At 42.4% G+C, this 115,343-nt stretch carries 89 protein-coding genes, 1 tRNA gene and 1 riboswitch (1 of these 91 only partly in view); of the genes, 14 read left to right on the top strand and 76 right to left on the bottom strand.

Features of this window, described 5'->3' with window-relative positions; all coding sequences use genetic code 11:
• Positions 1-12 precede the first annotated feature (12 nt).
• The 9 genes from T357_RS0105370 to T357_RS20045 form a co-directional block, all read right to left on the bottom strand.
• Positions 13-831: an NAD(+)/NADH kinase gene (locus tag T357_RS0105370; RefSeq protein WP_031549528.1), complete on the bottom strand. Its 819-nt coding sequence runs from the start codon at positions 829-831 to the stop codon at positions 13-15.
• Positions 832-1,004: 173 nt separating this feature from the next.
• Positions 1,005-1,823 (bottom strand): TlyA family RNA methyltransferase, encoded by an 819-nt coding sequence (locus T357_RS0105375; RefSeq protein ID WP_031549530.1) that lies wholly within the window; start codon positions 1,821-1,823, stop codon positions 1,005-1,007.
• Positions 1,824-1,825: 2 nt separating this feature from the next.
• Entirely contained in the window at positions 1,826-3,709 is a 1,884-nt protein-coding gene (dxs, locus tag T357_RS0105380; RefSeq protein ID WP_031549532.1) for a 1-deoxy-D-xylulose-5-phosphate synthase, read from the bottom strand.
• 15 nt (positions 3,710-3,724) lie between these two features.
• Entirely contained in the window at positions 3,725-4,708 is a 984-nt protein-coding gene (locus tag T357_RS0105385) for a polyprenyl synthetase family protein (protein WP_155991257.1), read from the bottom strand.
• Positions 4,686-4,922 (bottom strand): exodeoxyribonuclease VII small subunit, encoded by a 237-nt coding sequence (locus T357_RS19035; RefSeq protein WP_242840065.1) that lies wholly within the window; start codon positions 4,920-4,922, stop codon positions 4,686-4,688. The genes T357_RS0105385 and T357_RS19035 overlap by 23 nt, the downstream gene beginning before the upstream one ends.
• Positions 4,923-5,026: 104 nt before the next feature.
• Complete coding sequence (xseA, locus tag T357_RS0105395) at positions 5,027-6,361, bottom strand: exodeoxyribonuclease VII large subunit (RefSeq protein ID WP_031549538.1); 1,335 nt, start codon at positions 6,359-6,361, stop codon at positions 5,027-5,029.
• Between the two features lie 3 nt (positions 6,362-6,364).
• A complete protein-coding gene (gene nusB, locus T357_RS19040; protein ID WP_044916223.1) occupies positions 6,365-6,913 on the bottom strand; it encodes a transcription antitermination factor NusB in 549 nt (182 codons plus the stop codon).
• A gap of 96 nt (positions 6,914-7,009) precedes the next feature.
• Positions 7,010-7,390, bottom strand: a complete 381-nt coding sequence (locus tag T357_RS0105405; RefSeq protein ID WP_031549540.1) for an Asp23/Gls24 family envelope stress response protein — start codon at positions 7,388-7,390, stop codon at positions 7,010-7,012.
• A 217-nt stretch (positions 7,391-7,607) separates the two neighbouring features.
• A complete protein-coding gene (locus T357_RS20045; protein ID WP_049962292.1) occupies positions 7,608-8,186 on the bottom strand; it encodes a ComEA family DNA-binding protein in 579 nt (192 codons plus the stop codon).
• Between the two features lie 88 nt (positions 8,187-8,274).
• A riboswitch (TPP riboswitch) is annotated at positions 8,275-8,372 on the top strand.
• 48 nt (positions 8,373-8,420) lie between these two features.
• Here T357_RS20045 and thiT point away from each other — a divergent pair.
• Positions 8,421-8,960 (top strand): energy-coupled thiamine transporter ThiT, encoded by a 540-nt coding sequence (gene thiT / locus T357_RS0105415; protein WP_044916225.1) that lies wholly within the window; start codon positions 8,421-8,423, stop codon positions 8,958-8,960.
• A 215-nt stretch (positions 8,961-9,175) separates the two neighbouring features.
• Here the strand turns inward: thiT and T357_RS0105420 are convergent, their stop codons facing one another.
• Both T357_RS0105420 and T357_RS0105425 read right to left on the bottom strand, forming a co-directional pair.
• Positions 9,176-10,021, bottom strand: a complete 846-nt coding sequence (locus T357_RS0105420) for a bifunctional 5,10-methylenetetrahydrofolate dehydrogenase/5,10-methenyltetrahydrofolate cyclohydrolase (protein ID WP_031549546.1) — start codon at positions 10,019-10,021, stop codon at positions 9,176-9,178.
• Between the two features lie 142 nt (positions 10,022-10,163).
• Positions 10,164-10,844, bottom strand: a complete 681-nt coding sequence (locus T357_RS0105425; RefSeq protein WP_044916227.1) for a cyclodeaminase/cyclohydrolase family protein — start codon at positions 10,842-10,844, stop codon at positions 10,164-10,166.
• A 402-nt stretch (positions 10,845-11,246) separates the two neighbouring features.
• On the opposite strand from T357_RS0105425, the gene T357_RS0105430 reads away from it, so the two are divergent.
• The 3 genes from T357_RS0105430 (at position 11,247) to coaBC (ending at position 14,018) form a co-directional block, all read left to right on the top strand.
• On the top strand, positions 11,247-11,933 hold the full coding sequence (locus tag T357_RS0105430; RefSeq protein WP_031549549.1) for an ECF transporter S component: 687 nt from the start codon (positions 11,247-11,249) through the stop codon (positions 11,931-11,933).
• A 90-nt stretch (positions 11,934-12,023) separates the two neighbouring features.
• The gene (locus tag T357_RS0105435; RefSeq protein ID WP_031549551.1) at positions 12,024-12,800 is read left to right on the top strand and encodes a type III pantothenate kinase; all 777 of its coding nucleotides are present in this window, start codon (positions 12,024-12,026) and stop codon (positions 12,798-12,800) included.
• Between the two features lie 21 nt (positions 12,801-12,821).
• Positions 12,822-14,018, top strand: coding sequence for a bifunctional phosphopantothenoylcysteine decarboxylase/phosphopantothenate--cysteine ligase CoaBC (gene coaBC, locus T357_RS0105440; RefSeq protein WP_031549553.1), 1,197 nt, complete (start codon positions 12,822-12,824; stop codon positions 14,016-14,018).
• Between the two features lie 119 nt (positions 14,019-14,137).
• On the opposite strand, the gene T357_RS0105445 is transcribed toward coaBC, so the two are convergent.
• The 7 genes from T357_RS0105445 to T357_RS0105475 form a co-directional block, all read right to left on the bottom strand.
• Complete coding sequence (locus T357_RS0105445) at positions 14,138-15,370, bottom strand: aspartate aminotransferase family protein (protein WP_044916265.1); 1,233 nt, start codon at positions 15,368-15,370, stop codon at positions 14,138-14,140.
• A 106-nt stretch (positions 15,371-15,476) separates the two neighbouring features.
• Positions 15,477-16,358, bottom strand: a complete 882-nt coding sequence (argB, locus tag T357_RS0105450) for an acetylglutamate kinase (RefSeq protein ID WP_029200584.1) — start codon at positions 16,356-16,358, stop codon at positions 15,477-15,479.
• Between the two features lie 16 nt (positions 16,359-16,374).
• The gene (argJ, locus tag T357_RS0105455) at positions 16,375-17,604 is read right to left on the bottom strand and encodes a bifunctional glutamate N-acetyltransferase/amino-acid acetyltransferase ArgJ (RefSeq protein WP_031549558.1); all 1,230 of its coding nucleotides are present in this window, start codon (positions 17,602-17,604) and stop codon (positions 16,375-16,377) included.
• 299 nt (positions 17,605-17,903) lie between these two features.
• Positions 17,904-19,166, bottom strand: coding sequence for an argininosuccinate synthase (locus T357_RS0105460; protein ID WP_044916230.1), 1,263 nt, complete (start codon positions 19,164-19,166; stop codon positions 17,904-17,906).
• A gap of 263 nt (positions 19,167-19,429) precedes the next feature.
• On the bottom strand, positions 19,430-20,761 hold the full coding sequence (gene argH / locus T357_RS0105465; protein WP_031549562.1) for an argininosuccinate lyase: 1,332 nt from the start codon (positions 20,759-20,761) through the stop codon (positions 19,430-19,432).
• A 411-nt stretch (positions 20,762-21,172) separates the two neighbouring features.
• Positions 21,173-23,890 (bottom strand): YfhO family protein, encoded by a 2,718-nt coding sequence (locus T357_RS0105470; protein ID WP_049962293.1) that lies wholly within the window; start codon positions 23,888-23,890, stop codon positions 21,173-21,175.
• A gap of 96 nt (positions 23,891-23,986) precedes the next feature.
• A complete protein-coding gene (locus T357_RS0105475; RefSeq protein WP_031549566.1) occupies positions 23,987-24,415 on the bottom strand; it encodes a GtrA family protein in 429 nt (142 codons plus the stop codon).
• A 373-nt stretch (positions 24,416-24,788) separates the two neighbouring features.
• On the opposite strand from T357_RS0105475, the gene T357_RS0105480 reads away from it, so the two are divergent.
• Positions 24,789-25,298, top strand: coding sequence for a CarD family transcriptional regulator (locus tag T357_RS0105480; protein WP_031549568.1), 510 nt, complete (start codon positions 24,789-24,791; stop codon positions 25,296-25,298).
• Between the two features lie 228 nt (positions 25,299-25,526).
• On the opposite strand, the gene rlmH is transcribed toward T357_RS0105480, so the two are convergent.
• The 5 genes from rlmH to T357_RS0105505 all read right to left on the bottom strand — a co-directional run bounded on the left by rlmH (position 25,527) and on the right by T357_RS0105505 (position 33,833).
• Positions 25,527-26,006 carry a 23S rRNA (pseudouridine(1915)-N(3))-methyltransferase RlmH gene (gene rlmH / locus T357_RS0105485; RefSeq protein ID WP_031549570.1) on the bottom strand — a complete coding sequence of 160 codons (480 nt, stop codon included), beginning with the start codon at positions 26,004-26,006 and terminating at the stop codon, positions 25,527-25,529.
• Between the two features lie 392 nt (positions 26,007-26,398).
• A complete protein-coding gene (locus tag T357_RS0105490) occupies positions 26,399-29,038 on the bottom strand; it encodes a valine--tRNA ligase (RefSeq protein ID WP_031549572.1) in 2,640 nt (879 codons plus the stop codon).
• 23 nt (positions 29,039-29,061) lie between these two features.
• Entirely contained in the window at positions 29,062-29,853 is a 792-nt protein-coding gene (locus T357_RS0105495) for a tetratricopeptide repeat protein (RefSeq protein ID WP_031549574.1), read from the bottom strand.
• A 72-nt stretch (positions 29,854-29,925) separates the two neighbouring features.
• Positions 29,926-31,143, bottom strand: coding sequence for a DUF5716 family protein (locus T357_RS0105500; protein WP_031549576.1), 1,218 nt, complete (start codon positions 31,141-31,143; stop codon positions 29,926-29,928).
• Between the two features lie 5 nt (positions 31,144-31,148).
• Complete coding sequence (locus tag T357_RS0105505) at positions 31,149-33,833, bottom strand: DUF5717 family protein (RefSeq protein ID WP_031549577.1); 2,685 nt, start codon at positions 33,831-33,833, stop codon at positions 31,149-31,151.
• Positions 33,834-34,001: 168 nt separating this feature from the next.
• Here T357_RS0105505 and T357_RS0105510 point away from each other — a divergent pair, with 168 nt between their 5' ends.
• Positions 34,002-34,520: a DUF4364 family protein gene (locus T357_RS0105510; protein WP_031549579.1), complete on the top strand. Its 519-nt coding sequence runs from the start codon at positions 34,002-34,004 to the stop codon at positions 34,518-34,520.
• 110 nt (positions 34,521-34,630) lie between these two features.
• Here T357_RS0105510 and T357_RS0105515 read toward each other — a convergent pair whose 3' ends face one another.
• The 6 genes from T357_RS0105515 to T357_RS0105540 all read right to left on the bottom strand — a co-directional run bounded on the left by T357_RS0105515 (position 34,631) and on the right by T357_RS0105540 (position 39,954).
• Positions 34,631-35,977 carry an aspartate aminotransferase type Ic gene (locus tag T357_RS0105515; RefSeq protein WP_031549581.1) on the bottom strand — a complete coding sequence of 449 codons (1,347 nt, stop codon included), beginning with the start codon at positions 35,975-35,977 and terminating at the stop codon, positions 34,631-34,633.
• Positions 35,978-36,414: 437 nt separating this feature from the next.
• Positions 36,415-37,041, bottom strand: a complete 627-nt coding sequence (locus T357_RS19050) for a tetratricopeptide repeat protein (protein ID WP_081828063.1) — start codon at positions 37,039-37,041, stop codon at positions 36,415-36,417.
• A 27-nt stretch (positions 37,042-37,068) separates the two neighbouring features.
• Entirely contained in the window at positions 37,069-37,506 is a 438-nt protein-coding gene (locus T357_RS0105525; protein ID WP_031549584.1) for a dUTP diphosphatase, read from the bottom strand.
• Entirely contained in the window at positions 37,484-38,206 is a 723-nt protein-coding gene (scpB, locus tag T357_RS0105530) for an SMC-Scp complex subunit ScpB (RefSeq protein ID WP_081828072.1), read from the bottom strand. The genes T357_RS0105525 and scpB overlap by 23 nt, the downstream gene beginning before the upstream one ends.
• Before the next feature lie 3 nt (positions 38,207-38,209).
• The gene (locus tag T357_RS0105535; RefSeq protein ID WP_031549588.1) at positions 38,210-39,010 is read right to left on the bottom strand and encodes a segregation and condensation protein A; all 801 of its coding nucleotides are present in this window, start codon (positions 39,008-39,010) and stop codon (positions 38,210-38,212) included.
• An 11-nt stretch (positions 39,011-39,021) separates the two neighbouring features.
• Positions 39,022-39,954 carry a metallophosphoesterase gene (locus T357_RS0105540; RefSeq protein ID WP_049962295.1) on the bottom strand — a complete coding sequence of 311 codons (933 nt, stop codon included), beginning with the start codon at positions 39,952-39,954 and terminating at the stop codon, positions 39,022-39,024.
• Between the two features lie 132 nt (positions 39,955-40,086).
• Here T357_RS0105540 and T357_RS0105545 point away from each other — a divergent pair, with 132 nt between their 5' ends.
• Positions 40,087-40,347 (top strand): helix-turn-helix domain-containing protein, encoded by a 261-nt coding sequence (locus T357_RS0105545; protein WP_044916233.1) that lies wholly within the window; start codon positions 40,087-40,089, stop codon positions 40,345-40,347.
• 111 nt (positions 40,348-40,458) lie between these two features.
• Here the strand turns inward: T357_RS0105545 and ftsH (T357_RS0105550) are convergent, their stop codons facing one another.
• The 5 genes from ftsH (T357_RS0105550) to leuB all read right to left on the bottom strand — a co-directional run bounded on the left by ftsH (T357_RS0105550) (position 40,459) and on the right by leuB (position 48,021).
• A complete protein-coding gene (gene ftsH / locus T357_RS0105550; RefSeq protein WP_081828064.1) occupies positions 40,459-42,642 on the bottom strand; it encodes an ATP-dependent zinc metalloprotease FtsH in 2,184 nt (727 codons plus the stop codon).
• 405 nt (positions 42,643-43,047) lie between these two features.
• Complete coding sequence (locus tag T357_RS0105555; RefSeq protein ID WP_031549596.1) at positions 43,048-44,337, bottom strand: DUF1015 domain-containing protein; 1,290 nt, start codon at positions 44,335-44,337, stop codon at positions 43,048-43,050.
• A gap of 83 nt (positions 44,338-44,420) precedes the next feature.
• Positions 44,421-45,590, bottom strand: coding sequence for a phosphoglycerate dehydrogenase (locus T357_RS0105560; RefSeq protein ID WP_031549598.1), 1,170 nt, complete (start codon positions 45,588-45,590; stop codon positions 44,421-44,423).
• A 21-nt stretch (positions 45,591-45,611) separates the two neighbouring features.
• Positions 45,612-46,694, bottom strand: coding sequence for a 3-phosphoserine/phosphohydroxythreonine transaminase (gene serC / locus T357_RS0105565; RefSeq protein ID WP_031549600.1), 1,083 nt, complete (start codon positions 46,692-46,694; stop codon positions 45,612-45,614).
• A 232-nt stretch (positions 46,695-46,926) separates the two neighbouring features.
• On the bottom strand, positions 46,927-48,021 hold the full coding sequence (gene leuB / locus T357_RS0105570; protein WP_031549602.1) for a 3-isopropylmalate dehydrogenase: 1,095 nt from the start codon (positions 48,019-48,021) through the stop codon (positions 46,927-46,929).
• Positions 48,022-48,422: 401 nt separating this feature from the next.
• Here leuB and uvrB point away from each other — a divergent pair, with 401 nt between their 5' ends.
• On the top strand, positions 48,423-50,417 hold the full coding sequence (gene uvrB / locus T357_RS0105575) for an excinuclease ABC subunit UvrB (protein WP_031549604.1): 1,995 nt from the start codon (positions 48,423-48,425) through the stop codon (positions 50,415-50,417).
• Between the two features lie 40 nt (positions 50,418-50,457).
• Here uvrB and T357_RS0105580 read toward each other — a convergent pair whose 3' ends face one another.
• Positions 50,458-51,321 carry a MurR/RpiR family transcriptional regulator gene (locus T357_RS0105580; RefSeq protein ID WP_031549606.1) on the bottom strand — a complete coding sequence of 288 codons (864 nt, stop codon included), beginning with the start codon at positions 51,319-51,321 and terminating at the stop codon, positions 50,458-50,460.
• Positions 51,322-51,583: 262 nt separating this feature from the next.
• Between T357_RS0105580 and T357_RS0105585 the strand changes: the two genes are divergently transcribed.
• Positions 51,584-51,656, top strand: a tRNA-Arg gene (locus tag T357_RS0105585).
• Between the two features lie 61 nt (positions 51,657-51,717).
• Here T357_RS0105585 and T357_RS0105590 read toward each other — a convergent pair.
• From T357_RS0105590 to T357_RS20055, 15 genes are all read right to left on the bottom strand, one after another.
• Complete coding sequence (locus tag T357_RS0105590) at positions 51,718-52,989, bottom strand: SPFH domain-containing protein (RefSeq protein ID WP_031549608.1); 1,272 nt, start codon at positions 52,987-52,989, stop codon at positions 51,718-51,720.
• 187 nt (positions 52,990-53,176) lie between these two features.
• The gene (locus T357_RS0105595) at positions 53,177-55,273 is read right to left on the bottom strand and encodes a heavy metal translocating P-type ATPase (protein WP_031549610.1); all 2,097 of its coding nucleotides are present in this window, start codon (positions 55,271-55,273) and stop codon (positions 53,177-53,179) included.
• A gap of 89 nt (positions 55,274-55,362) precedes the next feature.
• Positions 55,363-55,665, bottom strand: a complete 303-nt coding sequence (locus T357_RS0105600) for a DUF6110 family protein (RefSeq protein WP_031549611.1) — start codon at positions 55,663-55,665, stop codon at positions 55,363-55,365.
• Positions 55,666-55,925: 260 nt separating this feature from the next.
• Entirely contained in the window at positions 55,926-57,734 is a 1,809-nt protein-coding gene (locus T357_RS0105605) for a DUF5722 domain-containing protein (RefSeq protein ID WP_155991260.1), read from the bottom strand.
• 161 nt (positions 57,735-57,895) lie between these two features.
• On the bottom strand, positions 57,896-58,471 hold the full coding sequence (locus T357_RS0105610) for a hypothetical protein (protein WP_031549616.1): 576 nt from the start codon (positions 58,469-58,471) through the stop codon (positions 57,896-57,898).
• A 308-nt stretch (positions 58,472-58,779) separates the two neighbouring features.
• On the bottom strand, positions 58,780-60,000 hold the full coding sequence (tyrS, locus tag T357_RS0105615; protein ID WP_031549618.1) for a tyrosine--tRNA ligase: 1,221 nt from the start codon (positions 59,998-60,000) through the stop codon (positions 58,780-58,782).
• A 129-nt stretch (positions 60,001-60,129) separates the two neighbouring features.
• Positions 60,130-61,179, bottom strand: coding sequence for a 3-deoxy-7-phosphoheptulonate synthase (locus T357_RS0105620; RefSeq protein WP_031549621.1), 1,050 nt, complete (start codon positions 61,177-61,179; stop codon positions 60,130-60,132).
• Positions 61,180-61,703: 524 nt separating this feature from the next.
• Positions 61,704-62,546, bottom strand: a complete 843-nt coding sequence (locus T357_RS0105625; RefSeq protein WP_031549623.1) for an SDR family NAD(P)-dependent oxidoreductase — start codon at positions 62,544-62,546, stop codon at positions 61,704-61,706.
• A 450-nt stretch (positions 62,547-62,996) separates the two neighbouring features.
• Positions 62,997-63,785 (bottom strand): response regulator, encoded by a 789-nt coding sequence (locus T357_RS0105630; RefSeq protein ID WP_031549624.1) that lies wholly within the window; start codon positions 63,783-63,785, stop codon positions 62,997-62,999.
• A 52-nt stretch (positions 63,786-63,837) separates the two neighbouring features.
• Positions 63,838-64,116 carry an STAS domain-containing protein gene (locus T357_RS0105635; RefSeq protein ID WP_049962296.1) on the bottom strand — a complete coding sequence of 93 codons (279 nt, stop codon included), beginning with the start codon at positions 64,114-64,116 and terminating at the stop codon, positions 63,838-63,840.
• A gap of 186 nt (positions 64,117-64,302) precedes the next feature.
• A complete protein-coding gene (locus T357_RS20050) occupies positions 64,303-65,580 on the bottom strand; it encodes a sensor histidine kinase (protein WP_081828065.1) in 1,278 nt (425 codons plus the stop codon).
• A gap of 334 nt (positions 65,581-65,914) precedes the next feature.
• A complete protein-coding gene (locus tag T357_RS0105645) occupies positions 65,915-66,559 on the bottom strand; it encodes a hypothetical protein (protein WP_031549630.1) in 645 nt (214 codons plus the stop codon).
• Between the two features lie 137 nt (positions 66,560-66,696).
• Positions 66,697-68,301 carry a Na+/H+ antiporter NhaC family protein gene (locus T357_RS0105650; RefSeq protein ID WP_031549632.1) on the bottom strand — a complete coding sequence of 535 codons (1,605 nt, stop codon included), beginning with the start codon at positions 68,299-68,301 and terminating at the stop codon, positions 66,697-66,699.
• A gap of 465 nt (positions 68,302-68,766) precedes the next feature.
• Complete coding sequence (locus T357_RS0105655) at positions 68,767-69,795, bottom strand: OmpA family protein (protein ID WP_049962298.1); 1,029 nt, start codon at positions 69,793-69,795, stop codon at positions 68,767-68,769.
• Position 69,796: 1 nt separating this feature from the next.
• Entirely contained in the window at positions 69,797-71,368 is a 1,572-nt protein-coding gene (locus T357_RS20055; protein ID WP_049962299.1) for a MotA/TolQ/ExbB proton channel family protein, read from the bottom strand.
• Between the two features lie 316 nt (positions 71,369-71,684).
• On the opposite strand from T357_RS20055, the gene T357_RS0105665 reads away from it, so the two are divergent.
• Both T357_RS0105665 and T357_RS0105670 read left to right on the top strand, forming a co-directional pair.
• On the top strand, positions 71,685-72,254 hold the full coding sequence (locus T357_RS0105665) for a chromate transporter (protein WP_031549637.1): 570 nt from the start codon (positions 71,685-71,687) through the stop codon (positions 72,252-72,254).
• Positions 72,247-72,801, top strand: coding sequence for a chromate transporter (locus T357_RS0105670; protein ID WP_031549639.1), 555 nt, complete (start codon positions 72,247-72,249; stop codon positions 72,799-72,801). Before T357_RS0105665 ends, T357_RS0105670 begins: the two co-directional genes overlap by 8 nt.
• Positions 72,802-72,849: 48 nt before the next feature.
• Here T357_RS0105670 and T357_RS20060 read toward each other — a convergent pair whose 3' ends face one another.
• A complete protein-coding gene (locus T357_RS20060; protein ID WP_049962300.1) occupies positions 72,850-78,105 on the bottom strand; it encodes an EAL domain-containing protein in 5,256 nt (1,751 codons plus the stop codon).
• Between the two features lie 319 nt (positions 78,106-78,424).
• Positions 78,425-78,613, bottom strand: coding sequence for a hypothetical protein (locus T357_RS0105680; protein ID WP_031549643.1), 189 nt, complete (start codon positions 78,611-78,613; stop codon positions 78,425-78,427).
• A 460-nt stretch (positions 78,614-79,073) separates the two neighbouring features.
• Between T357_RS0105680 and T357_RS0105685 the strand changes: the two genes are divergently transcribed.
• Positions 79,074-82,739 (top strand): AMP-binding protein, encoded by a 3,666-nt coding sequence (locus tag T357_RS0105685; RefSeq protein ID WP_031549645.1) that lies wholly within the window; start codon positions 79,074-79,076, stop codon positions 82,737-82,739.
• A 70-nt stretch (positions 82,740-82,809) separates the two neighbouring features.
• Here the strand turns inward: T357_RS0105685 and T357_RS0105690 are convergent, their stop codons facing one another.
• From T357_RS0105690 to T357_RS0105710, 5 genes are all read right to left on the bottom strand, one after another.
• A complete protein-coding gene (locus T357_RS0105690) occupies positions 82,810-83,286 on the bottom strand; it encodes a hypothetical protein (protein WP_031549647.1) in 477 nt (158 codons plus the stop codon).
• Positions 83,287-83,360: 74 nt separating this feature from the next.
• Positions 83,361-85,358 (bottom strand): sensor domain-containing diguanylate cyclase, encoded by a 1,998-nt coding sequence (locus T357_RS0105695; protein WP_031549649.1) that lies wholly within the window; start codon positions 85,356-85,358, stop codon positions 83,361-83,363.
• Positions 85,359-85,518: 160 nt separating this feature from the next.
• Entirely contained in the window at positions 85,519-87,360 is a 1,842-nt protein-coding gene (locus tag T357_RS0105700) for a coproporphyrinogen III oxidase family protein (protein WP_031549650.1), read from the bottom strand.
• 247 nt (positions 87,361-87,607) lie between these two features.
• Complete coding sequence (locus tag T357_RS0105705; RefSeq protein WP_031549652.1) at positions 87,608-88,285, bottom strand: MBL fold metallo-hydrolase; 678 nt, start codon at positions 88,283-88,285, stop codon at positions 87,608-87,610.
• Between the two features lie 82 nt (positions 88,286-88,367).
• A complete protein-coding gene (locus T357_RS0105710) occupies positions 88,368-90,665 on the bottom strand; it encodes a RelA/SpoT family protein (RefSeq protein ID WP_442944861.1) in 2,298 nt (765 codons plus the stop codon).
• A gap of 228 nt (positions 90,666-90,893) precedes the next feature.
• On the opposite strand from T357_RS0105710, the gene T357_RS0105715 reads away from it, so the two are divergent.
• Positions 90,894-91,325: a CBS domain-containing protein gene (locus T357_RS0105715; RefSeq protein WP_031549656.1), complete on the top strand. Its 432-nt coding sequence runs from the start codon at positions 90,894-90,896 to the stop codon at positions 91,323-91,325.
• 243 nt (positions 91,326-91,568) lie between these two features.
• Here the strand turns inward: T357_RS0105715 and T357_RS0105720 are convergent, their stop codons facing one another.
• From T357_RS0105720 to T357_RS0105770, 11 genes are all read right to left on the bottom strand, one after another.
• Positions 91,569-92,072: a GreA/GreB family elongation factor gene (locus T357_RS0105720; RefSeq protein ID WP_031549658.1), complete on the bottom strand. Its 504-nt coding sequence runs from the start codon at positions 92,070-92,072 to the stop codon at positions 91,569-91,571.
• Between the two features lie 18 nt (positions 92,073-92,090).
• On the bottom strand, positions 92,091-92,621 hold the full coding sequence (locus tag T357_RS0105725) for an adenine phosphoribosyltransferase (protein ID WP_031549660.1): 531 nt from the start codon (positions 92,619-92,621) through the stop codon (positions 92,091-92,093).
• A gap of 144 nt (positions 92,622-92,765) precedes the next feature.
• On the bottom strand, positions 92,766-93,320 hold the full coding sequence (locus T357_RS0105730; protein WP_031549662.1) for an NUDIX hydrolase: 555 nt from the start codon (positions 93,318-93,320) through the stop codon (positions 92,766-92,768).
• A gap of 112 nt (positions 93,321-93,432) precedes the next feature.
• A complete protein-coding gene (locus T357_RS0105735) occupies positions 93,433-94,734 on the bottom strand; it encodes a hemolysin family protein (protein WP_031549664.1) in 1,302 nt (433 codons plus the stop codon).
• 176 nt (positions 94,735-94,910) lie between these two features.
• Positions 94,911-95,771 carry a sugar phosphate isomerase/epimerase family protein gene (locus T357_RS0105740; RefSeq protein WP_031549665.1) on the bottom strand — a complete coding sequence of 287 codons (861 nt, stop codon included), beginning with the start codon at positions 95,769-95,771 and terminating at the stop codon, positions 94,911-94,913.
• Positions 95,772-95,849: 78 nt separating this feature from the next.
• The gene (locus T357_RS20065) at positions 95,850-96,812 is read right to left on the bottom strand and encodes a helix-turn-helix transcriptional regulator (RefSeq protein ID WP_031549666.1); all 963 of its coding nucleotides are present in this window, start codon (positions 96,810-96,812) and stop codon (positions 95,850-95,852) included.
• Positions 96,813-96,957: 145 nt separating this feature from the next.
• A complete protein-coding gene (locus T357_RS0105750; RefSeq protein WP_044916239.1) occupies positions 96,958-98,121 on the bottom strand; it encodes a glycoside hydrolase family 88/105 protein in 1,164 nt (387 codons plus the stop codon).
• A gap of 31 nt (positions 98,122-98,152) precedes the next feature.
• A complete protein-coding gene (locus T357_RS0105755) occupies positions 98,153-99,010 on the bottom strand; it encodes a carbohydrate ABC transporter permease (RefSeq protein WP_031549668.1) in 858 nt (285 codons plus the stop codon).
• Between the two features lie 3 nt (positions 99,011-99,013).
• The gene (locus T357_RS0105760) at positions 99,014-99,922 is read right to left on the bottom strand and encodes a carbohydrate ABC transporter permease (RefSeq protein WP_031549669.1); all 909 of its coding nucleotides are present in this window, start codon (positions 99,920-99,922) and stop codon (positions 99,014-99,016) included.
• A gap of 212 nt (positions 99,923-100,134) precedes the next feature.
• Complete coding sequence (locus T357_RS0105765; RefSeq protein WP_031549670.1) at positions 100,135-101,496, bottom strand: ABC transporter substrate-binding protein; 1,362 nt, start codon at positions 101,494-101,496, stop codon at positions 100,135-100,137.
• A 60-nt stretch (positions 101,497-101,556) separates the two neighbouring features.
• The gene (locus tag T357_RS0105770; RefSeq protein ID WP_031549672.1) at positions 101,557-103,134 is read right to left on the bottom strand and encodes a glycoside hydrolase family 28 protein; all 1,578 of its coding nucleotides are present in this window, start codon (positions 103,132-103,134) and stop codon (positions 101,557-101,559) included.
• Positions 103,135-103,640: 506 nt separating this feature from the next.
• Here T357_RS0105770 and T357_RS19060 point away from each other — a divergent pair.
• A complete protein-coding gene (locus tag T357_RS19060; protein WP_049962301.1) occupies positions 103,641-104,801 on the top strand; it encodes a pectinesterase family protein in 1,161 nt (386 codons plus the stop codon).
• Between the two features lie 50 nt (positions 104,802-104,851).
• Here T357_RS19060 and fsa read toward each other — a convergent pair whose 3' ends face one another.
• From fsa to T357_RS0105815, 8 genes are all read right to left on the bottom strand, one after another.
• Positions 104,852-105,508 (bottom strand): fructose-6-phosphate aldolase, encoded by a 657-nt coding sequence (gene fsa / locus T357_RS0105780; protein WP_031549676.1) that lies wholly within the window; start codon positions 105,506-105,508, stop codon positions 104,852-104,854.
• A gap of 130 nt (positions 105,509-105,638) precedes the next feature.
• On the bottom strand, positions 105,639-106,325 hold the full coding sequence (locus T357_RS0105785; protein WP_031549678.1) for a FadR/GntR family transcriptional regulator: 687 nt from the start codon (positions 106,323-106,325) through the stop codon (positions 105,639-105,641).
• Positions 106,326-106,578: 253 nt separating this feature from the next.
• Positions 106,579-108,543, bottom strand: a complete 1,965-nt coding sequence (locus T357_RS0105790; RefSeq protein ID WP_031549680.1) for a fructose-bisphosphatase class III — start codon at positions 108,541-108,543, stop codon at positions 106,579-106,581.
• A gap of 249 nt (positions 108,544-108,792) precedes the next feature.
• Positions 108,793-110,805 carry an ATP-dependent zinc metalloprotease FtsH gene (ftsH, locus tag T357_RS0105795; RefSeq protein WP_044916289.1) on the bottom strand — a complete coding sequence of 671 codons (2,013 nt, stop codon included), beginning with the start codon at positions 110,803-110,805 and terminating at the stop codon, positions 108,793-108,795.
• Between the two features lie 176 nt (positions 110,806-110,981).
• A complete protein-coding gene (locus T357_RS0105800) occupies positions 110,982-111,287 on the bottom strand; it encodes a metal-sensing transcriptional repressor (RefSeq protein WP_031549684.1) in 306 nt (101 codons plus the stop codon).
• Between the two features lie 10 nt (positions 111,288-111,297).
• Positions 111,298-113,880 carry a heavy metal translocating P-type ATPase gene (locus tag T357_RS0105805; protein WP_031549686.1) on the bottom strand — a complete coding sequence of 861 codons (2,583 nt, stop codon included), beginning with the start codon at positions 113,878-113,880 and terminating at the stop codon, positions 111,298-111,300.
• 178 nt (positions 113,881-114,058) lie between these two features.
• Positions 114,059-114,715, bottom strand: a complete 657-nt coding sequence (rpe, locus tag T357_RS0105810) for a ribulose-phosphate 3-epimerase (RefSeq protein ID WP_031549688.1) — start codon at positions 114,713-114,715, stop codon at positions 114,059-114,061.
• Positions 114,716-114,875: 160 nt separating this feature from the next.
• Positions 114,876-115,343: the 3' portion of an L-ribulose-5-phosphate 4-epimerase gene (locus T357_RS0105815; RefSeq protein ID WP_031549689.1), read on the bottom strand. It continues 228 nt past the right edge of the window; 468 of the gene's 696 nt are visible here — the last part of the coding sequence; the start codon falls outside the window, past its right edge — the gene reads right to left on this strand; its stop codon occupies positions 114,876-114,878.

Consider the following 115,343-nt stretch of genomic DNA (forward strand, 5'->3'; position numbering starts at 1 on the left):
ATTGTTTAATGGTCAGCGTTCACTGTCCAGCTTTTCCCTTAGAGTCTCAAGGAAGCTTCCTTCTCTTAGTTTTATAAGGGTTGTAAGCTCATTTGCTTTACGTACGGTAACGAGATCACCTTCCTGAAGCTCTATCACATGCTCACCGTCAAAGGCCACCATCTCTCCGTGGGATTCGATGGTAATCTCTATACGGCTTGAAGACGGTAACACAACTGGTCTGCTGCTCGTACTGTGGGCACATATGGGAGTCATGATGATCACCGGTGATCCCGGTGCCACTATAGGTCCTCCTGCAGAAAGATTGTAGGCTGTTGAGCCTGTGGGGGTGGCAAAAAGAATTCCGTCCGCTATATAGCTGCTTAAAAACTTCCCGTCACAGACAACCGAAAACTTAGAGACCATGATGCCTTTACTGCGGGTGATTAGTATTTCGTTAAGTGCGGTTCCCCTGCCTATGACTTCACCGTTACGTCTGAGACTTCCGTGGAGCATTCCTCTTACATCTCTCAGATAATCATGTCTTATAAGTCTGTCCAGAGCTTCCGGTATCTGTTCCTTTGTGGATACTTCAGTGAGATATCCCAGGTGCCCTGCATTGATACCAAGCATAGGGGTATCCTGGCCTCTCAGTACTCCGGCAATCCTCAGCATGGTGCCGTCCCCGCCGATGCTGACAATGGCATCAGCATCATTGAAATCGTCTCTTGTGTAATTTTCCTGAAGAAGGGCCCTGTGATGAACTCCCCTTGAATCAAGGTACTCTTCTACAGTCTTCAGAAAATCCAGAGCTTCTGTTTTACTTTTATTCACAACCAGTATTACATTCATGTTAGTCTCGTTTATTATCAGATCTGATTTAGCTTGGCAGTCCCCTGAGATTTTTGTTCTCAGGAAGTATTCTTCAAGCCAGAGTTACAGTGTATTATTTTTTTATGTCCGGCAAATCATATGAAGTATCAACAATCACTTTATGTCCGGAATATCGTGTGACGCATCAATAATCACTTTATGTCCAGCATATCATGTGACGCATCAACGATCTTTACTGCCTCATCATGAAGCCATGTAAGATCTGTTTCTTCGCTTTCCCCGGGCACAAGTTCCGCAAGATACTCGATATTGCCTTCAGGTCCTTTTATGGGGCTGAAGGTAAGTCCTTTAAGAACGAAACCTATGGAGTAGGCAAAGGACAATGTCTTTTCAATAACTTCTGTGTGTACCTTTTTATCCCGCACAACTCCCTTTTTCCCAACCTGGTCTCTTCCGGCTTCGAACTGGGGCTTGATAAGGCAGACCACCTGGCAGTCATCATTGATAAGTGTCTTAACAACGGGAAGCACCAGCTTCAGACTTATAAAACTCACATCGATGGAAACAAGGCTTGCCTTCTCGCCGAGATCTTCAGGTGTCACATACCTGATGTTGGTTTTTTCCATACATACGACGCGTTCATCATTCCGGAGCTTCCAGTCAAGCTGTCCGTGTCCCACGTCTATGGCAAATACCTTTACTGCTCCGTTCTGAAGCATGCAGTCTGTAAATCCTCCGGTGCTGGCGCCTATGTCGAGGCATACCTTTCCTTCGCAGGAAACACCGAATTCTTTAATAGCTTTTTCAAGTTTAAGTCCTCCTCGCGAAACATATGGAAGGACATTTCCTCTTACTTCAATTGAAACCTCAGGATCAAATGTTGTTCCGGCCTTATCTTCCTTTTGTCCGTCAACATATACGATTCCTGCCATTATCGTACGTTTTGCTTTTTCTCTTGATTCCGCAAGACCCTTATTTACAAGCAAAACATCCAGTCTTTCTTTTTTCAATATTATCCCTCTTCCTCACATCCGAAATCAATGATGCCCTTTTCACTCAGAAGCTTCATGACTGATTCACTGTCAATCTGAAGTCCTTCCCTGAGCTTTGTAACATTACCATGCTCTACATATTTGTCGGGAAGGGTAATTGTGACAACTTTTGTTCCGGGATGATTCTCATGAACATAAGCCTCAACCTGTATGCCAAAGCCGCCTTGCTTGACATTTTCCTCAAGTGTAACTATGACCTTATGATCCTTGACAAGTTCATCGATCACATGGGTATCTATGGGTTTTACAAAACGGGCATTAATGAGAGTCAGATCATAGCCTCTTTTTATCGCCTTATCTCTGATATGTTCGGCGGTGGAAACCATGGAACCTGCCGCAAAAAGGGCAATGTCTTTTCCTTTAAATATTATCTCTGACCTGCCATACTCTATAGGCTCCTTAAACTCACTGAGACCCTGATAAGCCACGCCTCTCGGATACCTGATGCTTATAGGAAGAGGATACTTCATGGCAAATTCCATCATCATCTCAAGTTCACCTGCATTCTTAGGTGCCATCACAGTCATGTTAGGGATGGATGTAAGGAAACTGTAGTCAAAAATACCCTGATGAGTCTCTCCGTCAGAACCCACAAGACCTGCTCTGTCAATGCAGAAAACCACAGGGAGCTTCTGAAGACAGACATCATGAACTATCTGATCGTAGGCCCTCTGCAAAAAGCTTGAGTAAACCGCAAATACAGGCTTAAGTCCGTTGGAAGCCATGCCCGCAGCGCTGGTTACAGCATGCTGCTCAGCTATACCCACATCAAAAAATCTGTTGGGGAACTCCTCGGAAAATCTGGTGAGTCCGGTACCATCCGGCATAGCTGCAGTGATTCCGACAATCTTCTTATTGTCCTTTGCAAGCTCACATATTTTGTCTGAGAATACTTCTGTGTAGGTCTTTCCTCCGTTTGAGAGAGGCTTCCCGGTATTAACATTGAAAGGAGAAACCCCGTGATATCTTGCAGGGAATCTTTCCGCAGGTTTATAGCCCTTGCCCTTCTTTGTGATCACATGAACAAGGACCGCATGATTGATGCGTTTTGCCTCATTAATGGTGCGTTCAACCTCTTTTATATTGTGGCCGTCTATAGGACCGAGGTAAGTGATACCCATATCCTCAAAAAGCATTCCCGGAATAACCAGCTGCTTAAGAGAGTTTTTTGCCTGCTGTATCTGATGAACGAGGGCTTCACCAACCACAGGAACTTTCAAAAGAGTTCCTCCCACATCAACCTTCAGACGGTTATACCCGCTGGCAGAACGAAGACCGTTGAGATACTTAGACATTCCGCCTACATTTTTGGATATAGACATCTTGTTGTCATTGAGAACAATTATAAAATTTTTCTTCATGCGGGAAGCATTGTTGAGACCTTCGTAGGCGAGACCACCGGTGAGTGAACCGTCTCCTATAACGGAAACCACTGTATAGTTTTCACCTTTTATATCTCTGGCTTCAGCGATACCCATACCGGCAGAAATGGAGGTGGAACTATGTCCGGTTCCGAAGCAGTCGTAAGGACTTTCTGCACGTTTCGGAAATCCGCTTATTCCATGGTACTGTCTGAGCCCGTCAAAATCGTCCTTTCTGCCGGAAAGGATTTTATGAGTGTATGCCTGATGTCCGACATCCCATACTATCTTATCCTTAGGAAGGTCAAGTGCTCTGAATAAACCTATGGTCAGCTCCACTACGCCGAGATTTGACGCAAGATGTCCGCCGTACTCAGATGTTTTTTCTATTATGAATTTTCTGATTTCGGATGCAAGCTGCTGAAGCTCCTTATCATTTAGCTTCTTAAGATCAGCAGGTCCGTGTATATCATCAAGTAACATTTCGATAACTTTCTTTTATTTTTTACGATGGATCAAAAGATCTGTAAGTGAAATGAGGAAGGCCCGGGCGTCTTCATTGACACCCTCTAACTCTGTGAAACTGTCAATAGCTTCATGGGAAAGTTTTTTCACCTCAGCTCCGGCTTTTTCAAGTCCGTAAATGGAAACATAGGTGGTTTTCTGATTTTCTTCATCAGAATGTATAGGTTTTCCAAGTTCTTCCACTGTACTTGTTTCGTCTAAAACATCATCCTGTATCTGGAAGGCTACGCCTATCTTTTCGCCGATACCGGAAAGCTTTTTCAGATCATCCTCCGAAGCTCCCCCGAGTTCTGCTCCGATCATAAGAGCGCACTGGAGAAGTGCACCGGTCTTTAATCTGTAAATGAACATAAGCTGCTCATCACTTAAGGCTTTTCCTGTCATCTCTACATCAACTGACTGGCCGCCCAGCATTCCGTAGATACCGGATTTACCGGAAAGGATATTTACGGCTTTCACAAATGCCTGAGAGGATTCCGCCAATGTTTCGGCCGGGACATCAGTCTCTCCTGATCTCACTTTTTTAAGCTGCCGGTCAAATACCCCGGAAACCAGTTCAAAGGCGTAGAGTGTCAGTCCGTCTCCTGCAAGAGTACCCATATCCTCCCCATACTTATACCAGGTAGACTCCCTTCCTCTTCTGTATTTATCATTATCCATGCATGGAAGGTCATCATGACAGAGGCTGAAAGTGTGGATCATCTCCAGCGCAGTCATAAAGGAATGAACCACCGGGAGAAGGAACTCGTATTTTTCATTGCTCATCATATCTTTATAAAGCTCAAAGCTTTTCAGCATTAGCATGGGTCTTATGCGTTTTCCGCCTGCCTCAACTGAATAATCCATGGCATCGATAACAAGCTTCTGGAGGCCCTCCCGCTCAGGAAGATATGACTCTATAATTTCATTTATATTCTTAACTGTAAGCTCAAATTCATGAGAGAATTCCATCTTCATCCAACACCTTTACCTGTTTTTCAATCTTATCGATACTTAGAGAAGCCTCCTTCAGAAGAGACACACCTTTTTTATACATTTCAAAGGTCTTCTCAAGGCTGTCTTCTGTTTCCATACTTTCAAGGATCTCATCAAGTTCCGAAAATACTTCATTTAAAGGTTTTTTATTTTCATCAGCCTCAACGCCATTTACATAAGGATTTTTCTTTTTCACCGGCATACATCGTTCCTCCCGGAAAATCTTATTGATTTAAAAACGTAAATTCTTTCTGTCACATTCAACATTTTTAATTAACAAACGTTAATCACCTTTACAGATCAGGATTCATTAACAGATTCAATTCTGCTCTTGATGCTGCCGTCCTTCAAGGTTGTTGTGATAACTGAGCCAATGCTTACATCTTTCACACTTGAAACCTTGCCTCCGTCTTCATTTTGAAGATATCCGTAACCTGAGGATAGCTTACGTAAAGGACTTACCGCTTCAAGCTTTTCAGTATGGATCAAAAGTCTGTGTTTTGATTTCTCAATACTCTGCCTCATGACAGAAGGCAGATGTTCATAATCTCTGAGTCTGTTTCTTGACTTTAGCAGGCGGTCTCTCATGATGTTTTTAAACTCATCATAATCCTTTAACCGTTCTTTTTCGTCGGTCAGTTTATCCTGCATAAGCTGCTTCAGCTCATTTTTATACAGTATCTCCCTCTTTTGATACTCGCTGAGAATAGACTTGGGACTATGCTGATTGATCTTCAGCTTATACATGGAAAGCTTTTGGCGTTCATCCAGAATATGCTCTGACATGGAAGCATCCAGAGTTGCCCGGTAACCTGAAAGATCATTAAAAAGTTTATCAAGATCAAATACAGCCAGTTCGGCTCCAGCACTGGGGGTTGGAGCTCTCAGATCAGCAACAAAATCGGCAATTGTGGTATCTGTTTCATGACCTACAGCACTAATCACAGGTGTGTCGGCATCAAATATTGCCTGTGCCACTATTCTTTCATTAAATGCCCAAAGGTCCTCGATGGAGCCTCCGCCTCTTCCGACGATAATGACATCAAGTCCCATAAGATCCAGAGTTTTAATGCCTCTGACTATAGACTCGGCGGAACCTTCGCCCTGAACCTGTGCCGGATACAGAGTGATATCTACATATGGATTACGTCTTTTCGCAATCTGAATGATATCTCTTACAGCTGCACCGGTCTTGGCAGTAACCACACCTATCTTTCCGGCATATTGGGGAATCGGTTTCTTATACATTTCATCAAACATCCCCATTTCGGAAAGTTCTTTTTTCAGCTGTTCAAACTTTACATAGAGATCTCCAAGTCCGTCTGCGGTGAAGCTTTTGGCATAAATCTGATAACTTCCGCCCTTTTCATATACACCTACATTTCCGGTGCAAAGGACACTCATGCCATCCTCTAACTTAAACTGAAGCCCCGCACGATCTCCGGCAAACATGATGCCGGAAATCTGCGAAGCTGTATCTTTTAAAGTAAAGTAAATATGACCTGAAGAATGATATTTCAGATTTGATATCTCGCCTTTTATGGTAATGCCTGAAAGGGCAAAATCCTGAGCGAACATATTGGCAATATAGCGATTCAGCTGTGATACTGAATATGCTCGATTCGGCTTATTCATAACTTACTTATTATTCTTATTGATAAGGATATGAACACTCTTACCTTCCGAAGACTTCTTTTCTGTTATCTCGCCCTGAAGCTTACGGGGAGCTTTTTCTACTCTGGTAGACTCACGGCTGCCATCAACAAGTCTTGCAAGAACTCCGTTAACGAAAGATCCTGATTCGTTACCACCATACTTTTTAGCAAGCTCTATGGCTTCGTTTATAGCTACCTTCTCGGGGATGTCGTCATCATAGCTTATCTCATAAAGCGCGAGACGTATGGCTGTAAGATCAGTTTTTGTCATACGGTCTGTCTTCCAGCCTTCAGCTGATGAATTGATCCTTTCATCAAGTTCAGGAAGCTTATCTACGATCTTTTGTACTGCAGCTTCAAGTTCCTGCTGTTCTTCCTCGGAAACATTCTCAACCCTGAAGAGTACATCGCCGTCTTCATAATCAGGTGAAGCAAAATAGCTCTCCATCTGTGCAGGGATCTCATCTCCGGGATAAAACTGTGTGGAGAAAAGAAGTTTAAATTTGTGATCTCTTTCTTCTCGCTTATTCATATCTGTCCTATCTATATATTATTTCTATATTGCAAATGATTTAGTCATTTGTTTACGATCAATAGTTATACCTTTCGATAGTATAATTTTTGAACTTTACTCTGTGGTGACAACGCCGGAAATCTTAACATTAACATCAAGCACGTTAAGTCCTGTCATGGATTCTATGGCCTGAACAACCTTTTCCTGTACGTTCTTTGATACCTCAGGTATGGAGTAACCATATTTAACATTGAGACTTAAATTTACGGATACATGTCCTTCTTCTATGCTGGTGGTAACTCCCTTACTGAGGTCCTTGATACCCATTCTGGAAATGATCTCACCTGACCATCCTCCGTCCATGGAATCAACACCCTCTGTTTCTGTGGCAGCAATGCCTGCGATGATGGCAACAACCTCATCTGCGATTATCACCTGACCATCATCATCTTTTGAATATACAACGTGAGTCATTCTCTCCTGATTCTGTTCCATTAAGAGCCTCCCTTAAAAGTTGTGCAAATGCACATTTTACAGACATCTGCCTGATTTGTACAGAATATTTTCAGATTTAGGCATAGTCCGACAAATTTTTTTGTAATCTTGCGTCTATGATAGCACAATTCTGTATATTATGCATTAGGGAATCTTTTATACAAAAACCTGACTCCGAATTTATCTTTGATAAGCCGGTGAAAGTATGTGCCGTAGCTTAGACCGTTATATATTCTTTCAGTTTCTCATAGGTCTTGTCTCCTATTCGCTTTACATTTTTTATTTCTTCGATATCCGCAAACCCACCATACTTTTCCCTGTAATCGATAATGTTTTTGGCGGTTGCCGGTCCGACTCCCGGAAGAGATTCAAGTTCCTTCTGAGTGGCACTGTTAAGATTGATGCGATCTCCGGAATCATTATCCGCAGATGCCAGGGTTTCGATATCATCTGATCCATCAGATTCTTTATTATTTTGTACTTTCTCATCCGAGTCTGCATCAATCAATCCTTCCAGACTTTCAACATTTGAGAATTCTTCATCTGCTGATGAAAATTCAGTTGATTCTTTACCACGATTCTTTCCCGAATCTTCATTCTCGGAATCCACTCCGTATCCTTCTTTTTCTATAATAATCTTTGAAGACTTCTGTTCCGAGAAGGCATAGGCTGAATTATCCTTTTCCCTGCCTTTGGTCACATACCATAGTCCGCATAATACCATCAAGCCTATAATTATCAGTTGTTTTACTTTCTCGAGTTTTTTTTGCAGTTTATATTTATTCTTTTCAGTCATATATTTTATTCACTTTCTTTATATTAAATATTACTTTTATGCAACCAGATTTAACTTGACAGTTTTTCCTCATAGCTTATAATTTCTATGTAAACGCTAGGGGCGCTTTTGCTGAGATGATCTAAGGATCAACCCTTTTTACCTGATCAGGTTAGTACCTGCGTAGGGAAGCAAATATCTGACTATCCATGTCCGGATAGTAGTCTGCCCCTCCATTTTAAGGAGGTTTTTTTTATGTCAAAAAATGTCAGAACACTCGCTTACTGTGCGCTTTGCATCGCACTGGCTACCGTAACTTCAATGATCAAGGTCTTTGAATTTCCTACGGGCGGAGCTATCACTCTATGTTCCATGCTTTTCGCAACTCTTCCGGGTTTTCTTTTCGGACCTGTAGTCGGTCTCGTTTCCGGTGTAACTTATGGAATTCTCCAGTTTATTCTGGAGCCTTTTGTTCTTTCACCTGTGCAGGTTATCCTTGATTACATTCTTGCTTTTGGTGCTTTTGGTGTGTCAGGTTTCTTCTGCAGCAGGAAGAATGGGCTGTTCATCGGATATCTGGCAGCCTGTTGTCTTAGATGGTTCTTTTCTTTCTTATCAGGTTGGGTTTTCTGGGGCGAATATGCCTGGAGTGGTTGGAATCCGGCCGCTTACTCTGCGGTTTACAATTTGATCTACATCGGGGCTGAGGCGCTCGTGACTGTTGTGCTGTTGAAGGCCACTTCGGTATTCCATGCGTTTGACAGAGTGAAGGCTACGGTGGCTACGCAGGGTTAGTGATAAACCGGACCTTAAGGGATGTATTGGTGTATTGTAGTACTAAAAAATGATTTTAACAATGTCTGTTTTTAGACTATATATGAATGTGAAAATGCCCGAGCAGTCTGAAAGACCGGCTCGGGCATATGTTTTATTTCTGGATATTTATGGATGCAAATAACAGCACCTAAGAGTAGGCAAGACCACCTTGGTGCTGTTTACATAAATAATCATTAAAGGTTTTTCTGGAGTTTTGTGGCTTCGACGAGGTGCTGGGCAAGGACGGCAGTGGTTACGGTACCTACGCCGCCGGGGACGGGGGTTGCGGCTGAGGCTTTGAGGACGATCTGATCCCAGTCGCAGTCTCCGCAGAGGTTGCCCTGTTCGTCAACGTTAATTCCGACATCAATGACGGTGGCATCTTCTCTGACGTAACCGCTGCTTATTTTTTTGGCTTTACCGATGGCGGCAACTACGATGTCTGCTTCACTGGCAACGGCTTTGATGTTTTCTGTTTTTGAGTGACAGACTGTAACTGTGGCGTTCTCTTTGAGAAGGAGCATGGAGAGGGGTTTTCCTACTACCATGGATCTTCCGATTACGCAGACACGCTTTCCGGCCATTTCGATATTGTAGTCCTTGAGGATTTCCACAACTGCCTGTGCGGTGCAGGGGGCAAATGCATGCTTGTCACCACGCATCACACCGGCAACATTGGCATCTGTAATTCCATCAAGATCCTTTAGAGGATTCATTTTTTTCAGCATTGCCTCTTCGTCTATCTGTGCGGGAAGAGGTCTCATAACAAGGATTCCCTGGATTTCAGGGTCATCATTTATGAAGTCAAAGACTTCCTGGAATTCTTCGTTGGTGCAGTTTGCCGGAAGCTCATAATCCTTTACTTCCAGTCCGTAATCCACAAATCGTTTTTTGATGCTTCTTTCATAGGCGATGTCGTCTTCCTTCTCACCTACTCTCAGTACTGCGAGAGCCGGAAGGATTCCGTTGTACTTTCCCACAAAGTCCAGGCATTCGCCCTTTATTCTGTCTGCAATAAGCTTTCCTCTTAATTCTTTCATTTTTCTCCTTTATATGATAATTATATTGTGCCTGGTTCAGTTTCAGGTCCCGGCATCCTTCTGCAAAACAGAGCTATCTGACCAAAACCCAACCTGTTCAGATTTAACTATCAGCTGAAATCAATTTGTTCCGATTTAATTGTCAGCTGAAATCTACTTTATTTCTTTCTATTTTATCCCCATCATCATACTTTGGTTTAATGGTGCTTTCAACCTGTTCATAGATGAGTCTCGCTCTGGAAGTTCCGTCCAGAAGCAGCTTTCTTGCATATTCATTGAGCTCAATCATGCGGTTAGTGTTTTTCATCATTTTGGTATTGATGTAAACATTCATCACAGCTCCTTCGATGGCTGTATTCAAAAATGAAACTCCCACTCCAACGTCGCTAAGCATAAGCTTTGAGCCGTTATCCGCTAGCTGCTGCATATAGATAAGAGCTTCACAGGCTTTTTCCATAACTTTTATGGGTGTCATGGAAGCATTGGACAGGCAGGTTTCGAGAGTTGTTTCTTTATAATCTTTTTCCTCCACTGTGTCCTCGGGAAGTCCGTAGGCTTTGCTGAGGGGATAGAACACTTCTTCATCTTCATCTGAAAGCTTCAGAAAATCCTCTCTCAGTTTAGTGAGTTTTTCCTGTATTCTGATAAGCTCCGGCTCAAAGTCAGCGTACTTCTTTTTACCGCTTGTGAATGCACAGACCATAAGTCCGAGGCTTACGCCATAGGCTCCTGAAAGTGCACTGGCGCCTCCCCCTCCCGGGACCGATTCCTTCGCCCCGAGCTTAGACAGATATTCTTTTAATACTGTATCTCCTGCTGTCATGTCCTGATCCTCCATAATTAAATTATCAGCGATATAATCTACATTTACATGTCAGATATAGATTTAAAGATAATGCTTATACAGAGCCCTTAAGCTATGAACAAGTTTGTCAGATAGTATGGCTCAAAAAGCGGCATTAACAGATGAGGAAAGTATAACGGATATTTTATTAAAGTAGCAAGCATCATTGCTATATTTAATGCTCATATACATGTTAACCAAATATCATGTATATTTCCTTTTAAATATCTATATCTTGTATGCCAAAAAGTCCATTCCAAAACATTGCAAGAAAAGTCAACTAATGACATAATGAAATTGCACGATACTTTGCATTGGACTCCGTACGATAGTCGTTCGGCAGATGCCTTATAAGTCAAAGACCGTAGCAGGAGGATAAAAATGAATAATAATGTATCAACTTCAACCACTCAGTCACAGGTTGGTATCAATGTTTCCGGCAAGGTGCGTGACCTTTCCATCATGTCAATGTTTACAGCCATTGTGCTGATCATGGCATTCACCCCGTTTGGCATCATTGACCTGCCTCTCATCAAAGCTACTATCTTACATGTGCCGGTCATCATCGGCGGAATCCTTATGGGACCTAAGAAGGGTGCTTTCCTTGGATTCCTTTTCGGAGCAACAAGTCTTTTTAAGAACATCATGGCTCCAAGTATCCTTTCATTTGCATTTACACCGACAGTTCCTGTTCCGGGTCTTTCACACGGATCACCATGGGCTCTGTTCATATGTTTTGTACCTCGTATGCTTGTTGGTGTTACACCATGGCTTGTTTACAAAGCATTCAGCAAGGTTCTTCCCAAGATGAATGATGCAATCCGCTTTGCTGTTCTGGTTTTATGCGGCGCTGTGGGAGCTTTCACAAACACAGGTCTTGTTATGGGCACCATCTATGTGGTATTTAAGAGTGCTTATGCCGCAGCCAATAACATCCCGGTTGACCAGGTTCTCGGAGTGATACTTGGCATAGTATTTGGAAACGGTGTTCCTGAAATGATCGTTGCTGCTGTTATCGTTCCTATCGTTGTGACAGCACTTATCAAATCACGAATTGCAGCAAAATAAATTTTATTAAATGATTAATTTATACCAGTCAAATTTTATATTTGACTGGTATTTTTTCCGCCGGCAGTAATAGGCGGAATGAGGATTATTATGAAAATTCTTTTGATAGATGTTGGTAATTCAAATATCGTTATAGGTGTTTTTGAAAATGGCACAAAGCTTTTTCAGGACAGAGCAGTTACCAAACAGAGATGGGATCAGCTTAGCTTCATGAATGAGCTTCAGACTATCCTTGATAAGAATTCTGTTTCTCCTTCGGAGATTGAGGGTTCCATAATATCTTCGGTTGTGCCGGACATTAACCCTATACTTGTTTCCGCGATAAAGAGACTTATAGGAAAGGTACCGAAGATTGCAAGCAAACAGAACATTGACATCCCTGTCAGAAATTACGATATGTCTCTTCTCGGCATGGACAGACTTGTGGATATGCTGGCTGCGGTTACAAAATATGGTGCTCCCGTAATGGTTTATGATCTCGGTACCTGTACCACCATGTCCACCATCGATAGTGAGGGTTATTTCATTGGCGGCATGATTTCGGCAGGGATACAGCTGAGCCTGGATGCTGAAGCAGAAAAGACTGCCCAGCTTCCGAAGCTCACTGCTGATGCACCTGAAAAGCTCTTGGGGGATGACACGGTTTCGTGTATGATTAACGGAGAAGTCATTGGCACAGCTGCCATGATCGACGGAATTCATGACCGGGTGGCTGAGGAGATTGGTCTCCCAAAGAATAAACTACCTCTGGTTCTCACAGGGGGACTGGGGAAACTTATCCTGCCTTGGCTGAAGAACGAGGTCTGTTTTGAACCGGATCTATTGCTGAACGGTCTCGAAATACTGTATCACAAGACCATCAAATAAAAACTTCAGGAAGGAGTATTTATGCTTAAAGGTAAAAATATTTTGTTGGGAGTAACCGGCGGGATTGCTGCTTACAAGGCCGCTGACATTTGCTCAAGATTGGTTAAGAACCATGCCAATGTTGACGTCATCATGACCGAGCATGCCCTGAACTTCATCACTCCCAATACTTTCGAAGCATTGTGCCACAATAAGGTGGTAACAGATACCTTTGACAGAAACCACCCCTGGGAGGTTGAGCATATTGCCCTGGCGGATAAGGCGGATTGTGTCATCATTGCCCCTGCCACCGCCAATATAATCGGAAAGCTGGCAAACGGCATAGCTGATGACATGCTGACAACTACTCTCATGGCCTGCGAATGTCCCAAGCTTATCGCTCCTGCCATGAATACCAAGATGTGGAATAATCCCATACTTCAGGACAATCTGAAGAAGCTCAAGCATTACGGATGGACTGTTATCGAACCCGCGTCAGGACATCTTGCATGCGGTACAGAAGGTGCCGGAAAGCTTGAAGATCCATCTGTGATAGTTGACTGGGTCATCAATCAGGCGGCCTGCGAAAAGGATATGAAGGGGCTCAGCGTCATGGTCAGTGCCGGACCTACATGTGAAGATCTGGATCCTGTACGTTTTCTTACCAATCGTTCCTCCGGCAAGATGGGCTACAGCATAGCTTCAGCCGCTGCCGCAAGAGGTGCAGAAGTTACTCTGGTAAGCGGGCCTGTGAACCTTCCTCATCCTGCAAATGTCAAGGTTGTTAACATCAGAAGTGCCGCTGACATGTACGAGGCAATCACCTCTCGTCAGAAGGATACGGATATCATCATCAAAGCGGCTGCCGTAGCAGATTACAGACCGGCTACCGTTGCAGATAACAAGATAAAGAAGAAGGATGACGGATCTGATCTCTCACTTCCTTTGGAAAGAACAGATGATATACTGAAATATCTCGGAAAACACAAAAAGAAAGGCCAGTTCCTTTGCGGTTTTTCAATGGAAACCGAGAACATGATTGAAAACTCCAGAAAGAAGCTTGAAAAGAAAAACCTGGACCTCATCGCCGCAAACAACGTTAAAGTCGAAGGCGCCGGCTTCCAGGGTGACACCAATGTCCTCACATTGATCTCACATGATTCGGAAGTTGAACTCCCACTGCTTTCAAAATGGGATGCAGCAAACAGGTTGCTGGATGAGATCATGAAGCTTCGCTAATTATATTCTATAAAAGCTAATCCACAGGAGACGGTTTTCTTATAAAGGAACCGTCTCCTGTGGATTATATGACCTAATAATTTGATATGAGTCATGTACAGATACTGTTATTGATCACTTCAACTGAGACCGGCAAGCACTGCGTCCAGCTTTTCCTGCATCTCGTTTACATGCTCTCTTTCGATAACAAGAGGCGGTACGAAACGGATGGTGTTGTGTTCTGCCGAAATGAGGATCAGCTTCTGCTCGAGCAGGGCTTTCTTCACGATTTCACCAACCTTTACTCCTTCCGCAAATTCAAGTCCCTGGATAAGACCCTTTCCTCTGTGGTCAACCACCAGATCAGGGTATTTTTCCTTAATCTCCTCGAGAGCCTTCCAGAGATGCTCTCCCATCTTCTTTGCGTGTCCCGGAATGTCTGCTTCTTTAAATACATCCAGAACTGCTGAAGCAACCGCACAAACAAACGGATTTCCGCCGTAGGTGGATCCGTGATCACCTGGCTTCATGGCCTCTGCAGCTTCCCCGCAGGCAAGGAAAGCGCCGATGGGAACTCCGTTACCAAGGGCCTTTGCCACTGTCATGACATCCGGCTTCACATCGTACTCCTGCCATGCGAAAAGATATCCGGTACGTCCCATTCCGCACTGGATCTCATCCAGAATAAGAAGGAGATCATTTTCATCACAGAGCTTTCTCACGCCTTTAAGGAACTCCTCTGTGGCAGGATATATTCCGCCCTCACCCTGGAATGTTTCCATGATGATAGCTCCGGTGTTTTCATTGATAAGAGCCTTGACCGAATCAAGGTCGTTGTAGATTGCGAACTTAACTCCTCCGATTAGCGGCTCAAAAGGCTCGCGATAATGATCCTTACCTGTCACGCTGAGAGCACCCATACTTCTTCCGTGGAAGGAGCCCTGCATGGCGATGATCTCGCAACCCTTCTTACCTTTATTAAAATGATAACGACGGGCAATCTTAAGTGCACCCTCTACGGCCTCGGTTCCTGAATTGGTAAAGAAAACCTTATCCATACCGGTCATCTCAGTAAGCTTCTCTGCAGCTTCAACAGCCGGCTCGTTGTAAAACAGATTTGATGTATGAAGAAGTCCCTTGTCGATCTGTGACTTCATTGCACGGTTAAGAAGAGCGTTACCGTAACCCAGACCGCAAACCGAAATACCGGCTCCGAAATCCAGATACTTATTGTCTCCTACATCGTAGAGATAGACTCCTTCTGCGTGATCAAATGCAACAGGAAAACGATTATAGGTTTTATAGAATACTTTATCTCCATCGTTCAAAACACGGTCGTTTACAACATTGCCCTTTACAATGGAGTCATCCATATATTTCATTGTCATACCTCCGATACCGGGGAATCATCCCCTCTGTAAATATGCTTTAAGCGTCTCTCCCGATCATTTTATCAGAAAAGACGCTATTCTTTAAATATTAGTCAAATGCTTTATCAATTGATTTCTCAATCATGGTTCCGATACCCTTATTAGTGAATATCTCAAGCAAGAGACAGTGAGGTACTCTTCCGTCAAGTATATGCACACTGTTAACGCCCTTCTTCATGGCATCTATACAGTTCTGAAGCTTGGGAAGCATTCCGCCTCCGAGAATTCCGGAATCAATCATTTCCTGAGCCTCATCAAGGCTTAATGTATGTATAAGGGAATTTTTATCTTCAAAATCTTTGTATACGCCCTCTACATCAGTAAGGTAAGCAAGCTTCTCGGCATGCATAGCTGCTGCAATGGCACATGCCGCATCGTCAGCATTAACATTGTAAGTCTGACCGTGATCATCAAAGCCTACAGGACAAATAACAGGTATAAAGTTATCATCCATGAGATCTTTAATGACGGTGGTATCAACGTCTACAACCTCTCCTACAAAACCGATATCCTCTCCATTACTGTATTTCTTTACACACTTAAGAAGGTTTCCATCCTTGCCGGAGATACCCACAGATTTACCGCCCAGGTTGTTGATGAGCTGTACAAGTGATTTATTGACCTTATTAAGCACCATCTCAGCGATTTCCATGGTTTCATCATCGGTAACTCTGAGTCCGTTTACAAATTTTGGCTCCTTGCCGACTTTGCTTATCCACTTTGAAATATCTTTTCCTCCACCGTGAACGATAATAGGCTTAAGTCCAACCAGTTTAAGAAGAGCCACATCCTGCATAACCTGCATCTTGAGGTTCTCATCTGTCATGGCTGATCCGCCATACTTTACGATAACTACCTTGTCCTGAAATTTCTGAATATATGGAAGTGCCTCAACCAGGGTTGCAGCCTTATTCATTATCTCCTGTGAAATGTCCATCTCTTTCTCCTTACGTACGATATTCTGCGTTAATGTCTACATACTCATGTGTGAGGTCGCAGCCCCATGCGGTGGCTGTCTCAACGCCCTCGTTCATTTCAATAAGGGCTGTGACTTCCTGATATCCCAGGATCTCAGCAGCAAAATCCTCATCAAAATCAAGGGGTACTCCTTGTTTATAAACAGCTATCTTTCCTATATCATTAACGAAATACAGGTCCACCTTTTCAGGATCGAACTGAGCTCCGCTGTAACCCATGGCACAGAGGATTCGTCCCCAGTTTGCGTCTCTTCCGTAAATTGCTGCCTTTGTGAGGGTTGATGATACAACGGATCTGGCTAATGTTCTCGCCTGATCCTTGTTTCTCGCCCCGACAACCTTTGCTGTGAAAAGGTGTGAAGCTCCCTCTCCGTCTGCAGCCATTCTTGTGGCGAGGGTTGCATTAACCTGATGAAGAGCAGATCTGAATGTTTCGAAATCCTCATCATCGTCAATAATTTCTTTATTCCCCGCGGTGCCGTTTGCAAGGATCACACAGGTATCGTTTGTTGATGTATCACCATCAACGGAAATCATGTTAAAGGTATCAACGATATCTTCGCTGAGGGCTTTCTGCAGGAGCTCCTTGGAAATAGCAACATCTGTTGTCAGGAAGCAAAGCATGGTGCACATTCTCGGATGAATCATGCCGGAGCCCTTTGTCATTCCGCCGATATGAACCTTCTTGCCGTCAAGCTCAAACTCCACGGCAAATTCTTTGTTCACAGTATCTGTGGTCATAATGGCTTTGCTTGCCGAGGTTGCGTGAGCCTCATCGCTTTCGAGAAGCGGAATCATTTCAGAGATGGCATTAAGCATCTTATCTACTGGGAGCTGCATACCGATGACACCTGTTGAAGCTACCAGTACGGACTCTGCGGAAAATGTATCTCCGAAGTGCTCTGCAACACACTTAGCTTCGGCTTTGCAGGCATCCATACCCTCTTTTCCGGTGCAGGCATTGGCGATACCGGAATTTACAACTACTGCATGCACCGGTTTTCCGGAGCTCACAATGTTTTTATCCCACATTACAGGAGCAGCCTTTACAACATTGGATGTAAAGGTTCCTGCCACCGTGCAGGGTTCTTTTGAAAAGATCATGGCCATATCATCACGGCCTTTTTTCCTTATTTCAGCAGCATAGGAAGCTGCCATAAAACCTTTGGCGGCACATACACCGCCGTTTATTGAAATCATACTCATTAATAGAACCTCCGGAGTCAATTGAAAACTCTCATTATCTTCTGACTCTAAACAGTTATCATCATTATCTTCATAGCTTATGTACAATCATGATTTATACGTGCTTGTATCATACCTACTTATAAAGATTAAATTTTCACTTTTAACCCAGGTTTACATTGACCGATTTAGGTCTGAATGTGAACTCAGCTCTTCGGTTTACCGAGCCGAAGAGCTTCATTCTATGAGCAAACTCTCTATAATGCCTTATTGGGGGTTTCCGATTAAGGCATCATACAAAGTTCTTACCGGATTTATTTGTTATTTTGAAGGTTCTTAACCTCAAGCATCTTCATTGCACGTACCTTCTCGGGAAGACCGAATAAGGTGATGAATCCTGAAGCGTCGTGGTGATCGTAAAGATCTCCTGTTGTGAAGGACGCAAGAGACTCATTGTAAAGTGAATATGGTGAAGTTGTTCCTGCCTTTGTGATGTTACCCTTGTAAAGCTTAAGCTTGGTAACACCAGTAACATACTTCTGTGTTGACTCTACGAATGCCTGAAGAGCCTCACGAAGAGGATCGAACCACTTACCCTCATAAACTACCTGAGAGTACTTAACATCAACCATCTGCTTGAATTCCATAGTCTGACGGTCAAGGATCAGCTCCTCGATCTGCTTATGTGCCTCCATAAGGATGGTAAGTCCCGGAGTCTCATAAACGCCACGGCTCTTCATACCTACTACACGGTTCTCAACGATATCGATGATTCCGATGCCGTTCTCTCCGCCAAGCTTGTTAAGCTCGATTATTATATCCCTAACAGACATCTTCTTTCCGTTAAGCTCAACAGGGATTCCTGCCTCCCATTTGATCTCCACATCTGTCACCTTATCCGGTGCCTTTTCGGGAGAGTTTGAAAGAACCAGCATGTGGTCGTAATTCGGCTCCTGTGAAGGATCCTCAAGCTCAAGTCCCTCATGTGAGATATGAACAATGTTTCTGTCGCGGCTGTATGAATTGTCCGCAGAGAATGTAAGAGGAATTCCCTTTGACTTAATGTAGTCGTACTCATCTTCACGTGACTGGAAGGTCCAGATGTCTGTCATTCTCCATGGAGCGATGATGTCAAGATCAGGAGCAAGAGCCTTGATGGAAAGCTCGAAACGGATCTGATCGTTGCCCTTTCCTGTAGCACCGTGGCAGATTGCCTTAGCGCCTTCCTTACGTGCAATGTCTACCAGCTTCTTTGCGATGGCCGGTCTCGCCATGGACGTTCCAAGTAAATATTTATTCTCATATGTTGCATCTGCCTGAAGGCATGGTACAACGTAGTTGTCACAGAAATCGTCGGTAATGTCTTCGATGTAAAGCTTTGCAGCTCCGGAAAGCTTTGCTCTCTCGGCAAGTCCGTCGAGCTCATTGCCCTGTCCTACGTCTACACAGCAGCAGATTACTTCATATCCAAAGGTTTCTTTAAGCCATGGTACGATTGCTGTTGTGTCAAGTCCGCCGGAATACGCGAGTACTACTTTCTCGCCCTGTGTGTTGTTCTTTGGTGTAAGATTGCCCATATCTTTTCTCCTTTTCAAAACTTTTTGACTTTACAGGTTATCCTGTGAAGTGTGGTAAGTACTTCTTCAAAAAGCATTTACTTAACTGCTGTTTGGATAATACGCTTTCTTGCATGAAAATGCAAGTGTTATTTGTATAAAAATGCATATTTAGTCATTTTATCTTGTATAAATCCTCATCCAATGCGTATTTGTAGCATATTTATACATCGCTAATGCATTATAGGGGAAGGTTCCCGACTGCGGGAACCTTCCCCTATTATTCACAATAATTCTCCCGGAGCGCCGGTGGTTTTACGGTTTTTAACGCAGGTCTCGAGGGAGATGGCGTCATAGATGTCTTCATCTATTTTGTCGCAAATGTTCTTATAATCTGTGAGTGTGAGGTCGTCGAGGGCACACTTCTTTTCTTCGCATAAGAGAACAAGCTCGCCTACGATGCCGTGGGCTGTTCTGAAGGGAACGCCTTTACGAACGAGGTAATCTGCAACGTCGGTGGCATTGGTGAATCCTCGCTTTGCGGAATCCTCCATGCGGGTTTTGTTAAAGGTTATGGTGCTGAGCATTCCGTTCATGAGTTTTACGGAATCAAGAACGGTATCCATGGCGTCAAAGGCAAATTCTTTATCCTCCTGCATATCCTTGTTATAGGCAAGAGGAAGTCCTTTCATTACTACCAGAAGACTCTGAAGCGCACCATATACACGTCCTGTCTTTCCGCGAATAAGCTCGGCTATATCCGGGTTCTTCTTCTGCGGCATAATGCTGGAGCCGGTGGAATAGGCGTCGGATATGCGGACAAACTGATACTCATTGGAGTTCCAGATGATGATTTCTTCGCTTAAACGGCTGAGGTGCATCTGTATGGTTGAAAGGTCGAATATATATTCAAGAAGGTAATCTCTGTCAGATACGGAATCCATGGAGTTGTTTGTGGGTTTTCTGAATTCCAGAAGTTTCGCTGTATAGTCTCTGTCCAGAGGATAGGTAGTGCCTGCGAATGCTCCCGCTCCGAGAGGGCACTCGTTCAGACGGTCTCTTGTGTCGCTGAGACGGCTAAGATCCCTCAATAGCATTTCCTTATAAGCACCCATATGGTGTGCAAGAGTTGTGGGCTGTGCCTTCTGAAGGTGTGTAAATCCCGGCATATAGGTATCGCGGTTTTCATCTATCAGCTTTTCAAAGGTGTTGATGAGTTCCTTGATCTCTTCCACCATGCTGTCCATATGGTCACGGGTATACATCTTCATATCAAGGGCTACCTGATCATTACGGCTGCGGCCTGTATGAAGTCTTTTGCCTGCCTCTCCGATGCGTTCTGTAAGTTCTGCTTCTATAAAGCTGTGAATGTCTTCGGCCGAACCGCCTATTGTGAGTTTTCCTGCTTCTATGTCTGAAAGGATTCCTTCGAGGCCTTTTACGATGGCTTCGCTGTCTTCTTCTGAGATGATGCTTTGTTTTCCAAGCATTTTTGCATGTGCTATGGATCCTCTGATGTCCTGTCTGTACATGCGTTTATCAAAACTGAGTGATTCGTTAAATGCTTCTGTTAATGCATCTTCTGCTTCTGTAAATCTGCCGCCCCAAAGCTTCATTGGCGTTCCTCCGTGATTAAAATTTTTGAATAAAAATATCCCCTGTGTATTTTACTACACAAGGGATATAAAGTTAAATGGTTTAAATGAATATCTGGTATATACCGGACGGAAAATGGGAGGGATGTGCGGCGGCCCACGGAATTGAAAGTACAGCTGGCACATTCATGTACGCCCCATATGCACTGACGTGCATCTGGTTCGTACATGAATGCACCAGCTGTTCTTTCAATCCGAGTCAAGGAGAAAATGCCATATGAATGCGCTACGCGCGGGCATTTTCGTTTGATTTCGGCTTACGCCGAAACAGCCTCGCCGCCTGGGGGCATCAGCATTTCTTACGAAACGCTGATAAAGCAAGCCTAGCCACACATCCCTTCCATTTTCCTGCATGTTCTATATATCTACTGATTAATTCTCTGTTGTTTCGTCTATGATATCTTGGTTTTCGATATTCTGAGGAGGGACGCAACTGTCGGATTCGCGGTCGGATTTTTCGACTTCCTCGAGTTCTTCGAGGGTTTCTTCAAGGATCTCTTCTACTTCGTCTTTGGCTTTGATTTCGTTATCGTTATCGTCGGCGACAGGATTCTCTTCATACTCGTCTTCTTCGTCATCCTCATCGTCTTCGTCCAGGGTTTCGGGGAGGAGGTGTTCCAGGTAGCCGTATTTTTTGGTGAAGATGGCTATCAGAAGGAGGACAAGGATACTTGAAGCGGAGATGATGGCGCCTTCCTTAAGACCGCGGGGGAAGTATTTCATTTCCACTTTGTGGGTTCCGGCTTCCAGCCTTACGCCTATGAATGTGTCTTTAACTTTTTGGAGTTCCTGTTTTTTTCCGTCAACATAGACTGTCCAGCCTTCGTCATAGGGGATTGAGGTCATCATGGTGCCGTTAGTGTTTGCAGTGATTTCTCCGCACAGATAGGTGTCCTCTATGGTTGTAAGGTTCCAGCCTTCGTCGTTCAGTTTGTCATAGACTTCCTTAAGGGCTTCATAGTCAAAGCGGTAGATGTCCAGTGACAATGCTTTTTCATTGGTCTCATTTTTAAGGGTTACTGAATCTCCCATATTGAGGTGGCCTATTTCTATAAAATAGCCTCTGTTTAAATTATTTACTTTTTTGGTTCTGTATCCGTAATCAACATTAACTTCTTTTATTGAAGAATCGTTGACGTAGGCATAATAATCGCCGGGAACGCCTGCTGTAAAACTGTACTGTTTTCCATTTAATTCTCCGATAACACTATTCAAAACCAGGTTTGTTTCCAAGGCATCACATAAGCTGTTCTGGTTTAATGCAGGTGAGCCCATGTCAGTGAACCAATGGGCAAGTTCTTTATCGGAAAGCTTAAATCCCAGCGGCAATGCATAGGTATTCTCATACATGTAAGTATCTCCGGAGGTGTCCAGAAGCTTAACGGACAGTTCTTCCGGTTTATCTACTTTCTGTGAATAAATGCTGTATTTTACCGCAAACAGCATATTCATAAGGGGAGTTGAGCCTGTTATGGAATATGCATTGGTGGAAGCTTCCATACCCACAGATTTAAAGAAATCCGAGCAGGCTGAATAGGCTGTGGACGAAAACATCGAAACGCTCGGGAAGTTCATCCAGGCACCATCGTCCTTACTCTTCCTGGTCATCTTCTCAAAGCGGTAAAAGCTTTTATCCTGTTCCTTTACTTCAGACACAAGTTTGATAACATCCTGATTGTCTGCTGTATAAGAATCCCTTGAAGTTGTAGGCACTGATGTGACAGCCATATTGAGGGTGAGCTCCATAAAGAGCACAAAGGCGAGAAGGATAACCCCTATATCATGATCAAATTTCTTAAGCTTGTCCGCATAAAGGAATCCAAAGTATATAAGGACAAAAAGCAATGTCACATAGAAGGTGTACCATTTTAAAGCATCATCAGTAACAAGCTTCTGAGCAAGCAGGATAAATGCAACTGCAGTAAACAGTGAAACTCCGATATGCCTGAATTCCACATTATGTCTCTTAATGTAAGCCTCATAGCACATATAAAGGATTATGAAAATGTATATGAAGCTCTGTCTGCAGGGAAGAGAGTTTGGGAAATGGAATCCGTGCCAGATAAAGTTAAGCATATTTATGCTGAAACTAAGGAAAAAGAATATAAGGAGAACGCCGTTTACAACTTTGTCCTTCACTCTTATGGCACCGTTTATGAAATACAAGGGAAGCATTATGAACACCATAGATCCGGCATAGATATTGGGCCAATGATCAAGTCCCTGCTCTGTATCAACCAGCGGCATCTGTCTTGCAAACATGTCTATGATGGTGAAATACTGCTGTGCTGTCTTCGGGAAACTGAAGTCACCTGAAGCGGTAAGCTGAAGGGCAAATATCTCCGGCAGAAGTGTAACCGCAGCAAGTCCTCCCGCAATCATGGAATATATGCCGAATCTTATGCCCCTTACGATGAAGGTCTGAAAGCTGTCCAGTCCCTCGGTAAAGTTAAGACATATGAAGTATATGACCATGAAAATACAGATCATTATAGAAATGTAGTAGTTTGAAAGAATGCTGAGTCCCAATGTCAGAACATACAGCATACCGCTCTCTCCTTTTACAAGCCTTTCAAGACCAAGCATAATGAGTGGGAAAAGCACTATACAGTCAAGCCACATCCAGTTCCAGCTATATGCAGAAACATAGCCTGATAAGGCATAGCATATAGCGAAAAATGCACATCCCAGATCATTATTCATAAAATGATGTCTGAGATAGTAACACATGGTAACACCGCAAAGACCGATCTTCAGTACTATCATGTATGTCATGAATTCAAGAATCAGTCCTTTGGGGCAAAGTGCCATAAGCCAGTTCAGAGGACTGGCCAGATAGTACGCATACAGAGCCGTAAAATTGATCCCGAGTCCCACATCCCATGTGTATAAAAGAGATCCTCCATGCTGAAGCTTATAATTAAACTCCGAGGAAAACGGAGCATACTGATGATACATATCTGTACGAAGAAATGTCTCCGAACCGAATGGATAGATTCCTCTGAAGAAAAATATAAGGATCATTGCTATGACAGGAAAAAGAAATGCCATAACATAGGCTTTTTTATTCTTGATATTTTTAAAGCTCATAGATCAACTCCTAAATACGCAGGTTTATGTGTTCCTTATGTGTTATTGATAATCCGATACAATTTTATACTACTGTAAAAAAGTCTATTTACTACATTAAGAATTACTGCTTTTATTGAACACCAAAAATTTACTAAATAAATAATTAGTGATTGTGACCACTACCTGAACAATAAGCTTAGCCACCTTATCGTTCATACCAAAGACAGTCACTGTTATAAACATTATCAGCATATCTATCCCCAGGGTACTCAGTCTGGAAACATAGAATTTACCGGCTTCCGCCCAGATATTTTCACTGCTGCTCTCAAAGACATACTTTCTGTTTGTGAAGAAGGCAAATGTTACTGCCACAACCCATGAAATGACATTTGCTGCCTGAAGCTGAAGCGGTGATGACGGATCACAGAAGGTGGAAACACAGATGAAATATACAAGAAGACTTACAACTGTTGTTAATCCTCCGACTATCAGATAGTTGACTATTTCTTTATATTTAAAGTATAACTCTTTCAATTTTTCCATAAATATTTCTCCGATCAGCTGGTTTTTAATCAAAATACACTCAATTATGGACTCTTTTTTGAGGTAGAAACTCAGATGATGTTTTTGCAAGTTACGTAATTTTGATATATACAGCCTCGCTAAAGTATAGCCCAGAGCTTAATTCATATCAAGAAAAGGGTGAAATTTTAAATCTTAATTGTGCAATATTGACTTTGAAAGTTTTACTAAAAAATGTAAAATATATAATATATGAATTCTTACTTTGATTGTCAATATTTAATTCAGATTATTTTCTTACAAATCAATCGTAATTTTATTGTGATTTAAGTAAATGTTTAAGTTCACATCAGAACTTGTTTCTAGTAAGACCATATTTTTTAAAGGAGGTATTATGTTTCAAAATGGTGATTATGTAGTTTACGGATGTAAAGGCATACACAAAATCATCGACAAAACAACGCTTAACATGGATGGCGTATCCAAAAACAAAGAGTATTACGTGATGCAGCCATATGATAAGCCATCAGGTTCCGTTTATGCTCCTGTTGATGCTCAGAAGATCAACATGAGAAAGATCATGTCAAAGGAAGAAGCTAATGCTTTCATCAAAACTGTTCCGGGCATAGGCATCCTTGACATCAAAAACAACAAACAGCGCGAAGATGCTTATAAAGAGTGCATCCGCAGCTGCGACCCGGACGAGCTTATGAGGGTCATCAAAACTTTATACGTTCGCAAAGAGGAACGTATCAGCCAGGGAAAAAAACTTACACTTACAGATTCACATTATATGCAGCAGGCAGAAGGCATTCTTTATGATGAGCTTGCACTCGTACTGGATATGCCAAAGGACAATGTTCCAGAGTATATTTCCGGAATCGTACATAAATCTGTAGTATGAGTAAAAAAGGGTGATGGACCCTGATTTAAAGCTATTGCATTTTATTTGGACAATAACTAAATATTTAGTATAGATATAGATAATACAAAAGGCTTCGGATTCAAAAATCCGAAGCCCTTTTTTTATTCAAATTAGATATCCTACAGGTATTTTTATAATCTAAGTCAATATGCTTTCAATGAATTTTTTACAACAGAACCAAGATATAAACACCCATTCTTCTGATGATCACTTATGATACGGCTCATTACTGTTGATCTTGAAAGCCCTGTAAACCTGTTCCAGAAGAATCACCCTCATAAGCTGGTGCGGGAAAGTCATCCTGCTGAAACTGAGCTTATAATTCGCTCTCTTAAGAACCTCCGGTGAAAGCCCCAGGGATCCCCCGATAACAAACACGATATCCGAGTTTCCCCTGACCATAAGATCCGACATCTTCTCCGCCAGCTCCTCAGAACTAAGCATATCCCCATTGATGGCCAGCGCAATCACATAAGCCCTGTCCCCAATCTTCTGAAGAATCCGTCCTCCTTCAGTCTCCTTAATCTTCTCCTCAACCGCCGCCGGCGCCCTGTCCGGCGTCTTCTCATCCTGCAGCTCGACAATATTGATATCACAATAAGCCGAAAGCCTTTTTGAATACTCCGCTATAGCGTCTTTCAGATACTTTTCTTTAATTTTTCCAACTGTAATAAGTGTAATCTTCATAAAATTTAAATCATAATCAAAATCAGCCTGAGTCAGTGGGCATCCTTTTTATTTCGTAAAATCAAACTAGAAAAATCAAACTCTGACTTCTTAGAGGCTGTGGGCATCCTTTTAAAATCGTAAAGCCGAGGCTTGAAAAATCAAAACAGACCCCCTTAGAACCACTTGGTCCCATTTTCCTTAGCCCCCTCGCCAAGTCAGATTTTTCATAAAGAAAATATCTGACATTGGCGAGGGCCTAGTGGTTCTTAGGGGGTCTGTTTTAGATTTTTCTGCCAAGGCGCCTCGATTTTAAAAGGATGCCCACAGCCTCGTAGGAGTCAGATTTTGATTTTTCCGCCAAAGCTATCCGTTATAAAAAGGATGCCCACTGACTCAGGCGTACGTTTTAATTAGTGAAGTGCCTCAAGTCGGTCTGTAACCTGCTTAAGCATCTGCTTATTCTTCTCGAGCTTGTCTCTCTCTTCCTGAACCTTAGCCTCAGGCGCCTTGGAGATGAAACGCTCGTTATTGAGCATGCCCTCGGAACGCTTGATCTCAGCCTCCCACTTAGCCTTCTCCTTTAGAAGTCTCTCCTTCTCCTTCTCGATATCCACAAGATCCGCAAACGGAATATATATAACCGCATCAGGAATAGCTACAGAAACCGCATCATCAGCGATACCGTTCTTGTTCTCCTGGATAAATACCTCAGAAGCATAAGCAAGAGTAGCAAAGAATACCTTACTGTGCTCAAAAGTCTTTCTTACTCTGTCGTTAGTTGTAACAACATAGTTCTGAGCCTTTCTGGAAGGAGCAACATTCATCTCTGTACGGATATTTCTGATAGCACGTACAGCTTCCTTTATAGCCTCGATCTCAGCCTCATCCTCTGCAAAGTCAAGAGCCTTATCGTAAGATGGCCAATCCTGTCTCATAAGAGGTGATGAACTGTCAGTAAGTGTATCGTAAATCTCCTCTGTAATGAACGGACAGAAAGGATGAAGAAGCTTAAGGGATGTAATGAGAACATGCTTAAGAGTCCAGAGAGCTGCGCCCTTTGTCTCATCCTCCTCATTCCAGAGTCTAGGCTTAACCATCTCGATGTACCAGTCACAGAACTCTTCCCAGATGAAGTTCTGAACCTTATCAAGAGCGATACCAAGGTCAAATGCCTCCATATTACGTGTAACATCGGTAACCAGGTTATTGACCTTGCTGAGTATCCAGCGGTCAGCCATGGAGAGGTTTTCCGGCATTGTCTCAGGGATATCTGCCTTATCAAGATTCATCATGATAAATCTTGAAGCATTCCATACCTTGTTCATGAAGTTACGAGATGCCTCTACTCTTGACCAGTAGAAACGCATGTCATTTCCGGGAGCGTTTCCTGTAAGAAGTGTCATACGAAGAGCATCTGCACCGTAAGTCTTGATAACCTCCAGAGGATCGATACCGTTTCCGAGGGACTTACTCATCTTACGTCCCTGATCGTCTCTTACAAGACCGTGAATAAGTACCTTTCCGAATGGAACCTTTCCTGTCTGCTCGATTCCGGAGAATACCATACGTACTACCCAGAAGAAGATGATATCGTAACCTGTTACAAGTACATTTGTAGGATAGAAATATTTATACTCAGGTGTCTCTTCAGGCCATCCTAAAGTTTCGAAAGGCCAAAGGGCACTTGAGAACCATGTATCAAGAGTATCAGGATCCTGTGTGAAGTGATTCTTTCCGCACTTAGGACAAACTGAAGGAGCTTCGGAAGAAACCACCATCTCACCGCATTCATCGCAGTAATATGCAGGAATTCTGTGCCCCCACCAAAGCTGTCTGGAGATACACCAGTCCTTGATATTCTCAAGCCAGTGAAGATATGTCTTTGAGTAGTTCTCGGGAACAAACTGAAGGTCACCGGTCTCTATAGCCTTGATAGCAGGCTTAGCCATCTCAGCCATCTTTACAAACCACTGAGGCTTGATCATAGGCTCAACGGTAGTACCGCAGCGGTCGTGGGTACCGACATTATGCTTTGTAGGCATGATCTTAACAAGAAGACCAAGCTCCTTAAGATCCTCTACTATAAGCTTACGTGCTTCATAACGATCCATGCCGTGGTACTTTGAACCCGGGCAGTTGATGGTAGCATCATCATTCATGATGTTAAGCTCAGGAAGGTTATGTCTCTTTCCTACCTCGAAGTCGTTAGGGTCGTGTGCAGGAGTGATCTTAACGGCACCTGTACCAACCTCCATATCGGCATGCTCATCTCCTACGATAGGGATTTCTCTGTCTGTAAGAGGAAGCTTGACATTCTTTCCGATGAGATCCTTATATCTAGGATCCTCAGGGTTAACGGCAACCGCTGTATCACCAAGCATAGTCTCAGGTCTGGTTGTGGCGATCTCTATAAATCTGCCTTCCTGTCCTGCGATAGGGTAATTGATATGCCAGAAATGTCCTTCCTGTTCCTCATGGATAACCTCGGCATCGGAAAGTGATGTATGGCAAACCGGGCACCAGTTAATGATACGTGAGCCCTTGTAAATATAGCCTTTCTTGTAAAGCTTTATAAAGGTTGTCTCAACAGCCTTTGAACAGCCCTCATCCATAGTAAAACGGAGTCTGTCCCAGTCAGCGGAGGAACCCATTTTGTGGAGCTGGTCAACGATTCTTGATTCATATTCTTCCTTCCACTTCCAGGCCTCCTTAAGGAATCCCTCACGTCCGAGATCATGCTTGTCGATGCCCTGCTCCTTAAGCTTATTGGTAACCTTAACCTCTGTAGCAATGGCTGCATGGTCACATCCGGGCTGCCAGAGCGCCTCGTAACCCTGCATTCTCTTAAAACGGATAAGTGAATCCTGTAATGTATTGTCGAGAGCATGTCCCATATGTAACTGTCCGGTTACATTTGGAGGAGGCATCATGATGGTAAATGGCTTCTTATTGGCATTTACCTCTGCATGAAAATAATTACCTTTCATCCACATTTCATAAATGCGGTCCTCAACCTCTTCCGGATTGTACTGTTTAGCAAGTTCCTTCATATATGTTTACCTTTCTATTTTTATCAAAGTTTTGCACGATACTCCCGTTTCCATTTGAGCACCATGATCTTTGCATGTTCACGAAAAGCTGAATGACTTTTCTGATAAATATCATAGATTTCTTTAGCACGCTCATCATGTTCTGCATCTGTCACTGCATTGTTGTACTCAAGCTCCCAACCGGCAAGAGTTTCAACATCGATAACATCGATATATTTCTCTATGGTTTTTACAGTTGGTTCAAGCTTATTGATCAGGTACAGCTTATGAAGCGCTTCCTCTGCCTGGGTAGTCACATAGACTTCCTCATAAAGATCTGCCGCTTTCCTGAACTGCATAACTGTAACATAAGTTCCGGCAAGTTTCATCTGAACCATGTGATCATTATTAAGAAAAAGCGATTCTTCATATGATTCGATAGCTTTTCCGTATCTTCCCATATGAAAATAAGTATCTCCGAGCATATTCAGAAATACGTGTCTGTCGATATTTCTGAGCTTTTTGAACTCATTTTGAAACCTTGATATCTCCAGCTGAGTATAATAATTGCTTTCCCTCAGGATCAGAAGTATGAGACGTTCCTGATCGATCTCATCCGAAACATTCAGATACTGCTCAAGCTTGGCTGCGAGAATACCCATAGAGAGTTCATCTCTGATCCACGTGGTAAGTTTATGATCCACAAAATCCTCAGGTATGATAACCGGATAATTGTATATCACATAGCTCAGTTCCTGAATGGACCAAATATTTATATCAAGTTTTTCATAGTAAAACGGATGTCTTGCATCCTTATTACACAAAAGTAATCCCATGAATTTTTCCTATAAAAATCTGTGCCGTATATGACACAACCATCTGTACAAAAAAGATCTTAAGGTGAACTTTTACTTATCAGACAGATCGATCTCTTCAACAATCTCTTTATCTGAAGCAGGGAAAATGTCTCCGAATCCGAGATCTTTCACAGTCACCTTCAGAGTATCGGCATCCTTGAATTCCGTAGTCATACGAACTTTGGTTGTACGATTCTCTCTTTCAGGAAAAGTATCCAGCATCATGCGCAGTCTCAGAGGTCTTTGTGGTTTAATAATGGAGGTGACCTGAAAATCAATAAAATCCTGATCATCCAGTATCATATCATAACTTGAACTGGTATCCATCCAGGGCTCTCCTGCACGAACAATGGGTAGGCTCTCAACCTTTTCATTCACAATGACTTTTACAGAAACATCCGATTTACTGCGAGTGTCACATAATATCATGTAATCCTCGCCTTTTCCTTCAGACTTATTCTTTACATAAATTTCAGCGCCGATTGCAAACATTCCGGGCTCTATAAGAACTCTTCTTTTATTACAGATAAAGTTCATAAAATTGGTGGCAAAGTTCGTATCCTGGAAACCTCTTCCAGATAAGAAGATAGATGAATATGATTTCTTTCCCATCACTCTTTCTGCTACAGTGCTCAGAATCTTATCTGCAATCTTCCCGCCTGAAGTAGTCTTCAGGATATCAAGATTAAACGCCTCTTCCTCTGCTTCATGAGCCACCATAACATAGCGCCTGGTACCTCTTGAAACATGCATTTCGTAATAGTAAAGGCATTGATTATTGAGTTCGAACATCCCCACCATACGATTATAGAGATTAGGATCCTGATCCAGTACAAAATGAGCAAAGCTTTCCGTATGGCTCAAAATAAAAATATTATCTGCGAGAACTCCTGCTCTTATCAGTGCTTCTTTTATCCTGCCGACAGCTTCACGGCTTGGCTTTCTGATGGTTATGGCCACAACATCTTCATCAGCCTTAATGCTGTCCTTTCCCAAAAGCTCATGGAAATAGTGGGCAAGTATATCTACAGCATGATACTTAACCCTTGCAATGGTTGCCGTACCGTTTTTTTCAATAAGGCTCAGAAGTTTATCCACTATAACTCCCGAACCTGCAAGAGTAGCCTTGTAAGCATCTTCACCTATAGTCCAGGCATCTTCCTTTTTATCCCTGGCAATGACTGTAGGATGATATTTGGATATGGTTTTATCATTTATACATATGCATGTATAATCATCATTTAGTGAAATTCCAATGTAGCGACTCACTATATTTATTGCTCCTTATCATTCGTTTCATCCAGCTCTTTTGTGAAAAGCTCATCTATAACCGATTCATTTTTCACATAGCGAAGCATAACATCGCGAAGCTTACAGTCATTATCCTGACCAAGCAAGCCGGACATCTCATTTATTATGTCAAAGGTGTCGCCTTTAAGACGTACTTTGTTATCGGCTTTTATAGTACCGCTTTCCACAAAGTCTTCACCCTTTTCTTCATCATATATCTGATATTCTGCTCTTTCTCCGCTGAAGAGTGTTACCGGACGGACGTAAATATTCTGATATACACGGCTTATCTCCACTTCTTCAAAGTCACGCTCATCAGGTAATATCCTTAAATACAAGGACGGTCTTATGGACTTTTCGCCATGATATTCAACGTAATATCTGTCCATAACACTGTCAGGAATACGGATTATATCACTGAGAGTTCTGATGTAAGGGAATACCAGTTTCTTCTGTATAAGAATATCCACAATCTCCTGAAGAACATATTTCTCTTCGCCCGTAAGCTTCCTGTTTTCTGACATATACTTTGACATGGAAAGAAGATAGATTACAGGAACTTTTTCCTTATATCTCTCGTCATGTATGATGCCGTATACATCGTGAAATACCTCTTCAGATACATTTTTCCTGTATAGGAAATAATCTATACAGCGTTTGGTTATATAAGCCCTTATGAGTACATTCTGAGGTGCCGAGCTGTGTCTGTAAATATGATAAACCTCATCAAGGTCATCATCGGCCCAGCAGAAGATCATCTGTGCCAGAAGCCTCTCTGCCATATCATTGATTCCGGCACCTGCTTTCTGACCTCTCCTTAAAAGCTCCAGCATATCCTTTGAATGGCCATTGTATTCCCTGAGAAGGAAATTCAATATATCCATATCCAGAGAGCCTTTGCGGAATGTACGAAGCGCCAGCATCATAATTTCCTTTGATTCTCCTGCTTGCTCGTCTATTATAAGAGCTTTTATCAGTTTTTCAAGATACGGCATCTCAATGTCAGTTTCACCAATCTCAAGGATAAGCTTATACGCTTCCTTAAACATGGAAAGCTTTATGTATGTGCAAAGAAGAATATCCTTTTCTTTGGCATCGAGATATTTGAGATCTATATTCTTTAATATCCTGATATCCAGGCTGCTGAGATCCTTATCAGAATCCTTGGTAAAAGCCTGATGATAATCAAGTATAACCTTATTAAGGAAGGTGCGATATGGCTTCGAAATATCCATATCTGTCATAACCTGCTCAAGCAGTCTCAACTGGGCTATGTCAGCTATACCCTTATTTGCAATGTTTCTTGCTCTTGAAAGCTTTAACATGGCATGCTCAGGCAATATCTCAAAGCACTTTCTTTCCAGCTCTTCCTTATGCATTATGCGGGTTGTTTCGTATACAACATCCGTATAACGATTTCCATAGGCATCCTGGAATAAAAGCTCACTGTTTTCAAAGAAGATGGGGATGTAAGCATTACCCTCTTTTAATGCATATACCTCTTCACGGTCAAGCTCCCTGTACTTAACAACCACGTAGCTAAGACGCCTATCGTTTGTTGTAAGTCTGTAGGAATGAAGAATAGCAGGGAATACCGAGGCTATCCTTTCGTCTATCATGTCCGCAAGGATCATCCTGTCATAAATAACACTCAGACGCTGGTTGAATTCGGACTTTAACAGCATATCTATAGCATAGCTTTGAATCCTGTGTTCAAATCGCTGATATATATCATCGGATTCTTTGAAATTCACAATGACATTGTAATAAAGAGGAAGCTTCATGTTTTCCTCTATGGAGCGCTCATAAGCAAAGTACAGATATACTTCTCTGGGCAGTAATCCTTTATAGCCCTTGGGCATGGCATAAACATAATATTCGTAAAGCCTTGTGATGGTAGATCCCATCTCTATGGCTCTCTGATATATGTCAAAGGCCATCTTATCGGTTGCCCCTTCTCTTATGCAAATGCTGGCTGCCTTTTCTATGAGAGGTTTATCATTAACCTTCAAAGGAAACAGCTCTGTCTTTTCAGGCTCATTCTCATCAGGAATAATGCTTTCTTCGACATCCGGTTCATCAGTACCTGAACCCTGCTCAGGAGGGAATCCAAGTGCTCTCAGAAACTGTTTCAGGGCAATGTTTCTGTCATGTCCTCTCCTGAGTCCCCGGTAAATGGTATAAATACCCGAGTCCCTCATGAAAGGAGCATTTTCAAAATCACTGTAATCAAATACTCTTTTTGAAAGATCAGGATTCTTTTTACAGAAATCTATAAAATCTTCTTTTGTTTCAAAACGTGAAATAAGCTCACCTGATTTGTGGGATGAACAAACATCAAAAGAATACGGGAGCTTAAATTCGCCTCCGTTTGATACTATACAGAGCTGTCCGTCAATCTTGTCTCCATCCTGCAGGTTATGGGTATCAACAGAACACTTGATACGGGATCTGATACCCCCGAAAGCATCCTTTTGTACGGTTACTGCGGGATTGTCAGAATATATGAGTCCCTTTAGCAGTATTCCGTTCTCAGAATAAATGATCAGATCGAACTTGGTGAGTTCCCCCACATCGACAGTTCCCTTAAAAGATTTATCACTTAATTTAAGCAAAGGACGGTCTATCTCAACTATTCCTCTTGCTAATTTATTTATACGTTCTTTCATACTGTGTTTTCTCCGAGAAAATCTCCATGTATTTTAACACAGAAAAGGGTCTTATTAAAGAGTAATTGTAATACGGAGGTTTTGTTGGTATCATTGTATAGGCGAAGAACGAAAAGACTTCCACTATCGTTTTCGGGCTTTTACATTAAACCAGTAAAGGAATCTTATATGATAACAGAACCTATCACACTGTATAAGCTTATGATCTTATACTTATTAAAAACCGTAAACTATCCTTTAACAAACAATCAGTTAAGCGGATTTTTCCTTGATTACGAATACACAACCTATTTCACATTACAGCAGGCCATTTCAGAACTTGATGATGCAGGCTTTATAAAAACCCATCAGAGCAAGAAATCAACCCGCTATGAGATCACCCAGGAAGGTTCCAATACTGTTGACCTCTTCGGAAATGATATCTCCTCCGGTGCCATCAAGGATATGGATGACTTTCTAAAGGAAAACAAGATAAAACTCCGTCAGGAATCCTCGAATTTTACAGATTATTACGAAACCGAAGGCGGCGATTACATCGTTCACGCTGAAGTCAGGGAAGAAAACTCCATTCTCTATGCTCTGGACATCAATGTACCGGATAAGGAATCTGCCGAGAGAATGTGCGTAAGGTGGAGTGAGAAAAATCAGGAGATATATGCATTCATAGTAAAGCAGTTGTTAAGTTGAAAACTGTTGAAAGAAATCTACGGGGTACTGTTCTCGCCGGCGAGAACAGTACCCCGTAAATAAGCTTAAAAATAAGGACGGTTCATCAAGAACCGTCCTTATTTTTATCATTAACCTTTTACAATAACCTCTTCAGGCTTTTCTGCATCCAGAGTCTCGATGTCCTCGCCGGTTTTCTGAGAAAGAAGCTTTTCGGCAGAAACAAGCTTGACGCAGAGTGTGAACAGATCGGCAGCTGTCTTAAGGTCTTCAAGTGGCGGATATGTTGGTGCGATACGGATATTGCTGTCCTTAGGGTCCTTATGGTAAGGGAAGGTAGCTCCGGCACCTGTGAGCTTGACACCTGCTTTCTTGCAATGATCTACAACAGACTTTGCACAGCCATCCATAGTATCAAAGCTGATAAAATATCCTCCGTTAGGCTTAGTCCATTCTCCTATTCCAAGGCCATCAAGCTTTTCGGCAAAAATCTTTTCAACCATTTCAAACTTTGGTCTGATGATATCCGCATGCTTACGCATATGCTCTACCATACCATGAATATCCTTGAAGAAACGTACATGACGGAGCTGGTTAACCTTATCGTATCCGATAGTCTGATGCTGCATCTGATTTCTTATATCATCCAGGTTGTTTGATGAGGTAGCCAGTGCCGCAATTCCCGAACCAGGGAAGGTTATCTTGGAAGTGGATGCAAATTTATATACCAGATCAGGATTTCCCGCACGTTTACACTCGGCAAGGATTTCAATAAGGTAATCCTGATTTTTATCATAAAGATGATGGATGCCGTAAGCATTGTCCCAATAAATTCTGAAATCCTTGGCAGCAGGACGGAGTCTGGCAAAACGACGGACTGTTTCGTCATTATAGCTGTAGCCTTGAGGATTGGAATACTTGGGAACGCACCAGATTCCCTTTATAGTTTCGTCTTCACTTACAAGCTTTTCCACCATATCCATATCAGGTCCGGTTGGTGTCATAGGAACATTGATCATCTCAATGCCAAAATACTCGGTTATTCCGAAATGTCTGTCATATCCCGGTACAGGACAGAGCCACTTAACCTTATCAAGCTTACACCAGGGTGTATTTCCCATAACGCCATGTGTCATGGATCTGGAAATCGAGTCATACATTACGTTCAGGGATGAATTTCCATAAATGATAATGTTGTTGGGATTATTCTCCATCATGTCAGAAAGAAGAACCTTGGCCTCATCTATTCCTCCCAGAACACCGTAATTTCTGCAGTCAGTTCCGTCTTCACAATACATGTCGGCACCGCTGGTAAGGGCGTCCATGAGTCCCATGCTGAGATCGAGCTGCTCTTTGCATGGTTTTCCGCGGCTCATATCAAGGCTCATTTCCATTGCCTGATATTTTTCATACTCTTTTTTAAGATTCACAAGCTCCTTCTGAAGCTCTTCTTTTGTCATTTTTGTGTAAGCTTTCATAAGTGGCCTCCCGCCTGTTATGTTTTTATACTTTCCGAGTATAATCAAAAAGCCCGATGCTTGCAAGCGTCGGGTGGTAGAAATCCATAACTCTTCGTGATAGCAGGGATAATCCAGTACACATTGAACAAGTGGTCGGACATCCATTTGAATGCGAGTCGCTTCGTCGGAAAAATCTAAGACAGACCCCCTAAGAACCACTAGGCCCTCGCCAAAGAAAGAATCCTCTCGGATTCTTTTGAACCGCTCAAAGCCGCGCGGCTCCCAGGATTAAAAAACAAATCCTGGGCAGAAATGTCAGATGTTTTCTTTATGAAAAATCTGACTTGGCGAGGGATCTAAGGAAAAAGGAACCAAGTGGTTCTAAGGGGGTCTGTCTTGATTTTTCTCGACTCAGCTCAACGCATTCAAATGGATGTCCGACCGCTCTACCCACACTATTCTGAAAGTAAAGGGTTACTGTCTAACGCTTCGACTCGGGTTTCGAGGAAAAATTTTTCCCGCTCGGCGTCTTCGTCTCCGGGGAACTGGGTGAGATAATTTTGTACTGCCTCGTAGGCTTCGCGCCATTTTGCGGTTTTCTCAAGGTAGACTATCTCGTCAAACTGAAGATCACGGTCGTTGGAGATTCCTGCTGCCTTTGCTGAATCAAGCTTCTCTCTTGCCGTTTCCGGATCGTTGTTGTTCAGAGCTTCGGTTGCCTCTGCTATCAGCTTTTTAGCATCAAGCTGGCCCTGGAACTTAAGATAGCTTTCCTTATCTCCATCAACCTCTCTTAATGTATCAATGGTCTTCTGAGCTGCTTCATAGTTTCCCAGCATATATTCGGCTTCTGCTCTGTAGAGAAGTATATCAAACTGGGTTTCGGTAACTTTTCCGTTACTGTTATCCAAAGCTTCGTTGAAGGTCTCAATTGCCTGCTCGTATTTAGCCATCTGAAGTTCTTCTATGCCCTTTTCCCGAAGTTCATATACCTTCTTTGAGGAACAGGCTGTAAGAAAAAGCATTGAAGCTATGATGATTGTTTTTCTTGTGAATTTCAATATTGGTCTGTTTTTAAACATGATTAATACTACCTGACAAATGAAATCTTAGTTCTTACCTGTAGACCCGAATCCGCCTCTGTCAGCATTTCCGAGAGAGTCTACTTCATCAAATACTATATGTGGCTGATGCTCAATAATACGGAACTGGGCGATACGATCGTTTACGTGAAGTTCCGTGTCTCTTGTTGCATATACCGGCATGCGTATAATGTCATTGTCACCGCAATAGGTCTCATCAATTACTCCGAGAGAATTGGTCTGGATGAGTCCGAAGTTTTTGAAGGTTGAACTTCTTGGCGCAAGGAGCATCTCGTAACCTTCAGGAACCTGAAGTGAGATACCCATGCTGATCAGCTTGAAATCGCCCTTTTTAAGGGTTACGTTCTCAGCAACTCTCAGATCGATCCAGTCGCTTTTTCCTGCTATATATTCAAGTTTTTCAATTTCGTTTGAGTGGTACTTAATTCTGATTGTCTTTTCCATCTTTATTCTCCTCATCTCCCTGATTTGTGTCCGGTGCGGCTCCCATGATATCGATAACTTCTTCGTTAACTTCCTTCTTGATCTCATCCTCCATTTCAGGGTTGAGATTTGGAAGATTATCCAAAGAACTTACACCAAATCTTCGCAAAAACTCCTCTGTGGTGGCAAATAATGCCGGACGGCCGGGAGCATTTAAACGGCCAACCTCGTAGGCAAGTCCGTACTCCACAAGCTTGTTGACTGCGTGATCCGATGATACTCCTCTTACTCTCTCAATCTCAGCCTTTGTAACCGGCTGTTTATATGCGATTATAGCAAGAGTTTCCATGACAATATCTGAAAGCACCGGCTTCTTGGGATGCTTTGCCACTCTGATAAGTCCGTCAAAACATTCAGGATTGGTTGTCATCTGGTAATGACTGCCTACCTTTTGGATAATGATCCCTCCGTGACGTTCTTCATATTTTTTTATCAATCTGTCAAGTGCCTTAAGTGCCGGCTTTTCTCCACAGTCAAGAGCTGTTTTTATTTCTTCAAGGCTGACAGAATTTCCTTTCGCAAATAATAGGGCTTCTATAATATTCTCCTCCATCTGGAGTTCATCGGTAAATTCCCTGTCTATTTCCTGTGCAAGCGCCTTTTCCTTTTCGGAAAGCTCATCTCCTTCTATGGGAAGTCTTAACTGTTCAACATCATTCATCAATTACAAGTCCTCCAGATTTGTAAGATCCAGTTCTTCATCGTTCTGATTTGGATCTTCAACTTCAGTTATATCCATATCTCCAAAAGGAGTATCCTGAACCAGGGTTATACGCCCCATTTTCATAAGCTCAAGTATGGCAAGGAAGCTTACTACCACATCCATTTTATCTTTTTTCTTTCTTATCATATGTCTGAAAGAAAACTTATGATGCCCACGGACATACTTTAAAACATCCCTGATACGGCCTTCCAGTGATATCTTTTCCTTCTTTATTACACCAAATTTTGAACGTACCTTATCTATGGAATCCTCTTTACGTCTCATAACATCTTCAAAAACTGTTTTGAGATTTTCCAGGGAAACATTCTTCAAAAGATCATCCAGATCGATGGGCGGAACATACTTTTCCACTTCCTTTGGTATAGTCGGGCCTTTGTAATAGAATCTATCTGCAGCATCCTCACGATCCTGAAGTATCTGCCCCATAAGCTTGTATTTTCTGTACTCAAGGAGTCTCTCAACAAGTTCTGCTCTCGGGTCAACTTCCTCTCCGGTTTCCTCATCCACTTCTCTGGGGAGAAGCATTCGGGATTTAATCTCAAGTAAAGTTGCTGCCATAACAAGGAAATCGGAAACGATGTCCAGATTCTCTTCTTCCATGTTGCTGACATACTCAAGATATTCTGCAGTGATCTGAACAATAGGGATATCAAATATATCAACCTTGTCTCTCTCGATCAGATGGAGCAGAAGATCCAGCGGACCTTCAAATTTATCCAGTTTATATGTGATTTCAGACATAAAATACTTCCTTATGGTTCAATGGTTATGAAGCTGATTTCCGGACGGTCATTGATACGTATATTTATAGAATGAGTTCCCAGTCCTCTGGTGTCTATCAATGTTCCGGTTTTATATTTAAATTCTCCTGCACATTCTTTTACAAAGAACTGATACTGCGGAGTCATAAGTGCTCCCAAACCCGGTAATCTTACAGTTCCTCCGTGATAATGCCCCGAAAGAACCAGATCTGCTCCATAGTCTATCATTTCTTTATAATACATAGGTGTATGAAGCAAAATGATATTGAATTTATCTTTATCAGGTTTAGAAATATGAAGGGAAATGTCCTCTTCTGTAAGCATTTCTTTGGTTCTCATAAACAAAGGCCTGTAGTAATCAAGCGGCAGAGTGAAGCCCGTCAGATCAAAGTCAGAGAAGCTTACGGTTTCATCGTCCAATACCTTTATACCTTCCAATGCCTGCTTCAGACGTGTGACTCTCTCCAAAGAAATATCCTGTATATATTTATCATATTTTGAGGTCTCATTGCAATCATTGAAACCGGCTTTATCCATGAGTCGCAGTTCATGATTTCCGTAGCTGAAATAAACCTTGTATTTGCTTTTAAGATCATTCAAAAGCTTTAATGAAACATCAATTTTATCTTTATCCTTATATTTCGCAGAATCACTAACCTTTCGGCATCTGATGAGATCACCGCCGATTATGATAAATTCCGGATTCAGTTCATCTATCATTTCTATAAGCTTTTCATTATTCTCACCAAATTCTTTTTCGTGAAGATCACTTATATATACAAAACTGTGAGCTTTATTCAGTTTTCCGGATTGAATTACATACCGGTAAACTTTTGGGTTATTTCTTTCCCAATTTGACATAGTTATAGTGATTATGACAAATATCAGTATGAAAAGAATGGTGTTTATTACAATTGAAAACATAAAACCTCTCGTTATATTATGTCAATCGGCGCGTTTATTAAATCTTGACAACTCTTTGGATTTCTTTCCAATATTTTAATATTTCGTGCAATTGTAACTATAAATCCCACACTCAAAAAGGTAACAAGTAGTATGAACAATTATTTTGAAGAACCGTCTTCTTATGAAGCTGTAATCTCTTATGCTCCGTTCTGGAACACTCTCAAAAAGAAAAGACTTTCTCAATACGATCTGGTGAATAAACTCTATATTTCTTCAAGTATGTTACAAAAACTAAGAAAAGATCAGCCTCTCACATTAAAGTCCATAGCCATGCTGTGCTTACGACTCAACATCCATCCTTCTGATATTTTCATCTTATGTCCCGACGGAAAGAAACCGGCAATCATTTAAACCTCATTATCATCCGAATTTGTTGCGTTCTAATGTAGACCCAATGATAATCTGCGAAGAAAAAAAGTGCCGGGATAAATTACCGACACTTTTATAATTTAAAAAAACTGATTATACGGAAGATGTACTGTCTTTTCCTGAAGTTTCGTCGTTAACAGGAGATGCATCATCGAGCTGTTCTGTAACTTCCTTAGCAGCATATTTCGCTCTTACTTCTTCAAAAGGCATCTTGCCTTTATTCTCCTGTGATCCGGATTCTGAAACAGAATCTGTATCCGGATTCTCAACAGTTGGAATTATTTCGGCAGAGCTATCATCATCAGAATTCTCTGATTCAGCATTTTCGTTAGTATACTTTTCCGGATGAAGCTTCATATCTTCTTCTTTCTGAACATCATGAAGGATATGTAAGAACTCTTTTCCTGTTATGGTCTCTCTTTCAATAAGATACTCAGCTATACGATCAAGTGCAAATCTGTTCTGGTTAAGTATCTCCTTAGCCTCTTCGTAGCATTCCTTAAGGATACGCATAACTTCCTGATCAACCTGTGTGGCAGTATCATCTCCACAATTCATGACTGTTCTTCCGGTATTGAGATACATGGATTCCTGGGTTGCAAGGCCCATAAGTCCGAACTTTTCAGTCATACCATACTGTGTAACCATGGCTCTTGCAAGCTTTGTGGCTTTTTCGATGTCATTGGAAGCACCGGTTGTAACTGTGCCGAATACTATCTCTTCAGCTGCTCTTCCACCAAGATAACCTACAAGCATGGCATGAAGTTCGTCCTTGGTATTGAGATATTTCTCTTCCTCAGGTACCTGCATAACATATCCCAGGGCTCCCATGGTTCTGGGAACAATGGTTATCTTCTGTACAGGTTCTGCATCCTTCTGGATAGCTGATACGAGTGCATGTCCAACCTCATGATAGGAAACGATACGTCTCTCCTCTTTAGAAAGGATACGATCCTTCTTTTCCTTACCAACAAGAACTACTTCAACTGCTTCGAAAAGATCAGCCTGTGACACTTTCTTACGTCCATGCTTGACAGCTGTAATGGCTGCCTCATTCATCATGTTGGCAAGATCCGCACCTACTGCACCTGAAGTTGCAAGGGCTATCTCATTGAAATCAACACTATCGTCAAGCTGGACATCCTTTGCATGAACTTTGAGGATATTGACACGACCTTTAAGGTCAGGTTTTTCCACAACTATACGTCTGTCGAAACGGCCCGGGCGGAGAAGTGCGGGATCCAAAATCTCAGGTCTGTTGGTGGCACCCATGACCATGATACCCTTGGATGCATCAAAACCATCCATCTCTGAAAGCAACTGGTTCAGGGTCTGCTCACGCTCATCGTTACCGCCGTATCTTGTATCTCTGGTCTTACCGATGGCATCGATCTCATCGATGAATATGATACATGGTGCAGACTGTGTTGCATTCTTAAAAAGATCTCTTACACGGCTTGCACCCACACCTACAAACATCTCAACGAAATCTGAACCGGAGAGGCTGTAAAACGGAACCTGCGCTTCACCTGCAACGGCTTTTGCAAGAAGTGTTTTTCCGGTTCCGGGAGGTCCCACAAGCAGGGCTCCCTTTGGAAGCTTTGCACCAATAGCGGTATACTTCGTTGGATTATGAAGGAAGTCAACAATTTCCACCAGTGATTCCTTGGCTTCGTCTTCACCGGCAACGTCCTTAAAGGTAACTCCGGTCTCTTTCTGCATATACATCTTGGCAGTGGATTTTCCGACTCCCATGAGACCGCCGCCGCCGTTTCCCATACGGCGCATGGTCATGTTCATGATCACAAAGATAAGCACAAAAGGAATAACTATGCTTATCATGGCTTCCATGATGTAACCTGAATTATCCGGCTTCAGCTTGTAAATCTCGACACCATGACGAAGCATGCGGTCCACAAGATTTTCGGCGTCAGCATTGACAGGCACTACATAATATCTCACATTCATCTGGCTGAGATACTGACTGTACTGATCCTTTGTATTTACCGGAGAATTTTTGACAGGAGCTTCTGCTGATGACTTAAGATATATGGTTATATCCGAGTCACCCCACTCCACTTCGGAAATCTGATTTCCGTCTATCATTGAAATGAACTCTGTGTAACTTACTTCCTGTGTAACACCTGAAACGAAAAATCCTCTTATCATGGTGTAAACAAAGAAAGTAATAACTGCGGCGATTATCAGAATGATAAAAGTCTGACTTGAATGATTAAATCTCTTTCCGTCATTACCCTGGCTGTTATTGTTATCCATCTAATACTCCATTCCCTTACCCATTTAAAATGGGCAGACTTCTGCTTTTAAAGCACTTTTAATTATAAAGAACGCATGAAGTAAAATCAAGACAGACTGTGTGAAGCGTTGGTTCACTATAGGCTTTTAAAGCGGACGCCTGAGCCGGAGGACAGCCATTTAAAACCGAGGCGCTTCGTCGGAAAAATCTAAAATCGTCCCCCTAAGAACCACTAGGCCCTCGCCAATGTCAGAGTTCTCCTTATGACAACATCTGACTTGGCGAGGGGGCTAAGGAAAAAGGAAACCAAGTGGTTCTAAGGGGGACGATTTTGATTTTTCAAGACTCAGCTTAACGGTTTTAAATGGCTGTCCTCCGGCTCTGGCTGGTCTAAATTCACAAATAAACCTATACAAAGCTGTCCGTCATTTCTCGAATTCATGTATGAAGATACCGGAGCGGAGTTTGGGCTCGAACCAGGTGGATTTGGGGGGCATCAGGAGGTTGTGGTCGGCTACATCGAGGAGTTCACGGATGTCGGTGGGATGCATGGCGAAAGCTACGGCGGGGCCGGTTTCTTCCAGGGTCCCGTCCATGGCATGGCTGTAGGTATGCTGGCTTACACGTTTTTCCAGTTCTTTTAAACCGCGGATGCCGCCAACGAATTCGATGCGTTTGTCTGTTCTTGGGTCTCCTATTCCGAGTAATGGTCCAAGTATCAGGTCCTGGAGTATGGAAACGTCAAGGGAGGCAACGGGATTGTTCTTTCGTGATTCCACAACTTCATCCTTGGCGCGGAGGAGGAACCATTCGCCGGATATGTACATGAGCATCTCGCCTTTTACCTTTGGTACGAAGGCTTCCTTTACATTAAATACGGTAAAGTTTTCTTCGATGCTCAGCATCAGTTCTTCAGGATCATGGCCTCTCAGATCCTTCACCACACGGTTATAATCAAGGATCTTTAACTGGTCATCAGGGAACAGTACTGAAAGGAAGTAATTGAATTCTTCTTTTCCTGAATAGTCCGGATGTTCTTCTCTTCTTTTAAGTCCTACCTTAACGGCGCTGGCTGCACGGTGATGACCGTCTGCAATGTAGGTGGCAGGTACTTCTGAGAATGCTTTTTCAAGCTGATCCACAATGGTCTTTTCAGAAATCACCCAGACTCTGTGTCTGATGCCGTCTTCCGAAACAAAATCATAGACAGCTTTGTTTTTCTTGGCCTCATTAACTATATCGGAAATTTCTTTTTTCTCCCTGTAGGCAAGGAAGATGGGGCCGGTCTGACAGGAGCAGGTATCTACATGTTTTATACGGTCCTGTTCTTTTTCTTCAACCGTGTTTTCATGCTTTTTACATACTCCGTTAAGATAATCATCAATTGAACTCAGGGCTGCGATTCCGGTCTGGGTGCGTCCGTCCATTGTTAGCTCATAAACGTAGAAGCAGGCTTCATTATCTCTTATATAGGTACCGTCTTTTATTCTTTCGGAAAGAAGTTCTGAGGCCTTTTCATAAACCTCGGGAGCATACATATCCTGATCCTCGGGAAACTGGGTTTCCGGTCTGTCAATGTTTAAAAAAGAAAGCGGGTGACCCTTGACTGCTTCCCTTGCTTCAGCTCTGGAATAAACGTCGTAGGGAAGTGCCGCTACTTCACTTACAACATCGATATTTGGTCTAATGGCTTTAAAGGGCCTGACTATTGCCATATCATATTCTCCTATGTCTTATACACAAAAATCAGTCGAAGTCACACTTCGACTGATAAATATTTCATATCCTGATATCCTTATCACTTAACCTTACGGACTCTCAGGATTCCTTCAATCTGTCCAAGATTCTCCAGTCCATCGTCTGTGAGATGCTTGTCTATATCCATTAAGGTATAAGCGAAATTACCCTTTGACTTATTCTGAAGTCCGTCAATGTTTATGGAAGCATCGCCGAGAGCCTTTGTGATCTGTCCCAGCATGTTGGGGATGTTTCTGTGAAGGATTGCGATACGTCCGCCGCTCTGGCAAACTCCCATATCAGTCTCAGGGAAATTGACTGAGTTATGGATATTACCGTTATCAAGATAATCCTGTACCTGCTCAACTGCCATTACCGCACAGTTATCTTCCGCTTCTTCAGTTGATGCTCCAAGGTGAGGAAGAACAACAGCTCCCTGCATGTTAGCGGATTTAGCATTAGGGAAATCGGTAACATAGGTCTTTACTTTGCCCTTTGCCAATGCTTCTGCGATGTCATCATCATTAACCAAAACGTCTCTTGCAAAATTAAGGATGTGAACTCCGTCCTTCATTCTGCTGATGGAATCTCTGTTGATCATGCCCTTGGTAGAATCAAGTGCCGGAACATGAACCGTGATATAGTCTGACTTCTCATAGATTTCATCAACTACTGCTGCGTGATGAACCTTCTGGCTTAATTTCCAGGCGGAATTTACTGAAAGATATGGATCATAGCCATAAACATCCATTCCAAGTTCAACTGCGGCATTGGCAACCAGGACACCGATGGCTCCGAGTCCGATAACTCCAAGCTTCTTACCCTTGATCTCATTTCCGGCAAAATTCTTTTTTGCTTTCTCAGCATTCTTTGCGATGTCAGGGTCGGAAGCATTGGCCTTGATCCACTCTGCACCTCCGATAACATCACGGCTTGCCAGCATAAGTCCTGCGATAACCAGTTCCTTAACGGCGTTGGCATTGGCACCCGGTGTGTTGAAAACAACGATTCCCTGCTCGGAGCACTTATCGATAGGGATGTTGTTTACTCCGGCTCCGGCACGTCCGATGGCACGAAGAGGCTTCGGAAAATCCATTGACTTCATATCGGCAGAACGTACAAGAACGCCTGCTGCATTATCGATACTGTCTACAAGTGTATAGCCCTTTCTGAATTTTGTGGTTCCCACACGGCTAATGTTGTTAAGGCAAAATATTTCACGATCTTTCATATTATTTCACGACCCTTCCGCTTATTTATTGTTCTTCTCAAAATTGTCCATGAACTCTACAAGCTTTTCAACACCTTCCTTCGGCATAGCATTGTAGATAGAAGCTCTCATACCGCCTACTGTGCGGTGTCCCTTCAGGTTCTTGAAGCCTGCTGCTGAAGCCTCTGAGATAAACTTCTTATCAAGCTCTTCATTGCCTGTTACGAACGGAACATTCATAAGAGAACGATCCTTGGGAACAACGGTTCCATGGAACATATTTGAAGCATCAAGGTAATCGTAAAGAACCTTTGCCTTTTCAACGTTTCGCTCCTTCATAACTGAAAGACCGCCCATTTCCTTAAGCCATTTAAATACAAGTCCGCAAATGTAGATATTGTAGCAAGGAGGTGTGTTGTAAAGTGACTTGTTGTCTGCGTGGATCTTGTAACGGAGCATGGTAGGTGTTCCGGGAAGAACATCTTCTGTGATGAGGTCTTCACGGATAACTACGATGGTTACGCCGGCAGGTCCGATATTCTTCTGAACACCGCCCCAAAGCACACCGTACTTTGAAACATCCATAGGTTCGCTTAAAAACATTGAAGAAACATCTGAAACCAGCGGCTTGCCCTTTGTATCAGGAAGCTCCTTGAAGGTGGTTCCATAGATTGTGTTGTTCTGGCAAATGTATACGTAATCCGCATCATCAGATATTTTCAGATTTGTGAGATCGGGAATATATGAGAAAGTCTTGTCCGCAGAACTTGCGATGATATTGACTTTTCCGTACATTTCAGCTTCCTTGGCTGCTTTTTTAGCCCACTGACCTGTAAGGATATAGTCTGCAACCTTATTCTTCATAAGGTTCATAGGGACCATGGCGAACTGTGTGTTTCCGCCTCCCTGAAGGAAAAGTACTTTGTAATTATCAGGTACGTTGAGGAGCTCTCTGAAATCAGCCTCTGCTGTATCTATGATAGCCTGGTAGTCCTTTGATCTGTGGGACATCTCCATAACAGACATTCCTGTTCCATGGTAGTCAAGCATCTCTGCTGCTGCTGTTTTAAGAACCTCCTCCGGTAATACTGCCGGACCTGCACTGAAATTGTAAACTCTGCTCATAATATGTTTCCCCTTCATTTTATTTTACGGCATCCATAAAACACGTATTTATCAGGTATAACCTGCTTTTATACAAATGTTTTTCGCGATTGCTTTTGGATATGTGCATAATATAGCACCATTAGACTTTATCGTATATATAAAATAATTTTATGTATTAATATAGATACATTTACCTGTATGTGTCCGCAGGAAACATTGGACTCATACAGGTAAATTAATCTTTTAATATTCAGCCGATCAGCTCTGCGATCTTATCTCCCATTTCGTCTGTATGGAGAAGTTTGAGACCTTCAACACCTTCTTCAAGGATATCTCCGGTACGATAGCCCTGTGCCAATGCTTTCTCCACCGCATTCTCAATGGCATCTGCTTCCTCGGAAAGATTGAAGGAATATCTAAGGAGCATGGCTGCACTGAGTATGGTTGCAAGAGGATTGGCTATATTCTTTCCTGCAATATCAGGTGCGGATCCTCCTGACGGCTCATAAAGGCCGAAGCTGTCCTCACGGAGGGAGGCCGACGGAAGCATTCCCAGGGATCCTGCAATCTCTGCCATTTCATCGGAAAGAATGTCTCCGAACATGTTCTCTGTGGCTACCACGTCAAACTGTGCCGGGTTACGGACCAGCTGCATGGCGGTTGAGTCAACAAGTGCATCCTCCAGTGTCACTTCAGGATAGTCTTTTGATACTTCTTTGAATATCTTTCTCCAGAGTCTTGAGGAATCCAAAACATTTGCCTTATCAACAGAGGTGAGCTTTTTATTTCTCTTTCCTGCTATTTCAAAGGCTTTCTTTGCTATACGCCTGATCTCATAATCATGATACTCGAGAGTATCGATGGCCACTTCCTCTCCGTCTACGATTTCTGTTTTACGGGTGCCGAAGTAAAGACCGCCGGTAAGTTCTCGCACCATCATTACGTCGAAGCCTTTTTCTGCTATGGACTCTTTAAGCGGGCAGGCGTTTTTGAGTTCAGGATAAAGATGTGCCGGTCTCAGATTACAGAACAGTCCCAGGGACTTACGGAGCTTCAGCAGTCCTGCTTCCGGGCGCTTGTCTGCAGGAAGTTCATACCACTTGGAAACTCCCACTTTTCCTCCTATGGAACCCATAAGTACTGCGTCTGCACTCTTGCATTTTTCTATGGTTTCGTCTGTAAGGGGGACTCCGTAGGCATCTATGGAGCAGCCGCCCATGAGTACCTTTTCGAAGGTGAAGTTGTGGCCGTAAACATTAGCCACCTTTTCAAGTACCTTTTGTGCTTCCCTGACTATTTCAGGTCCTATTCCGTCTCCCGGAATTGTTACGATCTTGTAATTCATCAGTCTTTCCTCTCTATGAATTGATATAACTATTATGTATATTATACTACAATTCCATAATGAGAAAACAAATATATATACGCTATGACTGATATGATACAATGTGATGTGACAGGCCATGAGCCGTAGGGCCGCAAGAGTCAGGGGGCATCCATTTAAAAGCGGGTCGCTTCGGTGGAAAAATCTAAAACAGCCCCCCTAAGAACCACTAGGCCCTCGCCAATGTCTGAGTTTACTTTTATGAAAACTCAGACTTGGCGAGGGGGCTAAGGAAAAGGGAACCAAGTGGTTCTAAGGGGGGCTATTTTGATTTTTCTCACCTCAGCTCTACGCTTTTAAATGGATGCCCCCTGACTCTTGCTCATCATATGCAACAATACAAATAACAAGAGGTTTTATATATGGAACATCATGAATTTAAACTACACTCTGATTACGCGCCTACAGGAGATCAGCCGCAGGCGATAGATTTGCTGGTGGCGGGGTTCAAAGAGGGCAATCAGTTTGAGACGCTGCTGGGAGTTACGGGGTCGGGTAAGACATTTACTATGGCTAATGTTATACAAGCGGTGAAGAAGCCGACGCTTATCATTTCTCATAATAAGACTCTGGCGGCGCAGCTTTATTCCGAGATGAAGGAGTTTTTTCCGGAGAATGCGGTGGAATATTTTGTGTCCTACTATGACTATTACCAGCCGGAGGCTTATGTTCCTTCTACTGACACTTATATTGAGAAGGACTCGGATATCAATGATGAGATCGATAAGCTTAGGAACTCTGCCATGGCTTCTCTTTCGGAGCGTGACGATGTAATCGTGGTTTCTTCGGTTTCCTGTATCTATGGTCTGGGTGCGCCTACGGAATATCTGAATATGGCAATATCTCTTCGTCCCGGAATGCAGAAGGACAGGGATCAGTTTATAAGGCAGCTTATAGACATTCAATACAATCGTAATGACATGGATTTCAAGCGTGGCACTTTCCGTGTCATGGGTGATGTGGTGGATGTTTTTCCGGCAAGTGAAGGCGAGGAGGCTTATCGTGTTGAGTTTTTCGGGGATGAAATTGATCGTATCACACGTATAAATGCATTAACCGCCAAGGCCACAGCCACCATGGAGCATATCATGATTTTTCCGGCAAGTCCTTATGTTATCCCTCAGGAAAAGCTGAATCTGGCATGTGAGAATATCTTGAGCGAACTTGAGGAGCGGGTCAAGTACTTCAAGGATAATGACAAGCTTATTGAGGCACAGCGTATTTCCGAAAGAACCAATTATGATGTGGAAATGCTTAAGGAGACGGGCTTCTGTTCAGGTATCGAGAATTATACAAGGCATCTGAATTTTGCAAAGCCCGGTGAGCCACCCTACACTCTTATGGACTATTTTCCGGATGACTATCTCATCATCATCGATGAGTCACATGTTACTCTTCCGCAGGTAAGGGGTATGTACAATGGAAATCTGTCCAGAAAAACCACTCTTGTGGATTTCGGTTTCAGATTACCTTCTGCGCTTGATAACCGTCCTCTTAATTTTGAAGAGTTCGAGCAGAAGGTTGATCAGATGCTTTTTGTATCTGCAACTCCCGGTGATTATGAGGCTGATCATGAGTTATTGAGGGCGGAGCAGATCATCAGGCCTACGGGTCTTCTGGATCCTGAAATAGATGTTCGTCCAACCAAGGGTCAGATTGATGATCTCATCGCCCAGATTCACAAGGAGACAAAGGCAAACCATAAGATTCTGGTGACAACATTAACCAAGCGTATGGCGGAGGATCTCACCAAATATCTGAAGGATGCAGAGATCAGGGTTAAATATCTACACTCGGATATAGATACTTTGGAGCGTGCTTCCATCATAAGGGATATGCGTCTGGATAAGTTTGATGTTCTTGTGGGTATCAATCTGTTGAGGGAGGGTCTGGATATTCCTGAGGTTGCCTTGGTGGCGATTCTTGATGCTGATAAGGAGGGCTTCCTTCGTTCGGAGACTTCTCTTATTCAAACGGTAGGTCGTGCGGCAAGAAATTCAGAGGGTCATGTCATCATGTATGCGGATAACATTACCGACTCCATGAAACGTACCATTGATGAGACCAACAGGCGCCGAAAGGTTCAGATGGCTTACAATGAGGAGCACAATATCACGCCTACCACTATCAAGAAGGCGGTGGCGGAGCTTATCGCTATTTCAAGGGCGGCGGATTCTGATGATAAGACCGGAATTAAGAAGGATATTGAATCCATGAATCATCAGGAGATCGACAAGCTTATCAGGGAGCTTACGAAGAAGATGAGGGCTGCAGCTACCGAGCTTAACTTCGAGGATGCAGCGAGGTACCGCGACAGGATTGAGGAGATCAGGAAGAGACTCAGCAAGGACGAGTAATCATTATAAGAGCCAGAGGGAATGCCCCTCTGGCTCATTTTTAACCTAAGTAGTTTTTGTCTTTGACGGCTTCGGTGGTGCTGTCCCAGATGGGTTTGCATCTCTTGTAGTGGCGGCGGTAGTACTCGCTGTACATGACGTCTACAAGGAAGAGCTGGGATATTTCGGCGGAGGTGGAACCGGTCTGGAGGTTGCCTTCGTTGGCTCCGCAAAGTAAAAGGATGTCGGCGTACTGGGTGAGTTGGGATTTTGCGAATCTTGTGATCACAACGGTTTTTGCATTGGCTTTTTTAGCATACTTTGCAATTTCCACTGTATCCTTGGTTGAGCCTGAGTAGGAAAAGATCAGTGCAACATCCTTATCTGTAAGTGTGGATGCCATGATAAGCTGCATATTGACATCCATGTTACATACAACCTTCGGTTCGATACGCAGGAATTTATTCATGGCTTTCATGGCTGTAAGCATTGAAGTGCCTATTCCGAAGAATACGATTCTTTCTGCTGATGTCATGGCATTCATGACTTCTTTCATCTGAGCGGCATCGATCAGGTTGTAGGTCTCTTTTATTGCAGAAATATTTTCCATGAGAACCTTTTTGGAAAGGTTATCAAAATCATCTTCCAGATCTATGACATCATCATCAGTTGAGGGTATTGCGGTTTCGCCGGATCTCATGCTGAGGGAAAGCATCATTTTAAATTCCTGATATCCCTTCACATTCATGGTCTTGCAAAATCTGAACACAGAGGTATCACCTACATCACAAGCCTCCGCAAGGTCTGATATAGACATAAACAATACTTCTCTCGGATGTGCCAGGATATAATCTGCTACCTTTTTTTCAGCCTTAGTAAACTGATTATATGCGGAACGAATTTTTGAGATATAATCCTCCTGCATTTCTTTCTCCTCTCAAAAGCCTAAATATTCTATGAAACGATACCAAATCCATCTCCCACTCATTTCTTAACGTTGATGTTTAAGTCATGAGACAGATTTATCACACTGATAACATCATAACACTTTCGGAAATTAGTTTCAATCTAAAGAGTATTAAAAAATATCACTTTTATTTATCGCTGTATATGGTTTTTCTTCTTTTGTGCAGTCTTGTTTTTTGGATTCAAATGTTTTATACTCTAGAAGTTCGTAAAACATATTTGTTTCTATAGCTTAACAGGATAGAGCGCAGGCCTCCGACGCCTGTAGTGACGGTTCGAGTCCGTCTAGGAACAGAAAAAGAGAGTCACTCCCTAAAGGTTTTGGGTGTGACTCTCTTTCTCAATAATTAAAGAATTACGGCTTCTTTGTTCCGCAGTTTGTGCAGAAGTTTCCTGTGTTTTCAATTCCGCACTGTGGGCAGAACCAGTTCTTGGGCTGTGGTTTCGGCTTTCCGCAATTTGTACAGAAGTTTCCGTTATTCTCACTTCCGCACTCGCATGTCCAGCTGCCTGCCTGCATCTTTGGAGCTTCAGCCGGTCCGCCGGCTACAACTCCTGCTACAGGTGCTCCTGGCTGCTGCATCTGTGGCTGAGCCTGCTGAGCCATCTGCTGCTGTTGAGCAGCCATGTTATAAAGATTTCCGGTATTCATTCCACCGGCCATATTAGCCATATTAAGACCTGCAAAGGCCATCATAGGTCCTGCACTCTGATTGTTTGCAGCATCCTTCATAGCCTGAGCCTGAGCTGCTGCAAGTGTAGCACCTGCCATACCCGGATCACGAAGGGAAGCATTGAGCTGGAGTGTCTGGATCTTCTCTGCATCTGCCTCGGAGATAGTAGCAGAGCTTAATCCGAAGGCAGCGATCTCTACGCCATAATTCTTGCCCCAGGTCTCTGTAAGATGCTGGTTAAGGGCTGCAGCTATATCATCTGCATGTGCCGGCAACTCGGAATAACGGATTCCCTTTGCTGAAATATCTGCAAATGCAGGCTGCAGTGCTGTAAGAAGCTCTGACTTAAGCTGACTGTCTATACGGTCACGTGTGAACTCGTCTGTAACATTACCGCAAACTTTCTTGTAGAAAAGGATAGGATCGATGAGTCTGTAGCTGTACTCACCATGGCAGCGTACTCCGAATTCAACATCCAGATTGATATTCTTGTCAATAAGACGGAACGGGATAGGATTCTGGGTTCCGTACTTGTTTCCCATTATATCCTTTGTGTTGAAGTAATAAACTCTCTGGTCTGTTGCGGTATCTCCACCAAAGCCTACACGCTTCTTCCACTGGTTAAAGGAATCTACGATACCTTTTCCAAGTCCGCCGTAGAAGATAGAAGGCTCAGTTGATGAATCGTACACATACTGTCCGGGTTCTGCACTGACTTCAACGATGGCACCATTGTCAACGATGATCATGCACTGTCCTTCATTAACAGCTACAACCGATCCGTTTGATATCAGGTTGTCTGAACCTTTTGTGTTCTGATTGTTCTTTGCTTTACGGGGTAAGCCCTTTGTCATAAGCACATTTTCGCTTAAGGAATCGCAGTAGAAGTATTCACGCCACTGATCGGCGAGAACTGTATTCAGAGCACCCGCAGCAACACTCAAAAGTCCCATATTTACATTCCTCCTCTAAAACTATTAAAAATCTGTTTTATTTTCCTCAATTATAAAACAAATTTTTTCTCGAAACAATAATAATTGATTCAGTAAATCTATGTAGTGAAGGAACGAGCGGCCGGGCATTCAAATGGATGCCCAACCGCTCGTTCTACCGTATGAACGTTTAAACTGAAATTAATATTTATTTGTTTCTCGCTTTCTTCTCCGGAAGCAAATTGGTGAGGCTGTGCATTCCGATGCCTATGGTGCTCAGGTTATGGAACAGGGCACTGGTTCTTGGCTGGATAATGCTCATGAGACCGAGTGCAATGAGGCCCAGGTTCCAGTCGATTATGAAGTGGTAATTGTGATTTACTCTCTTCATGAGACCGTTGGCGATTTCTTTTAGTGTCAGGAGTCCTTCAAGGTCAGAGCCTGAAATGGTGATATCCGCAATGTCTCTTGCGATCTGGGCACCTTCCGAAATTGCAATGCCTACATCGGCGGCGCTCAGTGCAGGGGAATCGTTGATTCCGTCTCCCACCATGATAACCTTGTGGCCCATAGATTTCTGCTTTTCAACAAAGGATGCTTTATCCTCCGGCAATACTTCCGCATAAAATTCATCAACACCAACGATGGAAGCAACATTCTCAGCTGTGTGCTTTGAATCTCCTGTCATCATGACTATGTGTTTGAAGCCGGCTTCATGAAGCTTTCTGATAACTTCCGGAGCTTCCGGACGGAGAGGGTCTTCAATGCATATTACAGCAGCAAGCTTTCCACCAATGGCAAGGTAAAGATGTGAGTACTGTGTAGATATCGAATTGAACTTTTTCTTTTCCTTTGCAGGTATCTTCACCTTCTCATCTTCAAAAACGAAGTGTGAGCTTCCGATCACTACCTTCTTGCCGTCAATAAGTGAAGCTATTCCATGAGCCACAACATACTGAACTTCTTTATGCATTTCCTCATGGTCAAGGCCCTCTTCTTCAGCCTTCTTCACCACTGCATTGGCTATGCTGTGGGGGTAATGCTCTTCAAGGCAGGCTGCAATTCTCAATACTTCTTTTTCATCCATACCGTTAAAAGGTATGATATCCGCAACTGTAGGTGTTGCCTTGGTGAGGGTTCCGGTCTTATCGAAAATAAGTGTATCAGCCTCAGCCACCGCTTCAAGATAACGACCGCCTTTAACAGTCAGATTGTGATCCTGGGCTTCCCTCATGGCTGAAAGAACCGATACGGGCATGCTGAGCTTAAGAGCACAGGAGAAATCCACCATAAGAATGGATATAGCCTTTGTAATATTTCCTGTGAGAAGATATGTCAAGCCTGTTCCCGCAAAGCTCCAGGGCACAAGTCTGTCCGCAAGATTTGAAGCCTTTGCTTCAAGTCCGGCTTTCAGTTTCTCGGAGTCCTCGATCATCTTAATGATCTTTTCATATCTTGTTGCACCCTGGGCATTTTCAACTCTGATAATGAGGTCGCCTTCCTCTATGGCAGTTCCGGCGTAAACATAAGCGCCTGCATCCTTGTGAGCAGGAACGCCCTCTCCTGTGAGAGATGCCTGATTGACCATAGCCTCGCCATCAACAACGACTCCGTCCAAAGGTATCTGCCTGCCCATGTGCACGCATATCAATGTTCCCGCTTTGACACTTTTGACAGGAACGAGAACTTCGTCTTCACCACTCTTAACCCAGACCTTCTCATCTGTAAGAGCCATGGACCGGGCAAGATCTTCCACGGATTTTTTGTGAGTCCATTCTTCAAGGATGTCACCGATACCGAGAAGAAACATGACGCTGGATGCGGTCTTGAAATCGTTCCGAAGCATTGATACTCCGATGGCCGTTGCATCCAGCACAGGGACTTCAAGTCTTTTTTCCAAAAGACATTTGAGGCCTTCTTTTAGATATTTAACTGATAAAATAAGTGCTTTAAGGTTTCTGAGCGGCCGGGGAAGAACCACATTTAAAAGATAGTGCAGAACCACCTTTGTCACGATACGATCCTGATACTCATTTGCAAGAGCTCTTCCTGTATGTTCAGGCACAAGGGCCGCAATTTCATCAGATTCAAATCTAAACTTCAGTATCTCTTTTAAAAGAGTCTGCTTATCTCCTGTATATATGACTGCCGCACTTCCCGTACGCTGGTAAACCTTAGCTTTATCTACCTGGTCAAGTGAAAGCAGATAATATAAGAGCATATCCGCCTGCTTTTCAGTAAATCTTTTTTTACCTAAAGTAAAACGTATACGCCCTCTGCTCTCATCACGGATGATGATCTTCATTTTAATATTTCCTCCATGAGTCAGATACGAATGGGTTAAGCCCGATTCGTACCTGATCAGCAATTATTTCCAAAAGCTAATATTTAAACTCATGCCTCATCATCTGACTCGATATCTTCCTGAAGATCCTCGTCTGTAATAACCTCTGCGGCTCTCTTTTCGTTTTCTTCCTTGGCAGCGGCAAGAACGTCCTCAGCATTTTCCTGAATGCAGGCTGCTGTGTCAAGAACACACTCTTTAGCACGAAGTGCTGCAGCTGTTGCCTGAACATAAACCTTCTTTGCATCCTTTGATGCAAGAATCTTGAGACCTGCTGTTCCAAAAGCAAATCCACTGGCGAAAATGCCAACCTTCTTCCAGTTGATCTTACAAAAACAATCTGTTAACCACATAATATGTTCTCCTTTCGGTTTTATATATAGGTACGGTCGTTAAGCTAACTCTTCGCGACCAAGCCTTTTTAACTTTATATATAAATTATAATTTTCGGTTCCTACGTTAGTCACGTCTATATTTTATCAATATTTCTACAAATTTTCACAAAAAAATCCTTTGGTTAGTTTTGAAACTTGTACACATCATATCTAACTGCAAAAAAATCAGGCAGACCGAAGCGAATCCGACCTGCCTTGAAACATAATAAATATCTTAGTTATATGTGAAAATTCGGAATAACCTCCGACCAGTCTGTTATACCGATGATCTGCTTTGCGAACTCGGAAACCTCCAGAGACTTCGCAGGGTCATCAATGTATTTAAATACTTCTCTTGCAGGCTTTGCAACAAGAGAACCGTCTGCACCTGTAGTGGACAGTCCGAAATAAAGTCCGTCCTTGGTTTCTCCGGGATTATCCAGCTGACGTGAAAGCATATACGCATCAATATCAGGATTATTTTCTACGATATAGTGCCCGTAGGCCACAGCAGCAGCCTGTTCTGTCTGGGCATCCTGTGACAGATTTTTTATAGAGCTAAAGCCCTGCTCCGTCATGAAAATGTTCCGGACGTTTCCATTGTTATCAAGCATATAACTGTTATGCATATAGTTTGTAAGTACGCTCAGGTTAAGATAACTTACAACCGGTGTTGTGATTTCCTGATTAACCTTTCCGGACTTTTCATCATTCCAGAAGTTCGGGTCTGTCAAAGGATATGGATATGGATGGATGGCAAGAGCCCAGTTGGAACTTCCTTCCTGTTTATCAAGTGCCGCAAAGCTGTCAAGCACATCCTTTCCGGGATATTTGCTTACATACCCTGATTCTGCGGGAATTGTCCAGTAATAATCCAGTGAGAACATGACATTGTCATTGGCAGAAACCGATTTGATAGCATTGTAAAATACCCTGAAGGTTCTCTGGAAAATTCTTGTATAGTCAACAACGCCATAGTTTCCGACATAATTCCAGTACTGATTGTTGATCTCATTTCCTATGACCCAGTTGGTGATCTTTCCGTGACTGTTATGCCCGTTATACCGGTTTGCCAGGAAGGATGCCAATGCTTTCACCATCTGAAAACCTTCCTCAGTCTCAACATTGAAACCATAGTAAAGAGCTGCAGATGAACTCTGAACAGCTGTGCCGGGTCTGTAGAGATCAGGATATGCAGCATTCCAGCCGTTTACTATTCCGGCCGTAACCGCTATTCCGCTTGAACTGAGACGGTTTATCTCCTGATCGAGCTGATTGATAAGTCCTGAATCAAATGAATAGGTTTTTCCCTCAAAGGAATAATTTATACCTGTGCCGAAAAGCTGGCTTGTGGTAACAGCTATGAAGGCGTGCTTTATATTCTGGTCAATGGCATCATCCAGTATGTTGGGATCTACCATAAGTCCCTTTTTCCCAAGGTTGAGAGCCGGTGTCTGATCCGGTGCTATGGCCTCAGGATTTGAGATGTAGCATCTGTTGGAAACCGGGTAATATCCACTTTCGGTGGGGACAGCAATAACAAAGGCATCATATAATCTGTTGCTTCCATCCTCCCTGAAAAGATCTACAGTTACTGTGAATATGCCATTTCCTATGGGCTTTACCAGCAGTGGGTCCGTCCTCGAGAAAAGATCTGTTTCATAAGGCTTAATATCAAAAAGATATAATTCCTGAACCTGCCCGATAAGCGCCGAAGCATCGACTGTTATATTTATCTTTGTAGGATCATAAATGTTCAAATTTACATTTGTGATGGTTGCCTGTCCCGAGACTACTGCAGATGCCCTCAAAGAATCCGCTGTGGTATAGTCAATGCGATACCTGTAATCGTTTCCTCCACTGATGGCAGTGTTGGCAGCAGTGCCCGAGGAATCTTCCTGAACTGTGCCTGCGGTTGGTCCCTGTATAAGTGAGGGATCCACTCCTTTACCCACAACCTCAGCGAAAGCTGTAAGCTGTGTCAGTGCTGCAAAGCTAACTGCAACAGTCAAAGTTATCAATTTCTTTTTATGTGATTTAAATGACATTTCTTTTCCTCCCAGGTAAATGAAGTATAACATTTCATAAAATCACAACCTATAGCATTTTTCTTACTCTTATGAAAGAGTTGATTAAATAAAAATAAAAAAGATACATACGGTCGAACCATATGTATCTTCAAATTATCATTATTAAATTTTAACAGGTATCATCTCTCAACAACCGGTCCTGATATGTACGAAGTCTCTGTTACTTCTTCCTTATCTTCAGGAGATCCGATAGTCTCTGACATTTTTTCAAAAGTCTTCGAATCTACAAGTCCGAAATAAAAATCATCATAATTATCGCCCGGTCCGTAATAAACCCTTATATCATAGCAACGGTCTGTGAATCTGTATGCCGAACCATCGCTTACGTCCTCATCGAATACATCTTCAGGAAGCATGGTAAGCTGTTCACCCATGCGAACTTTCTTCTTCAGTACTCTGTTTGATACACCTGCATCCTGTCCTGATAAAAATTCGTTGATATAGAAGATCGTCTCTGCTTCATTGTATGATCCGGAAACAAAGTGGAACTCTGCATTGTCGCAAACTATATAAGCCTGTTTGGTCTGACGTGAAACAGGATCATTAACCTTATACAGTATATAGTCGCTGTCTACCACTATCTGTATTGGGTCCACAGCGCCTTCCTTTGATGAGGAGGCTAATGCCGTAAAACTTAATGCAGCTGCTATACAAGATGCTGCTATAGTTCCACGGAGTATATTTTTAAATAACATGGATTGATAAAGCTCCTTCTTAAGATTACAGGCCACTGCTTAAAAACAGCATAAACCTGTTAATTTTTAATCAACCTACAAATCCATTATAAAGTAAAAGATGGAGCCCGACAATACCAGAGCCCCATCTGTAAACTAAATTTAAGACTAACGAAGTAATTCTTTCTAAATAAACCAGCCGTTAAAAAATCCGAAAAGCCCTTAAATAAGATGACTTTTATCTATATAGTCACTGCCCCGATTTTCAATCCCGGAAGTTGAATGGCTTTTAGCGGTTAAGAATCCGTAAGGATTCTATCTTTAAACCTTTAAGAGAAAATCTTTACGAATTTCTTCTTTCCGCGCTGTACCACAACTCCGTCCTTAAAGAATTCTGCTGTGTAGCTTGCCTTTATATCGGAAACCTTCTCTCCTGCAACCTGAACACCGCCCTGCTGTACGTTCTGACGTGCCTCGGATCTTGATTTTGTAAGACCTGAAACTGTAAGGACTCCGCAGATGTCGATGGCGCCGTCTCTGTAATCCTCAGACTTAAGTGTGTACTTAGGCATGTTCTCACTGTCACTTCCGCTTACAAACAGTGCCTTTGCAGCTGAATCGGCCTTGTCAGCCTCTTCCTTTCCGTGAACAAGCTCTGTAAGTGAGTAAGCAAGCTTCTCCTTAGCCTTGTTAAGCTCTGCGCCTTCCCACTTCTCCATCTCCTGAATCTCCTCAAGAGGAACAAATGTAAGGAGCTTAAGGCACTTGATAACGTCCGCGTCATCTACATTTCTCCAGTACTGATAGAAATCATAAGGAGTTGTCTTGTTCGGATCAAGCCATACGGCACCGCTGGCTGTCTTGCCCATCTTCTTTCCTTCTTTATTAGTGAGAAGTGTGATGGTAAGGGCATGAGCATCCTTTGCTTCCTTCTTACGGATAAGCTCTGTTCCGGCAAGCATGTTGGACCACTGGTCATCGCCGCCGAACTCCATGTTACATCCATAATCCTTGAAAAGTCTGTAGAAATCATATCCCTGCATAAGCATGTAAGAGAACTCAAGGAAGGTAAGTCCCTGCTCCATACGGTTAACATAGCATCTTGCACGAAGCATATCATTTACTGAGAAGCATGGTCCGATCTCACGCATGAAATCAAGGAAGTTAAGGTTTCTGAGCCAGTCAGCATTGTTTACCAGCATAGCCTTGCCTTCTCCAAACTCAATGAAGCGGCTCATCTGCTTCTTGAAGCACTCGCAGTTATGATCAATCTGCTCAATTGTCATCATTGAACGCATGTCTGAACGTCCTGAAGGATCACCGATCATGGCAGTTCCGCCGCCTACCAGTGCGATAGGCTTGTTGCCGGCTTCCTGGAGACGCTTCATAAGTGTCAGTGCCATAAAGTGTCCGACATGCAGAGAATCAGCAGTCGGGTCAAATCCTATATAAAATGTAGCCTTACCGTTATTTACGAGATTCTTGATCTCTTCTTCGTTTGTCACCTGAGCGATCAGGCCTCTGGCTACTAATTCTTCGTATACTCCCATGGAATCTTTCTCCTTTGCAATTAATGTGTTTTCACACTCATATCACCTTATTATACAAATCAATTAAATAAATGCAAATAAAATTGGAATATAAAAAAGCCGGAGCCTTCCGGCTCCGGCCAAATCTACTTAGTCCTCAAATTTTGTCATCTGAACATAATCGTATACGTTTGAAATGAGGCGCTTGGTATCGTCCCAGCCGATGCAGGCGTCGGTGATGGACTTTCCGTAAATGTGGTCTTCCACCTTGCAGCTGCCTTCTTCAATGTAGGACTCTACCATGAGACCCTTTACAAAGCCTGCAAGCTCAGGTGAATACTTACGGGAATGCATTACTTCCTGAGCGATACGAAGCTGCTCTTTGTACTTCTTTGCTGAATTGCAATGATTGGTATCCACAACAACTGCAGGATATAAAAGTTCTTTTTTCGTATACAGATTATAGAGGAGCTTAAGGTCTTCATAATGATAGTTCGGCATCATCTGACCGTGCTTTGACTGGGCACCTCTTAAAATGGCATGTGTATACGGGTTTCCGTCTGACTGAACTTCCCACTCACGGAAGATGAAATCGTGAGCATGCTGTCCTGCATAAATGGAGTTAAGCATTACCCCGAAATCTCCGGAAGTAGGATTCTTCATTCCTGTAGGAACATCTATACCTGATGCCACAAGTCTGTGCTGCTGGTTTTCAACAGAACGTGCTCCTACAGCCACATAGCTCATAATATCACTTAAGTAACGGAGGTTATCGGGATAAAGCATCTCGTCAGCTGTTGACATACCTGTCTGCTGAAGGACTTCCATATGGAGCTTTCTGATGGCTGCGATACCGCCTAAAACATTGGCATCCTTTTCGGGATCCGGCTGGTGGAGCATGCCTTTATAGCCCTGCCCTGTTGTACGTGGCTTATTTGTATAAATTCTGGGGACGATCATGATGCTGTCTTTAACCTGCTCCGCAACTTCCTTAAGGCGGTTGCAGTAATCAAGTACAGGATCCGGATGGTCCGCAGAACATGGTCCTATGATAAGGAGAAACTTACGTGAGTCTCCTCTGAATATTGCTTTAATCTCTTCGTCTCTTTCCGCTTTAATTTTTGCAAGTTCTGCCGAAAGCGGAAGCTGCTCCCTGATCTCTGAGCTTGAGGGGAGCTTTGCTCTGAATTCAAATCCCATAGTGTACTCCTTTCAATGCGAGGGTCTTCATATCTACCCTTCCCGTGGACTTATATCTAAATTCATGCCGATGCTTACCGGTCATGACGATTTCCGGGATATTCTTCCGCACCTGTCGGATACCGGAAATGCAGATAAAAGCCGCATTAGCTGAAGTATAGTGCTTGTGAGGCATAAAATCAAGTAATAATAAGGTATGAAAACCATAACTTTTATTGAAATGGTACAGAAAAAGCAATGGATATGCGCTGGGTTGTTGACAACAATACGAAAATGGAAGGAATGAGCGACGGCCCACGAGATTGAAAGTACATCCTACCTGTCATGTGCGTACAATTCGTACTTACGTACGCCTAGTACGCACATGACAGGTAGGATGTTCTTTCAACTCGCAAGCCTTGTCACCCATCCCTTCCATTTTCTCACGCTGAGAAAGTTTCAGCGCATATCCATTGCTTTTTCTTCACATATTGCAAATCCATCAATAACTTTTTGAATAAAGATGAACTGGATTTTATGTTAAATTATACACCCAAATATACATGGAAGCCGCCGTCTACGGGGAGGACCATGCCGGTGACGAAGTCTGAACCCTTAGGGCTTACCAGGTAAAGGAGGGCTCCTACCAGGTCTGAAGGATCACCGTACTTCAGCATAGGTGTTGCGTCGATGATGTGCTGTGCACGCGGCTTAGGTGTTCCGTCATCGTTGAAGTGAAGGGCATGGTTCTGGGTTGTCTGGAAGAATCCCGGAGCAACTGCGTTAACTCTGATGCCGCTCTTGGCAAAGTAGATTGCGCACCACTCTGTGAAGCTTGCAACGCCTGCCTTACCTGCTGAATATCCCGGAATTCTGGTGAGCGGATGATATGCTCCCATAGAGGAAATGTTTACGATGTTGGCATTGTCCTGACCAACCATTACTTCACCGAAAACCTGTGTGGGAAGCATGGTTCCGTAAATGTTAAGGTCAAGCTCTTTGTGAACATTTTCGAGATCCATGGTGAAGAGTGTGTCTGTTCCCTCTTCTTTCTCATGATAATGATCCTGAGGAACCTGTGCTGCCTTAATGGCTCCGCCTGCACAGTTTACAAGGATGTTGATATGTCCCCACTTATCAAGCACTTCCTGTCTTGCAGCAAGAAGGCTGTCTTTGTCAAGAACGTTTGCTGCCACAGCCATAGCCTCACCACCGTCTGCCTCAATATCAGCAAGTACCTGAGCTCCGTTCTCCTTTTTACGTCCAAGTACCGCAACCTTTGCACCACATGCAGCAAGTGCGCGGGCATACATTCCACCGATAACCCCGGTACCTCCTGTAACTACAGCAACTTCTCCCGAAAGATCAATCTTAAATGGTAATTCCATGATATTTACTCCTTTATTTGAAATATTGTCATACAATAAATACATTTTATCAAATATTTAGAATTATTGTAGTACTAAAATTTATAAAATATTTAGCCAATTATTATACAAAGTTACAAGTAACGTAGAGATATGTATGCAGGAGACGGAGGGCATCCATTTGAATGCGTTGAGCCGAGTCGAGAAAAATCAAAATCGGACCCCTTAGAACCACTTGGCTCTATTTTCCTTAGCCACCTCGCCAAGTCAGATTTTTCATAAAGAAAATATCTGACATTGCTGCCCAAGATTTGTTTTTTAATCTTGGGAGCCGCGCGGCTTTGAGCGGTTCAAAAGAATCCGTCAGGATTCTTTCTTTACCGAGGGCCTAGTGGTTCTTAGGGGTCCGATTTTAGATTTTTCCGACGAGGCGACTCGCATTCAAATGGATGCCCTCCGGCTCCGGCCGGTTTATTCCAACGCACCCTTACTGTACTCCGCCCAGCTGAACTGATTCATATATTCACCGGTGTACTTCGAGCTTGCGGAATTTCTGTCCTTTTTCCACTCATAGAGATCGCACTCCATCTTATCGGGAACAACAGCTATGGTTCCCCTCTGTCGAACGATGACATCAGAAAATCCCGCTTCATTTAAGGTTGACATCATATCTGCACGAAGGTTCTGAAGATATGAAGCCTTTCGCTCGGGATTGGCATCATCCTCCCAGAGAACACCCAGAATCTCACCGTTACTGGTTCGGGCTCCGCACCTGTCGATAAGATAGGCAAAAAGCTCCTTTGTCTTATTGTACTGAAAATGGAGAACCTCATTATTTTTAAACACCTCAAAGTTTCCGAAAGTCTGAACCCTCAGAACATCCTTCTTCTTTCCGGCATCCTCAACAGGATATCTCAGATCTCCTATCTCTTTTTTTATCTTTTCAAGTGTAACCGGCTTCATGATATATCCGCTGGCATGGAGATCCATGGCCTCACCCACATACTCACTGTAACCGGTTGTGAAGATTACATTAATCTTTGGAAAACGTTCTTTTAAATGGTCAGCAAACTGAAGACCGTTTATATCTCTCATTTCAATATCAAGAAAAGCTATATCTATGTGCTTCCCTTCCAGTTCCTCAATGGCCTTCAAAGCATTCCTGTAAGAATAAACCTCCGCGTCAGGTAATGCCTTTTTAATCAGGTCCGTCAGTCCTTCCAATGCTATCTTCTCGTCATCAATAGCAAGCACCTGCATATCTGTACCCCTCAATTTAGGATTTTTTATCCACACCCCTTAAATACGACTCTCAGTCTTCGATGGTAAGAAATCCTGAGAATCCTGTAACATCAAATATCTCGCGAACTGCATCAGAAACTCCTCTTAATACCATGGAACCTGACAATTTATTGAGCTGTTTCTGGGCTGAAAGGAGTGCTCTCAAACCTGCAGAACTGATATACTTTGTATTTGTCATATCTATATTGATCTCAGTGTTACCGGCTTCGATAAAATCTCTCAGATCCTTATCAAGCTGCGGTGCGGTTTTTCCGTCTACTCTTTCCATCATCACATAATCAACTGCCATAGTCATTCCGCTCCTTTTTATTGTTTAATGATTGTTTTAAAAATAATTCTTTTAAATATGATACTAAATTTTATACAGAACTACTATATTTTTCGTTCCAAATCCTTACAAAAACAGAATTACTTTTTATAGTCTTCCGATCAGTAAAATCCGTTAAAAATATTAACTTATCAATGTATGCCGTAACTACTTTGTATCTTCTTTTGGTATCACTATGGTGACAGTAGTTCCTACTCCAAGTTCACTTACTATATTAAGGGAACCTTTGCACTGAAGCTTAAGACGTTCACGGACATTCTGTATACCTATATGAGATCTGCCGTCGTACTCTCTTTTTGCTTCCGTGTAACCTCCTACGCCGTCGTCGTCTACAACGATCTCATATCTGTCATCATACTCCCGGCTTGATATCGTAACCGTACCGCCATTAGGAGATTTACCTACTCCATATTTTACTGCATTCTCGACAATAGGTTGTACTGTCAACGCCGGAAGTTTGAAATCTTTTGTCTCAATGTCATAGACTATATTCAGATCATCATCAAATCTCATTTTTTCGAGAGCAAGGTAGTTTTTAATGTGATCAAGTTCCTTTTCAAAAGGTACCGGTTCCTTTGTTCTCAGAGAATCAAGATTTCCGCGCAGATAGTCGGAGAATTTACCTATGGCTTCCTGAGCCATCTCCGGATCCTTGGTACAAAGATAATAAATAGCATTAAGGGAATTGTACAAAAAATGCGGCTGTATCTGGCTCATCATGATGGCGAGTCTTTCCTGGGTAAGAGCATTTTCCTTTTCTTTAAGTTCTATGCTCTGCTGAACATGAATAAAGGTGTAAACCATCAGCATACTGAGGGTTACAGAAAGGTAAATGAAAGCCGATCCGACGCTTGGCATAAGCATCGTCATAGCGACAGCAAAAAGCGGAAGGAGCATGTAGCCAATTACAGCAATGAAATCAAGAAGTTCAAGGTTTTTTCTGTAAATGATGGTCAGTACGAAATCAAAGAAAATTACTCCCGCACCCAGAAGCTGTGAAAGCATATATAAAGGTCCGTGTATATATACTCCGTTTTCAATATAGAAAACCTGACCATGTATGGGGGATGTCAGCCACATTACAAATCCCAAAACACAAAAGGGCACTCCGAAGTGTCCGATCCATGCCGGCACACTGCACTTTTCGGACAGATAAAAATAAATGTAATAATTAAACACCGCCACAATCAGATATAAAAGCGATACTGAGCTAATGGTGAATATGACATACAGGGTCCTGACCTTATCGTTATACTCAAGCCACCAGGTAAGCGCATCAATAATAAGCATTAATCCATTGGCAGCAAGAATCAATATGAGACAATAGTTTTTTAAACTTTTTTTAAAGGTTGTCAGCATTCCCACCAGAAGCACCAACGCTATACATGCTCCATAGGCTTCCGACCCTACTTTTGCAATCAACATAAGGCTGTACCTGTTCCCGTTAATCTGTTACTTTAGTATCATTTTGCGGCAGCACAATCGAGATATGATCTGCCGGTAATTCAGCTTTGTAAACCATACTTATATAATACATCATAAAAAAAGAAAAATCGCTTAAGCCAATGGATAATCTTTAAAAGATTCCATAATGACTTAAGCGATTTTCCCCTATACTCTTCTATCAGGCCGACCTTGGAAAACGATTTAACCCACATTCCCATCCAATAAGTGAAAACACAGACCAAATATTGTTATCTGAAGAGGTCTACCGATTTTGAAAGACCCTCCGATACCCCCTAAATAATGTATCGGATTGTCATATCACCATTTTTTCAGGATTTACAGAAGCTTCGGAAGCTGCCGGAATATAGACATTAACATAATCCTTCCCCGGCGGCATGTAGGTAACAACCATGTGCTCCTGTTCCTTTGATAAAAAACTGCCTGCCACTTCTCCTCTTGTTACATTCTCGATAAACTCGCAAACCATCTCGTAGTAGTTCATCTTATTTACCGGACTAAGCTTATAATGATCGATATAGTTCTCACCGTTTATAAAGATCCGTTCAAAAACATCTCTGACGGCACTTGGTGATGTAACAAGGTCTCTGCCATTGTCCCCAAAGCAGTTGGTAAATATGTACGAATACATCTCAATGAGATTTAAAGGCATCTTACCAACTTCTTCAACACACCAGAAGCCAAGCTTCAGCTTCTCTGTATTACTGAAGGGTTCAAATACATATCTCAGAAATTCATCATGCTCCTCAACAGTCTGATACCCCCTCGTGGATCTTCGGAGATAATCAACAAGCTTAAATCCTTCTGAGCCCTCCGGAAAAATCACTTCCGGCACCATGACGACTCTTATATCAGGTATATTCCGATTATTCGAAGAAATGCCGATCAGTTCTTCGGTCTCAGTTTTAACCGGATGTTCAACATCAAAATAAGAACTCATTTTCTTTTTTCACTCCTATAGCGGCATGATACAACATGAAATATCACAAAAGAGTCACACTTTTGATAAATTTTTAATCAATTATGACTGCAAAAAGGCGGTGCATAGCAGCACCGCCTTCTGAGAAAAAATTAATTTTACTCTTTTTCTATACCGGTCTTGCTGCGGATAATAAAAAGCACCGCTGCAATGGCTATAGCTCCGACAATAAGCGAAATAACCGCGCTCTTGGTGATTCCTGCCACAATATATGCCAATGCAGATACAGCTGCTGCAGTGAGTGCATAAGGAAGCTGTGTGTATACGTGATTAATGTGAACACACTGGGCACCGGCACTTGACATGATGGTAGTATCCGAGATAGGTGAGCAGTGGTCTCCGCAAACCGCACCTGCCATACATGCAGACATTGCAATGATCATCATTGTATGATCTATTCCCTCAAAGCAGGCAACTACGATAGGAATAAGTATACCAAAGGTTCCCCATGAAGTACCTGTTGCAAAACTGAGACCGATTGAGATAAGGAAAATGATGAAAGGCAGGAAGCTGAGATAGTTTGCAGCTGAATGCTCAACAACCGCTGCAACAAATTCCTTTGCTCCGAGACTGTCTGTCATAGCCTTGAGAGACCATGCAAAGGTAAGTATCAGTATAGGAGCGATCATTGCCTTAAATCCATCCGGAAGTGAACTCATACATTCATCGAAGGAAAGCACATTTCCAATCATGTAGAACACAATTGTAATCACAAGTGCAGAAGCAGATCCAAGAACAAGTCCTACAGAAGCATCAGAACCTGCAAAAGCATCAATGAAGCCCGTTCCGCTGAAAAATCCGCCGGAATAAATCATACCTATAACACAGCATATGATAAGCGAAACAATAGGAACAAGCATGTTAAGGACATGACCGTCCTCTCTCATGTTCTCTTCAGGATTTGTCTCAACAGCTCTGTCTGTTGTGGTGAAAAGATCATTATTCTCAATGGCATTGATCTCATGTTTACGCATTGGACCGTAGTCGACCCTGAACATAACCAGCATTACCATCATAACAATAGTAAGAACTGCATAGAAATTGTATGGGATGGTCTGAAGGAAAAGCTTCATTCCGTTCTCACCCTCAACAAATCCGGAAACAGCTGCTGCCCATGAAGAGATAGGTGCGATGATACAAACAGGTGCTGCCGTAGCATCGATAAGATATGCAAGCTTTGCACGGCTTACCTTATGTTTATCTGTAACCGGACGCATAACAGAACCTACGGTAAGGCAGTTGAAATAGTCGTCAATGAAGATAAGGCATCCAAAAGCAATGGTTGCAAGCTGGGCACCTGCTCTTGTCTTGATCTGACTTGAAGCCCATTTACCAAAAGCTGCAGAACCACCACTCTTGTTCATAAGCTGTACCATAGCTCCAAGAATAACAAGGAAGCAAAGTATTCCGACATTATAACTGTCAGAAAGAACAGAGATTATACCATCTGAAAAGATATGATTGATGGTTCCTTCAAAATTAAAACCGGAATAAAGCAACGCACCTGTCAGTATACCCATGAACAAAGAACTGTAAACCTCCTTAGTTACAAGAGCAAGTCCTATGGCAATGATAGGCGGCAAAAGCGACCAGGCAGTCATCTGAACCGTTTCTGCCGTAGTCATAAACCCGGCAATGATCAGGATGAAAACCACCAGACCAAGAGAGCCTATAGTGTAATAGCGCTTGATATTTTGTTTCATGTTACTCCCCTTCTTTTTTGATTTACATATGTTTCGCATTGCCACAAAAAACTAGTGCTTTACCGCTTTAAAAGATTAATGTGGCAGTTTGGAAACTTAATAACCTATATATTACACTCCAATTTTATTTCATTCAATGGATAATATACACATAATTAATAAATATACAGTAACAGTTCAGCCGGGGCACATGAAGGGCCGGACGGGCGGACATCCCTTTGAATGCGTTGAGCTGAGTCGAGATAAATAAAAATCGGACCCCTTAGAACCACTTGGTTTCCTTTTTCCTTAGCCCCCTCGCCAAGTCAGATGTTGTCATAAAGAGAACTCTGACATTGGCGAGGTCCTAGTGGTTCTTAGGGGTCCGATTTTATATTTTTCCGACGAAGCGACCCGCATTCAAAGGGATGTCCGACCGACCGGCCCTGCTTGTGCCCCGGCTGAACTGTTACGTCCGTCTATATATCACCCCGGACCATCCGAAGGTCCCGAAGCTTCGGTTTCTGCCGGCACAGTAGGTCCCGCGCTTATGATTTCAGCTGCGGAAGTGGCATTCTCCTGCTCATTCAGAATCTCGATCATCTCACGGATCATATCCTCATCCTTCAGAGTGAAGAGAAATTCTACTCGTCTTGAAGCCTCACTGTTTTCCGTGCCATCCTCATTGTAAACAGGATCTGTATAGGATTTTCCGTCAGTTGAAACAAGCTCTCTCATCTCACTCAGCTGATCACCGGAAAGAATAGTGGAATTATCCCCAAGGCAATAAGCAGCAACTGAATATGCACGCTTAAGTGAAAGATCGAGATTGAACAGATAATTACCTTTAGTATCCGTATGTCCCTCGATGGAAATGGAAGAAACATATTCCCTATACTTATCATCTAAAAGAATATTGGCATATCTTGGCAAAAACTCCGCAAGGAAATCCTTACCCGAATCCTTCAGTTCCGACTTGTTATATTCAAACAGAATACTTGAATCCATGGTGATAGCTCCGGTCTTTTCATCAACCTTTATATTCAAGTTGGAACCGGAAAACTCTTTTTTCAATTCCTCGATAAGCTCAGACCTTACACCTATGATCCTGTCAAGCTTTGCCTGCTGGGTATTCATGATTTCCTGAAGCTCGGCAAGAAGACGTGACTGCTCATTCAGTGTTTCTTCCTGGGAATTAAGCTTACTCTCCTGTGTAAGCAGAAGCTCCCTCTGAGACGCAAGCTTTGCCTGCTGTTCCTCCAGTTCTTCCTTTTGAGTGGCCACAACTTTTTTCTGTTCATCCAGTTCGGAAGCCTGTACCACCAGTTCCTTTTCTTTACCGGCCAACTGTTCTTCCTTAAGATCAAATTTCATCTGTGAATGAAGAGTTGTGAGGGCAATGATCAGAACGAAACATAAAAGCAGGCCCGCCATCATATCCGAATATGAAAGCCAGTATGTGGTTTCTCCATCCTGTCTTTTTGGATGATCATTCTTTTTTTTGACTTTAAACATTTTAGTTTCTCCTTGCCGCATTGCCTCTCTTTGCTTCTTCAATGGCAAGAGTGAGACCATTTACAGAAGAAACGGCACGTTCAACCGCATCCTGCATATCCCTGTAGCTGTTGTTAATGATCTTTGGAAGCTGATCGTTGGCTTTCTTAATCTCAGCCGCCTGATTTACGAGATGTGACTCAACATTTATAAGATTGTTATCTATGACTTTGAAGGTATTGTCTATATTCTTCGGCAGCTGGTTAACTGAAAGTCTTATTGCATCAAGCAGCTCTTTCTGTGCATTAAGCTCCTTCTGGAATACCTTAACTGACTCATTGAGCATGCTTCTGTAGCTTTCAAGGTCTCTCAGGTACTGTCTGTCATCAGCGATAAGCTTCTGATTTGTTCCATTGGATACCCAGAGATCATTCATGCTGCGCTTGATCTCCTGCTGCGTCTCCACAACACTTGCAGTGAAGCCTGCCAGCTGCTCTCCGAGAAGCTTGGCCTCTTCATTTATACGGTGGGCTATCTCACGGGTGCTGCCTGTTTCATCCATTACCTGTTTCATGAGATCTGCATTATTATTCTGAATATTGTAGCACTCGGATATGGTATCGGATAATTGCTTGAATGCATCATTAAGGGATTTATTCATCTCTATAATAAATGCATTAACAACCGACCTTAAGGCATCACTCTGATTCTGGGTTGCAATATTGGCAAAATCAGTTATGACTCTGTTCATACGGTCAAACTGAGGGGTCAAAACTCTTGTGAGCTCATCAGTTATCTTATCTCCAAGGTTATCAATGGAACTAAGCTGCTTTTCCTGAAGCTCTATCAGCCTGTTCACGCTGTCGAACTCGGTATCGGGAAGGACATACTTTCTGTAAGCATTAACAAAATCACGGATGGAAGTTTCGGCTTCATCCAGTTTCCTCTTGAAAACATAGTTAAAAGTAAGGGAAAAGATCATTCCGTATATAGATGTATGGAATGCAACCTTTATACCATTCATAAGAGGAGCAATGCTGTTTGTGATCTCCAAAGTTGAACCGGTATTAAACTCCTGAAGTCCCAGGGAGAGGCCTATAAAGGTTCCGAGAATTCCGAGACCTGTCATGGCACCGGCCACCTGGTTCAGCTGGTCACGGTGCATAACACTGTCAATGATATTGTCATTTATGAAATCCTCTATATCACATTTATAGCTGTGCTCTCTCATCTCGTTTATGCGATTGAGTTCAAAGTTATAATCCTGATACAGATCCTTAAGATGCGCTTCCTCAAAAAGCATTTCCTGATTCGCCTTATAGCTGTCAAAAAGGAAAGCATGACTGTTCAAAGCATCATTTTTAATCTTTCCGGTTACACGCTGAAGATCGTAAATGATACGATTAATAGGAGTAAATGCCTTCCTATCACATGCTATGAGAATAATGGCAACAATAAAAAACATGGCACTGTTAACCACTATACTTGACATATCCCTGCCCTGAACAGAAAACAGATTAAGGTATATACATAATCCCACCATGGCAATAAAAACAACAGCCATAATCCATTCATACCATTTTTTTCTCTGCATATTCCTTTTCCTCCGGATAGTTACTTATTGTACAAGTGTCAGAAGTACATCCACTTATGGCACTCAGATCTTTTATACTTTCATATGCCTTTACAATTCAGGCTCTTTATAGAATTATAGCAATTCTTATTGAAATAAACCTTAATTTAGGATTAAAAAAGATAATAAATTTCAACCGCTTAAATGTCGCCCTGCCTCTATTGAGAAAATTGTCATTCTTATTTTTGATTTCGTGACAAAAATGTCATGAAAAATATGCTCAGACTATGTATAATAAGACTTAATTGCGTATAATTTGCGTCATGAGGAGGTAATCATGGAAAAGAAAAAAATTTCTCTTGCTGCCTTATTTGGTGATTTCCTGAAATTCGGACTGTTCACCTTCGGAGGCGGCTGGAGTATCGTTGCTCAGATGCAAAAAAAATATGTGGAGGAACGGAAGCTGATTTCCGATGGAGAACTCCTGGATATGACCAGTGTGGGACGAAGCCTTCCGGGAACCATGATAGGTAACATCGCCATACTTTTCGGCTACAGCCAGGGCGGTGTACTTGGAGCTTTCACCTGCCTTTTCGGAATGATACTTCCACCATTTTTAGTGCTTCTCATAGTCGGAAATTTCTATAATGCTTTCCGCACCAACTACTGGATAGCCTCTGCAATGAGCGGTATAAGATGTGCTGTAGTACCAATCATATTTATAGCAGCCTTAAAAATGATAAACGGTGCCTTTAAGTATCCACCCTGCTATTTCGTAATGGTGCTGTGCGTAATCCTTTACCTGGTCTTTAATGTCAACTGTGTATATCTTGTGATCCTTGGCGGCATCGCAGGTATCATCATCAGTGAGATTTATCAGCGTAAGGAGGCAGCAGATCATGAGTGAAATATTTACCTGTTTGCAGCTATACTGGAGTTTTGTAAAAATCGGTTTCACCAGCTTCGGCGGCCTGTCCATGATTCCTCTCATCACCAGTGAAATGCTTGAACACGGCTGGCTGAACAGTTCGGAAATCTCAGATATAGTTGCCATAGCTGAAATGACCCCGGGTCCTCTCGGACTTAACTGTGCAACATTCGCCGGTCTTAAAGGTGGAGGAGTTTTAGGAGCCATATTCGCAAACCTCGGAGCCATCACTCCATCCCTTACTCTGTGCCTTGTAGGAGCGGTTTTCTTTGAAAAATTCAAACATTCAAAGATCATGCATAAAATCCTTACAGGTGTCCGTCCCGCATGTATCGCCATGGTTATAGGTGTGCTTTTCACACTATCCCAGACAAACTACATGGCAGAGGGTGACATTTCCCTTATAGCTATAGTCATAAGCATCTTTGACGTAATACTTCTGAAATTCGCAAAACTCGGGATACCCACTGTTATAATCATCAGTGCTGTGATAGGCGTAGTAGTATATGGAGTTTTAAAACTATAAAGAAAAGCAAAAGCGTCGACGGGCATTCCCGTCGACGCTTATTTACTCTCACTTCAGCAATAAATTCAGCCTGAAGAAGATCAGTTCTGATGCAGTCCTTATAAAGTCTCCGGTATCATCGATCCTACTCATTTCATAGTTTTCTATGCAAAGGAATCCTGTGATATCATCTCCCCGATAGAATGGCATTCCTATCATATTCCGTACGTTCAGATATCTGAGTTTATCATATATCTCAGGATACGTTTCCCTTATGGATTCAACATCGAATCTTATGATATTTTCATATTCACGAAGATTCTCCGTGCAGTGTTCTATGAAATCCTTATCTATATCACTGAAATTATAGTCATTGGGCTTTACGCCCTTTGAACAGTACTGGAATTCTGTTTTCGTTTCCTCTCCATCCTTCATAACGATATAAACCCTTGAAGCATAGAAGAATTTTGCAAGCGTCTTAAGGGCATCATCAATAACAACCCTGTGACTTTCCTGTGAGGCAAGTATACCTGCAATTTCAACCAGGCATTCATTCTTCTTGTTTTCCCTCTCCATTTCAATCTCTTTATTGTAGCTTTCAGAGATATCCATAAGGATAAGAATAAAGGTGCCTTCCTCACTTCCCGGAACCATCCGGTAATCAACCCAGGTTTTTCCAAGTACGCTGTACTTTCGTCCCGTCAGGGTTTTGCCATGTAAAGCCGCCTGATATCCATCGGTTACCCATGTGGGGTCAGCATTGAAAAAGGTATCCCTGAATTTCCGGCCCATAATCTCATCCCGATTTTTTCCAACCTTCCTGGAGAATTTGTCATTAACATACAGGAATTCAAAATCTAAAGGATGAAGATTTGTGCTGTCAAGTATTATCTTACCGATAATATAATCCACAGGCAGATCTGTGTTTGGATCAGGAATATAATAACCATTATCATACCCTGTGACATTTTGCTCTTCCTGTTCCTTTTTCGCCTCGTCTTTGTTCAGAGCCTTTGCCAGATAAAGAGCTTTATTCTTCCTGTGAAGTGCGTTATTGTGTACTTTAAAGCCTATGAAATACGAAGTATTCTCAAGTAATTTCTTTACGTATTCTTCATCTCCCTTATAGTTGTCGATACCGATAAATCCGAGAAGCTTGCCGTCATTAAAGAACGGCGCTTCAACAACATTTCTGATTCCCTGACTTATCATATTTAAGGCTCTTGAAGGATTAACGTATTTATATTTTTCCAAATCATTTATCACGATACATTGACCGGGTTTAAATACCTCATAATCTGTCACATACGTCTTAAGCTCCACATTCTGCCATTTACTGATGACGGGCCGCACATTCGGCGCACACCACTCAAAGGTATTGCTGATACCATCGTCCGTACACTCCATGATGTACAGGCGGTCAATTTCAAGGTTTTCCTTTAGTATATTGATGACAGCGTTCATAGCCTTTTCGTATTCATCATCTCCGCTCAGTATCTTGGCGATACGGAAGCTGATGTCATCGATCTTATCGTTCTTATATCCACCACCCTTTTCTGTCTTTGTACTATGATCATACAGCTCCATATTGTTGACAGCTTCTTTTGGCTCCTGAACAGATATCATTTTTTCCTTCGGCTGATTTTCATCATTATAATCCACTATTACTATTGAAAATGTGCCTGCATGTGAAGCCGGCGCTGCAATATAATTCACCCAACGCTTAAAGGCGAAGCTATAGCTTCTGTCATGGATATATTCACCCATAGATGCCCTGTATCCGACACTGATCCAGTTGCTGCTTCGAAGATCCGAGAATATTCCTGTGTAGCAATGACCAATAAGCTCTGACGCTTTCTTTCCGGTGGCATCACAATATTTTCCGTTAACATAAATATATTCAAGATCGACAGGAGTCTTATTATCTTCACTCAATACAGGTTTTGCCACAAAATACGGAAGAGGCAAACTTTCATAGTATCCGCCGATATCTAAAAGCCCGGTATTATTTTCATTGTCTCCTTTCATTCTCCTGTTCAGATCATTTTTGGCGCCTTCGTAAACATCCTGCATATCATAGCATTCAGATCCGTTAATGATACCGTATTCACCATGGACTCTTATCTCCCTGGATTCGATTTCCCTTATAGAGCTGACATATTTCTTCCAAAGCTCTACCCGTCTGATAATATCTTCTTTCGACGTATTTCTCTTACATACGGCAAAGCAGCAGCCATATAAGCGGAAAACCGAGGTTACACGTCCGAAACTGAAAACAATGTACTTTGCGATAACCTTGATAAATTTCTCCGCTATATCTCTTCCGTAATCTTCCCTGATGTTTTCAAATTCAGGAATGTCCAGAAGCACATATGTAAAGTCTTCACCGTTGGTTCTCAGGTTGTCACCCAGTTGAGACAGAGTAACCATATGTCCATAGCTGTTCATGAGACCGGTAACATGATCCCTCTGACTCTGATCCCTGAGAGAGGTATCAGACATCACGTCCTGATTAATATCAATAAAGTATCCCATCAGTCCCACAATTTCTCCGTTGTTATACACCGGAAATTTTGTGGCGGCAATATAGTGTGTTACACCATCAATGACATTCTGCCCAATGGAATTTCTGATGATCTCACCCTTTAGGAGTACCCTCTCCTCATCTGTCATAAAAGGAGTATCGTCAATATGCCATCCTACTTCTTCATCATTCTTTCCCAAAACCGCATCCGCGGAATCAAAACCATAGAATTTCAGGAAGGCATCAGAAACACCAACAAATCTTCTGTCTTTATCCTTCCAGAAAAAACATATTTCAGAATTCAGTCTGATAGCATCCATAAGCTCATCACCTGTGATCTCTGATGAGTTTAAAGTCTTATCCTTAAACTCCCCGTAAACCTTCACATCCTGCTCGATTGTTGAAGGTCTTACACAGACTATAGCTTTTTTATCTTTACCACCGGAAATAAAGACAACCATGAATTTCGTCCATACATAGTTGCCATTTGGATTCTTCACCCTGAAAATATTTCTTATGATCCTGTCTTTGTTTTGAGACGAGGGATCTGTATAACGTTCTATATCAGTAAACGTCTTCCATCTGTCCATATCATCCGGATGGATATATCTCTGACGGTAATTCTTATAAAAATCCTCAATCCCCTTAGTTACACTTCCAACCTGTTCATTGTAAAGATTTGTATAAATGACGGTTCTGGTGTCTTCAGTATAATCAAGGTAATAAATGCAGTCATACGAAGAAATCACATTCCTCATGATATAGTCATGCATTTCAAGTTGTTTACTTTCTTCATATTTTCTGTCATCAATAGATGCCAGAATCATATAGCCCTGCCTGCTGTCCGCAATAACCTTAAAGGTCAACTCAAAATACATTTTTCCGGAAACAAAAACCGTCATCTCTTCCTGATGGCTGTTAATGCATTTTTCTGCCAGCTCCCGGAATTTACGATATACAAATGTCCCTTCGGCATTGATATCAGTCTCTATTTTTGAAGCAGCTAATTCTTTATCACCACCGATGTAATCCCTGTTTTTCTTATTAAAAAATAAAAGATTAAAATTTGTCCTGTCATAGAAAAACAGAGCCAGTGCTTTATCCTGGACAACATCAATAAGACCTGTTTTTTCATAAACAGATCTGGCTTCCCTGGTCTCCATGATAAGCCCATGGTCCGAAAGATATCTTCTGATATCCGAAACAGGAAGAGGCTTTGAATAATAATAGCCCTGTATTTTTTCACAGCCAATGGACTTCAGAAATTCCAAATGCTCTTTAGTTTCAACCCCCTCTGCAAGGGTATGGATTCCAAGCTCCTTTGCCATCTTCACCGCCATGGTTATGATGGTTTTGGACTTTTCACTGAAATCCCTCATGAACTGCATATCGATCTTGATCTCATCAAATTCAAAATCTTTAAGAACATTAAGAGAAGAATATCCTGATCCGAAATCATCCATCCAGATTTCTATTCCTGCCTCATGAAGCCTTTTAATCTCCTTTTTGATGAGACCCTTATCATTCATAAGAGTCGTTTCGGTTATCTCAACACAAATGAGATCCTTGCGAACATTATGTTCCTCAAGGGTATTTATAATGATATCCACCGGATCGCAATAATCAAAGTCAGACCGGGATATGTTGACGGAAACAGGTACCACAGGATTTCCAACCTTCAGATTCCTGCCCTGTAACTCCACAACTCGTTTAACCATGAAGATATCCAGCTTATAGGATAGTCCGTTCTCTTCAAGCAATGGTACAAAATCTCCCGGAGTAATAAATCCATAAATCGGGTCTATCCATCTTGCCAATGCTTCAAATCCGCAGACTCTTCCTGATAGTCCTCTTATGACAGGCTGCAGATAAACGTGTATCCATCCCTCATTAAGAGCCTGATCCAGATGGCTGAGTATATACTCTGCTCTGGCATAATGCTGACCCATCTTTTCGTCAAAGCTTCCATAACCTGACCCATACTGTACCTTCTGGGCTTCACATGCCATCCTTGCGTAATCACAGGCCAAATGTACAGACATTCCCTCATGGCAGATACACATACCTATCTTTACGGGCAGGGTTATACCATTGTTGATTTCACAAAGCTCCTGAATAAAACTGTCAAGTTTCCCCTCAATTCCCTCATGGGGAGCTATGGCAAAGAAATGGTCTTCACCGAATCTTGCACAGTTATCACCAAAAAACTTACGCAGAAGATCCGCAAACATGCAAAGAAATTTATCGCCCTCACGAGTACCGTATCTTGCATTAAATCCCTTCATTCCGCTTAGATCCAGAGCAAGTATCACAGGGCTATCCATCACATTGGCTATATCTTTAATGAATTTTTCCGACTTGATAAAAAAGCCCCATCTTGTTGAAAGTGATGTAAGAGGATCTTTCATCAGCTGAATTTCCGAAAGAAAGACATAGAAAAGAGGGCCTTCGTCATCATCTTTATAATATCTTCCGAAGTCCTCAATGTATTTTATATTTCCATTATTTGTAACGATCCTGTAGCGTACCTTTTCAAACTGATCACTGTCGGTTTCAATCTGAATATTTTTACTCTTCTTTACCTTACTGTAATCATCCTTATGAACCATGCCGGTAAATGTACCGCCGGTAAGCTCCATGAATTCTTTTTCGGTTTCGCACTCAAATATCTTTAATAAAGCAGAATTAACATACAAAATTTCATCGTTGTCACCGCCGCGATAGATAAAAAATCCTCCCGGCATAGCAGACAAACCATTTAATATGATATTTTTTTCCTTATGTAGTCTGTTATTCATCATTTTATGCACCAATGAACGGTAATGCAGGCTACCGTGTCGTTTCATCCCCATGAATTAATTTTGCTATCCGTAATGATATGTGTAGATATAGCTTCCCACATCATTAATATTGTCGACACATTTTTTCTTTTATAAAAGATTCATGAGGATCTTATTTATCAAAAAATCCGGTCGGCAGTTACACTGTCGACCGGATTTTTTTGATGTTCTCTATAATTTTTTTAGATGTTTTCGTAGCTTTCCTGTTTAAATATTCTTCCCTGTGTGTTCAGGGCACAGAAAAGTACACAGCCCCAAAAACTATACTCCAGGTATTAATTTACTGTGCAATGATTCCTTCGATAACATATCTGTCTGAACCAACTGTCACATCGTTTCCGATCATTTTGCCATAAAATGGATTGTTGAAGCCTTTAACAAGAAATTTCATCTTATCTCCTGTTTCACAATCCGTTACATAAACAAGATTATTGTTCTTTACCATTTCTTCTGTTGACTGTGCGCTCATTATTATAAACCTCTCTGAATTTTTAATCCTGCGGGAATAAAAATATATCGTCATGGTTTTTATCCGAACCTAATGTCCCGCCATTAAGCTGATATGTCTGCCTTCTGCAAACCGTTTGACATATTATAATCCATTTTCCGCATTTTAAAAGAGCCCCAGATCAATTTCATTAAATTTTAATCAAATTTGGTTGAGTGTATACAATATTTTAATTTCAATTTTTAATATTTTGTGTAGAATGTTCCATTTTTTCAAGTATTAATCTAAAATGTTAGTAGGTTTTTCCTAGTTCAATAGTTAAATTTTTTGATATAATTTTACTCAAGGTTAATGAACACAATTTGAACATTATGTTCATTATCTCAAATACGAATTAAGGTAAAACTTAAATTCATATTGGATACTGATTCTTTTTAACAATTTTACCTGATCAAATTATTGATCTGAAAAGGAGAGTAAAATGGATTACAGTTATGACCAGATCGTCATCGATAACGCAGGCTACCCAGAGGTACGTTTCGAAGAAACTCACAGTCTCTACCAGCTTCTCGAAAACGCAGCAAGGGCTTTTAATGACAAGATGTTCCTTACCTGGGCACATGAGGATACTGTATATGAAAGAAGTTATGCAGATCTTCTGGATGCCGCAAAAAGAGTAGGTGAATGGGCATCTCAGGAGACGGAATCCCTTGGTCACGCTATGCATGCAGGCTTCTACGGACGTCTCGGTTTCAATTATCTTGCCGCACTTTTCGGTGTTAACGGTGCAGGCGGAGTTGCCACCCCGCTTGATGTTCAGCTTTCTGCTCAGGATCTTCTGAGAAATGTCAACAAGGCTGACATAGACGTGCTCTTTTATGATTTTGAGAATATCTCACAGGTATCTTATCTTAAAGAGAACAATTCCAATGTTAAGAAATTCATTTGTATCCAGAATATAATCAATCAGGACAGTGTATCTACAATTCGTAAGACTTACACCGGAAGCAGTTTTACAGACAAGTCCAGAAGTGAGGACTGCGGTATCCTCCTTTTTACTTCCGGCACCACAGGTGAGCCTAAGGGAGTAATGCTTTCCAACGCAAGCCTTATTGATAACGTATTCTGTAATGATCTTCTGGGCGATCAGTACCATGAGATCGCACTTAACGTTCTTCCCATACACCATGTATTCTGCCTTAACGGAGACGTATTCTGTCTTATGCGTTACGGTTCCTCTCTGGCAGTTTCAACTTCACTTCAAAAGCTTTTCAAAGACATCAAGCTTTTCCGTCCTACTTCCATAAGAATGGTTCCTATGATGCTGAAGCTTGTAAATAACCGTCTTCACCAGACAAAAAAGCAGCATCCTGACTGGTCCGTAGATTCTGTTCGCCAGGAGGTTCTCGGGGACAGACTTTATAAGCTTGTTGGAGGCGGCGGATTCCTGGCACCTGAGCTTATGGACTCCCTTGCCGGATTTAACATTCGTGTGGGACAGGGTTACGGCATGTCCGAGCATTCTCCTAAAATCTCAGTTCCTGTTTATGATCGTCCGGAAAAACGCGGCAGTGTCGGTATCATAGTAAGAAATTGCCAGACCCGACTTGTGGAGGGTGAACTCCAGGTTAAAGGTCCGTCTGTAATGATGGGATATTACAAGGATCCTGAGGCAACAAAGGAGGCCTTTACCGAAGACGGATGGCTGAGAACCGGTGATCTTGCACGTATCGATGAGGATAATTTCATCTACCTTACAGGTCGTAAAAAGAATCTCATCATCCTGTCAAATGGGGAGAACGTTTCTCCCGAGACCATTGAGAACCTCTTTGACGGAGACATGCTTGTAACTGATATCGTTGCCCTTGAAGAAAATGATCAGATCATCGCCGAGGTATATCCTAACTTTGAATATGCCGACAATAACGGCATCAAGGATATCAAGGCTGCCGTAAAGGAGCTTGTTACAGCACATAATCAGGAGCTTCCTACCTTCGCAAGAATTTCTGATGTTGTCATCAGAAATAAACCTTTTGAGAAGACCTCTTCAAGGAAGATCATCAGAAGCAAGGTTCAGGCAGAGCGTAAGGACGTTGTAAACCAGAAGGATGTAATCGTTAAGCCTGAGAATGAGAACCAAAAGAAGCTTATCGAGATCATTTCAGGTCTTATTGACAATGATATGATCGGTATCACTACTGACCTCTTTGCAGCCGGCATGGATTCCATGGCTTGTATTCAGCTCATTGAAGAGGTCGAGTCCCAGATGGGTAAGATCCTAAGCTACCAGGATATCCTCAACAACCATACTGTCAAGGAGCTGGATGACTTCCTTGGAGTAACCAAGGGCATGGAGGTTCATCCTTATCAGGACAAGTATCCTCTTACCGGCATGATGATGTATTTTGCTTATGTCATCCCGGGAAATACAACAGGAAATCTTCCATTCACATTTGAACTGGATCCAAACATTGACCTTGAAAGACTCCAGGCAGCTATAGTTGAAACCATCAACGCTCATCCGGGTGTAAAGGGAATGATACAGCCTGATCCCGAGACCCACTATCTTGCATTATATCGTCATGATGACTGGGAGCCTGAGGTTCCTATCATTGATGTACCGGATGAAAAGTGGCAGGAAACAGAGGACAGTCTTCTTCAGGCCTTCAAATATGACGGTACGGATAAGCTTTACCATATAGGATTATACAGAACCGAGACTCGTAAGTTTATGCTCTTTGATGTGAGCCATATTATGGGTGACGGAATAAGTATGAACATACTTCTTGAGGACGTGAACCGTGCTTATGCAGGAAAGCCAGTTGAAAAAGAGGTTTATACGGTATATGACTACATCCTGGATGACTGTCAGATGATAAAGGATGGAGGTGTCCGTAAGGGTACCGATTATTACGGTAATCTCATGAATGGTTACAAACTTCAGCGTTCACTTCTTAACAAGAAGGACAAGGAGGATCTGAACCACGCAGATAAAGGTGTTATCCGTAAGCGTTTTGACAAGACCTCAAAGAGAAAGATACAGAACTTCTGTAAGCTTAACGGTGTTTCGGAGAATGTTCTCTTCCTGACTTCCTTCAACTATACTGTAGGACTTTTCGCAGGTGAAGATGACGTAACCACCTGCAGTATCCACTCAGGACGTACTGACGGACGCTGGAGAAGACTTTGCGGATGTCTCTTTAAAACCTATTATCTCCGCTCACAGCGCATACCTCACGAAACCTCCAATACTTTCCTGAAGCGTATGGGTAAGCAGATCATGGATTCAATGCAGAGTCCTATCGCACTTAGCCGTGAGGGCGAGATGTTCTTCCAGTATCAGGGTGATATCGTATACATTCCTGAGATCGGTGGACTTCCTGCAAAGCCTGTACACCTGCAGCTTGACTCTCTTCCATTCCATATGAATGTGCATGAGGACAACATTGGCTACCGTGTGGAGCTTCGTTTCTGGAAGAACAGATTTGATGAGGATCAGCTGAGACTCTTCCTGGAATGCTACGAGTCTGTACTTAATGCTTTCATCTCTGAGCCAAGTGCCCGTAAGGTTAAATATCACCTTCCGGATGAGGCTTATCCACACTTATACAGTGTGACAGCAGGTGAGCTTAATGCCGAGGCCGGAAAGGAACTCATTAAGCTTCCAAGCTCAGACAAGGTTAAGGTTTATATTCTTGATGACCACTACTCAAAGAAGCCTTTCGGTTCATGGGGTAAGCTCTTTATAAAGGATGTTCCTCCTGTTGAAAGCAGTGAAGTCATCAATGATCCATGGCGTGAAGGAAAGCTTTATGATACAGGCATCATCGCAAGGATCATGATTGACGGACGTATTGATTTCCTTGAGAACAGCGGACGTGTTGTTCTGACTGATGGTTCAAAGGGCCGTAAGTACTATGATCTCGGCACTCTTGAACATGCTCTTGAGGAGCTTCCTACAGTAGAGAAGTGTCACTCATTCCTTGAGTTTGATCAGAATATCCGTGAGATGCGGCTTGTTATGAATGTTGAAACCGATCAGGATTCCTTCATTAATCATCTCAGAAGCTATGCAGGCACCACTGCCGGTAATGACATGATACCTGCAGTTGTAAATATCACCAGCGCATATAAGCCGGGTAAATAAACCGATAAGAGCCGGAGGGAAATCCCTCCGGCTCTTCACTTCTTTTTTTCAGCTGAGCTATTGAATCTTTTTAATCGTATCCGAGTTTTTTGGCAAAATTCTCAATTGCGCTTTTATTTTTCTTATCAGAAGATCCATAGAACAGGGTATTGTCTACCAGACAGACATGATAGTAAAGGTCATCAAATTCTGCCTTATAAACGGAATAGTTTGTTCCTGAAAAATCAGTTTCAAATTTATTCTTAGCTTCCGTATCTCCTATCTGAATACGAAGTATATCGTACTGGACTCCGGCATCTTCAGCGGTTTTAAATACGAAAAACATGTAAGATTCACTTCGGTCTTCTTTAAGTCCGTAAAGAGATGTCACTACACCCACTGTATCACTGTAGGTTTTGGTATCATCTTTCACTTCGAGTCCGATTTCTTCCACTGCAGACGTAAATTCTTTTTCCGTGACAGCCTTCTTTTCAGGCTTTATACTGCAGCCTGAAGTTGCAAGGATAACTGCTGTACTCAAAACTATAAGTATTGTTTTTAATCTCATGGTCTGCTTCTTTCCTTAACGTAATCCTGTGTTATGTGCTAATATATATCGGTATTCTGTCCGGGAATTAATTTTTAATCATAAGCCTTCAGAGCATTCTTTCCTAAATCCTTGGCATCATACAGTCTCATATCTGCAACACGATACAGATTCCACAAATTGGATATTTCTTCATTCCGGGAATCCGCCATACCTATACTTATAGTAAGACTGGCAGTCTTACCATCATGTTCTACTTTGTATTCAGAGATATGTTTCCTCACTTTATCCATACGGTCAACAAAGTCTTCATAGGATAATGCTGCCGGGTTAAGAACTACAAATTCGTCTCCGCCCATTCTGATGATATGGATGTTAGTGTCGGTAATGAAGAAACGCTTTATTTCCTGAGCCAGCCTTCTAAGTACTTCATCTCCAAAATCATGACCAAAATCGGTATTAAAATGCTTAAAATCATCTATGTCAAAAAATGCCATAGATAAGCCTGATTTCTTTTCAGCTTCATTGAAGAAGGCATCACCAAGATTGTTGTAAAAAGTTCTGTTTTTTAATCCTGTAAGTCCGTCTGTATATACCACATCATTGATAAGGTACTCTGTCTGATCCAGCATATTGCCAATGTCTTCTATATGCAGGTTTATGGTGGCTATGGTGTCTGCAATATCCTTGCCTTCTTGGATCAGCCTCATGATCAATTTATATAATTCCTCATAACTCGGGTTGTTCGGCATTTTTTGTCTTAAATCATGACGACCTGAAACGATCTTACTCAGTATGGAGGTTTCTTCCTGGACTATACTGTCTTTTTTACTTCTGATGTAATTGATCATATAATCCAGCGGATAAATTCTCTCACTGAGTGATCCTTCATCCTGTCCTGTCTCCTCATTCCTGATATATGAAAAGGTCGAGAACATTGAGTTTTCGTTTTTAGGAGAAGCTTCAATATTTTCCTGCTTCTTATCTTTATCATATACAAAAACAGCACTGATCATGGTCTGGTTACAGTGCTGGAGATCATACTGTTCACCGGCTCCCATTATTCCAAGCGACTGCCTTCCTGCCTTATTCAGGAAATTCGCATACCAGTCAAGCATATTTTCATTTTCAAAAAGCATGTATCTGTAAATACAGTCAATAGTCATTATGGTTGAAGCATTGGGAACATCCTTTTTTAAATTCTCAAAATGATCGGTTATGATCTTTTTATAATCACCAAGATCTGCTATATAAAGCATATCATTCTGGTTTATCTGTTTAAAAAGTCTAAGACCACCGTCTTTTATGCATGCTCTTACTGAAACCGGATAGGTATTCTGACCGATCACCTTACACAACGGATGGTATGGAAATGCAGACTCAATTTCATCTATGGGAAGTCCCAGATCTTCACAGTAGACTTCTGCAGCCGGACGTCCGTTCAGTTCAAGCAGGGTCTGGGTTTTCTTGTCAACCTTCGTAGCAATATAAATCCTGCTGTCATCATGAGGCATATAGATGTTCTGAGAGTAGGTGATGATCCTTCCGTAGTTGTTTTTTATCATCACATATACACAGGCATCATCAAAATATAATCCGTTGTAAAAAACATAGCTTTGATCAGTCAGCTTCTGTCCCACGGCAGTGAGTCCAAAGGCCATGATTCCATGATCCTTAATAATTGCATTTAACGTCGTAAGCAGATGATCCTCGTTACCTGTGCAGAACTCAAAGCAAACTGTATCTCCTTCGCCGGGCTTTATATCCTCAACCTGTTTCTGAATGGAAAGAACGTTTTTTATGGGATTCGCACTTATTCCATTGATGATACCAAATTGAAAATCATATTCGGGTGAGTTTTTATCAAAGATCATCAGTACTGTTCCGTTTGTATCAACTGTGCCATGACGGAACATGAAGGAATGGAAGCCTATTACATCGACTCCCGGGAAATTTGAATATATTTTATCGGCAGCCAAATGTAATTCCTCTCCCGATACAAACACGATCAGGTTGGATTCTCCATACAGACCCCTGTTTTCTGCAAGAATATCATCTAAGTTTTTATCAGCTGTGGTTTCAACATATTTCATAAATACAGACTCCATTTACCGAAATTATGCAAAATTATACACACATGTTTATTTCGACATTATTGGGAGAAATATTAGTAAAAAAAGGGACGGACAGAGCCGGAGGGCATCACTTTTAGAACGAGTCGCTTTGTCGGAAAAATCTGAAATCATGTTCTAATTATTCTTTCATCAGTGAAAATAATTCTTCTTTTCGTTTAATGAACTTGTCTACGTCTTCTATATAGGACTTTATATCTTTGCCGTTGTCGCAGCGTTCAACGCGTTTATGCGTAGGGTCTCCATCTTTGGAGGGAAGGACGAATTTGCTGGAGCAGCCGGCGCCGCAGCCGATGACGGTATGTTTTTCTTCCATCATGAGGATGTTGTACAGGCATTCTTTTCCTTCTGTTGAGTAGCCTACGTTTTCCAGGTTGCCGGCCATGTTCTTCTGTCGGTACAGGTAGTAGGGTTTCAGATTAAGGACTTCGGCGGTATAGGCAGAGGCCATCATCATGCGGGTAATCTCCGGGTACCTGAATTTTGTTTTTTCTTTTGCTACATCAGATACAGAAGTTCCTGTGTGTCTTATCAAGCTATAGTTTTCTCCTGCCTCCGCTTCTTCCTGAAGTCTTGTTTCAGCCATTATCTCATTCTCATCACCGGCACGATATATTCCGGCCCAGAAATCTCTTTCCAGCGTAAGTCTTGCGGCACGTTTTATGGCAAGGCTGTGAACTGTGAGGCTGTCTGGTTTGTTTCTGGCAACTTCGCAAAGGGTATGTGTTACCTCCGGCAGCTTTTCTCCCGGAAGTCCCAGTATGATGTCCATGTTAATGTTTTCGAAGCCTACTTCTCTCGCAAGCTCATACTTTTCTATCACTGATTCTACACTGTGTTTTCTTCCTATGAGGTCGAGAGTCTTCTGGTTGAAGGTCTGGGGATTGACGGAAATTCTGTCTACTCCTGCAGCCTTGAGTATCTGAAGCTTTTCTTTTGTTATGGAATCCGGTCTTCCGGCTTCAACTGTAAACTCCACGATGCCGGGCATACCTGTAACTGTGTTCTTCCAATCATGCTCCCGGGAGGTTACATTACTCAAAATGGAGACATTAGCAGAACCACACTCCTCATGAACCATATCCATAAGAACCTGAAGCCACTTTTCATCAAGAGCAGTGGGGGTACCTCCACCTATGTATATGGTCTGGAGGGGCCGCCTGTGTTTGCCGCACATTTCTCTGACGGTATACCTTATTTCCTTACGGAGATTATCCATATACTCCGGAAGTCTCTTTTCCCAGGCAGAAATTGTGTTGCTTAAAAAAGAACAGTAGAGACACCTTGTAGGGCAAAAGGGGATACCGATATACAGGCTCCAGCCTTCTTTGTAGGTTTTTCCGGTTACATCGTAAATCCGGTTGAGGATCCTGTGTTCTCTTAAAGCTATATCTGTCATCAGGTCAAGCTTTTCACCTTCGATGCAGTATTCTTTTGTAAGTGCGGTTTTAATGTCTCTGATTTCAGTTTCTGTCAGCTCATTTACAGAATCGCTTTCTGTTTTACGTTTCTCTATGGCAGCTTCCACCATGGGACTCACCAGTGAAACCGGTCTTATGCCTGTAAGGTCTCCCCATGGAAGGGTCTTACCTGTCATGCTCACAAGAGTTTCATAGAGCTCTGCTTTGATTACAGATTTATCGTCTTTTCTAACTCCTGTCAGGGGCATCTCTGAAGCTGCGACCTCAAAAGATAGTCTTATTTTTTCATCCTGAACGCCTTCGGGAGTTATCTCGGAAGCCATCTTTGCCTTGTTTTTTGTGGACTTTTTATTTACCTCGGCATTCTCTCCGGTGGCTTTCGCCTGCTTAAGAGCATTCTTCTCCTCTTGAGTGGTGTTGGTAAAATGAACACCCTCTTCTGTTCTAATCTCGAAATCTTCTCCGGGATAGAACTCCTGAATCAGCTCTCTTATATCCTGTTCAAAACTCTCTGCTGTTTTATCTAATATTAACCTGATCAAAACTTTTTCCTCATATAAATGTCTGTTAATCACTGTTTACATCTGATTTAAAGATGGAAGCTAAATAATATCTAAAAATTTAGTTGGTATCAAATAATCGATACCAACTGATGAATTTACTATATAATGGCATACTCCACATTGAGCACTGAGGACGCTTCTGCGGTCTGAGCGTGCAAAATATGGGAGAATCGTGAGTGCAACCTGCGCGGAGGAATGATTCGATATCTTCTTTAAACTCTGCCTTTCAATATGCAGCGGGATTGTGTCTCTTTTCTATAGCAATGCTGGTCTGAGGCCCATGTCCGGGAAAAACCGAGGTCTGGGCAGGGAGTGTCAGAAGTTTTTCTTTAATGCTTTTAAATAACTCTTCCTCAGACCCGCCCGGGAAATCTGTCCTTCCGAAGGAACCCTGAAACAGGGTGTCCCCGGCCATAAGAACCGGACAAATCTTCGGTTCCGATGCACCGTTTGGTATGTAACTGAGACCATCCTCGATATAAAAACAGCTGGAACCGGGCGTATGTCCGGGAGTTCCCAAAACCTTTATGTCTCTGTCAAGAAGCTTCAGTACATCTCCATCCTTAAAAGTGTCATACTCAGATGGAAGGAAACTTACAGGTTTATAAAACATTCTGCTCAGGTTCTTTTCCGGATCCTGCATATGACCTTCGTCCAAAGCATTTACCCTGATCCCTATGCCATAATGCTGAGCAACTTCTTTGGCCGCTGTCATATGGTCAAAATGTGCATGTGTCAGGAGAATAAGCAAAGGCTCAGCCCGAAGTTCATTATCAATGATATTTATGATATGGTCAGCATTGTCTGCCGGGTCGATAATAACGCACTTATGCGTATCTGTATCGATCAGAAAATATACATTTGTTTCCAACGGACCTGTAACAAATTTTGAAATCTTAAGCATCTTTCCTCCCGGAACTTCCTGCCAGGTCAGCTTCCAAAGTATCTATCGCCGCATTGACAGTAGTGATAGTTCTGAAACTTTATCATCCCTGGGCTCTGACGATATCCACAACGCCTCTTATCTTATAAATCTTGCTGACAAGAGCCTGAAGTTCTTCCTTATTGTGTATATCAAAGGAAACTGTTATTGTGGCCTTTTCATTCTTTCCGACTCTTGATGTAAGGGCCTTAATGTCTATACCGGAATCAGAAAGCACCTTTGAAATATCAACCAGAAGACCCATTCTGTTGGTGGTGTAGATTTCAAGTTCTGTGGCATAGGTTTCACCTGAGATATCCTTCTGCCACTCTGCCTCGATAAGGCGGGCCTTCTCGTCCTCGGGAAGGTTCATCATGTTAATGCAGTCGGTACGATGGATGGTGATGCCTCTGCCTCTGGTTACGAAACCTACGATTTCGTCTCCGGGCACAGGTGAACAGCATTTAGCGTAACGAACAGCCAGATCATGGATGCCCTTAACAACAATTCCGGATTTTGACTTGCGTATGATCTCAGGCTTCTTGGTCATGCCCTCGAGATTCTGAATGATATCCTCATCGGAAATATTTGTTTCCTCTGTTTTATTCTTCAGCTCTATAAGCTTGGCCACTACCTGTGACTCTTTGATACCGCCTCTACCGACAGAAGCCAGTACAGCCTCCCAGTCGATGTAGCTGTATCTTCTGATAACACCTTCTATATACTCAGGCTTTGTGAGTTCACTGAGATTATAACCTCTGGACTTGGCATAGTTTGACAGAAGTTCTTTACCATGGTCAATGTTTTCATCCTTCTGTTCATGCTTAAACCATTGATTGATCTTATTCTTGGCCTGGGTGGATTTACAGATCTTAAGCCAGTCTCTGCTTGGTCCGTGTGAATTCTGGGACGTAATGACTTCAACTCTGTCACCGTTCTGGAGCTTGTAGGTTACGGGCACAAGCTTTGAATTAACCTTTGCTCCCACCATCTTATTGCCGACTGCAGAATGTATCGCATAAGCAAAATCAATAGGGCAGGATCCGGCCGGAAGATTCTTTACATCACCTGACGGAGTAAAGCAGTAAACATTTTCATTGAACAGGTTAAGATCCGACTTGACCATGTTCATGAATTCCTTGGAGTCAGACTCATCCTTCTGCCATTCAAGGATCTCATGGAGCCAGTTCATCTTTACATCTTCATTCTGGGCTACGCTTTCCTTTGAACCGCCGGACTCTTTATATTTCCAGTGGGCAGCGATACCGAATTCAGCGGTACGGTGCATCTCGAAGGTTCGTATCTGGATTTCAAAGGGCACACCGTCACGGCCTATGACCGTTGTATGTAATGACTGATACATATTGGGCTTAGGCATGGCGATATAGTCCTTGAATCGTCCCGGAATAGGGGTATACATCTTATGGATAACTCCCAGTGATGCATAACAGTCCCTTACCGTATCAACAATGATGCGGATCGCAAAAAGGTCATATATCTGATCTATGGTCTTGTTCTGGTTGACCATCTTTTTATATATTGAGAAGAAATGCTTAACGCGACCGTTGATGTCCGCATCAATGCCCGCCTCTGTGATATGAGAAGAAACCTCATCAACTATGTTTTTGATTCTTTCTTCTCTGGCTTCTTTCTTGAGATTAACCTTTGCGGCGAGATCATAATAAACATCCGGTTCGAGGTATTTGAGGGACAGGTCGTCCATCTCGATCTTTATCTTGCTGATACCGAGACGCTCTGCAAGAGGTGAATATATCTCCAGGGACTCTCTGGCTTTCTCTCTTTGCTTTTCAGGAGTCTGATACTCCAGAGTACGTAAATTATGAAGACGGTCCGCAAGCTTAATGATGATGACGCGGATATCCTTTGCCATGGATACGAACATCTTACGAAGATTTTCCGCCTGCATCTCAACCTTGTCTGTATTCAGGTTCAACTGAGTCAGCTTTGTTACGCCGTCCACAAGAAGCGCTACATCCGGATTGAATTCTTTGGAAACCTCATCAAGAGTCATTCCCGTATCTTCGACAACGTCATGAAGAAGGCCTGCGACTATGGTTTCCTTATCCATCTGAAGATTAGCAAGAATTATGGCAACACAAATAGGGTGAATGATATAGGGTTCACCCGATTTACGCTTCTGGTCCTTATGCTGTTCTTTAGCAACCCTGTAGGCCTTATCCACCATACTGAAATCTCCTGATGGATGATAGGACTTGATGGTCTTTATAAGACTTTCATATAGTTCCTCAGGCGGGGTATTATCTGCCGGTCTTACCAATACTACTTCTTCAGTCATACTCTTCTCCCACAGCATGTATTCTTTTACTGCTTCATGCCGCATCAATGCTTATTTTTCAAGCACATATTCAAATAATTTTGCAAAGTTTAATTTTACTATTTGTTAAGGTTCTTGTCAAAAAATATGTTTGTTAACTGAACATATCCTTAATATTATCACCGACACTTTAGTAAATTTTAATAATTTTTGCTTCGTTTACTGCTGACTTTTATGCAAGATGTGGTAATATATGAAAGGTTGACTTTTTGTAAAATTTGGAGGAAATTTCTAATGAATATTCTATTCTTCCTTACGCCCAAATGTGACGTAGCTTTTCTCGAGGAAGATTATACTTTACGACAGGCTCTTGAGAAGATGGAGTTCCATCGTTATTCGACTATTCCTGTTCTTGCCAAGGACGGAAGTTATATCGGCACCATGACAGAGGGGGATCTTCTTTGGGAGATAAAAAACAACCTGGAGATGAATCTCGATTCTATCGAAAAGATCCAGGTTTCTGATATTCCCATGAAAACTCATTACGCTCCTGTGGATGTCAATGCTTCCATGGAAGATCTTATGGAGAGGGTTTCTAACCAGAATTTTGTTCCGGTTGTGGATGATATGAAGCATTTCATAGGCATCATACGACGGAAGGAGATCATAAATTATCTCTACGCTAATTCCAATCTTTCACATTCGGATCTAAGGGTGCTGGCATAACATCCGGACGCAGAAGCTCGAAGGCACCCAGCCGGAAACGAATCGCCTCGTCAGAAAAATCTAAAATCGGACCCCTAAGAACCACTAGGCCCTCGCCAATGTCAGATATTTTCTTTATGAAAAATCTGACTTGGCGAGGGGGCTAAGGAAAATAGAGCCAAGTGGTTCTAAGGGGTCCGATTTTGATTTTTCATGACTCAGCTCAACGTTTCCGGCTGGGTGCCTTCAAGCTTCTGCTGTTTTCTAGAATGCCTTTATATGATCATCTTCTGATTCTCCGGTATTCTCTATATTACGAATAACAACGAAATAACTTAGGCCGTTTTCGGTGGTGACTTCGCAGCGGTCGCCGACTTTGTGGCCCATGATGGCTCTTCCGATGGGGGATTCGTTGGAGATGAGGCCCAGGAGGCTGTGTCCGCGGATGGATGTGACTATGCGGTATACTTCTTCTTCGTCATCTTCTTCGAAGTAGAGGGTGACTGTGTTGTTGAGTCCTACTTCGTCTTCTTTGGAGCTGTCGTCGATTATTTTTGCAAATCGCAGTACTCTTTCGAGGTAGTTTATGCGGCCGTTGTTTTCACGATTGGCTTTTTTGGCGGCATAGTACTCGAAGTTTTCCGAGCGGTCGCCCTGGGCTGCGGCTTCTGCTATCTCTTTGGTTATCTGTGGTCTCAGGACCAGTTTACGATGATCTATCTCGTCCTGAATTTTTTTTACGTCTGACTTTGTTAATTCCTGTCCCATTTTGTTCTGTTAAAATCCTTATTTTCCTTCGTAGGTAATAAGTGTCCTTACATCATATTTTTCAAGCTTCTTGCGGCCTTCAAGTCCCGCAAGCTCCATAACAAGGGCAATGCAGGCCACCTCACCGCCAAGCTCTTCCACAAGTCTGCAGGCAGCTTCAAGGGTTCCGCCGGTAGCGATGAGGTCATCAATGATAACAACCTTTTCGCCTTTTTCTATGGAATCCTTGTGAATCTCTATTTCAGCTTCGCCGTACTCAAGCTCATACTTTGCAGATACGGTTTCTCTTGGAAGCTTTCCTTTCTTACGTACCGGAACAAAGCCTTTTTTAAATTCATAGGCAATAGGTGTTCCGAAAATAAAGCCTCGGGATTCAAGACCCAGAACTTTGTCAAACTCAACGTCCTTCAGTATATCCTTAAGTCCGTCGATGGCATCCTGAAGTCCGTCAGGATCCTGGATAAGTGATGTGATATCACGGAACATGATTCCGGGCTCCGGAAAATCGGGAATAGTCAATACATAATCTTCTAATTTTTCTCTTTTCATTTTTTAATCCTCATATGTAAGATATTTGCATTTTATCCGTTACTTTAAAAGCCGTAATCCTTTTTAGTCACAGCAAAGTCATCCTGAACGGCTTTCTGTCATGATTATATCGTCATGTTTTTTTTAATCCATAAACCCGTATCATCACTTGCAGTACTTTTCGGCATATGTCATGATGGCTGCCACGGTTTTTCCGTCTGTCATCTTACCCTCGTAGATAAGCTGCTTTAAGTCTTCAAGGTTCCAGGCCTCGATTCCAAGTTCCTCATCCTCATCCCAATGAACATTACCTTTTTCAAGGTCTCTGGCTACATATATGCCTATCTTCTCATCAAGGAAAGCAACTGTTGTATTAACATAAAGAAGAAACTCCAGATGATCTGTCTTGTATCCGGTTTCTTCCTCAAGCTCTCTCAGAGCACAGATTTCAAAAGGCTCATCCTCTTCGTCACGTTTTCCGGCAGGCAGCTCAAGAGTATATCTCTGAAGAGCATGTCTGTACTGTCTGACCATAAGTATGCGTCCGTCCTTCAGCACAGGAAGCACTGCTGCCGCTCCCATATGATGGATAAAATCCCAATGGGTCTCATGTCCTCCCACGTTTACGTAGTCATCATAAACTGTTATAACCTTTCCTTTATAGGCAAGCTTTCTCTCTATAAGCTTTACCGGTTTCTCGGCATTATCCTGATTTAGCATCCTGTCTCCTCCTGAACATCTGGTTTAAACGGAATCCCGATTATAGCACATAATCATCCCGGATTTAAACATTTATTCATATATGTTTTCTTCGTTTTTTGGAATGACCGCATCATTCAGATATCTTCTTCCTGACTATGGTTTTTCCGATACGGTGGTTCTTGATATACGCCACATCTATCTCAAGATTATCTGTCTCCAGATGGAAAGAACTGCCGTCGTCCGGAACTGTACCCATGATGCCCATGATGTATCCTCCAAAGGTGTCGGCATCTTCTGTTGGTATGTCAAGCTTCAGCGCTTCATTGACATCCTCAAGATCTGCAATTCCGAGAATTATCCATTCATTCTCACCGATAGCCTCAATAGGCTCAGGTTCCGGCAGGTCATCCTCTTCCTGAAGATCACCCACGAGAGCTTCGATAAGATCATGCATACTTACTATACCGGTCATGCCGCCATACTCATCGATGACAACCGCATAGTATTTGCGCTCTCTTTTCATGGTCTGAAAAAGATCCGAAACCTTCATGTTCTGGGAAACGAAAAATGGCTTATCAACAGCATTCTTCATTATGCTGTCACGGGACTGATCCTCAAGACGGAAATAGTCCTTGGTATCAAGAATGCCTATTACATCGTCATCATCCTCACCGCAGATAGGATAATTGGCAAATCTGTTATTATAAATGGTCTTTCGCCATACCTCATCACTGTCTTCATAATAAAGCATAGCCACATCAGTTCTGTGGGTGCAGACGTCCTCTACAGTCAGGTCATTAAACTCGAAGACATTCTGTATCATCTCATTTTCCTGGTGCTCGATGGTGCCGTTTTCCGTTCCTTCATCAAGCATCATGATAATGTCTTCTTCCGAGACCTTATCTTCGATATCTTCGGGATTGATACCCATCAGCTTCATAACGGTGTTTGTAGATACTGTAAGAAGTCCTACGAAAGGGCGGAACAGTACAGATGCAAACTGGAGCACAGGGGCCATGGATAGTGCGATCTTTTCCGTGTACGCCTGAGCAAGTCTTTTGGGCACAAGCTCACCAAATACGATATTGACATATGAAAGGATCAAAGTGATGACCACGATAACTATGGGACTGAGCACCGCTTCACTGATCGGCACTCCCATCTTTATAAGAAGTCTGGTAGCAGGGCCGGCAAAGCTGTCTGCCGCAAAAGCTGAGGACAGAAAACCTGCCAGAGTTATAGCCACCTGTATCGTAGAAAGGAATCTCGACGGATCCTCGGTCAGTTTAAGAAGTATTTTTGCGTCTTTGTTTCCTTCTTCTGCAAGCTTTTTCAGTTTTGTATCTCCAACCTGCAGAACAGCTATCTCTGCACAGGAAAAAAAGCCATTTAATATTATAAGTACAATAAGAAGAACTAGTCGTTCTATCATATAAATAAAAGTCTCCCTCCGGACCGTATATTACTTAATGTTGTATATGAACATACAGGTTTTGTCAAATGATGCATGGGTTTTTGAACGCGATTTGGGGATTTTTTGAAAAAGTTCCGCCGATGGACCATGGGGACGGAGTTAGTGGTTCATCGGCGGAAGCATTCTGTTCTGTTTTATACTGCCTTGTATTTATCGTACTGCTCCTGCAGGAATCTACAGTCCTCGTAGTAACGGTCAGGTGTGGAGTTCTCAAGAGTTCCCACGATGTAAGGTTTCCGGATGCTGACCTGACGCATAAGCTCTTCATAATTAAAGAAGCCTTCTCCGGGATGACGGAATCTCTGATCACCATCCTCAAATACTCCATCCTTAAGGTGCAGTGTGGTGATCCTGTCACCGTATAGGTCAAATGCCTTCTTTATGATGGCATTCTGTCCCTCAGGATCCTTCTCAAACTCCGGCTTTATAAGATTTACAGAATCAAGAATGACATCAAAGTTTACGGAATCGATGTCATCAAGAAATCTTCTCATCATTTCAGGGCTGTGAAGTGTATGATTAAACACTCCTTCAACTCCAACCATAACACCAAGTTTTTCCGCCGCATCTCTTATTCGCTTAAAACTGTCAAGAACTCTCTGATAGTTTTCTTCTGTATAAGTTTCCGGAACTATCTTCATATTGGGATGGGCACGGCCTGTTTCTGTGCCAACCATATCAGCTCCCATCCTTTTACTGTATTTAAGATGCTCTATAAATCTCTGCACCTCCAGCATTCTCTTTTCTTCATCGGGATGGGCAGGATTAATGTAGCAGCCCAGAATAGACACATGAATGTTTCTTTTATCAAGCTCCTCTCCGACATAATCCCCAAGTCCCGCATTATAATGCCCTACAGAGGTGTCCACCTCGGAAAAACTTTTTGACATGGCAAGCTGTATATACCTGATGCCTAAGTCCTGCACCTTATCAAGCACTTCCGTTATGGTTCCTTTGCCGCATATATCATGAACTCTCATTCCAAACTGGATCATATCAAATCTCCTTTTTATTTTTTTTCACCGTTTCATCTGACTTAAACCTGTCATTTCCACGGCTTTTATGTACAGTTTTTATTTCTTCTTCAGTATCAGTTTAGTCCTGTCGGGATTCTTTCGATATTGTCCCGGTGACTGACCCGTCATCTGTTTAAATACCTTTTCAAAATAGGTAACATTGCCAAAACCGCAAATATCCGCAATATCTGTAATGCTGTTATCGGAATCTATCAGGAGCTGCTGAGCCTTTCTGACTCTTATATATGTGATATACTCAATCACCGAAAAACCTGTGATATTGCGAAACACTCTGGTAAGGTAGGACTTACTCATATAGAACTGCTTTGCTACCTCATCAAGAGAGACATTGTCACCGGTATGCCCCTGAAGGTACATAGCGATGTCATGAACCTTCTGGTGGACGCCTGTCTTTACTACAGATTGCTGTTCGGCTGTCTCGAGTTCTTTTTCTTTCATATTACTCTGAAGATCTCTTCTTCTGCTCTTTGCAAAAATTCCCGCAAGCTCTACAGCCTGGAGATACAGGAAGGAATGAAGATCTTCCATAGATGAGGTGAGGCCGTTTCTTTCGTCTTCACAGGCTGCTTTAAAAGCATCTATAACAGATAAAACCAACTGCCATTCGATATCATTGAACTTTGCAAGACCTCCGTACAGACTTCCAAACTCATCAAAACCCTTCAATCCGAATTCTTTAAATTTTTTATCAAACACTGAGCGATCCAGCTGAAGAATAAAATTATGATGGTCCGGAGGCATATTGGGAGCTGTGGATGTTTTATGAATAAGATTATGATTTACCATCATACAAGTATGAGGAACCATACGATAAGTTTCCTGGTCAACAAACAATAGTCTCTGACCATAGATGATGAAATGCATTTCTATGGTTTCATGAAAATGCCTGTTTTTCATAACGAATTTCTGATGTCTGACTGCTTCCGTAACTCTTAAGCCAGGAATACGTTTTTCAAATACCTGTTCAAGCCTGGAATTATGTAAACTGTCGTCTGCCATATTTACCCCTTAAAAGTTTTGTGAATCCGGTTTGACCGGCACATTTTCAAGAAATCCAAGTATCGCAACAGTATCATATGTTTAGATACAAAGAAAGGATGCTGTCCCATTGAATTTTTATCCAATCGGACATACATCCTATATTTTATCTTATCATCTCAGTATAAGCAAGGAACAGGGGTCCAACACCTTTGGCATCATTCTTTACAACAGGCTCTGAGAGATAGTATCCAACTGATCCATCTCTATGACCCTTTCCTCCGAGACCTGCAACAAGACATATTCCTGTCACACATGGTGTGCCGTCCTCGTTTTTTGAAAGTCTCTTATCAAGAAGTCCGTAAAACGCTTTCTCACCCATACTTCTGTACTTTTCAGGTAAAAATCCAAGTCTTACGCCCTTAAGTACAGCTGCACTTATAAGTGCAGTTCCCGAAGTTTCCAGATAATTTCCTTCTGCTTCCGGAAGAGCTATGAGCTGATAGAAAAGTCCGCTTTCATCCTGGTATCGTGAAAGAGCCTCTGTCAGATCCACAAGCATCTTTTTAAGGTGTTCTTTCTCTTTCTCCAAATCTGTATCTTCCAGGATTTCCAATACATCTACAAGACTCATGATAAACCAGCCTTCTGCTCTCAACCAGAAATTGGGACTGCAACCGGTTACGGGATCTGCCCAGTACATCTCCCTTGACTCATCATATCCGTGATAGTATAGTCCTGTTTTTTCATCACGCATATACTTTTCAACATTACAGAACTGACTATAAGTATCTTTAATGTTTTTTGAATCATTATAACGTTTCTCGTACTCAACGTAGAAAGGCTGTGCCATGTAGAGTCCGTCCAGCCATACCTGATTCGGATAGATATTTTTATGCCAGAAATTCCCCTCTTTTGTTCTTGGCATCTTATCTATCTGTGATCTCACAAGTTTTATGGCTTTAAGATACTTTTCTTTTCCGGTGATATCATAAAGCCTGAAAAGATTTTTGGCCGGATTTATATTGTCGAGATTTTTTTCTTCAGGATCATAGTTTCTGATACTGCCGTCTTCATTTACAAATCCGCTTATGAATTCATCCGCAAATCTGAGATACTTCTCCTGCTCCGTTATCTCGTAAAGCCGTAAGATACCTGTTATCATACAGCCATCTATATAATTCCATCTATTCTCTTTACCACTTCGGATCACTTCGAGATTCCAGGCAGGATGCCCGGAATCCGAATGAGCCATAAGGTAATCCACGTAATCATTAAGAAATCTTTCCGTGTCTTCTCTCCCACCGGTGAGGTGGTGTGTATTTGTCATGATTTTCTCCTGTTATACTCTAATTACCGATTTATCCCTTAACAGATCCTGCAGTCACACCATCGATAAACTGATCCTGAGCCAGGAAGAATACAACCAGTGAAGGAATGATGGATATGAGTGAAAGTGCAAGGATTCTGTTCCATGAGAATCCGGTATCAGCATCCATAGACATCTTTACGAAGATGGCTGCAGGATAACGCTTCGGAGTTGAAACGTAGAGCAAAGGTCCCATAAAGTCATTTGATGACCACATGAACTGGAACAATGCTGCTGAAGTCATAGCCGGCTTAAGTACCGGAACGATTACGTGCCAGAGAGTTCCAAGTGCTGTACATCCATCGATCTTTGCTGCCTCATCAAGCTCTCTCGGTACATTACGAAGGAACTGAATGAGCATGAATACGAAGTATGTATCCTGAGCAAATACTGAAGGAACAATAAGAGGAAGGTATAAAGGTGAATCTACCCAACCCCAGCCGTTGTACATGATGAACTGAGGAACATTAAGTACTACGTTTGGAAGGAACAAGGTTGCCATCAAAAGTGCAAAGAGCATATCATGTCCCTTAAACTTAAATCTGGCAAAACCATAAGCTGTAAGTGTGCAGGAAGCAATAGTAAGAACAACCTTAGGGATAACGATCTTGTAGGTATTTAACATTGACTTCCAAATGTCGATATCTCCGCCGTAACCATTCATAGCATTTTTATAGCCCTCGAATGTAGGCTGCTTGGGAATAAATCCAATGCTTGAGAATATCTCTGAATTTGTCTTGAAGGATGCACCGATCATCCAAACCAGCGGGTAGATCATAAGAATGCCCACCAGAACGAGTACGACATATTTACATATCGTTGCTATCTGTCTTTTTCTTTCGAGTGTCATTGCTTAGTCCTCCGAATCAGAATAATATACCCAGTGCTTCTGGCTGTACTGTAAAATCGCTGTGAATATCATAAGGATAATGAACAGAACCCATGCCTGTGAGCTTGCAAGTCCCATTGCATATTTCTTAAATGCGTTGTTATAAATAAGCAGTGATACAAGTGTTGTTGCACCTCTCGGACCACCTGCTGTAATGATGTAAGGTCCATTAAATTCCTGGAATGCCTGAACCAACTGAGTAACAAGGTTATAGAAGATAACCGGTGTGATCATCGGAACTGTGATGGTGAAGAACTGTCTCCACTTACCTGCTCCGTCAAGAGAAGCTGCTTCGTAAAGATCAGGAGAAACACCCTTTAATGCTGCAAGGAAGATAACCATGGTTGAACCGAACTGCCATACACGTAAGAGACAGATGATGAAAAGAGCTGCAGTTTTGTTGGATAACCAGTGCGGACCTTCTACTCCGAATATTCCAAGAAGCATATTGACGATTCCATCATCCTTGAAGATCGCTTTCCAGAGAACTGCGATGGCAACTGATGATCCAAGAATCGAAGGAATATAATAGACTGTTCTGAACATCTTAACTCCCTTGATCTTGAAGTTAAGAATGTATGCTACAAATAATGCGAATACCAGCTTAAGCGGTACTGTCATAAATGCATACTTAAATGTGATAAGAAAACCTTCCTGTATCTTTTTGTTTGTAAAAACATCAAGATAGTTAAAAATTCCCCATTTTGAAATTCCCTCAAAAAGAGAATAATCGCTGAAACTGTAAACCAGTGATGAAAGGAATGGGTATCCTTTGAAAACAAGAAATCCTACTAACCATGGAAAAATGAAGATAAAGCCTTTATTTTCTTTCCAGAAGTTATTCGGAGCGGTATTTGTTTTTGAATCTGACATTTTATCTACTCCTCTAGAAGGTACCGTTTTTCACCGGCTTACCTTGAATGAAACTTTTGATGAATTTGTGAATTTTGAAATAAGAATCGGGCCTCAGAAATTTAGCCAAGGCCCGATCTGACCCACATCTGAAATGTGGTGTTTTTTAACCCTAAATTAGGAGGATCAGGGAAAAAAGCTTTTTTACATTGATATGTCAATGTTTTTCAGGATTACTTACCCTCAACCTCATTGACTGCCTCAATGAGCATCTCAGCAAGATCCTTGGAATCTGCACCGTCGTAAGACATTGTGTCCATAATTTCCTGATATGCACCCTCAGCGCTGTCCTTAAGAGCTGCATCCTCATAGTAAGGAGAAAGCTGGAAAGGAGCATGAGCTGCTGCTGTCTGGTTAGCTTCGTAAGTAAGACCTGCAAGTGCGCCTGTCTCCTCAAGCTTCTTCTGAGCTGCATGTGATGCAGGAACACCTCTCTCAAGTCCGAGAGTCTCTACACCGTCACCGTTGAACATGTACTCCATAAGCTTAGCAGCCTCTTCCTTGTTAGCTGAGTTAGGAGATACTGCAAATCCCATAGAAACCTTGTAAACTGTTGCAGGTGTGCCGTAATCTGCAGGATACTCACCGATAACAAGTTCCTGATCCTGGTCAAGAGCGTCAACAAGCTTCTTGATGGAGCTGTCCCACTCTACAAGACCAGCATAGTGACCATCGATGAAGTTAGGATTCTTATCAAGAGAATCAGCACCGTCACCTGTAAGCTTTTCCTGTGTAGGAATTACATGCTCAGCCTCAAGGCTCTTAAGGAAATCAAAACCATCTGTAAGCTCTTCTACTGTGTAGTTAAGCTTATTGTCAACGATCCACTGCTTGTTGTACTTCTCCTGCATGTAGTATGTAAGAAGGATTGTAAGATCGTAAGTTCCGGCTGCAAGTGGATAGTAATCATCTCCAAGCTTCTCCTTGAAAACAGGACCTGCAGCAAGGATGTCAGCGAAGCTCTTAGGAACTTCAAGGCCAGCCTTCTCAAATGTTGCCTTGTTCCAGTAGAATACTCTTCCGGTTGATGAAACAGGAACACCAAGTACGTGACCGTCAATAGTCATAAGATCGAGAAGTGACTGATCATACTGTGAAAGATCAAAATCTGAAAGTTCCTGAAGATCTACAAATCTTGTTCCATCGGGGCTGAACTGCCATAACCAGTTCCAGTTGATCTGGAAAAGATCCGGCTCTGAATTTCCGGCGATCTGAGTAGCGATCTTATCCTGCCAACCTGACCATGCGCCGTACTCTGACTCGATATTGATGCCCGGATTTGCTGCCATATACTCATCGAGAGCCTTAAGTGTAGCTGTGTGTCTTGAATCACCGCCCCACCATGAAATTCTAAGTGTTGTGCCATTTCCGCCGTCAGCCTTTGCTACTGTCTCAGCTGCTGCCTTTGCTGCTTCTGTTGCTTCAGTAGCTGCAGGTGCATTTTCAGGTGCTGTTGATGAGCCACACGCTGCAAGATTGAGCATCATTGATGCCACCATGCCGCCGGCGAGGAACTTGGTGAATGTTTTTTTCATTTTTGACCTCCTTGGAAACCATTTTAGGTTTCCTATTAAAATTGAGTTTTTAACTCATAGTTAACTGTTATACGCGATATTCAGACTGTCATAGTCCAGTACATCTATAAGTTCAGGACCTGAATCGTCGCAGTCCGATATCTCAACATTTTCAACCACCAGATGTTTTACGTTTCTGGCGTAAATGCTTTTACCCGTCATTTCAGGAAAATCATCCATCATTATGGTCTGACCGGGTTTTCTTGCTTCCTTAGGCAGGAACGAAACCTTTATATTTTTAAAGACTATTCTTTCGATGAATCTCTCGGGAAGCCCGTAAGCCACCAGCATGCACTGATCAGCACCTTTCGCCACGATATTTTCCGCTGTTACGGATCCTATCAAAGGTGTTTTGTCATCAACCGGTCTCGCACCCTGATCCTGTACATACTCGCTGTGACCGTCAGGATCGCAGAAGTAAAACATATTGAAAGTAAAAGGCATATGGACATGATCCATAATTATGTCACGGAAAACTATATTGTCGTAAACAGCATTGGGTCCTCTTCCGCGTCTTGTTTTGATACGAAGTCCTCTGTCCGTTTCTTTAAATATACATCTTGAAACTTCTACATTTTTGACTCCCGCAGCAGCTTCGGAACCTACCGTAACGCTTCCGTGACCTCTTTCCAGGAATGAATTCCTTATAATGAAATGATCTGCAGGCTTGTGATGTTTGTCACTCATGTAATATTTGCCTGATTTTATAGCGACACAGTCGTCACCTACGGATATCCTTGTTCCGAGGATCAGTACGCCATCACAGCTTTCAGGATCAAAACCGTCAGTATTGGGTGAGTCTGAAGGATTCCAGATGTTCAGGTTGTAAAGTGCTATATCATCCGTATAGTAGGGATGAATGGTCCAGCAGGGAGAATTCCTGACTGTCAAGGACTGCATCCTTACGTGTCTGCAATGATTCAGAAATACAGTATTCGGTCTCCAGGCGATTCTTTTTATCTTGGGATCCGTCCACCAGTCACCCTTATCTCCGTTTCCATCGATGATACCCTTGCCAACGATCTCCAGCTCTTCAGCATTAACAGCTGTAATAAGAGATGCGAAGCTGGTTTCGGGATTGCCCTCCCAGCTTGAAAGATTGTACTCATCCTTCTCATCCGTTGTAGGTGTAAGTCCGGGAAGTAAGGGATAATGTTTCCTGTCTGTATCTCCAAGAAGTACAGCCTCATCATCAACCCAGAAAGTCATCCGGCTCTTAAGGAACAGAGGTCTCGAAAGATATACTCCTTTCGAAAGATAAACCGTTCCGTCATCAGGGCAACTGTTTATGGCAGCCTGGATGAAAGCCGTGTCATCCGTTTCTCCGTCTCCGGATGCCCCAAATGCTTTGACATCCAGAAGAACCGACTCATATTCTGTATTGAAGATTTTTTCCGTTTTACCGTTTTCTGTCAGAAGAGTAATCGTATATTCGGTATCCGGTTTAAGGCCATCCACCGTCACAACATTGAGATCTGTCTTCAGCTTCTCTTCTCCGTTTATCAAAATGCTGTATTCCGAAGGAGCATAGCAGATCGTATCATTAAGTAATTCTATTGTTATACTCCGTTTAAAAACGGCAGATATTTGAAAATCCATGCTTCCTCTTTTCAGGGATCATTTCTGATCGCTTTATTTATTTCTCACTGACATATATGATTATATCAGCCGCTTTCATATAAATCTTACAAATACTGACCCAATTTGCCCATAATTATCTTATCGGATACTTTTTTAGTACACAAATCACTATTTATGTCCATTTTAGCAGTTGTTTTTATATATTATAATGTCCTTTTTGATAATAAATGTGTTTTCCACTCATTAATTTATGCGTTCGTTTTGTTTTTTACTTTCGTCGTTTTTAATATAATATGCTTTTTTGTAAGCGTTTTACATCGTCATTAATTACAGACTTTGTTAATTAATAGTCAAATGCATATTTGCACATTTTATTTTCAAGACTTCAAACAGAGTTTATATCACTTTTAGTATCCGATATGATAAAAGTATCCGATTTTGCAAGAATTATGTACAGGTAATCGTCTTATACTATGATACAGGTATCAATAATCGATATTGAATTAATAAAGGAGGTCTATCCTATGATCACAGTTTCCAAATCAGGAGACGGAGACTACACTTCCATTCAGGACGCTGTAAATCATGCCGGTTCCGGTGAAACAATCATAATCAAAGAAGGTATTTATAAAGAAAGAATCGAAATAAAAACTCCCGGTCTTACTTTGATAGGAAGCAATACAGATTTCAGAGAATACATTAAGGAAGATTTCAAAACAAATATCACTGACCCCGAAGATGATTTCCCGTCAAATCGATATATTCCGTCAGACAAAACCATCATTACCTATGGTTTGTACGGAATGATGCCTTCCGGGGACGCAGAGAAACTGGGTACCTTTCGTTCTTATACCATGTTTATAGATGCAAAAAATGTCAGTTTAAAAAATCTTACTGTTGAGAATTCCGCAGGGGCCGGTTCCGACATAGGTCAGGCGATTGCACTTTATGCAGAAGGAGAAGGCATCAACTGCAGCAATATCCGACTTCTGGGGTGGCAGGACACTCTTTTCACTGGTCCTCTCCCACCTAAAGAAATTGAAAAAAACGGATTTATAGGTCCAAAGCAATTTGCGCCAAGGATCAACGGAAGGCAGTATTATACAAACTCATATATCGAAGGAGATATCGACTTCATATTCGGTTCCGCCACTGCTTATTTTGATAACTGCTACATATTCCAGAAGGACAGAACCCCTTATCTTATAGGTAAGTATCTGAAAAATAACGCCGTAAAAATCCCGGGAGTTATACCAAATGACAGACTTATGGAGGAAGCAGGGAAATGTCTCAGCAAAGAAAAATACATTGAATTAAAGTCGCTGATAGATAATGATGAGTCCCGGGAAGCCAAAAGCTATGCCACTGCCGCTTCAACCCCTGAAGGTCAGGACTACGGATATATATTCGATAACTGCCGTTTCGAGTCTGATTGCCCCGTTGGCAGCTGCTACCTGGGAAGACCATGGAGAAATTACGCGAAAGTCCTGATCAGAAATTCCTATCTCGGAAGCCATATACACCCTGACGGTTTCCACAACTGGAATAAACCTGATGCGGAATCCACCGTCAGCTTCCTGGAATACCAGAATTACGGCCCCGGTGCCTCCGATTTGAGAGCTTCATTCGTAAAAGAACTTAACTTCAATGAAATTCAGAAATACAGAAAACAAAAAGTATTGTAAAAAAGAGGGCATCCGTTTTTAAACGGATGCCCTATCTGTTATTGTGATAATTATTTTCCGAAAACAGCCTCGTAATCCTTTACGAACTTATCGATACCGATGTCTGTAAGAGGATGCTTAACCATCTGCATAAGAACCTTGAAAGGAACTGTAGCAATATCAGCACCTGTCTTAGCACAATCAATGATATGCATAGGATGACGAACAGATGCGCAGATAACCTCTGTCTCAATATCAGGATACATCTGGAAGATATCCTCGATATCCTGGATAAGAGTGATTCCGTCTGTAGAAATATCATCAAGACGTCCAAGGAAAGGAGAAACATAAGTAGCACCTGCTCTTGCAGCAAGAAGTGCCTGTGTAGCTGTGAAGATAAGAGTTACATTTGTGTGGATGCCTTCACTTGAAAGAACCTTGACAGCCTTAAGACCTTCCGGAGTCATAGGAATCTTAACAACCATGTTCTTGTGCATCTTGGCAATCTCTCTGCCCTCTGCGATCATCCCCTCAGCTGTAGTTGTGCTTGCCTTAACCTCGCCTGAAATAGGACCATCAACGATCTCTGTGATCTCCTTTAATGTAGCCATGTAATCACGTCCCTCTTTTGCGATAAGAGAAGGATTTGTTGTTACACCGGCGATGATGCCCATGTCATTAGCCTGACGAATCTCATCTACATTTGCGGTATCAATAAAAAATTTCATGTTTTTCCTCCTGGTATATTAGCCAAAACCAAGTACATTTATTCTTGAAACATCATTTCAAATACTTAGTTTATTCCTACCTAATTATTGTATGACTTAGGCGATGAAAGTCAATACTTATGACTCTATGTTACATCACAATTATGCGTTCCATATCCTCATCGATAAGTTCGATATGTCGCTTCATATAAACCTCGGCCACATCAGCATCCCTGTCCATCAGAGCTCTCAGGATTTTCTCGTGTGCCTTAATTCCATTCTCAACATTGTGTTTAATTTTAAAGGTTTGGAAACGGAAATTCATTATCCTTTTACTTACACTCTGATTGATCATTTCCATGACCTCATTTCCGGTCATCTTCATTATCCTGGTATGGAATTCTTCATCAAGAAGTGCCAGCTTTTCGTCATCCATCACAGCCGCATATTCGATAAAATCATTATGAATCTTTTCGAGAGCCTTCAGGTCCTTGTCAGAAGCCCTTTCTGCCGCCATCCTTGCCGCCGCAGGCTCAAGGATATTTCTGAACTCCACATAATCCTGAATACGGCCTCTGTTCCTGGTGAACCAGCTTGCAAGGGCATCCTCATTATTCTGGGATTTTTTTACTATAAACGCACCCTTACCGGGATTTATGGAAATGTAGCCTTCCGCTTCCAGATTTCTGAAAGCCTCTCTTACTGTACCTCTGCCGACAGACAGCTTTTCACAGACTTCCTTTTCCGTAGCCAGCTTGTCTCCTATTTTTGCCTCATCAGACAATAAATACTTTTTTAGTTCATTTATCGTTTTTTGTGTTGCCGATAATTTTTTCATATAAATCTCCATTCCGTCGAATTTGTCTGACGGCACAAATAATTGTGAAAAGTATTCTTTACACCACCCTGTTTTTCGTTGATGCAGCCTCAAACTTTGGTTTATATTGTAACACATCCTTTTCCATTAAATCATCTTGTATAACAATTTCTTTGTCAGGAAATCTGTAATGGGGGCTTCTAACAAAAAAGGTTCAACTCCGGCAAGTCCGTGCCTGGGTTGAACCTTTTTGAAAATCCGATATTAATTAATATCAATGTCTCCTTGGGATGACTTCTCCCTGCTCAAGTATGTCACCGTTTCTGTAAGCTGCAAGAAGCTCTTCAAGATCGGAAATCTGCCTCTTAAGCTCTCTGCCGTTGTCGGTTGCGCCTACTCTTACTCTTGTCTTCATCTGCTCCACAATCTGGATTTCAGGTGTATTCTCGGCGCCTTTCTGGAAGCCCTTATGCTTAGCCAGGGCCAGATGACGGGAATTAAAAATAAGTGTGTAGCCTGCGATACCGGTTCTGGAATGATATGCCTTTGAGATACCTCCATCAATAATAAACAGCTTACCATTTGCCTTGATAGGTGACTCTCCAAGCTTTGTCTTAACCGGAACATGACCGTTAACTATGTGTCCGACAGAAGCGTCAACACCAAATTCCTCGAAGATCTTGTCTACATACTTCTCTTCTTTTGCAAAGTCATAGTAGACATTAAATCTTTCTTTATGAGTCGCAGGATCTTCAATGAAGCAATGCTCAAATGTTGTTATCTTGTCTTTTCCGAAAAGAGGAGAATTGGGGCCGCACCACATGTACCAGAAAAAGTCTGTAGCATAGAGTTTACCCTGAGGATCGTTTTCTCCGTTAAGAAAATAAGCATCGATAGCCTTGTCATTAAAGTAATCAAGAAGCGCCTTTCCAGAGAAGGTTCCGTCAGGTGTCTTTATCTTTGTGAAGCTGCCGTCCTTTTCCATAGGTATACAGCCATGGTAAAGGATGTTGTTATTTACAACCTTATACATTGATCCGTTTGTAAAGAAGAAACGGATGTGTTTCTGAAGAAGCTGAGAATGAGTAAAGCTGTAGATAAGAGTCTTCATCAAAGTCTCTTCTCTCTCTGTGAGCTTATAAGGATTCTTAGGATCGATGGTAGGGAAATTCTTGTCCTTAAGCGGATAAACCTTTCCGTCAATGTTCACGGTTCCCTTTGCATAATCCACCTTCTCCAGAAGAAGTCTGTGCTCCAGATGGTATTCCGGATGTCTCTTTATAAGAAGACCTTCCTCCTTGAGCATGATAATGGATATGGCCTTACACATCTTTGCCGCGAGAGCCGGTGAAACCGAGTCGGAAACATTGGAATCCAGAAGATGTGGCTGGAAGCATTCGCATGGATCATCCCCGTAAACTTCCTCCGCATACATGGAAAGAGGTCTCAGATTTATTCCGTAGCCATCCTCAAGCACGTCAAAGGAATTGTAGGAAGTGGCGATGCGGAGAACATTGGCAATACATGCAGGGTTTCCGCAGACAGCTCCCATCCAGTCAGCATCATGATTGCCCCACTGGATATCCACATCGTGGAAGCTCATGAGCTCCTCCATGATACGGTCGGCGTGAGGACCTCTGTCGAAAACATCTCCGATTATATGAAGATTATCGATAACGAGATTCTGTATAAGCTCACAAAGGGCGATAATGAAATCATCCCCCATGCCGGTGTCGATGATGGCATTCATGATCTCGCGGAGGTAATCCTTTTTATCCTCATCATGATTGTCGATATGCAGAAGCTCATCGATGGCATAAGCATAGCTCTGGGGCATCTTCTTACGAACCTTGGAACGGGTGAACTTTGATGAAACCACGCGGCAAATATTTATAAGCCTGTTTATGGTTATGCGATTCCACTCGGGAGTCTCCTTTTCTTTATGTTTAGGGCTTGAAAGAATGTCTCTCGGATAGTAAATAAGATTTGCAAGCTCAAGCTGCTCCTCCTCAGGAAGAAGATTTCCGAAGGTCTCATCAATCTTATCTCTTACGATACCGGATGCGGAACGCATAAGGTAGATAAATGCCTCACTCTCACCATGAAGGTCAGAAAAGAAATACTCTGTGCCCTTAGGCAAAGCACATATAGCACGGAGATTAATGATCTCCGCACCTGCTGCAGTCGCAGTGGGAAACTGTTTCGCTAAAAGTTTTAAATAATCAAGATCACGCATAATTACTCCCTAAATACCGGGTCTTCACCCTATGTCTTCTAGTTACTTCCTGAAAATTTGAAACGACTGAAGGACTACCTTATCGGGTTATCCTCAACAAACATGAATTAATTATATAGACGAAGTAAAAAATTTACTATACAAAATCACTATGTATTTAAAAATAAACGCGATATTTTTGATATATATTTAACAAAAGCAAAAGCGGATGGACACCTTTTGCAGCATCCATCCGCCCGTATGTTTTTTAAATTAATTTGAAGGAGCCACAACCGAAGGATCAACCTCCTTGCGGTTAAGTATCTCCATGAACTCGGCTCCTGTGATAGTCTCCTTCTCGTAAAGGAACTTTGTAATCTCATGAAGCTTATTCATATTGTCCTTAAGAAGCTGCATAGCCTTGTCATGCTGCTCCTTCACAAGATCAACAGTCATCTTATCAATCCTGGTCTGGGTTTCCGGTGAACAGGTAAGCGACGCGTCACCGCCGAGATACTGATTCTGAAGCTGCTCCATGGCAACCATACCGATCTCGTCAGACATACCATAGCGTGTGATCATTGCACGGGCATACTTTGTAGCCTGCTCGATATCATTGCTTGCACCGGTAGTGCAGGTATGGAAGATCAGCTCCTCAGCACATCTTCCGCCTGTAAGTGTTGCGATCTTGTTCTCAAGCTCTTCCTTTGAGTAAAGGTAGTGATTTCCCTCTTCCTCAACCTGCATGGTGTAGCCCAGAGCACCTGATGTTCTCGGGATAATGGTGATCTTCTGCACAGGCGCGCTGTTCTTCTGAAGAGCCGCTACAAGAGCATGTCCCACCTCATGATATGAAACGATAAGCTTTTCCTTATCCGTCATTACCTTATTTTTCTTCTGGTAACCGGCTATAACCACTTCTATGGACTCTTCGAGGTCTGACTGGATAACTCTCTCGCGTCCTGCTCTTACAGCCCTTAATGCAGATTCATTGATAATGTTGGCAAGTTCCGCACCGCTGGCACCCGCTGCGGCTTTTGCAATGGCTTCGAGATTAACATTTTCCGCCATCTTGATATCCCTTGCATGAACCTTCAGGATATCCACTCTTCCCTGGAAATCAGGAAGCTCGACAGGAACACGTCTGTCAAAACGACCCGGTCTCAGAAGTGCGGGATCGAGAGAATCCGGCTGGTTTGTTGCTGCAAGAATAATGATGGCCTTTGAAGAATCGAAACCGTCCATCTCAGTAAGGAGCTGGTTCAGGGTCTGCTCACGCTCATCATTACCGCCTATGGCTCCGCCGCCTCTCTTTTTACCTATGGCATCGATCTCATCGATAAAAATGATACAAGGCGCTTTTTTCTTTGCCTGGTCAAAAAGATCTCTGACCTTGGCGGCACCCATACCTACGAACATCTCTACAAATTCAGAACCCGAAATGGAGAAGAAAGGAACATTTGCTTCTCCTGCCACAGCCTTTGCAAGAAGTGTCTTACCTGTTCCCGGAGGACCCACAAGAAGCGCACCCTTTGGAATATGTGCACCTATCTCAGTATACTTGTCAGGCTCCTTAAGATAGTCAACCATCTCATTAAGAAGCTCCTTGGCCTCATCCTCACCTGCAACATCCCTGAAGGTTACCTTGTTGTCACCATTGGCTTCATATTCTCTGGCATTGGACTTTCCAAAGCCTCCGAACATTCCGCCGCCTCCCATGGAACCCATGCTTGAGGCCATTTTTCTGGAAAGCCAGTTTCCGAGGGCCCAGAAGATCAGGATGGGGAAAATCCAGCTTAAAAGGAAGCTGATTATTGGGCTTGTCTCAACAGGTATCTCTTCGTTGAAATTGACATTCTGGGAGAATAGAGCATCCAGCACATATGCCTCTGTGTACTCGTTCTTGATTCTACCCGTGCGGCAGGTAAGATTCTTACCGTTGTAATCGACTACATAATATATAGTGTCATCAGTGAATTTAACGTCTGTAATAGCCTTGTTCTCAACAGCATTTTTAAACTCCGTATAGGTCGTATCCTTCACCGATCGCGTCATAATTGACGGGAACACGAAGGTGTTCAGCAAAAGAATGATCACCAGGGCGACAAAATAATAGAACACAAGCGGCTTTCTGTTTCGAGGCTTATAGCTGTTCCCACCGTTCTGGTTTTGGTTATTTTTATTGAACTGATTGAAAAAATCATTGAAATTGTCAAATCCGTTGTCATTTGGGTTTTTGTTCCCGGAATAGTTTTCATTAGCAAGATTGAGCTGTGACTTACCCATCCTGCCTCTGAAAACATTAAAGATATTTATCATACAATGTCCTTTCTGCTACTCTTCGTTGAATTGAAAATACTTTTCAATTTAATGATTGTTGATTATATATATCAAATGTGTATTCGTTGTGAACAGTTAAAAAACTTCCGAAGATTCAAATCTCCGGAAGTTTTCTGGTTTGATTATTTCATCGTTTTCTTCAAAAGTTCACACAGCTCATCAACTGCTTCTTCTTTTCCTTCTTTAATGTCTTCAACAACGCAGGACTTGATATGTGAACTTAAGAGTTCTTTGTTAAAGGAATTGAGAGAAGCCTGGACTGAACTCACCTGGATAAGAATATCCGGACAATACCTGTTGTCCTCGATCATCTTTTTTATGCCGCAGATCTGGCCTTCTATACGATTAAGTCTAGTAGTCAGCGCCTTGATCTGCTCAGGTGTTCTGTTCTTATGTCTTACATTCTCTCCGTCACAACAAGCAGGCATGTCATCCACCTTACTTCACGATAGAAACGAACTCAAAGTCGTGATCCTCAACAGCCTTCTTTATGACTGCCTCGTCAACTTCCTTTGAAAGCTCGATAACCGCTGTTCCGCTGTCATGTGAAACTACTGCAGAAGTAACTCCGTCAAGAGCCTCCAGAGCCTTCTTAACTGTTGCCTCACAATGTCCGCACATCATTCCCTTGATATTAACTGTTTCTGTCATGATTTCATTCTCCTTTATTGATTCTTCATTTGTATCCAACTCAACTTCCTTTTCCGCAGAAGCTGTAGTTTTTCTTTTTATCATCTTATCCTTTGATGCATCAAATACATCGAAAAGGTTAAGTCTCAAAGCATTCATACATACCGTAAAGCTGGAAATGCTCATGGCGGCAGCTCCCACCATAGGATTCATTTCAAAATTCCAGCCGAAAAGCGCAGAGTAAAATCCTGCCGCAAGAGGTATGCAGATAACATTGTAAAAAAATGCCCAGAACAGGTTCTGATGGATATTCCTTATGGTTGCCCTGCCAAGTCTTATGGAGGCAGCCACATCCGTAAGCTTTGACTTCATGATCACCACATCGGCAGCATCAATGGCTACATCAGCTCCCGCCCCTATGGCTACACCAAGGTCCGCTCTTGTTAATGCCGGCGCATCATTGATTCCGTCACCCACCATGGCAACCTTGCCTTTTTTCTGAAGTTCACGGATAACCGCTTCCTTACCGTCCGGAAGAACTCCGGCTATAACGTGATCAACTCCTGCCTGCTCTGCGATTGCATGGGCGGTTTTTTCATTGTCACCGGTGATCATGTAAACCTCGATGCCCATGCCTTTAAGCTCTTTTATGGCTTTTTCGGAATCCTCTTTGATGGTATCAGAAACAGCGATCATGCCCAGAAGCTTACTGTCCTGAGAAAAGAAAAGCGGTGTCTTTCCCTTTTCCGAAAGCTCATCGGACTTTCTTTCAATTGTATCAGAAGCTCCGAATTTATCCATCATGAACTTGCCGGAGCCTCCGAATATTTCGTGACCGTCAAGCTTTGCCGTTATGCCGTTTCCAGGTAATGCCCGGAAATCGCTAACCTCCGGAATATGGATATGATTAACATTAGCATAGCTCATAACTGCCTTTGCCAGAGGGTGTTCTGATTTCTGTTCCAGGGAAGCCGCAAGACTCAGAAGTTCTTCCTTTTTTACGCCTTCCTCCGGTATTATATCTGTTACCACAGGCTCACCCTTTGTGATGGTTCCGGTTTTATCAAGAGCAACTATTTCGATGCGTCCGGACTGTTCCTGGGAAGCGGCGGTTTTATAAAGGATACCGTTTTTTGCTCCCATACCGTTACCAACCATGATGGCCACAGGTGTTGCAAGTCCCAATGCACAAGGGCATGAAATAACCAGCACAGCAACTGCTCTCGGAATGGAGAACTCGACTCCCTTTCCCATGAAAAGCCAGATAAATAATGTAAGCACTGAAACGATAATTACGAAAGGCACAAACACTGACGCTACCTGATCCGCAATTCTTGCAATAGGAGCCTTTGTTGCAGCAGCATCCGATACCATATTTATGATCTGGGATAATGTTGTATCCTTTCCAACTCTCGTAGCCCTTGCCTTTACATAACCTGACTGATTTATGGTTCCGGCAGAAACCATATCCCCTAAAGTTTTATCAACCGGTATGGATTCTCCCGTAAGGGCTGACTCATTTACTGAAGTTTCTCCTTCTTCTATGATTCCGTCCACGGGGATATTCTCTCCGGGTCTTACAACAAACAGGTCTCCGGTTTTAACCTCGGCAATAGGAACTTCAATATCTTTCCCGTCCCTGTAAAGAACCGCAGTTTTTGGTGACAGCTTCATAAGACTTTTAAGCGCGTCTGTTGTATGTCCCTTGGACATTGCCTCCAGGAGTTTCCCTACGGTTATAAGCGTAGGTATCATAGCAGCTGTTTCAAAGTACAGGTTGTGAGCCAGATGATGAACTGTTTCCATTTCGCCTCTGCCCATGGCGTTTATCATGATATAAAGCGACACAAGTGAATAAGCAAAGGAGGCTGAGGATCCCAAAGCGATAAGCGCATCCATATTGGGGGAGCCGTCAAAAAGCGTCCTGAAGCCGTCTATGAAAAACTTCCGATTTATATACATCACAACTATTGCGATGAGCATCTGGGTCAATGCATTGGCCGCAGGATTTTCAAGAAAGGCGGGAACCGGGAATCCTGCCATGTTGTGTCCCATGGAGAGGTACATAAGTGTCAGGAGCAGTACCGCAGATCTGAGTAGGCGATTTTTCAATACCGGTGTTTCATGGTCTTTTAATGCTTCTTCCTGGGCCTTGAGGCTGTCTTCGTAGGTATTTTCCTCTGTCTTCTGTGCGCCTTTAACCGAAGCTCCGTAGCCGGCTTCTTCAACGGCTTTTATGATTTCACAGGCTTCTGCAGTGCCGTCGACCATTAGTGTGTTGGTCAGCAGTGAGACGTTTGCTTCTTTTACACCCGGGACTTTTTTCGCGGCTTTCTCTACTCTTGCCTGGCATGCGGCACAGCTCATGCCGGTTACTATATATTGTTCCATCTCGTCCTCCGTGATGATCTGAAATCTATATACCCCCACCCCCTATCTTGAGGTGTGAGCTAAATATACCACCCGGGGGTATGTTAGTCAATACCTGTTTTTTTAAAATGGGACAGAAAATGCAGGGGATGTGCGACGGCCCCTGCATTTTCTTCACGTATTGGCTAAAAGTACTTATTTACGCATTATTTATCAGAGATAAAAAATCTTTGACGTTCGCGGCTGCGTCACCAGCGTAAATGGCGGAGCCGGCAACGATGACGTTGGCGCCGGCTTTGACGATGTCCTGTACGTTTTCTTTTTTTATGCCGCCGTCGACTTCGAGGTCGGCGGAAGAGCCGGTGTCTTCAAGCATCTTTCTTACGGCTTTTATTCTGTCAAAGCTTTCGGGAATAAGCTTCTGGCCGCCGAAACCGGGTTCTACCGTCATGAGAAGGATCATTTCAACTTTATCGAGATATGGTTTCAGTGTAGATACATCTGTACCGGGTTTGATGGAAATTCCTGCGTGCTTTCCGAGGCTGTGAATCTTGTCAATAACAGCCATGGGATCCTCGGCAGCTTCCAGATGGAAGGTTATGCCGTCAGCTCCGGAAGCGGCTATTTCTTCAATATATCTTATAGGATCCACAATCATAAGGTGTACATCAAAAAAGATATCGCATGCGCTTCTGGCACTTTTTATAACCGGCATTCCAAGTGATATGGACTTTACAAATACACCGTCCATAACATCTACATGAAGGTATTCTGCTCCTGCTTCCTTTACATCAACAATCTGCTGTCCCAGATTTTTGAAATCCGCAGACAGGATAGAAGGACTCAAAATTCTCATTTCTAAATACTCCTCGATCATATTATTTTAATAACTCTTATTTGAATTATACATCTTTAAACAGCAATAAGAATAGTATTAGTTAATTCTGATATAAAACAGCCGGAGCCGGCGGGCATTCATTTGAATGCCCGCCGGCTCCGGCATACGTATAAAAAGATCAGCCCTGGCCGTAGTATGCGTTAGCACCATGCTTACGGAAATAATGCTTATCCATAAGCTCCTGAGGTGCCGGCTTTACATCCTTATTGATGAGTTCAGTCCAGAATGCCATCTTAGCAACTTCCTCTGCAACAGCTGAATTATGAACTGCCTCGTGAGCATCCTTACCCCAGCTGAATACACCGTGGTAGTTGCAAAGTACTACAGGAACAGCTACAGGATCCTTTTCCATGCGCCGGAATTCAGATACGATAAGTTTTCCTGTGTTAACTTCGTAAGCTGTATCTATCTCTTCTTTTGTAAGACATCTTACGCAAGGAATCTCTTCATAGATATAGTCGCAGTGTGTTGTTCCATAGCATGGAATGCTGCGTCCTGCCTGTGCCCAGGCTGTAGCATAAGGTGAATGAGTATGAACGATGCCTCCGATATCCTTGAATGCCTTATAAATCTCTACATGTGTAGC

The sequence above is a fragment of the Oribacterium sp. FC2011 genome, from assembly GCF_000701645.1.
In the GTDB taxonomy this organism is placed as follows: Bacteria; Bacillota; Clostridia; order Lachnospirales; family Lachnospiraceae; genus Oribacterium.

Excerpts from the sequence above, each read along its gene's own strand:
- T357_RS20065 (WP_031549666.1), bottom strand. The coding sequence starts at position 96,812 with ATGGCAGACGACAGTTTACATAATTCCAGGCTTGAACAGGTATTTGAA.
- argH (WP_031549562.1), bottom strand. The coding sequence starts at position 20,761 with ATGAAGCTTTGGGGCGGCAGATTTACAGAAGCAGAAGATGCATTAACA.
- T357_RS0105800 (WP_031549684.1), bottom strand. The coding sequence starts at position 111,287 with ATGCCTGCTTGTTGTGACGGAGAGAATGTAAGACATAAGAACAGAACA.
- T357_RS0105655 (WP_049962298.1), bottom strand. The coding sequence starts at position 69,795 with ATGTTTAAAGTCAAAAAAAAGAATGATCATCCAAAAAGACAGGATGGA.
- T357_RS0105475 (WP_031549566.1), bottom strand. The coding sequence starts at position 24,415 with ATGGAAAAATTGAAAGAGTTATACTTTAAATATAAAGAAATAGTCAAC.
- T357_RS0105495 (WP_031549574.1), bottom strand. The coding sequence starts at position 29,853 with ATGGGATTACTTTTGTGTAATAAGGATGCAAGACATCCGTTTTACTAT.
- T357_RS0105545 (WP_044916233.1), top strand. The coding sequence starts at position 40,087 with ATGAACAATTATTTTGAAGAACCGTCTTCTTATGAAGCTGTAATCTCT.
- T357_RS0105650 (WP_031549632.1), bottom strand. The coding sequence starts at position 68,301 with ATGAAACAAAATATCAAGCGCTATTACACTATAGGCTCTCTTGGTCTG.
- argJ (WP_031549558.1), bottom strand. The coding sequence starts at position 17,604 with ATGATTTCAATAAACGGCGGTGTATGTGCCGCCAAAGGTTTTATGGCA.
- tyrS (WP_031549618.1), bottom strand. The coding sequence starts at position 60,000 with ATGGGAGTATACGAAGAATTAGTAGCCAGAGGCCTGATCGCTCAGGTG.
- T357_RS0105560 (WP_031549598.1), bottom strand. The coding sequence starts at position 45,590 with ATGAAAGATCGTGAAATATTTTGCCTTAACAACATTAGCCGTGTGGGA.
- xseA (WP_031549538.1), bottom strand. The coding sequence starts at position 6,361 with ATGAATAAGCCGAATCGAGCATATTCAGTATCACAGCTGAATCGCTAT.
- T357_RS0105805 (WP_031549686.1), bottom strand. The coding sequence starts at position 113,880 with ATGGAACAATATATAGTAACCGGCATGAGCTGTGCCGCATGCCAGGCA.
- uvrB (WP_031549604.1), top strand. The coding sequence starts at position 48,423 with ATGGAACATCATGAATTTAAACTACACTCTGATTACGCGCCTACAGGA.
- T357_RS0105695 (WP_031549649.1), bottom strand. The coding sequence starts at position 85,358 with ATGAAATATGTTGAAACCACAGCTGATAAAAACTTAGATGATATTCTT.
- T357_RS0105535 (WP_031549588.1), bottom strand. The coding sequence starts at position 39,010 with ATGTCTGAAATCACATATAAACTGGATAAATTTGAAGGTCCGCTGGAT.
- T357_RS0105635 (WP_049962296.1), bottom strand. The coding sequence starts at position 64,116 with ATGGCAGTTGATTATGTGATGATGGAAAGAGTAGACGGAAAAACCGCA.
- T357_RS0105715 (WP_031549656.1), top strand. The coding sequence starts at position 90,894 with ATGAATATTCTATTCTTCCTTACGCCCAAATGTGACGTAGCTTTTCTC.
- T357_RS0105600 (WP_031549611.1), bottom strand. The coding sequence starts at position 55,665 with ATGTGGTTAACAGATTGTTTTTGTAAGATCAACTGGAAGAAGGTTGGC.
- T357_RS0105630 (WP_031549624.1), bottom strand. The coding sequence starts at position 63,785 with ATGCAGGTGCTTGCTATTGATGACGAGAAGATAGCATTGGAAGGACTG.
- T357_RS0105755 (WP_031549668.1), bottom strand. The coding sequence starts at position 99,010 with ATGACACTCGAAAGAAAAAGACAGATAGCAACGATATGTAAATATGTC.
- T357_RS0105625 (WP_031549623.1), bottom strand. The coding sequence starts at position 62,546 with ATGGAATTACCATTTAAGATTGATCTTTCGGGAGAAGTTGCTGTAGTT.
- T357_RS20055 (WP_049962299.1), bottom strand. The coding sequence starts at position 71,368 with ATGCAGAGAAAAAAATGGTATGAATGGATTATGGCTGTTGTTTTTATT.
- scpB (WP_081828072.1), bottom strand. The coding sequence starts at position 38,206 with ATGAATGATGTTGAACAGTTAAGACTTCCCATAGAAGGAGATGAGCTT.
- T357_RS0105705 (WP_031549652.1), bottom strand. The coding sequence starts at position 88,285 with ATGCTTAAGATTTCAAAATTTGTTACAGGTCCGTTGGAAACAAATGTA.
- ftsH (WP_081828064.1), bottom strand. The coding sequence starts at position 42,642 with ATGGATAACAATAACAGCCAGGGTAATGACGGAAAGAGATTTAATCAT.
- fsa (WP_031549676.1), bottom strand. The coding sequence starts at position 105,508 with ATGAAATTTTTTATTGATACCGCAAATGTAGATGAGATTCGTCAGGCT.
- T357_RS0105540 (WP_049962295.1), bottom strand. The coding sequence starts at position 39,954 with ATGTTTTCAATTGTAATAAACACCATTCTTTTCATACTGATATTTGTC.
- T357_RS0105750 (WP_044916239.1), bottom strand. The coding sequence starts at position 98,121 with ATGACAAATACACACCACCTCACCGGTGGGAGAGAAGACACGGAAAGA.
- T357_RS0105405 (WP_031549540.1), bottom strand. The coding sequence starts at position 7,390 with ATGGAACAGAATCAGGAGAGAATGACTCACGTTGTATATTCAAAAGAT.
- T357_RS0105480 (WP_031549568.1), top strand. The coding sequence starts at position 24,789 with ATGTTTCAAAATGGTGATTATGTAGTTTACGGATGTAAAGGCATACAC.
- T357_RS0105510 (WP_031549579.1), top strand. The coding sequence starts at position 34,002 with ATGATAACAGAACCTATCACACTGTATAAGCTTATGATCTTATACTTA.
- T357_RS0105685 (WP_031549645.1), top strand. The coding sequence starts at position 79,074 with ATGGATTACAGTTATGACCAGATCGTCATCGATAACGCAGGCTACCCA.
- coaBC (WP_031549553.1), top strand. The coding sequence starts at position 12,822 with ATGCTTAAAGGTAAAAATATTTTGTTGGGAGTAACCGGCGGGATTGCT.
- T357_RS0105670 (WP_031549639.1), top strand. The coding sequence starts at position 72,247 with ATGAGTGAAATATTTACCTGTTTGCAGCTATACTGGAGTTTTGTAAAA.
- T357_RS0105580 (WP_031549606.1), bottom strand. The coding sequence starts at position 51,321 with ATGCAGGAGGATTATATCTCAAAAATTCGTTCCGCATATAATCAGTTT.
- T357_RS0105470 (WP_049962293.1), bottom strand. The coding sequence starts at position 23,890 with ATGAGCTTTAAAAATATCAAGAATAAAAAAGCCTATGTTATGGCATTT.
- T357_RS0105645 (WP_031549630.1), bottom strand. The coding sequence starts at position 66,559 with ATGAGTTCTTATTTTGATGTTGAACATCCGGTTAAAACTGAGACCGAA.
- T357_RS0105770 (WP_031549672.1), bottom strand. The coding sequence starts at position 103,134 with ATGGATTTTCAAATATCTGCCGTTTTTAAACGGAGTATAACAATAGAA.
- T357_RS0105590 (WP_031549608.1), bottom strand. The coding sequence starts at position 52,989 with ATGGGACTTTTGAGTGTTGCTGCGGGTGCTCTGAATACAGTTCTCGCC.
- T357_RS0105490 (WP_031549572.1), bottom strand. The coding sequence starts at position 29,038 with ATGAAGGAACTTGCTAAACAGTACAATCCGGAAGAGGTTGAGGACCGC.
- T357_RS0105730 (WP_031549662.1), bottom strand. The coding sequence starts at position 93,320 with ATGCTAAATCAGGATAATGCCGAGAAACCGGTAAAGCTTATAGAGAGA.
- T357_RS20060 (WP_049962300.1), bottom strand. The coding sequence starts at position 78,105 with ATGATGAATAACAGACTACATAAGGAAAAAAATATCATATTAAATGGT.
- T357_RS0105605 (WP_155991260.1), bottom strand. The coding sequence starts at position 57,734 with ATGTCATTTAAATCACATAAAAAGAAATTGATAACTTTGACTGTTGCA.
- T357_RS0105710 (WP_442944861.1), bottom strand. The coding sequence starts at position 90,665 with ATGCGGCATGAAGCAGTAAAAGAATACATGCTGTGGGAGAAGAGTATG.
- T357_RS0105515 (WP_031549581.1), bottom strand. The coding sequence starts at position 35,977 with ATGAAAGCTTACACAAAAATGACAAAAGAAGAGCTTCAGAAGGAGCTT.
- T357_RS0105385 (WP_155991257.1), bottom strand. The coding sequence starts at position 4,708 with ATGAAGATGGAATTCTCTCATGAATTTGAGCTTACAGTTAAGAATATA.
- T357_RS0105720 (WP_031549658.1), bottom strand. The coding sequence starts at position 92,072 with ATGGGACAGGAATTAACAAAGTCAGACGTAAAAAAAATTCAGGACGAG.
- T357_RS19050 (WP_081828063.1), bottom strand. The coding sequence starts at position 37,041 with ATGTTTAAAAACAGACCAATATTGAAATTCACAAGAAAAACAATCATC.
- dxs (WP_031549532.1), bottom strand. The coding sequence starts at position 3,709 with ATGTTACTTGATGATATACACGGACCTGCTGATCTTAAGAAGCTAAAT.
- serC (WP_031549600.1), bottom strand. The coding sequence starts at position 46,694 with ATGAGCAGAGTTTACAATTTCAGTGCAGGTCCGGCAGTATTACCGGAG.
- T357_RS0105420 (WP_031549546.1), bottom strand. The coding sequence starts at position 10,021 with ATGAAAGAATTAAGAGGAAAGCTTATTGCAGACAGAATAAAGGGCGAA.
- T357_RS0105760 (WP_031549669.1), bottom strand. The coding sequence starts at position 99,922 with ATGTCAGATTCAAAAACAAATACCGCTCCGAATAACTTCTGGAAAGAA.
- nusB (WP_044916223.1), bottom strand. The coding sequence starts at position 6,913 with ATGAATAAGCGAGAAGAAAGAGATCACAAATTTAAACTTCTTTTCTCC.
- T357_RS20045 (WP_049962292.1), bottom strand. The coding sequence starts at position 8,186 with ATGACTGAAAAGAATAAATATAAACTGCAAAAAAAACTCGAGAAAGTA.
- T357_RS0105430 (WP_031549549.1), top strand. The coding sequence starts at position 11,247 with ATGAATAATAATGTATCAACTTCAACCACTCAGTCACAGGTTGGTATC.
- T357_RS0105555 (WP_031549596.1), bottom strand. The coding sequence starts at position 44,337 with ATGGCAATAGTCAGGCCCTTTAAAGCCATTAGACCAAATATCGATGTT.
- T357_RS0105525 (WP_031549584.1), bottom strand. The coding sequence starts at position 37,506 with ATGGAAAAGACAATCAGAATTAAGTACCACTCAAACGAAATTGAAAAA.
- T357_RS0105425 (WP_044916227.1), bottom strand. The coding sequence starts at position 10,844 with ATGACAGCAGGAGATACAGTATTAAAAGAATATCTGTCTAAGCTCGGG.
- T357_RS0105725 (WP_031549660.1), bottom strand. The coding sequence starts at position 92,621 with ATGAAAAGAGAAAAATTAGAAGATTATGTATTGACTATTCCCGATTTT.
- T357_RS0105785 (WP_031549678.1), bottom strand. The coding sequence starts at position 106,325 with ATGAAAAAATTATCGGCAACACAAAAAACGATAAATGAACTAAAAAAG.
- T357_RS0105445 (WP_044916265.1), bottom strand. The coding sequence starts at position 15,370 with ATGGATGACTCCATTGTAAAGGGCAATGTTGTAAACGACCGTGTTTTG.
- T357_RS0105435 (WP_031549551.1), top strand. The coding sequence starts at position 12,024 with ATGAAAATTCTTTTGATAGATGTTGGTAATTCAAATATCGTTATAGGT.
- thiT (WP_044916225.1), top strand. The coding sequence starts at position 8,421 with ATGTCAAAAAATGTCAGAACACTCGCTTACTGTGCGCTTTGCATCGCA.
- T357_RS0105765 (WP_031549670.1), bottom strand. The coding sequence starts at position 101,496 with ATGAAAAAAACATTCACCAAGTTCCTCGCCGGCGGCATGGTGGCATCA.
- T357_RS0105620 (WP_031549621.1), bottom strand. The coding sequence starts at position 61,179 with ATGGGATTTGAATTCAGAGCAAAGCTCCCCTCAAGCTCAGAGATCAGG.
- T357_RS20050 (WP_081828065.1), bottom strand. The coding sequence starts at position 65,580 with ATGTTGATTGCAAAAGTAGGGTCGGAAGCCTATGGAGCATGTATAGCG.
- T357_RS0105740 (WP_031549665.1), bottom strand. The coding sequence starts at position 95,771 with ATGATCCAGTTTGGAATGAGAGTTCATGATATATGCGGCAAAGGAACC.
- T357_RS0105370 (WP_031549528.1), bottom strand. The coding sequence starts at position 831 with ATGAATGTAATACTGGTTGTGAATAAAAGTAAAACAGAAGCTCTGGAT.
- rlmH (WP_031549570.1), bottom strand. The coding sequence starts at position 26,006 with ATGAAGATTACACTTATTACAGTTGGAAAAATTAAAGAAAAGTATCTG.
- T357_RS0105680 (WP_031549643.1), bottom strand. The coding sequence starts at position 78,613 with ATGAGCGCACAGTCAACAGAAGAAATGGTAAAGAACAATAATCTTGTT.
- ftsH (WP_044916289.1), bottom strand. The coding sequence starts at position 110,805 with ATGGGTAAGTCACAGCTCAATCTTGCTAATGAAAACTATTCCGGGAAC.
- T357_RS0105610 (WP_031549616.1), bottom strand. The coding sequence starts at position 58,471 with ATGTTATTTAAAAATATACTCCGTGGAACTATAGCAGCATCTTGTATA.
- T357_RS0105505 (WP_031549577.1), bottom strand. The coding sequence starts at position 33,833 with ATGAAAGAACGTATAAATAAATTAGCAAGAGGAATAGTTGAGATAGAC.
- T357_RS0105735 (WP_031549664.1), bottom strand. The coding sequence starts at position 94,734 with ATGATAGAACGACTAGTTCTTCTTATTGTACTTATAATATTAAATGGC.
- T357_RS19060 (WP_049962301.1), top strand. The coding sequence starts at position 103,641 with ATGATCACAGTTTCCAAATCAGGAGACGGAGACTACACTTCCATTCAG.
- T357_RS0105690 (WP_031549647.1), bottom strand. The coding sequence starts at position 83,286 with ATGAGATTAAAAACAATACTTATAGTTTTGAGTACAGCAGTTATCCTT.
- rpe (WP_031549688.1), bottom strand. The coding sequence starts at position 114,715 with ATGAGAATTTTGAGTCCTTCTATCCTGTCTGCGGATTTCAAAAATCTG.
- T357_RS0105595 (WP_031549610.1), bottom strand. The coding sequence starts at position 55,273 with ATGAAGATCATCATCCGTGATGAGAGCAGAGGGCGTATACGTTTTACT.
- T357_RS0105665 (WP_031549637.1), top strand. The coding sequence starts at position 71,685 with ATGGAAAAGAAAAAAATTTCTCTTGCTGCCTTATTTGGTGATTTCCTG.
- leuB (WP_031549602.1), bottom strand. The coding sequence starts at position 48,021 with ATGAATTACAAGATCGTAACAATTCCGGGAGACGGAATAGGACCTGAA.
- T357_RS0105460 (WP_044916230.1), bottom strand. The coding sequence starts at position 19,166 with ATGGGCAATCTTACACCAAAGAACAACACACAGGGCGAGAAAGTAGTA.